The organism is Hoeflea ulvae (assembly GCF_026619435.1).
In the GTDB taxonomy this organism is placed as follows: domain Bacteria; phylum Pseudomonadota; class Alphaproteobacteria; order Rhizobiales; family Rhizobiaceae; genus Hoeflea; species Hoeflea ulvae.
The window spans coordinates 7,501-118,715 of record NZ_JAOVZQ010000001.1; the positions used below are offsets into that span (position 1 = coordinate 7,501).

Annotated in this window: 111 protein-coding genes, 2 tRNA genes, 2 pseudogenes and 1 riboswitch (2 of these 116 only partly in view); of the genes and pseudogenes, 48 read left to right on the forward strand and 67 right to left on the reverse strand. The window is 63.1% G+C overall.

Annotated elements, in window-relative coordinates:
* Nucleotides 1-1,498, forward strand: the 3' portion of a protein-coding gene (locus OEG82_RS00035; RefSeq protein WP_267610432.1) for a M23 family metallopeptidase. 452 nt of this gene lie to the left of the window's left edge; 1,498 of the gene's 1,950 nt are visible here — the last part of the coding sequence; the start codon falls outside the window, past its left edge; its stop codon occupies nt 1,496-1,498.
* Between the two features lie 110 nt (nt 1,499-1,608).
* Here the strand turns inward: OEG82_RS00035 and clpB are convergent, their stop codons facing one another.
* The 6 genes and pseudogenes from clpB to OEG82_RS00065 all read right to left on the reverse strand — a co-directional run bounded on the left by clpB (nt 1,609) and on the right by OEG82_RS00065 (nt 11,120).
* A complete protein-coding gene (gene clpB / locus OEG82_RS00040) occupies nt 1,609-4,236 on the reverse strand; it encodes an ATP-dependent chaperone ClpB (RefSeq protein ID WP_267610433.1) in 2,628 nt (875 codons plus the stop codon).
* Nucleotides 4,237-4,428: 192 nt separating this feature from the next.
* Nucleotides 4,429-5,207 (reverse strand): annotated as a pseudogene (locus OEG82_RS00045) (DUF4167 domain-containing protein).
* Nucleotides 5,208-5,495: 288 nt separating this feature from the next.
* The gene (prmC, locus tag OEG82_RS00050) at nt 5,496-6,407 is read right to left on the reverse strand and encodes a peptide chain release factor N(5)-glutamine methyltransferase (RefSeq protein ID WP_267610434.1); all 912 of its coding nucleotides are present in this window, start codon (nt 6,405-6,407) and stop codon (nt 5,496-5,498) included.
* Nucleotides 6,394-7,479 (reverse strand): peptide chain release factor 1, encoded by a 1,086-nt coding sequence (prfA, locus tag OEG82_RS00055; RefSeq protein WP_267610435.1) that lies wholly within the window; start codon nt 7,477-7,479, stop codon nt 6,394-6,396. The genes prmC and prfA overlap by 14 nt, the downstream gene beginning before the upstream one ends.
* Nucleotides 7,480-7,488: 9 nt before the next feature.
* Nucleotides 7,489-9,750, reverse strand: a complete 2,262-nt coding sequence (gene ptsP / locus OEG82_RS00060; RefSeq protein ID WP_267610436.1) for a phosphoenolpyruvate--protein phosphotransferase — start codon at nt 9,748-9,750, stop codon at nt 7,489-7,491.
* A gap of 95 nt (nt 9,751-9,845) precedes the next feature.
* On the reverse strand, nt 9,846-11,120 hold the full coding sequence (locus tag OEG82_RS00065; protein WP_267610437.1) for an aspartate kinase: 1,275 nt from the start codon (nt 11,118-11,120) through the stop codon (nt 9,846-9,848).
* Between the two features lie 192 nt (nt 11,121-11,312).
* Between OEG82_RS00065 and ubiG the strand changes: the two genes are divergently transcribed.
* Nucleotides 11,313-12,065, forward strand: a complete 753-nt coding sequence (gene ubiG / locus OEG82_RS00070) for a bifunctional 2-polyprenyl-6-hydroxyphenol methylase/3-demethylubiquinol 3-O-methyltransferase UbiG (protein WP_267610438.1) — start codon at nt 11,313-11,315, stop codon at nt 12,063-12,065.
* 209 nt (nt 12,066-12,274) lie between these two features.
* On the opposite strand, the gene OEG82_RS00075 is transcribed toward ubiG, so the two are convergent.
* From OEG82_RS00075 to OEG82_RS00090, 4 genes are read right to left on the reverse strand one after another with little or no spacing between them, the layout of a single operon-like run.
* On the reverse strand, nt 12,275-12,700 hold the full coding sequence (locus OEG82_RS00075; RefSeq protein ID WP_267610439.1) for a DUF1178 family protein: 426 nt from the start codon (nt 12,698-12,700) through the stop codon (nt 12,275-12,277).
* On the reverse strand, nt 12,697-13,557 hold the full coding sequence (locus OEG82_RS00080; protein ID WP_267610440.1) for a carbon-nitrogen hydrolase family protein: 861 nt from the start codon (nt 13,555-13,557) through the stop codon (nt 12,697-12,699). Before OEG82_RS00080 ends, OEG82_RS00075 begins: the two co-directional genes overlap by 4 nt.
* A 3-nt stretch (nt 13,558-13,560) precedes the next feature.
* Nucleotides 13,561-13,821, reverse strand: a complete 261-nt coding sequence (gene grxC / locus OEG82_RS00085) for a glutaredoxin 3 (RefSeq protein WP_267610441.1) — start codon at nt 13,819-13,821, stop codon at nt 13,561-13,563.
* A 35-nt stretch (nt 13,822-13,856) separates the two neighbouring features.
* A complete protein-coding gene (locus tag OEG82_RS00090; protein ID WP_267610442.1) occupies nt 13,857-14,648 on the reverse strand; it encodes a ComF family protein in 792 nt (263 codons plus the stop codon).
* 59 nt (nt 14,649-14,707) lie between these two features.
* On the opposite strand from OEG82_RS00090, the gene OEG82_RS00095 reads away from it, so the two are divergent.
* Nucleotides 14,708-15,592: a methyltransferase domain-containing protein gene (locus OEG82_RS00095; RefSeq protein WP_267610443.1), complete on the forward strand. Its 885-nt coding sequence runs from the start codon at nt 14,708-14,710 to the stop codon at nt 15,590-15,592.
* A 109-nt stretch (nt 15,593-15,701) separates the two neighbouring features.
* On the opposite strand, the gene OEG82_RS00100 is transcribed toward OEG82_RS00095, so the two are convergent.
* From OEG82_RS00100 to OEG82_RS00125, 6 genes and pseudogenes are all read right to left on the reverse strand, one after another.
* A complete protein-coding gene (locus OEG82_RS00100) occupies nt 15,702-15,875 on the reverse strand; it encodes a Flp family type IVb pilin (RefSeq protein ID WP_267610444.1) in 174 nt (57 codons plus the stop codon).
* A 44-nt stretch (nt 15,876-15,919) separates the two neighbouring features.
* Nucleotides 15,920-16,243, reverse strand: coding sequence for a hypothetical protein (locus OEG82_RS00105; protein ID WP_267610445.1), 324 nt, complete (start codon nt 16,241-16,243; stop codon nt 15,920-15,922).
* A gap of 119 nt (nt 16,244-16,362) precedes the next feature.
* A complete protein-coding gene (mutT, locus tag OEG82_RS00110; protein ID WP_425497489.1) occupies nt 16,363-16,770 on the reverse strand; it encodes an 8-oxo-dGTP diphosphatase MutT in 408 nt (135 codons plus the stop codon).
* 5 nt (nt 16,771-16,775) lie between these two features.
* Nucleotides 16,776-17,534, reverse strand: a complete 759-nt coding sequence (locus tag OEG82_RS00115; RefSeq protein WP_267610446.1) for a GNAT family N-acetyltransferase — start codon at nt 17,532-17,534, stop codon at nt 16,776-16,778.
* A gap of 35 nt (nt 17,535-17,569) precedes the next feature.
* Nucleotides 17,570-18,811 (reverse strand): annotated as a pseudogene (gene argJ, locus OEG82_RS00120) (bifunctional glutamate N-acetyltransferase/amino-acid acetyltransferase ArgJ).
* Between the two features lie 44 nt (nt 18,812-18,855).
* Nucleotides 18,856-19,677, reverse strand: a complete 822-nt coding sequence (locus tag OEG82_RS00125) for a peptidylprolyl isomerase (RefSeq protein WP_267610447.1) — start codon at nt 19,675-19,677, stop codon at nt 18,856-18,858.
* 283 nt (nt 19,678-19,960) lie between these two features.
* Between OEG82_RS00125 and secA the strand changes: the two genes are divergently transcribed.
* The 3 genes from secA to OEG82_RS00140 all read left to right on the forward strand — a co-directional run bounded on the left by secA (nt 19,961) and on the right by OEG82_RS00140 (nt 25,675).
* The gene (gene secA, locus OEG82_RS00130; protein WP_267610448.1) at nt 19,961-22,678 is read left to right on the forward strand and encodes a preprotein translocase subunit SecA; all 2,718 of its coding nucleotides are present in this window, start codon (nt 19,961-19,963) and stop codon (nt 22,676-22,678) included.
* Between the two features lie 297 nt (nt 22,679-22,975).
* The gene (locus OEG82_RS00135) at nt 22,976-24,397 is read left to right on the forward strand and encodes a lipopolysaccharide biosynthesis protein (protein ID WP_267610449.1); all 1,422 of its coding nucleotides are present in this window, start codon (nt 22,976-22,978) and stop codon (nt 24,395-24,397) included.
* Nucleotides 24,398-24,400: 3 nt separating this feature from the next.
* On the forward strand, nt 24,401-25,675 hold the full coding sequence (locus OEG82_RS00140; protein ID WP_425497490.1) for a GNAT family N-acetyltransferase: 1,275 nt from the start codon (nt 24,401-24,403) through the stop codon (nt 25,673-25,675).
* On the opposite strand, the gene OEG82_RS00145 is transcribed toward OEG82_RS00140, so the two are convergent.
* On the reverse strand, nt 25,676-27,328 hold the full coding sequence (locus OEG82_RS00145; protein WP_267610450.1) for an AMP-binding protein: 1,653 nt from the start codon (nt 27,326-27,328) through the stop codon (nt 25,676-25,678).
* Between the two features lie 157 nt (nt 27,329-27,485).
* Nucleotides 27,486-27,570 (reverse strand) — tRNA-Leu (locus tag OEG82_RS00150).
* A 185-nt stretch (nt 27,571-27,755) separates the two neighbouring features.
* Here OEG82_RS00150 and OEG82_RS00155 point away from each other — a divergent pair.
* Together OEG82_RS00155 and OEG82_RS00160 are read left to right on the forward strand one after the other, a co-directional pair.
* Complete coding sequence (locus OEG82_RS00155) at nt 27,756-28,337, forward strand: YqaA family protein (protein ID WP_267610451.1); 582 nt, start codon at nt 27,756-27,758, stop codon at nt 28,335-28,337.
* Between the two features lie 2 nt (nt 28,338-28,339).
* Nucleotides 28,340-28,864 (forward strand): disulfide bond formation protein B, encoded by a 525-nt coding sequence (locus OEG82_RS00160; protein ID WP_267610452.1) that lies wholly within the window; start codon nt 28,340-28,342, stop codon nt 28,862-28,864.
* A gap of 9 nt (nt 28,865-28,873) precedes the next feature.
* Here the strand turns inward: OEG82_RS00160 and OEG82_RS00165 are convergent, their stop codons facing one another.
* Both OEG82_RS00165 and OEG82_RS00170 read right to left on the reverse strand, forming a co-directional pair.
* On the reverse strand, nt 28,874-29,431 hold the full coding sequence (locus OEG82_RS00165; RefSeq protein ID WP_267610453.1) for an HNH endonuclease: 558 nt from the start codon (nt 29,429-29,431) through the stop codon (nt 28,874-28,876).
* Between the two features lie 116 nt (nt 29,432-29,547).
* Entirely contained in the window at nt 29,548-30,195 is a 648-nt protein-coding gene (locus OEG82_RS00170) for a DNA-3-methyladenine glycosylase family protein (RefSeq protein ID WP_267610454.1), read from the reverse strand.
* Nucleotides 30,196-30,273: 78 nt separating this feature from the next.
* Between OEG82_RS00170 and gluQRS the strand changes: the two genes are divergently transcribed.
* The 10 genes from gluQRS (at nt 30,274) to OEG82_RS00220 (ending at nt 37,723) form a co-directional block, all read left to right on the forward strand.
* Nucleotides 30,274-31,194 carry a tRNA glutamyl-Q(34) synthetase GluQRS gene (gluQRS, locus tag OEG82_RS00175; RefSeq protein WP_267610455.1) on the forward strand — a complete coding sequence of 307 codons (921 nt, stop codon included), beginning with the start codon at nt 30,274-30,276 and terminating at the stop codon, nt 31,192-31,194.
* 103 nt (nt 31,195-31,297) lie between these two features.
* On the forward strand, nt 31,298-32,140 hold the full coding sequence (locus tag OEG82_RS00180) for an SDR family oxidoreductase (RefSeq protein WP_267610456.1): 843 nt from the start codon (nt 31,298-31,300) through the stop codon (nt 32,138-32,140).
* A 117-nt stretch (nt 32,141-32,257) separates the two neighbouring features.
* Nucleotides 32,258-32,455, forward strand: coding sequence for a twin transmembrane helix small protein (locus OEG82_RS00185; protein ID WP_267610457.1), 198 nt, complete (start codon nt 32,258-32,260; stop codon nt 32,453-32,455).
* Nucleotides 32,456-32,512: 57 nt separating this feature from the next.
* Entirely contained in the window at nt 32,513-33,091 is a 579-nt protein-coding gene (locus OEG82_RS00190; protein WP_267610458.1) for a cob(I)yrinic acid a,c-diamide adenosyltransferase, read from the forward strand.
* A 53-nt stretch (nt 33,092-33,144) separates the two neighbouring features.
* Nucleotides 33,145-33,924 (forward strand): rhomboid family intramembrane serine protease, encoded by a 780-nt coding sequence (locus OEG82_RS00195; protein ID WP_267610459.1) that lies wholly within the window; start codon nt 33,145-33,147, stop codon nt 33,922-33,924.
* A gap of 235 nt (nt 33,925-34,159) precedes the next feature.
* Nucleotides 34,160-34,909: an electron transfer flavoprotein subunit beta/FixA family protein gene (locus OEG82_RS00200; RefSeq protein ID WP_267610460.1), complete on the forward strand. Its 750-nt coding sequence runs from the start codon at nt 34,160-34,162 to the stop codon at nt 34,907-34,909.
* Nucleotides 34,910-34,932: 23 nt separating this feature from the next.
* Nucleotides 34,933-35,862: an electron transfer flavoprotein subunit alpha/FixB family protein gene (locus tag OEG82_RS00205; RefSeq protein ID WP_267610461.1), complete on the forward strand. Its 930-nt coding sequence runs from the start codon at nt 34,933-34,935 to the stop codon at nt 35,860-35,862.
* A gap of 129 nt (nt 35,863-35,991) precedes the next feature.
* A complete protein-coding gene (locus OEG82_RS00210) occupies nt 35,992-36,873 on the forward strand; it encodes a 3-hydroxybutyryl-CoA dehydrogenase (protein WP_267610462.1) in 882 nt (293 codons plus the stop codon).
* Between the two features lie 8 nt (nt 36,874-36,881).
* Nucleotides 36,882-37,352: a DUF4442 domain-containing protein gene (locus tag OEG82_RS00215; RefSeq protein WP_267610463.1), complete on the forward strand. Its 471-nt coding sequence runs from the start codon at nt 36,882-36,884 to the stop codon at nt 37,350-37,352.
* Nucleotides 37,353-37,519: 167 nt separating this feature from the next.
* The gene (locus tag OEG82_RS00220) at nt 37,520-37,723 is read left to right on the forward strand and encodes a YgaP family membrane protein (RefSeq protein ID WP_267610464.1); all 204 of its coding nucleotides are present in this window, start codon (nt 37,520-37,522) and stop codon (nt 37,721-37,723) included.
* A gap of 66 nt (nt 37,724-37,789) precedes the next feature.
* Here the strand turns inward: OEG82_RS00220 and tlpA are convergent, their stop codons facing one another.
* Nucleotides 37,790-38,464, reverse strand: a complete 675-nt coding sequence (gene tlpA / locus OEG82_RS00225) for a thiol:disulfide interchange protein TlpA (protein ID WP_267610465.1) — start codon at nt 38,462-38,464, stop codon at nt 37,790-37,792.
* Between the two features lie 21 nt (nt 38,465-38,485).
* On the opposite strand from tlpA, the gene argH reads away from it, so the two are divergent.
* The 4 genes from argH (at nt 38,486) to OEG82_RS00245 (ending at nt 44,133) form a co-directional block, all read left to right on the forward strand.
* The gene (argH, locus tag OEG82_RS00230; RefSeq protein WP_267610466.1) at nt 38,486-39,886 is read left to right on the forward strand and encodes an argininosuccinate lyase; all 1,401 of its coding nucleotides are present in this window, start codon (nt 38,486-38,488) and stop codon (nt 39,884-39,886) included.
* 91 nt (nt 39,887-39,977) lie between these two features.
* On the forward strand, nt 39,978-40,166 hold the full coding sequence (gene lptM, locus OEG82_RS00235; protein ID WP_267610467.1) for an LPS translocon maturation chaperone LptM: 189 nt from the start codon (nt 39,978-39,980) through the stop codon (nt 40,164-40,166).
* 9 nt (nt 40,167-40,175) lie between these two features.
* The gene (lysA, locus tag OEG82_RS00240; RefSeq protein WP_267610468.1) at nt 40,176-41,444 is read left to right on the forward strand and encodes a diaminopimelate decarboxylase; all 1,269 of its coding nucleotides are present in this window, start codon (nt 40,176-40,178) and stop codon (nt 41,442-41,444) included.
* Between the two features lie 109 nt (nt 41,445-41,553).
* The gene (locus tag OEG82_RS00245) at nt 41,554-44,133 is read left to right on the forward strand and encodes a TIGR02302 family protein (protein WP_267610469.1); all 2,580 of its coding nucleotides are present in this window, start codon (nt 41,554-41,556) and stop codon (nt 44,131-44,133) included.
* A 7-nt stretch (nt 44,134-44,140) separates the two neighbouring features.
* On the opposite strand, the gene OEG82_RS00250 is transcribed toward OEG82_RS00245, so the two are convergent.
* The 3 genes from OEG82_RS00250 to OEG82_RS00260 form a co-directional block, all read right to left on the reverse strand.
* Entirely contained in the window at nt 44,141-44,509 is a 369-nt protein-coding gene (locus OEG82_RS00250; RefSeq protein WP_267610470.1) for a response regulator, read from the reverse strand.
* 205 nt (nt 44,510-44,714) lie between these two features.
* On the reverse strand, nt 44,715-45,257 hold the full coding sequence (gene hpt / locus OEG82_RS00255; RefSeq protein WP_267610471.1) for a hypoxanthine phosphoribosyltransferase: 543 nt from the start codon (nt 45,255-45,257) through the stop codon (nt 44,715-44,717).
* A gap of 101 nt (nt 45,258-45,358) precedes the next feature.
* Nucleotides 45,359-45,979, reverse strand: a complete 621-nt coding sequence (locus OEG82_RS00260; protein WP_267610472.1) for a hypothetical protein — start codon at nt 45,977-45,979, stop codon at nt 45,359-45,361.
* Nucleotides 45,980-46,181: 202 nt separating this feature from the next.
* Here OEG82_RS00260 and ftsE point away from each other — a divergent pair, with 202 nt between their 5' ends.
* From ftsE to OEG82_RS00280, 4 genes are all read left to right on the forward strand, one after another.
* Nucleotides 46,182-46,841, forward strand: coding sequence for a cell division ATP-binding protein FtsE (gene ftsE / locus OEG82_RS00265; RefSeq protein WP_267610473.1), 660 nt, complete (start codon nt 46,182-46,184; stop codon nt 46,839-46,841).
* Nucleotides 46,834-47,826: a cell division protein FtsX gene (locus OEG82_RS00270; RefSeq protein WP_267610474.1), complete on the forward strand. Its 993-nt coding sequence runs from the start codon at nt 46,834-46,836 to the stop codon at nt 47,824-47,826. Before ftsE ends, OEG82_RS00270 begins: the two co-directional genes overlap by 8 nt.
* A 60-nt stretch (nt 47,827-47,886) precedes the next feature.
* The gene (locus OEG82_RS00275; protein ID WP_267610475.1) at nt 47,887-48,627 is read left to right on the forward strand and encodes a YdcF family protein; all 741 of its coding nucleotides are present in this window, start codon (nt 47,887-47,889) and stop codon (nt 48,625-48,627) included.
* Nucleotides 48,628-48,756: 129 nt separating this feature from the next.
* Nucleotides 48,757-49,560 (forward strand): lysophospholipid acyltransferase family protein, encoded by an 804-nt coding sequence (locus OEG82_RS00280; protein WP_267610476.1) that lies wholly within the window; start codon nt 48,757-48,759, stop codon nt 49,558-49,560.
* On the opposite strand, the gene OEG82_RS00285 is transcribed toward OEG82_RS00280, so the two are convergent.
* Nucleotides 49,561-50,094, reverse strand: a complete 534-nt coding sequence (locus OEG82_RS00285) for a gamma-glutamylcyclotransferase (protein ID WP_267610477.1) — start codon at nt 50,092-50,094, stop codon at nt 49,561-49,563.
* A gap of 135 nt (nt 50,095-50,229) precedes the next feature.
* Between OEG82_RS00285 and OEG82_RS00290 the strand changes: the two genes are divergently transcribed.
* A complete protein-coding gene (locus tag OEG82_RS00290; protein WP_267610478.1) occupies nt 50,230-51,222 on the forward strand; it encodes a DUF2125 domain-containing protein in 993 nt (330 codons plus the stop codon).
* Nucleotides 51,223-51,225: 3 nt separating this feature from the next.
* Here the strand turns inward: OEG82_RS00290 and OEG82_RS00295 are convergent, their stop codons facing one another.
* From OEG82_RS00295 to OEG82_RS00310, 4 genes are all read right to left on the reverse strand, one after another.
* On the reverse strand, nt 51,226-52,170 hold the full coding sequence (locus OEG82_RS00295) for a prephenate/arogenate dehydrogenase family protein (RefSeq protein ID WP_267610479.1): 945 nt from the start codon (nt 52,168-52,170) through the stop codon (nt 51,226-51,228).
* A gap of 4 nt (nt 52,171-52,174) precedes the next feature.
* On the reverse strand, nt 52,175-53,272 hold the full coding sequence (gene hisC / locus OEG82_RS00300) for a histidinol-phosphate transaminase (RefSeq protein ID WP_267610480.1): 1,098 nt from the start codon (nt 53,270-53,272) through the stop codon (nt 52,175-52,177).
* An 81-nt stretch (nt 53,273-53,353) separates the two neighbouring features.
* Nucleotides 53,354-54,109, reverse strand: a complete 756-nt coding sequence (locus OEG82_RS00305) for a class I SAM-dependent methyltransferase (protein WP_267610481.1) — start codon at nt 54,107-54,109, stop codon at nt 53,354-53,356.
* Between the two features lie 87 nt (nt 54,110-54,196).
* On the reverse strand, nt 54,197-54,835 hold the full coding sequence (locus tag OEG82_RS00310; RefSeq protein ID WP_267610482.1) for a glutathione S-transferase family protein: 639 nt from the start codon (nt 54,833-54,835) through the stop codon (nt 54,197-54,199).
* A 180-nt stretch (nt 54,836-55,015) separates the two neighbouring features.
* Here OEG82_RS00310 and gloB point away from each other — a divergent pair, with 180 nt between their 5' ends.
* Nucleotides 55,016-55,786 carry a hydroxyacylglutathione hydrolase gene (gene gloB / locus OEG82_RS00315; protein WP_267610483.1) on the forward strand — a complete coding sequence of 257 codons (771 nt, stop codon included), beginning with the start codon at nt 55,016-55,018 and terminating at the stop codon, nt 55,784-55,786.
* Entirely contained in the window at nt 55,786-56,259 is a 474-nt protein-coding gene (locus OEG82_RS00320) for a cupin domain-containing protein (RefSeq protein ID WP_425497493.1), read from the forward strand. Before gloB ends, OEG82_RS00320 begins: the two co-directional genes overlap by 1 nt.
* On the opposite strand, the gene OEG82_RS00325 is transcribed toward OEG82_RS00320, so the two are convergent.
* The 3 genes from OEG82_RS00325 to OEG82_RS00335 form a co-directional block, all read right to left on the reverse strand.
* Nucleotides 56,237-56,884, reverse strand: a complete 648-nt coding sequence (locus OEG82_RS00325) for a lysoplasmalogenase family protein (RefSeq protein ID WP_267610484.1) — start codon at nt 56,882-56,884, stop codon at nt 56,237-56,239. The genes OEG82_RS00320 and OEG82_RS00325 overlap by 23 nt on opposite strands.
* On the reverse strand, nt 56,881-57,756 hold the full coding sequence (yddG, locus tag OEG82_RS00330) for an aromatic amino acid exporter YddG (protein WP_267610485.1): 876 nt from the start codon (nt 57,754-57,756) through the stop codon (nt 56,881-56,883). The genes OEG82_RS00325 and yddG overlap by 4 nt, the downstream gene beginning before the upstream one ends.
* Nucleotides 57,757-57,823: 67 nt before the next feature.
* A complete protein-coding gene (locus OEG82_RS00335; protein ID WP_267610486.1) occupies nt 57,824-58,612 on the reverse strand; it encodes a DUF3108 domain-containing protein in 789 nt (262 codons plus the stop codon).
* 331 nt (nt 58,613-58,943) lie between these two features.
* Between OEG82_RS00335 and rpmB the strand changes: the two genes are divergently transcribed.
* Together rpmB and OEG82_RS00345 are read left to right on the forward strand one after the other, a co-directional pair.
* On the forward strand, nt 58,944-59,240 hold the full coding sequence (gene rpmB, locus OEG82_RS00340) for a 50S ribosomal protein L28 (RefSeq protein WP_267614799.1): 297 nt from the start codon (nt 58,944-58,946) through the stop codon (nt 59,238-59,240).
* A gap of 88 nt (nt 59,241-59,328) precedes the next feature.
* Complete coding sequence (locus tag OEG82_RS00345) at nt 59,329-59,955, forward strand: queuosine precursor transporter (RefSeq protein WP_267610487.1); 627 nt, start codon at nt 59,329-59,331, stop codon at nt 59,953-59,955.
* A 15-nt stretch (nt 59,956-59,970) separates the two neighbouring features.
* Here OEG82_RS00345 and OEG82_RS00350 read toward each other — a convergent pair whose 3' ends face one another.
* The 4 genes from OEG82_RS00350 to OEG82_RS00365 form a co-directional block, all read right to left on the reverse strand.
* Entirely contained in the window at nt 59,971-60,978 is a 1,008-nt protein-coding gene (locus OEG82_RS00350) for an esterase-like activity of phytase family protein (protein ID WP_267614800.1), read from the reverse strand.
* A gap of 14 nt (nt 60,979-60,992) precedes the next feature.
* Nucleotides 60,993-62,894: a cobaltochelatase subunit CobT gene (cobT, locus tag OEG82_RS00355; protein ID WP_267610488.1), complete on the reverse strand. Its 1,902-nt coding sequence runs from the start codon at nt 62,892-62,894 to the stop codon at nt 60,993-60,995.
* Between the two features lie 11 nt (nt 62,895-62,905).
* Nucleotides 62,906-63,901: a cobaltochelatase subunit CobS gene (gene cobS / locus OEG82_RS00360; RefSeq protein ID WP_267610489.1), complete on the reverse strand. Its 996-nt coding sequence runs from the start codon at nt 63,899-63,901 to the stop codon at nt 62,906-62,908.
* 70 nt (nt 63,902-63,971) lie between these two features.
* Nucleotides 63,972-64,598, reverse strand: a complete 627-nt coding sequence (locus tag OEG82_RS00365; RefSeq protein WP_156174703.1) for a J domain-containing protein — start codon at nt 64,596-64,598, stop codon at nt 63,972-63,974.
* Nucleotides 64,599-64,777: 179 nt separating this feature from the next.
* Between OEG82_RS00365 and OEG82_RS00370 the strand changes: the two genes are divergently transcribed.
* Nucleotides 64,778-65,080 carry a BolA family protein gene (locus tag OEG82_RS00370; protein WP_047032054.1) on the forward strand — a complete coding sequence of 101 codons (303 nt, stop codon included), beginning with the start codon at nt 64,778-64,780 and terminating at the stop codon, nt 65,078-65,080.
* 28 nt (nt 65,081-65,108) lie between these two features.
* On the opposite strand, the gene OEG82_RS00375 is transcribed toward OEG82_RS00370, so the two are convergent.
* Genes OEG82_RS00375 through OEG82_RS00385 form a run of 3 tightly spaced genes read right to left on the reverse strand, consistent with a single transcriptional unit; the run spans nt 65,109 to nt 68,121 of the window.
* A complete protein-coding gene (locus OEG82_RS00375) occupies nt 65,109-66,401 on the reverse strand; it encodes an HlyC/CorC family transporter (RefSeq protein ID WP_267614801.1) in 1,293 nt (430 codons plus the stop codon).
* Entirely contained in the window at nt 66,401-67,525 is a 1,125-nt protein-coding gene (gene aroB / locus OEG82_RS00380; protein ID WP_267610490.1) for a 3-dehydroquinate synthase, read from the reverse strand. The genes OEG82_RS00375 and aroB overlap by 1 nt, the downstream gene beginning before the upstream one ends.
* Complete coding sequence (locus tag OEG82_RS00385) at nt 67,522-68,121, reverse strand: shikimate kinase (protein ID WP_267610491.1); 600 nt, start codon at nt 68,119-68,121, stop codon at nt 67,522-67,524. Before OEG82_RS00385 ends, aroB begins: the two co-directional genes overlap by 4 nt.
* A gap of 148 nt (nt 68,122-68,269) precedes the next feature.
* Here OEG82_RS00385 and OEG82_RS00390 point away from each other — a divergent pair, with 148 nt between their 5' ends.
* The 5 genes from OEG82_RS00390 (at nt 68,270) to OEG82_RS00410 (ending at nt 72,192) form a co-directional block, all read left to right on the forward strand.
* Nucleotides 68,270-68,413, forward strand: coding sequence for a histidine kinase (locus OEG82_RS00390; protein ID WP_267610492.1), 144 nt, complete (start codon nt 68,270-68,272; stop codon nt 68,411-68,413).
* Between the two features lie 17 nt (nt 68,414-68,430).
* Nucleotides 68,431-69,372 carry a site-specific tyrosine recombinase XerD gene (xerD, locus tag OEG82_RS00395; RefSeq protein ID WP_267610493.1) on the forward strand — a complete coding sequence of 314 codons (942 nt, stop codon included), beginning with the start codon at nt 68,431-68,433 and terminating at the stop codon, nt 69,370-69,372.
* Between the two features lie 99 nt (nt 69,373-69,471).
* A complete protein-coding gene (locus OEG82_RS00400; protein WP_267610494.1) occupies nt 69,472-70,428 on the forward strand; it encodes an acetyl-CoA carboxylase carboxyltransferase subunit alpha in 957 nt (318 codons plus the stop codon).
* A 292-nt stretch (nt 70,429-70,720) separates the two neighbouring features.
* Nucleotides 70,721-71,968, forward strand: a complete 1,248-nt coding sequence (locus OEG82_RS00405) for a L,D-transpeptidase family protein (RefSeq protein WP_267610495.1) — start codon at nt 70,721-70,723, stop codon at nt 71,966-71,968.
* Between the two features lie 5 nt (nt 71,969-71,973).
* A complete protein-coding gene (locus tag OEG82_RS00410) occupies nt 71,974-72,192 on the forward strand; it encodes a sulfurtransferase TusA family protein (protein ID WP_267614802.1) in 219 nt (72 codons plus the stop codon).
* Between the two features lie 22 nt (nt 72,193-72,214).
* Here the strand turns inward: OEG82_RS00410 and OEG82_RS00415 are convergent, their stop codons facing one another.
* Both OEG82_RS00415 and OEG82_RS00420 read right to left on the reverse strand, forming a co-directional pair.
* Entirely contained in the window at nt 72,215-73,342 is a 1,128-nt protein-coding gene (locus OEG82_RS00415) for a CobW family GTP-binding protein (RefSeq protein WP_267610496.1), read from the reverse strand.
* 18 nt (nt 73,343-73,360) lie between these two features.
* Nucleotides 73,361-74,554, reverse strand: a complete 1,194-nt coding sequence (locus OEG82_RS00420; protein ID WP_425497494.1) for a D-alanyl-D-alanine carboxypeptidase family protein — start codon at nt 74,552-74,554, stop codon at nt 73,361-73,363.
* A 202-nt stretch (nt 74,555-74,756) separates the two neighbouring features.
* Between OEG82_RS00420 and OEG82_RS00425 the strand changes: the two genes are divergently transcribed.
* Nucleotides 74,757-75,923, forward strand: a complete 1,167-nt coding sequence (locus OEG82_RS00425) for a M20 aminoacylase family protein (protein WP_267610497.1) — start codon at nt 74,757-74,759, stop codon at nt 75,921-75,923.
* A gap of 85 nt (nt 75,924-76,008) precedes the next feature.
* Nucleotides 76,009-76,084 (forward strand) — tRNA-Arg (locus tag OEG82_RS00430).
* Between the two features lie 53 nt (nt 76,085-76,137).
* Here OEG82_RS00430 and OEG82_RS00435 read toward each other — a convergent pair.
* The gene (locus OEG82_RS00435; protein WP_267610498.1) at nt 76,138-77,358 is read right to left on the reverse strand and encodes an MFS transporter; all 1,221 of its coding nucleotides are present in this window, start codon (nt 77,356-77,358) and stop codon (nt 76,138-76,140) included.
* Between the two features lie 169 nt (nt 77,359-77,527).
* Here OEG82_RS00435 and OEG82_RS00440 point away from each other — a divergent pair, with 169 nt between their 5' ends.
* The 3 genes from OEG82_RS00440 (at nt 77,528) to OEG82_RS00450 (ending at nt 80,377) form a co-directional block, all read left to right on the forward strand.
* Nucleotides 77,528-78,289, forward strand: coding sequence for a SapC family protein (locus OEG82_RS00440; RefSeq protein ID WP_267610499.1), 762 nt, complete (start codon nt 77,528-77,530; stop codon nt 78,287-78,289).
* A 213-nt stretch (nt 78,290-78,502) separates the two neighbouring features.
* Complete coding sequence (gene dxr, locus OEG82_RS00445; protein ID WP_267610500.1) at nt 78,503-79,714, forward strand: 1-deoxy-D-xylulose-5-phosphate reductoisomerase; 1,212 nt, start codon at nt 78,503-78,505, stop codon at nt 79,712-79,714.
* Nucleotides 79,715-79,720: 6 nt separating this feature from the next.
* Nucleotides 79,721-80,377, forward strand: a complete 657-nt coding sequence (locus OEG82_RS00450; RefSeq protein ID WP_267610501.1) for a nucleoside/nucleotide kinase family protein — start codon at nt 79,721-79,723, stop codon at nt 80,375-80,377.
* A gap of 110 nt (nt 80,378-80,487) precedes the next feature.
* On the opposite strand, the gene OEG82_RS00455 is transcribed toward OEG82_RS00450, so the two are convergent.
* From OEG82_RS00455 to OEG82_RS00465, 3 genes are all read right to left on the reverse strand, one after another.
* Nucleotides 80,488-81,288 (reverse strand): FAD binding domain-containing protein, encoded by an 801-nt coding sequence (locus OEG82_RS00455; protein WP_267610502.1) that lies wholly within the window; start codon nt 81,286-81,288, stop codon nt 80,488-80,490.
* Between the two features lie 18 nt (nt 81,289-81,306).
* Entirely contained in the window at nt 81,307-83,655 is a 2,349-nt protein-coding gene (locus OEG82_RS00460; protein ID WP_267610503.1) for a xanthine dehydrogenase family protein molybdopterin-binding subunit, read from the reverse strand.
* A gap of 185 nt (nt 83,656-83,840) precedes the next feature.
* Nucleotides 83,841-84,332, reverse strand: coding sequence for a (2Fe-2S)-binding protein (locus tag OEG82_RS00465; RefSeq protein ID WP_267610504.1), 492 nt, complete (start codon nt 84,330-84,332; stop codon nt 83,841-83,843).
* Nucleotides 84,333-84,811: 479 nt separating this feature from the next.
* Here OEG82_RS00465 and OEG82_RS00470 point away from each other — a divergent pair, with 479 nt between their 5' ends.
* The 3 genes from OEG82_RS00470 (at nt 84,812) to OEG82_RS00480 (ending at nt 87,985) form a co-directional block, all read left to right on the forward strand.
* Complete coding sequence (locus tag OEG82_RS00470; protein WP_267610505.1) at nt 84,812-85,861, forward strand: TRAP transporter substrate-binding protein; 1,050 nt, start codon at nt 84,812-84,814, stop codon at nt 85,859-85,861.
* A 274-nt stretch (nt 85,862-86,135) separates the two neighbouring features.
* Complete coding sequence (locus OEG82_RS00475; protein WP_267610506.1) at nt 86,136-86,666, forward strand: TRAP transporter small permease; 531 nt, start codon at nt 86,136-86,138, stop codon at nt 86,664-86,666.
* Nucleotides 86,663-87,985, forward strand: a complete 1,323-nt coding sequence (locus tag OEG82_RS00480) for a TRAP transporter large permease (RefSeq protein WP_267610507.1) — start codon at nt 86,663-86,665, stop codon at nt 87,983-87,985. Before OEG82_RS00475 ends, OEG82_RS00480 begins: the two co-directional genes overlap by 4 nt.
* Nucleotides 87,986-88,019: 34 nt before the next feature.
* Here the strand turns inward: OEG82_RS00480 and OEG82_RS00485 are convergent, their stop codons facing one another.
* Genes OEG82_RS00485 through OEG82_RS00500 form a run of 4 tightly spaced genes read right to left on the reverse strand, consistent with a single transcriptional unit; the run spans nt 88,020 to nt 91,525 of the window.
* On the reverse strand, nt 88,020-89,015 hold the full coding sequence (locus tag OEG82_RS00485; RefSeq protein WP_425497618.1) for an Ldh family oxidoreductase: 996 nt from the start codon (nt 89,013-89,015) through the stop codon (nt 88,020-88,022).
* A gap of 5 nt (nt 89,016-89,020) precedes the next feature.
* Nucleotides 89,021-89,953 (reverse strand): hydroxyacid dehydrogenase, encoded by a 933-nt coding sequence (locus tag OEG82_RS00490; protein ID WP_267610509.1) that lies wholly within the window; start codon nt 89,951-89,953, stop codon nt 89,021-89,023.
* Between the two features lie 25 nt (nt 89,954-89,978).
* Nucleotides 89,979-91,160, reverse strand: coding sequence for a UxaA family hydrolase (locus OEG82_RS00495; protein WP_267610510.1), 1,182 nt, complete (start codon nt 91,158-91,160; stop codon nt 89,979-89,981).
* Between the two features lie 11 nt (nt 91,161-91,171).
* Nucleotides 91,172-91,525 carry a UxaA family hydrolase gene (locus OEG82_RS00500; protein WP_267610511.1) on the reverse strand — a complete coding sequence of 118 codons (354 nt, stop codon included), beginning with the start codon at nt 91,523-91,525 and terminating at the stop codon, nt 91,172-91,174.
* 38 nt (nt 91,526-91,563) lie between these two features.
* Here OEG82_RS00500 and OEG82_RS00505 point away from each other — a divergent pair, with 38 nt between their 5' ends.
* Nucleotides 91,564-92,325, forward strand: a complete 762-nt coding sequence (locus OEG82_RS00505) for a GntR family transcriptional regulator (protein WP_267610512.1) — start codon at nt 91,564-91,566, stop codon at nt 92,323-92,325.
* On the opposite strand, the gene OEG82_RS00510 is transcribed toward OEG82_RS00505, so the two are convergent.
* On the reverse strand, nt 92,278-93,414 hold the full coding sequence (locus OEG82_RS00510; RefSeq protein WP_267610513.1) for a Gfo/Idh/MocA family protein: 1,137 nt from the start codon (nt 93,412-93,414) through the stop codon (nt 92,278-92,280). The genes OEG82_RS00505 and OEG82_RS00510 overlap by 48 nt on opposite strands.
* Before the next feature lie 26 nt (nt 93,415-93,440).
* On the reverse strand, nt 93,441-94,829 hold the full coding sequence (locus tag OEG82_RS00515) for an L-fucose/L-arabinose isomerase family protein (protein WP_267610514.1): 1,389 nt from the start codon (nt 94,827-94,829) through the stop codon (nt 93,441-93,443).
* A gap of 91 nt (nt 94,830-94,920) precedes the next feature.
* Here OEG82_RS00515 and OEG82_RS00520 point away from each other — a divergent pair, with 91 nt between their 5' ends.
* Entirely contained in the window at nt 94,921-95,466 is a 546-nt protein-coding gene (locus OEG82_RS00520; protein ID WP_267610515.1) for a histidine phosphatase family protein, read from the forward strand.
* Between the two features lie 14 nt (nt 95,467-95,480).
* On the opposite strand, the gene OEG82_RS00525 is transcribed toward OEG82_RS00520, so the two are convergent.
* From OEG82_RS00525 to OEG82_RS00590, 14 genes are all read right to left on the reverse strand, one after another.
* Nucleotides 95,481-96,515 carry a tagatose 1,6-diphosphate aldolase gene (locus OEG82_RS00525; protein ID WP_267610516.1) on the reverse strand — a complete coding sequence of 345 codons (1,035 nt, stop codon included), beginning with the start codon at nt 96,513-96,515 and terminating at the stop codon, nt 95,481-95,483.
* Nucleotides 96,506-97,411 carry a PfkB family carbohydrate kinase gene (locus OEG82_RS00530; RefSeq protein WP_267610517.1) on the reverse strand — a complete coding sequence of 302 codons (906 nt, stop codon included), beginning with the start codon at nt 97,409-97,411 and terminating at the stop codon, nt 96,506-96,508. The genes OEG82_RS00525 and OEG82_RS00530 overlap by 10 nt, the downstream gene beginning before the upstream one ends.
* A 202-nt stretch (nt 97,412-97,613) precedes the next feature.
* Complete coding sequence (locus OEG82_RS00535; protein ID WP_267614804.1) at nt 97,614-98,690, reverse strand: TRAP transporter substrate-binding protein; 1,077 nt, start codon at nt 98,688-98,690, stop codon at nt 97,614-97,616.
* 127 nt (nt 98,691-98,817) lie between these two features.
* The gene (locus OEG82_RS00540; protein ID WP_267610518.1) at nt 98,818-100,107 is read right to left on the reverse strand and encodes a TRAP transporter large permease; all 1,290 of its coding nucleotides are present in this window, start codon (nt 100,105-100,107) and stop codon (nt 98,818-98,820) included.
* Between the two features lie 3 nt (nt 100,108-100,110).
* The gene (locus OEG82_RS00545) at nt 100,111-100,698 is read right to left on the reverse strand and encodes a TRAP transporter small permease (RefSeq protein WP_267610519.1); all 588 of its coding nucleotides are present in this window, start codon (nt 100,696-100,698) and stop codon (nt 100,111-100,113) included.
* A gap of 120 nt (nt 100,699-100,818) precedes the next feature.
* Nucleotides 100,819-101,829 carry an aldose epimerase family protein gene (locus OEG82_RS00550; RefSeq protein ID WP_267610520.1) on the reverse strand — a complete coding sequence of 337 codons (1,011 nt, stop codon included), beginning with the start codon at nt 101,827-101,829 and terminating at the stop codon, nt 100,819-100,821.
* Nucleotides 101,830-101,904: 75 nt separating this feature from the next.
* Complete coding sequence (locus OEG82_RS00555) at nt 101,905-103,089, reverse strand: vWA domain-containing protein (RefSeq protein WP_267610521.1); 1,185 nt, start codon at nt 103,087-103,089, stop codon at nt 101,905-101,907.
* A gap of 40 nt (nt 103,090-103,129) precedes the next feature.
* Nucleotides 103,130-103,633 (reverse strand): hypothetical protein, encoded by a 504-nt coding sequence (locus OEG82_RS00560; RefSeq protein ID WP_267610522.1) that lies wholly within the window; start codon nt 103,631-103,633, stop codon nt 103,130-103,132.
* 137 nt (nt 103,634-103,770) lie between these two features.
* A complete protein-coding gene (locus tag OEG82_RS00565) occupies nt 103,771-104,142 on the reverse strand; it encodes a type II toxin-antitoxin system death-on-curing family toxin (protein WP_267610523.1) in 372 nt (123 codons plus the stop codon).
* Nucleotides 104,143-104,146: 4 nt separating this feature from the next.
* Nucleotides 104,147-104,377, reverse strand: coding sequence for a type II toxin-antitoxin system Phd/YefM family antitoxin (locus OEG82_RS00570; protein ID WP_267610524.1), 231 nt, complete (start codon nt 104,375-104,377; stop codon nt 104,147-104,149).
* 90 nt (nt 104,378-104,467) lie between these two features.
* Entirely contained in the window at nt 104,468-104,932 is a 465-nt protein-coding gene (locus OEG82_RS00575; protein WP_267610525.1) for a GNAT family N-acetyltransferase, read from the reverse strand.
* The gene (locus OEG82_RS00580; protein WP_267610526.1) at nt 104,929-105,870 is read right to left on the reverse strand and encodes a homoserine O-succinyltransferase; all 942 of its coding nucleotides are present in this window, start codon (nt 105,868-105,870) and stop codon (nt 104,929-104,931) included. Before OEG82_RS00580 ends, OEG82_RS00575 begins: the two co-directional genes overlap by 4 nt.
* A gap of 57 nt (nt 105,871-105,927) precedes the next feature.
* Nucleotides 105,928-106,005, reverse strand: a riboswitch (SAM riboswitch).
* 2 nt (nt 106,006-106,007) lie between these two features.
* The gene (locus OEG82_RS00585; protein ID WP_267610527.1) at nt 106,008-107,132 is read right to left on the reverse strand and encodes a GGDEF domain-containing protein; all 1,125 of its coding nucleotides are present in this window, start codon (nt 107,130-107,132) and stop codon (nt 106,008-106,010) included.
* A gap of 472 nt (nt 107,133-107,604) precedes the next feature.
* Nucleotides 107,605-108,447: an AAA family ATPase gene (locus OEG82_RS00590; protein ID WP_267610528.1), complete on the reverse strand. Its 843-nt coding sequence runs from the start codon at nt 108,445-108,447 to the stop codon at nt 107,605-107,607.
* 174 nt (nt 108,448-108,621) lie between these two features.
* Between OEG82_RS00590 and OEG82_RS00595 the strand changes: the two genes are divergently transcribed.
* A complete protein-coding gene (locus OEG82_RS00595; protein WP_267610529.1) occupies nt 108,622-108,996 on the forward strand; it encodes a hypothetical protein in 375 nt (124 codons plus the stop codon).
* A gap of 81 nt (nt 108,997-109,077) precedes the next feature.
* On the opposite strand, the gene OEG82_RS00600 is transcribed toward OEG82_RS00595, so the two are convergent.
* Both OEG82_RS00600 and OEG82_RS00605 read right to left on the reverse strand, forming a co-directional pair.
* Nucleotides 109,078-110,910 carry an ABC-F family ATP-binding cassette domain-containing protein gene (locus OEG82_RS00600; RefSeq protein WP_267610530.1) on the reverse strand — a complete coding sequence of 611 codons (1,833 nt, stop codon included), beginning with the start codon at nt 110,908-110,910 and terminating at the stop codon, nt 109,078-109,080.
* Nucleotides 110,911-110,912: 2 nt separating this feature from the next.
* On the reverse strand, nt 110,913-111,215 hold the final stretch of the coding sequence (locus tag OEG82_RS00605; RefSeq protein WP_267610531.1) for a thiamine diphosphokinase. 351 nt of this gene lie beyond the right edge of the window; only the last 303 of its 654 coding nucleotides appear in the window; the start codon falls outside the window, past its right edge — the gene reads right to left on this strand; its stop codon occupies nt 110,913-110,915.

Below are 111,215 nucleotides of genomic sequence, written 5' to 3' on the forward strand. Positions count from 1 at the left end.
TTCCGCCGGCGACACCGAAGCCGCCTCAAGCGTCAGGACCGGCGTCATCTATGGTGCCGAGGTTGATTCGGAAATCAGCCTGCGCTCCGTCGACTTCCCGCTGGAAGCGCCGCCGCACCCCTTTGCCGCCTCAATGACGCTGGATGAGGCCGAAGAGACCGTGCGCACCAATGGTTCGGTGCTGACCGACGGCACGGTGCAGCTGGCATCGCTCAATTATGTCGATCCGCGGCGCTTCGTCTCCAATCACCTCGAGCTCGATTTCAGCGCCAGTCTCAATGCAAGGGTGATTGCCGAAAATGTCTCGGTCGCCTCCTATGTGCCGACGGGGCTGGATCGGGTCGAATATATCGACGACATCATCCCGGTGCGCAAATCGGCGCATCTGTCCGACATTCTCGACGGCGCCGGCTATTCCACCGAACAATATGACGCGGCCAAGGCCACCCTGGCGGGACATATCAAGATCGACAAGATCCCCGATCAGACGGTGATTCGCGTCGGCGTCGAGCAGTCCGGTGAAAGCACGCGGGTGATCCGCATGAGCGTGTATCACAAGGCCAAGCATGTGATCACCGTCGCGCTCTCCGATCACAACGGCTTCGTGCTCGGCAATGAGCCGCCGCCGACCCCCGCCGTCAGATCGGCCTTCGACGACACCGCGACACCGGTCGCCGCCGGGCGTGACCTGCCCAATATCTATGACGGGATCTATCGCGCCGGTTTGTTCTACGGCATGTCCACCGACATGATCGGCCAGATCATCCGCATGCTGGCCAGCAATGTCGACTTCCAGTCCCCGTTAAAGCCGACCGACACGCTGGAGGCATTCTTCTCGGTGACCGACGAGAGCGGTGCTGCGACCGAGGAGTCCGAGCTGCTGTTCGTCAATGCGAAATTCGGCAGCAACACCGTCCGGCTTTACCGGTTCCAGCACCCCGAAGACAATTCGATCGACTATTATGACGAGGAAGGCCGCAGCGCCCAGCAATTCCTGCTGCGCAATCCGGTGCCCAACGGCAAGTTCCGCTCCGGATTCGGCATGCGCCGCCACCCGATCCTGAAATATTCCCGCATGCACACCGGCGTCGACTGGTCGGCGCCGCGCGGCACCCCGATCATTGCCGCCGGCAATGGCGTGGTCGAGAAGGCCGGCTGGGATTCGGGCGGCTACGGCCGGCAAACCATCATTCGTCACGCAAATGGCTATGTCTCGAGCTATTCGCACCAGAATTCGATCGCCAAGGGCATCAAACCCGGCGCCCGGGTGCGTCAGGGCCAGGTCATCGGCGCGGTCGGGTCAACCGGATTGTCCACCGGGCCGCATCTGCATTACGAGCTGATCGTCAATGGCAACAAGGTTGACGCCATGCGGATCAGGCTTCCGGACGGAAAATCGCTCAAGGACGAGGCCTATGTGATGTTCGCCCGCGAGCGCGACCGGATCAACACACTGCTCGGCATCGAGATGGCCAACAAGGAAATCGCCAGCCGCTGAGTGCAATCCGGGCCGCCCTTTGCACGGCATGGGCCGGCGGCGGCATTACCCTGGAATACAAAAAGGCGGGCCCGAAGACCCGCCTTTCCCTGCAGTGTAACAAGCCGGATTTACGCGGCTTCGCCATGGACAGCGGCGTCATCGGCCGGCTTCTCGTCCGAAATCGAGAACACCAGCCGGTCAGAACCGGCACTAACCCGGACCTGGGTGCCCTCGCCGACTTCACCGAGCAGGATCTTCTCGGCCAGCGGGTCCTGCACATATTTCTGCACAACCCGCTTGAGCGGACGCGCGCCATAGGCCGGGTCATAGCCCTTCTCGGCCAGCCAGTCGCGGGCCTCGTCGTCAAGCTTGACCTCGATCTTGCGGTCCACCAGCAGCTTGCCGAGGCGGCTGAGCTGGATGTCGACAATGGCGCCCATTTCAGACCGGCGCAGCCGATGGAACAGGATGATCTCGTCGATCCGGTTGAGGAATTCCGGCCGGAACGCCGAGCGCACGACGCCCATCACATCCTCGCGGGCCGCATCGGCATCCTGGTCGTCGCTCAGCGCTGCCAGATACTCCGATCCCAGATTGGAGGTCATCACGATCAGCGTGTTGCGGAAATCGACCGTACGCCCCTGACCATCGGTCAGCCGGCCGTCATCAAGCACCTGCAGCAGCACGTTGAAGACATCCGGATGCGCCTTTTCGATCTCGTCGAACAGGATCACCTGGTAAGGCCTGCGCCGCACCGCTTCGGTCAGCGCACCGCCTTCGTCATAGCCGACATAGCCCGGAGGCGCCCCGATCAGGCGCGAGACCGAATGCTTCTCCATATATTCGGACATGTCCATGCGGATCAGCGCGGTCTCGTCATCGAACAGGAATTCGGCCAGGGCCTTGGTCAGTTCGGTCTTGCCGACCCCGGTGGGTCCCAGGAAGATGAACGAGCCCATCGGACGATTGGGATCCTGCAGACCCGCACGCGCCCGCCGGACCGCCTTGGACACCGCCTGAACCGCTTCGCCCTGGCCGACAACACGCTTGCCGATCTCGTCTTCCATCCTGAGCAGCTTGTCACGCTCGCCTTCCAGCATCCGGTCGACCGGAATGCCGGTCCAGCGCGAGACAATATGGGCGATATGATCCGGCGTCACGGTCTCCTCGACCATGCCGGCCGCATCGCCTTCGGCATGCGCTTCCGCTTCCTCGATCTGCCGCTCGAGCGCGGGGATCTCGGCATAGGCCAGTTCGCCGGCACGCTGATATTCGCCACTGCGCTGGGCGATGGCCAGATCGTTGCGGGCTTCCTCGAGCTTCAGCTTGAGATCGGCGGCGAGGCCGAGCTTGTGCTTCTCGGACTGCCAGCGCGCAGTCAGCGAATCGGACTTTTCCTCAATGTCGGACAGTTCCCGGTCGAGCCGGTCAAGCCGGTCCTTCGAGGCCTGGTCGGTTTCCTTCTTCAGCGCCTCGCGCTCGATCTTGAGCTGCATGATCCGGCGGTCGAGCTCATCGAGCTCTTCCGGCTTGGAATCGACCTGCATCCTCAGCCGCGCCGCCGATTCATCGACCAGGTCGATGGCCTTGTCGGGCAGGAACCGGTCGGTGATGTAACGGTTGGAAAGCACGGCCGCCGAGACCAGCGCCGAATCGCTGATTCGCACCTTGTGATGCTGCTCGTATTTTTCCTTGAGCCCGCGCAGGATCGAAATCGTGTCCTCGATCGTCGGCTCTTCCACCGTCACCGGCTGGAACCGGCGGGCAAGGGCCGCGTCCTTTTCCACATGCTTGCGATATTCATCAAGCGTGGTCGCGCCGACGCAGTGCAGCTCGCCGCGCGCAAGCGCCGGCTTGAGCAGGTTGGAGGCATCCATGGCGCCATCGGCCTTGCCGGCGCCGACCAGCGTGTGCATCTCGTCGATGAACAGGATGATCTCGCCATTGTCGGCCTGGATTTCCGACAGCACCGCCTTGAGCCGTTCCTCGAACTCGCCGCGATATTTCGCGCCGGCGATCAGGGAGCCCATGTCGAGCGCCATCAGACGCTTGTCCTTGAGCGATTCGGGCACGTCGCCATTGACGATCCGGAGCGCCAGGCCTTCGGCGATCGCGGTCTTGCCGACGCCGGGCTCGCCGATCAGCACCGGGTTGTTCTTGGTCCGGCGTGAGAGCACTTGGATGGTCCGGCGAATCTCGTCATCGCGACCGATCACCGGATCGAGCTTGCCTTCGCGCGCGGCCTCGGTCAGGTCGCGGGCATATTTCTTCAGTGCATCGAAGCCCTGCTCGGCGCCGGCGCTGTCCGCGGTCCGGCCCTTGCGGATTTCGTTGATCGCCTGGTTGAGGGCCTGGGCCGTCAATCCGGCATTTGTCAGGATCTTCGAGGTTCCAGCCGAGGATTCGATCACCAGCGCCAGCAACAGCCGCTCGACCGTGACAAAGCTGTCGCCGGCCTTCTTGGCGGCCTCTTCGGCAGTGTCGAACACCTTGGCCACCGGCTGCGACAGATAGAGCTGGCCATTGCCGCCGGTGACTTTCGGCAGCTTCGCCAGTGCCGCCTCATTGGCAAGCCGCACATCGGCGGGCCGTCCGCCGGCACGCTCGATCAGCGATGACGCCATGCCCTGGTCATCATCCATCAGCACCTTGAGCAGATGCTCCGGCATGAATTGCTGGTGGCCGTCGGCCAGGGCCTTCGATTGCGCCGATTGAATGAAACCGCGAACGCGTTCCGAGTATTTCTCAATGTTCATGAATATCTCCAATTCATGTCACGCCCGCTGTTTTCGGCACGTGACAGTCGCCAGGAAAGGCCCCCGATAGCGGCGAGCCCGATTGATATTTCAAATATGGGGATTCATATGCGTGTTAAAAAGTATCTTTGAGCAATAAAAAACCCCGGTTGCTGGCAACCGGGGTCTGATCATGCGTCTGGCAAGGGATGCTTACTCTGCAGCTTCGGGTTCTACTGCCGCAGGCGCAGCACCGGCCGATGGCGCAGCCTCCGCACCATCTTCGACGCGAACCCGCTTGGGCCGTCCGCGACGGCGCGGTGCCGGACGTGGGGCATCCGATTCAGGGTTTCCTGACCGATCGCCACTTCCGCCGGCACGCCTTCGATCACCGGCTGCGGTGCGTCGGCATCATAGACAGGCTTCGGCTGCGGCGCGGCGCGCGGCGCGCGGGGCTCCTGCCGTTCGCTGCGTTCGCCACGGTCCGGGCGGTCGCTGCGATCGCCGCGGTCCTGGCGTTCGCCACGATCCGGACGCGGCTGCCGCTCGGAGCGGGCCGGCTGCTCGGAACGCGACTGCTGCTGGTCGCGGTCGCTGCGCTGATCCTGGCTGTTGCCGTCATTGTCGTCATCTGAATCGCGGTCATCATCGTCCTGATCCTGCGAATCGCGCGCTTGCGACCCGGTGTCATCGCGCTGAAACCGTTCCTGCATCTGGGCCTGGGCCGTCAGGATGATCCGGTTGTAATGCTCGGCATGCTGCAAATAATTCTCGGCCATGACGCGGTCACCGGAACTTTGCGCATCGCGCGCAAGGTTCATGTATTTCTCGGCCACGTGCTGGGCGGTGCCTCGGATCTTCACATCGGGACCGGAGCTGTCATAGGAGCGCGACAGCGGATTCTGGCCCTTGCGATTGTTACCGCCTCCGCCATTGTTGTTATTGCTTCCGCTACGTCCGCGACCGCGCTTGTTTTGCTGTCCTGGCCTCATTCGATAGTCACCTGGTTGTGTTCCTGAAAAATCTGTTGGGCGCCTTTGCCGAAAAACCCGGCTCGCAAGTTGCGCCGCGACATAGGATCGTCCACCGATCCCGTCACTGTTATGGGTTCAAATGCAGATACCCGCGCCAGAGGCTGTCCTGCGAACCTGCCGCCAATTTGGCGGGTCCCGGGAACCGAGCCACGTCGGATCGAATCTGTTTCAAGACTTGCTATCCAGCGCTGACCGGGAAACTAGCCATGTTTGTCAGCAATTCCAAGCCTTTTCTTGCCTGTTCCGTCAAAAGTCGGTGCTGGTGATTTTTGAGGGGCCGGATAATTTGAAACAAAGCACCCTCTCGACCCCGCCCAGATCGGCAAAAACGCCGCTCCGTTCAAAGCCGGCCTCAATGAAAAGTGCGCTGACCTCGTCTTTCTGGCCGATTCCGATTTCCAGCGCCACCTCGCCGGCACTCTCAAGCCGATCCGCCGCCTGCGCTGCGATGATGCGGTAGGCCGCGAGTCCATCGGCGCCTCCGTCCAGAGCCAGCTCCGGATCATGCTCCCTCACCTCGCGCGAGAGCCCGGCCAGATCGGCGGTCGGGATATAGGGCGGGTTGGAGACGATCAGGTCAAACCGCTCCTTGAGACCCGAAAGCCAGTCACCCGTTTTTGCCCTGTAGCGGTCCGAAAGCCCGAGCCGGCGGGCATTCTCGCTGGCGGTCGTAACCGCCTCCTCCGACAGATCGATGCCCAGGCACTGCGCATCCGGACATTCCGCGAGCAGCGCAAGGCCGATTGCGCCGGTGCCGATGCCGAGATCGGCAATCCTGCAATGGCCCCTTGCCGCGCAGGTCGCCTGCACAAAGTCGAGAACGGCGTCGACCAGGCACTCGGTGTCGGGGCGCGGCTCCAGCGTGGCGGAGGAAAGTTCGAGCTTGAGGCCGTAGAAATCCCTCGCGCCGAGAATGCGGTGCACCGGCATGCCGTTGAGCCGGTCAAACGCCGCCTGCGCCAGCCGCTCGCCGAGGCCGGTGGCCAGCGGCGCATCACCACCGGTCACCAGACGGTGCGCTTCAAGTCCGACAATGCCGGCGGTCAACAGCCGCGCATCGAGATCGGCCGTTTCGAGACAGGCCGCACGAAATGCCGAGCGCAGAACGATCCAGGCTTCGCCAATGGTCTGCGCGCCGGAGAGATCAGGCCTGATCATGGCCGCCAAGTGTCGCCAGCTGCCCGGCCTGATGGTCGGAAATCAGGGCATCGACGATCTCGTCGATCTCGCCCATCATCATCCGGTCAAGCTTGTAGAGTGTCAGGTTGATGCGGTGATCGGTGACACGGCCCTGCGGAAAATTATAGGTGCGGATCCGTTCCGACCGGTCGCCTGAACCAACCTGGCTCCGCCGCGATTGCGAGCGTTCGTCATCCGCCCTTTGCCGCTCGAGATCATAGAGCCTGGCGCGCAGCACCTGCATCGCCCGGGCGCGGTTCTGATGCTGCGATTTTTCCGACGACGTCACCACCAGGCCGGTCGGCAGATGGGTGATGCGCACCGCCGAATCGGTGGTATTGACGTGCTGCCCGCCGGCGCCCGACGCACGCATCGTGTCGATGCGGATATCATCCGGCCGGATTTCGATGTCGATGTCTTCGGCTTCGGGCAGCACCGCCACGGTCGCCGCCGAAGTGTGAATGCGGCCGCCGGATTCGGTTTCGGGAACCCGTTGCACCCGGTGCACGCCGGATTCGAATTTCAGCCGCGCGAACACGCCCTTGCCCGTCACCGTCGCGATGATTTCCTTGTAGCCGCCGGCTTCGCCCTCGCTGGCCGACAGCACCTCCACCCGCCAGCCGCGCGAGGAAGCATAGCGCTCATACATGCGGAACAGATCGCCCGCGAACAGGGCGGCTTCGGAGCCGCCGGTGCCGGCACGGATTTCGACGATGGCGCTGCGTTCGTCCGCAGCGTCCTTGGGCAGCAGCATGATCTCGATCCGCTGTTCCAGCGCCTCGATCTTGTCCCTGACCGTGTGCAGCTCGGCATCGGCCAGGTCGCGCATTTCGCGGTCGCTCGACCGGTCGGCAAGCATGGCTTCGAGATCAGCCTGTTCGGCTTTCGCCCGGTCAAGCTCGCGAATGCCCTCGACCAGCGGCTGCAGCTCGGAATATTCGGTGGCGAGCTTCACATAGGCATCCGCATCCGGCCCTGCGGACATGCGGGCTTCGATCTCGCCGAAGCGGCGGTCGAGTTCGCGTATTTTCTGGGTCGGCAATCGTGCCATTGTCGTTTCCTAAAGGCTCACGCCGTTGGCGTCTGCAAAGTCCATCAGGAACTCGCGCACTGTCTTCTCACTCTGGGTATTGGCAATGGCCGGCAACAGCCCCTCTTCAAGCTTGGCCAGATCGAGCGACAGCAACATCGATTTCACCGGGCCGATGGCGGCCGGCGACATCGATATGTTCCTGAAGCCGATGCCCAGCAAGGCCATCGCCGTCAGCGGCTTGCCGGCAATCTCGCCGCACAGCGTCAGCGACGTGCCGGCCTTGTCGGCGGCCACCACGATCTGCCGCAAGACCCGCAGAAAAGGCTGCCCCAGCGTGTCGAACCGGTCGGCAACACGGGAATTGCCCCGGTCCACCGCCATCACGAACTGGAACAGGTCGTTGGAGCCGACCGAGACAAAATCCACCTCGGCCATCAATTCATCGAGCTGCCACATCAGGCTGGGCACTTCCAGCATCGCGCCGAACTGCAGGCTGCGCGGCAATTGGTGCCCGAACCGGGAAAGATGCCGAACCTCCTTGTTGAGCAATTCGCGCGCCAGCCTGAGCTCGTTGACCTCGGTGACCATCGGCAACATCAGCTTCAGCTCGGTGCCCGCCGCAGCTTTCAGCAATGCCCTGAGCTGGGTGCGCAACAGGCCGGGCCGGTCCAGCGACAGCCGGATGGCGCGCCATCCCAGCGCCGGATTTTCCTCCTCCGCCGAGCGGAAATAGGACACCACCTTGTCGCCGCCGATGTCGAGCGTCCGGAAGGTGACCGGCCGCCCCTCGGCTTGCCGCAGCACGCTGCGATAGAGATTTTCCTGCTCGTCGACCTTGGGCATGGTCGAGGCGATCATGAATTGCAGTTCGGTGCGGAACAGGCCGATGCCGCTGGCGCCCGATTCGCTCAGTTGCGGCAGATCCACCAGCAGTCCGGCATTCATCAGCAGCGTGATGTCCTGGCCGTCGCGGGTCCGCGGCTCGACGTCACGCAAGGCGCGGAACTGCTCCTGCCGCTTGGCGCGAAACCGCACCTTGTCGGCATAGGCGCTTTCCACCTCGGAGATCGGGCGCAGGTGAACGACGCCGTCCTCGCCGTCGACGATGATCGGATCGCGGTTTTCCGCCAGCGACGCGATGCCGATGACCTGGCCGACGACCGGGATGCCCATCGCACGCGCGACAATCACCACATGGCTGGTCACGGCCCCGTCCTCGAGGACCAGACCGCGAATCGCCTCGCGCGGATAATCGAGCAGCTCCGCTGCACCCATGGCGCGGGCCACGATGATCGCATCCTGCGGCAATCCCTCGCCGCCGGGCACGAATCCGGTCAGCTGCCGCAGCAGCCGGTTGGCCAGATCGTCGAAATCATGCAGCCGTTCCCGCAGATAGGGATCGGTCATGTGGATCATGCGGGCGCGGGTGTCGCTCTGCACCTTCTCAACTGCAGCTTCACAGGTAAGGCCGTTGCGGATGGCTTCTTCGAGCTTTCTCACCCAGCCGCGATCATGGGCAAACATCCGGTAGGCCTCGAGCACGGCGCGGTGTTCGCCTTCCATCGACACGTCACGCCGCGACAGCATGTCGTCGATGGAGATCCGCAGCGATCCCAGCGCCTCTTCAAGCCGCGCCAGCTCGGCGTCCAGATCGTCGTTGAGCAGCTCCGTCACCACGATTCGCGGTTCATGCAGGATAACGTGACCCAGGCCGATGCCGTCACCATAGGCATCGCCTTCGATCGTCACCGGACGGCTCAGATCCAGTTCCAGCCCGGCCCGGGTGATCTGCTTGAGCTCACCGGTGGCGATCATCTCGGCCAGAACCATCGACGTGGTTTCCAGCGCCTCGACTTCGTCCTCGCGATACTTGCGGTGGGCCTTGTTCTGGACCACCAGGACCCCCAGCGACCGCCCGGCCCTGAGAATCGGCACGCCCATGAAGGAGTTGTAAATTTCCTCGCCGGTTTCCGGCAGAAAGGTAAAGGCGGGATGGGATCTTGCGTCGGACAGATTGAGCGAGCGCGCGCTGGCCGCGATGGTGCCGACCAGGCCCTGCCCCATTTTCAGCTGGGCCAGGTGAACCGCGTTCTTGTTGAGACCTTCGGTGGCAAACAGTTCCAGTGCCCCATCGGCGCGCAGCACGTAAAACGAGCACACTTCGGCAACCATGTTGGCCGCAATCTGGCGGACGATCTGGTCAAGGCGCTCCTGCGGCTCAAGGGGCTCCGCCATCAATTCGCGCAGCCGCCTGAGAAGGACGCGCGGACCCGCTGAAAGGTCTCTCATCGCGCTTCATTCTCCCAATTGGTGTAGACCTTCCAGAATTTCTCCTGGCCGGTTCAAATATTCGGCTTAGGCCGGTTTTGTCTTGTCCCGTTGGGCTAAGTCTTATCCAGACCGTAGACGGAATGCAAAGTCCGAACCGCAAGTTCAGCATAAGCACCGTCAATAAGGATCGATATTTTGATCTCGGACGTTGTTATTGCCTTGATGTTGATCGATTTTTCAGCAAGTGCCTTGAAAGCAGTCGCTGCAACGCCTGCATGACTGCGCATGCCGATGCCGATGACCGACACCTTGGCCAGGCCTGATTCGCTCTGCACCACATCATAGCCGATGGTCTGCTTCTGGGTTGCCAGCACCGCCAGCGCCTTGTCCGCATCGCTTGTGGGCACGGTGAAGGTCATGTCGGTGCGCGATCCGTCTTCGGAAATATTCTGGACGATCATGTCGACATTGATGTGCGAATCCGCGAGCGGTCCGAAAATCGCAGCCGAGACCCCAGGCCTGTCGGACAGGCGTCTGAGCGAGATCTGCGCTTCGTCCTTGGCATAGGCAATGCCGGTAACGACTTCCTGTTCCACGATTTCTTCCTCGTCACAAATGAGAGTTCCGGGCGGATTGTTGAAATCCCCCATTCCAGGCGCATTCGGGTCATCGAAACTGGAGCGTACAAAGGTCCTGACCTTGTGCACCATGGCCAGCTCCACCGAGCGCACCTGCAATACCTTGGCGCCGAGGGAGGCCATTTCCAGCATTTCCTCGAAGGCAATCTTCTTCATGCGGCGGGCCTTCGGCACCACCCGCGGGTCGGTGGTGTAGACGCCGTCGACATCGGTATAGATGTCGCACCGGTCCGCCTTGACCGCCGCGGCGATCGCCACCGCGCTGGTGTCCGAACCGCCCCGGCCCAGCGTTGCCAGCCGGTTGTCGGGTCCGACCCCCTGAAATCCGGCAACCACGGCAACCTGCCCCATCTCGAAGCGGCGAATCAGCTCGCTGCCGTCGATTTCCACGATACGGGCCGCCGCATGGGCGTTGTCGGTCTTGATCGGGATCTGCCAGCCCTGCCAGGACCGGGCGTCCACGCCCATCGACTGCAGCGCAATGGCCAGCAGTCCGCTGGTCACCTGTTCGCCCGAGGCGACAATCGTGTCATATTCACGGGCATCGTAAAAGGATGCGCTGGCGCCGGCGACCATGGGCATGGACTGCACCCAGCCGACAAGCTCATTGGTCTTGCCGGCCATTGCAGACACCACCACGGCCACCTGGTGCCCGGCGTCAACTTCACGTTTGACATGCCGGGCGACATTGTGGATCCGGTCCAGGTCGGCAACCGACGTGCCGCCAAACTTCATGACTATGCGGGCCATATTGCATTATCCGCTGGCAATCCCGTTTCCGGGCAAGAAAAACCGCCCCGGGTTCCGGAGCGGAAGGTGGCGGTCTCATAACCAAATTTCTTTCACCCTGCAACAGGATCAGTCGTGCGACCTTGGCAACCCTTGACAAGAACAGTGCGACGCCCGAGTTGAAAGGCGACAATTCAAAGCGGAGAATGACCGATGAGCCAGGCTGAGCGGACAACGATAGATCAGGGCGAAGTCGAGCGTTTTTCGGCCATGGCCGCGGAATGGTGGAACCCGCAGGGCAAGTTCCGCCCGCTGCACAAGTTCAATCCGGTGCGCCTGACCTATATTCGCGACCATGTCGCAGCCCATTTCGGCCGTGACGCGAAGAGCGACAAGCCGCTCTCCGGGCTTCGCCTGCTCGACATCGGCTGCGGTGGCGGCCTGCTGTGCGAGCCGATGGCGCGGATGGGCGCCGAGGTTCTTGGCGCCGACGCCTCCCGCGTCAATATAGAGGTGGCGTCGCTGCACGCTGCCCAGAGCGGCGTCGATGTCAGCTATGAGGCGATCACCTCCGAGGATCTGGCCGCCCGCGGCGAACGCTTCGACGTGGTTTTGAACATGGAAGTGGTCGAGCATGTCGCCGATGTCGACCTGTTCCTGTCCTCCTGCGCCGAGATGGTCAAGCCCGGCGGCCTGATGTTCGTCGCCACCATCAACCGGACCATGAAGGCGATGGCCTTTGCCATTGTCGGCGCCGAATATGTGTTGCGCTGGCTGCCGCGCGGCACCCATCAATATGAAAAGCTGGTCCGGCCGGAAGAAATCGAAACGCCGCTGGCAGCCTCCGGCATGACGGTCATCGAACGCACCGGCGTCTCGTACAATCCGCTGCAGGACCAGTGGAACCTCTCCCGCGACATGGATGTGAACTACATGATGCTGGCCGAGCGGCCGAAGAGCGGCTGACCCGCCCCCTGCCAGCCATGTCCGGAAAATATTGGCGCATGCTCAAACCGGAATCGTCTTGAGCTTCTCCAGCATTTCCCGCTGACCCGCCGCATTCGCCTCTGTGAGCGCTTTCACACGGACGCGATCAGTCTGCAGCGGCAGAGCAGTAGGCGGCCACATGCAGGCCGAAATCATACATCGCCAGATGAAACACGGGCGAAGTCATGTCAGCTCAGATCGTCTGGGAACTCGGGCAGAGGCGCAATTTCGATGCCGTCCTCGATCAGCGATTTGGCGTCCTCGCTGGAAGCCTTGCCGATGATGCCGCGGGCTTCGCTCTCGCCATGGTGGATCTTGCGCGCCTCGTCGGCGAAGCGGTCGCCGACATCCTCCGAGTTCTGCTTGACCGCCTGCACCATCTCCCGCAGCTTGCGCAGCGCCTCGCGCCTTTCGGGATCCATCGCCAGGGGCCGCGACGGCGTCTGACGCGAGACGGCCAAGGCCGGAGCCATCAGCGCCTTTCCGATCTGGCGGGATCCGCAGACCGGACATTCGACAAGTCCGCGTTCACATTGCGCGTCGAAATCCGCGCTTGAGGAAAACCATCCCTCAAACGCATGTTCCTTCTCGCAATGCAGGGAAAACCGGATCACGCCACCTGCTCTCCCATTGAGGTCCGCAGGCCCTTGTCGAGACGGTAGCTCCGGGCATTCTTCAGATTGGGAATTTTTGACCGTGCGGCCCGAACCTCATCGAGCGCCAGGCCGGCGACAATGACGCCGGGCTCATCGCCCTGCATTTCCGCCAGAACCCGCCCCCAGGGATCGACGATCATCGAATGGCCATAGGTCTCGCGGCCATCCTCATGCACACCGCCCTGCGCGGCCGAAACCATGAAGGCGCCGTTTTCGATTGCTCTCGCGCGCTGCAGCACATGCCAGTGCGCTTCGCCGGTCTGCCGGGTGAAGGCGGCAGGCGCGGTCAGGATTTCCGCCCCGGCCAGCGCCAGATCGCGAAACAGATGCGGGAAGCGGACGTCGTAACAGATGCCCATCCCCAGCAGCGCGCCGTCGAGATCCACAGTCACGGCCTTGTCGCCGGATTGATAGGTCGCGCTTTCGCGCCAGCTCTCACCATTGTCGAGGTCGACGTCGAACATGTGGATCTTGTCATAGCCGGCCAGCCGGGCGCCGTCGGGAGCAAACACCACGCCGCGATTGCCCGCCATGCCATTGCCCGCATCCACGGCCGTGGATCCGATATGCAGATAGATGCCGAGATCCGTTGCCAGTTTCGACGCGGCGCGCAGCACCGGATCTTCGGCTTCCGGCCTCAGGCTCTTGCGCAGCGCCTCTCGGTCCTTCACCAGCGCGCCGGTCATTTCCGGCGTCTGCACATAGCGTGCGCCGCGTGCTGCAGCCTGGCGGACCAGATCCTCCATCGCGGCAATGTTTGCCGGCACGGAGACCCCCGAGCGCATCTGGACCGCGGCGACAATCATCTCGCGCATCTGTCAGGCTTCCTTCAGCATCGGATCAAGCTTGCCTGCACGCTCCAGCGCCATCAGTTCATCGCAGCCGCCAACATGGGTGCTGCCGATGAAGATCTGCGGGAATGTAGTCCGGCCATTGGCCTTGGCAATCATTTCCTGCCGCAGATCGGGCGAGAAAGTTGCGTCATGTTCGGTGTAGCCGGCGCCCTTGTCGTCCAGCAACCGCTTGGCCGCAGTGCAGAACCCGCAGAACTGTCGGGTATAGATAATCACGTCAGGCATGGGAAACTCCGGTTGTTGAACGGTCAGTATGGCCTTCAGGCATATAGGGTTTCCTCGCCCTGGCTTGCAACCCTGGCAAATGTCAGCACATTGACCCGGCTCGCCCCGCCGCGCAGCAACGCCCGCGTCGCCGCCTCGAGGGTGGCGCCTGTGGTCAGCACGTCATCAACCAGCAGCACCTTCAGCCCGTTGATCCGGTGCGCCTGCTCGGGAACCGCAAGAAAAGCACCGCGCACATTGTCCTGCCGGGCCCGCAGCCCGAGGCCGACCTGCTGGCGGGTGGCGCGGATCCGCCGCATCGCCCCCGGCAGGAACGGCTTTCCGGTCAACCGCGCCAGCATCCGCGCTAGTTCCGCCGACTGGTTGTAACGCCGCGAGAACAACCGGCCCCTGTGCAAGGGCACCGCCACGATGACATCGCTGTCATCGATCACATCACGGCCGGCGCGAACCATCCAGGCCGCCATCATCGGCGCGAGATCGGCCCGGTCGGCATATTTCAGCCGATGCACGATTTTGCGCGCGACGCCGTCATGAAACACCGCCGCTCTCGCTTTGGCGTAGCGCGGCGGATCGGCGATCGCCTGCGGCGACACCAGGCCCTCGCCCCGGTCATGATCAAATGGCAGACCGGTAATTTCGCAAAACGGCCCTTCGATGAAACGGACGGTCCCCCAGCAGACCGGGCACAGCGCGGCCGGGCGGTCCGTCATCTTGCCGCAGCCCGCGCAGACCGGCGGATAAACCAGCCGCATCAGGCCGGCGCCGGCGCGCGCAAACGCCAGCTTCAGCCCCTGCAGGTGATGGCTTGCATCCGTTGGGTACATTGGTTGACTTTAACGCCGTTCCATCCAACAAGCGAGCCGGAGTGACAGCGGATTGAATCATGGATCGCCTTTTTGACCACGCACTGATGCACCAGCGCCGCTTGCGTGCGCTGGCCCGCCCCGTGCCCGGCGCCGATTTTCTGGTGCGCCGGATTGCCGAGGACATGGCCGAGCGCCTCTCGGTGGTCGAGCGCCATTTCGACCATCCGGTCCAGGTCCATGGCGGCTTGCCCCACGCCGCCGATGCGATGCAAGCCACCGGCAAGACGGCAAATTTCCGCTTTGTCGATCTGTGCGCCCTGCCCGGCATCGATGCCCGCGCCGTCACCCTTGCCGACCCCGACCATGTGCCGCTGCCGCCGGAAAGCGCCGATCTGCTGGTCTCGCCTTTGGCGCTGCACCTGACCAACGACACGCCGGGTGTCTTGGTGCAAATGCGCCGTGCGCTCAAGCCCGACGGGTTGCTGCTCGCGGCGGCGCCGGGCGCAGGCACGCTGGGCGAACTGCGCGAATCCCTGCTTGCCGCCGAGAGCGAATTGACCGGCGGCGCCAATGCCCGGGTCCATCCCTTTGCCGATATTCGCGACTATGGCGCCCTGCTGCAGCGCGCCGGCTTTGCCCTGCCGGTCACCGATATCGATGACGTGGTGGTCAGATATTCGGACATGTTCGGGCTGTTGAGAGATCTGCGCGCCATGGGCATGACCTCGCTGCTGAGCGACCGGAGCCGCGAACCGGCCGGCCGAAAGCTGTTTTTGCGTGCGGCACAGATCTACGCGGAACGGTTTTCCGACCCGGACGGGCGCATCCGCGCCAGCTTTCCGGTGATCCACCTTTCGGGATGGGCGCCGCATGAAAACCAGCAGAAGCCGCTCAAGCCGGGCTCCGCCAAGGCACGACTGGCCGACGCATTGAAGGCGCCGGAACAAAAGCTGCCGCGCTGACACGGCGGCGGATGGCGCGCAGCGGTGCAGCGATTGCAGAGATACAAGGGAATAGGTGCTTCACCCGGCTCAGGCCGAGGCGGCGCAGGGGTGAGTCACCGGCTGCGTGTCAGCGGCTGTTCTCGAGATGCAGGGCTGCATTGTCCATGGTGCCGGTGATGGCGTTGCCCAGCGAGATGCCGCCGGCAACCAGCGCGATGGCGATCAGGGACGTGATCAGGCCATATTCGATGGCCGTGGCGCCGCTTCGATCTTCGAGAAACCTATAGAGCAAATTTTTCATGACATGTTCCTGGTTCAGCATGCGGTCGGCATGCGGCGATCGGATCAGCAGTCGCCGGTTTTCCGGCCATCGCTTCGGATGATGCAAAGCGCGCCGGGATTTTCCTGCAATATCGATTTGCGGACAGTGTAGATGGAGTTCTGGGAACGCTGCGGGATAGATCCGGTGGTGATGTTGTCATACTGCTCGGGCACCCAGGCGACCCGTGCCGAATGTGTGCGATTGGCCAGGATCGGTGTGAGGATGGCTGCAACCGCGATGGCCGCCGTCCCGAAAAGCAGGGCGGCACGAACGGCGCCGGATCGCTTTGGCTGGGCTTCCACGCCGTCTCTGTCCATAACCGTCATCCAGAAATCACTGTCGCTCATAACGCCTCCACCAAGAACCGTTCAAGGTCCGCCACTCCCTTCAATATTGCGGGAAGGGAATTGAAGTTTCATTAACGCTATTGCGAAAGATTGATATTCAGTCTCTTGCGGACGGGGCGTTACAATAGGTCGACGAGATAGGGAATCAGCGGCTCATCGGCGGGCGGCATCGGGTAATTCCGCATGTCCCGGGGACGAACCCATTTCAGCGCCTGTCCTTCAAGACCGCGGGCAACGCCCTCATAGCGGCGGCACACGAACAGCGGCATCAGCAGGTGGAAGTCGTCATAGCCGTAACTGGCGAAAGTCAGCGGCGCCAGGCAGGCTTCCTTGGTCACAATCCCGATTTCTTCCATGAGTTCGCGGATCAACGCCGCTTCCGGAGTCTCGCCCTGTTCGACCTTGCCGCCCGGAAATTCCCAAAGCCCTGCCAGCTTCTTGCCCTCCGGCCGCTGAGTCAGCAGCACCCGGCCATCGGCATCGACCAGGGCGCAGGCGGCGACCAGCATTATCTTCTTGCCTGTCATCGAAGTCAGAATCCCGGTTTCTGGCGATAGGCGTAGCGATAGACCTCGCCGAACCCCAGCCCCTGGTAGAGCGCCACGGCGGCGGTGTTTGCAGTCTCGACCTGCAGCCATGCGGTATCGGCGCCGCGATGGCGCGCCCAGCGCAACGCCGCGATGACGACTTCACGTCCGTGGCCGGCGCGCCGCGTGTCCTTGCGCGTCGCCAGTTCGAACAGGCCGGCAAGATCGTTGTCATGAACGCACAGCGCGGTCGACAGCGGTCCGGTGGATTCGTTTTCCAGGACGAACAGGCCGCTCGGCGGACGTATCGAGCTCAGCACCTCGGTCAGGCCGGGCTTGAGGCTTTGCTCGCGCCCGTGCACCGCGATCGACGCATCGACATAACGCCCGACATCGCGCAAGGGAAGATGATCCATCCCGTCATTGATATCGAGGCTGTCGAGAGCGCCGGTCATCACGATGGTTTCGTCAAACCGGCGCCAGCCGAGCTTGTCGAGATAGGATTCCAGCGGTGGCGGCGCCAGCGGCGTTTGCCGGAACACGAGTGGCCGATCATAGGAATCGAAGCGGCGGGCGGCGCGTTCGACCCGGATCTCGATGCCGTCATGGTCGGACGGATCCAGCGGATTGACGGAATTCAGCCGCTTAGACGGATGGCCTGCGGTCAGCCTTATCTGCCAACTGCCGTCATACTGGATCGACGCCGCCGGCCACGCCCGGAATCCGACAGCTTCAAGTCTTCTGACAATCGCAAGATTTGGCACGCTAGCCTCGTGTTCGACATTGACGGAGACACCGCTTAGCTGCGGTAATCACCATTGATTTCCACATAGGCCTTGGTCAGATCGCAGGTGAACACCCTGGCCTTGCCGCGGCCAATGCCGAGATCCACCCTGATGGCGATTTCATCCTGCTTCATCACGTCCGAGGCCGCGGCTTCGCTGTAGGCCGGATCACGCTCGCCATCGACCGCCACCCGCACATCGCCAAACCAGATCGCAAGCTTGTCGCGCTCGGCCTTTTCGCCGGCCTTGCCGACCGCCATGACGATACGCCCCCAGTTGGCATCCTCGCCGGCAATCGCGGTCTTGACCAGCGGAGAATTGGCAATCGACCTTGCGATGCGTCCCGCTGCTTTGGCTGATGCCGCACCTGTCACCGTGATCTCGACCTGCTTGCGCGCACCCTCGCCATCGCGGACGATCTGGATCGCCAGGTCTTCCATGAGATCGGCCAGGGCTTTCGCAAAATTCCGGGCCCGCGGATCCGCAGCCGATGAAATCCCCCCGCGCCCCGGTCGGACGCAGCGCCGGTCGCAAAGACCATCAGCGTGTCAGAGGTCGAGGTGTCGCTGTCGATCGTCACCGCATTGAAGGTCGTACCGACATGACGTCCGAGCAGGACCTGCAGGGCCTGCGCCTCGATGTCGGCATCGGTGACGATGAAGGACAGCATGGTGGCCATGTCCGGCGCAATCATCCCCGCGCCCTTGGCCATGCCATTGAGTGTCACCGTCACCCCGTCGATCCGCGCGGTTCGCGTGGCAACCTTGGGATAGGTGTCGGTGGTCATGATCGCCCGCGCCGCGTCGATCCAGCGATCGCCGCTTGCCGTGACAGCCATCTGATCAAGAACCGTGGCGAACTTGCTTGCATCCAGCGGCTCGCCGATGACGCCCGTTGAGGCCAGGAAAACCTCGCTCTCCGAGCAGCCCACAGCCTTGGCGGCAGCCTGTGCAGTCAGTGTCGTGGCGGCAACGCCCTTTTGCCCGGTGAAGGCATTGGCGTTGCCGGAATTGACCACCAGCGCCCGCGCACTGGCCGCCGCCGAGATTTTCCCGGCAGAAGTCCACCGGCGCGGACGGACATTTCGATGTGGTGAAGACCCCCGCGACCGCCGCCGGCTTGTCAAACACCATCAGCATGACATCCGTCCGGCCCTTGTACTTGATCCCGGCCGCAGCCGTTTCGATCCGTACGCCTGCGACCGCAGGAAGCTCGGCATAGGACTTGGGAGCCAGGGGAGATATGTCGGTGGACATCTGAGGATCCTTGAAACGGCGGCGTCAGCCGGAACGGGCGTGGACTATTGCTGCTGATTGATGGCTTCGTAGGCGGCCTTCAGTTCGGGATCGATCACGTCGATCTCGATTTCGGCGCGTGCGGCCTTGATCAGGTCACCATAGCGCTCCCGCATCACCAGCTGCCGGACCTGGTCGGAAACGGCTTCAAAGGCCGGAGGCGCGGTTTCGCGGCGATCCTCGAGCTTGATCACGTGCCAGCCGAACTGGGTCTTGACCGGTTCCTTGGCATATTCGCCAGCCTTGAGCGTGAAGGCCACGGCTTCGAATTCCGGCACCATGCGTCCCTTGGTGAAATAGCCGAGTTCTCCACCCTGCGGCGCGCTCGGGCCGGTCGACTTTTCCTTGGCCAGTTCGGCAAAGTCCTTGCCCGCGTCCAGCTCTTCGATAACGGCCTTGGCTTCTTCCTCCGTCTTGAGAAGGATGTGGCGCGCGCTGACTTCCTCTTCCGGCGGTGTGGCGGCGATTTCCTTGTCGTAGCGCGCCTTGACGTCGGCATCGGTCACCGGGTCAACGACGGTCGCCTTGAAGATGGCATTGTGAAGCGCGCGGTCGCGCTGGAACTTCATCAGCGTCTTGAACTCTTCGCTCTCGTCGAACTTCTCGGCTTCAGCCTTGTGCGCCAGCGTCTTGATATCGATGACGGCAGCAAGTGCCGCAACGCGGCGCTGCTCTGCCGGCATCTGCGCGAACTGCGGATCGAGATCAGTCTCCGCCAGGGTCAGCTCGGAGGCCAGAACCTCGATACCGGCGACCGTGGCGACCACCGGATCGGCCTCATCAGCAGCATGGCCCTGGATTGGCAATAGTGCGATTGAACTCATCATAAGTGTGGCTGCAAGCTGCGATAGGCGCATGGATAGACCTTTCATTGTGAAGCTATTCGGGACGGCAAGCCAGGTACCCGTGGATTTTGGCCGCCTTAAGACGGTCTTTCGCCGCCGTTGACATCGTTCGACCCCCCTCTTATCTGTCAGCCAACCGTCCGTCCAGACGGCTTTCATGGAATGAAGGCCGGCGGGAAGGCGTTTTCCATTCGACACTCCGGTCGCAGGCCAGCGCCGGTTTTCAGCCCTGCCGTCCGTGCAGCCTCAAGAAAGGACCATAGTAATGGTCAAGTTCGGCGCAATCGCCCGCAAATTGTTCGGCTCCTCAAATGAACGCCGGATCCGGGCCTATAAGCCAAAAGTTGACGCCATCAATGCCCTGGAACCCGAACTCCGGGCGCTCAGCGACAGTGATCTGGTGGCGCGCACGACACAGTTCCGTGAACAGATCGCTGCCGGCACCTCGGTCGATGACCTTCTGGTCCCCGCCTTCGCCACCGTTCGCGAGGCCGCCCACCGCACTGTCGGGCTGCGCCCCTTCGATGTCCAGCTGATCGGCGGCATGATTCTCAACGAGAACGCCATCGCGGAAATGAAGACCGGCGAGGGCAAGACCCTGGTGGCCACGCTTGCGGTCTATCTCAATGCGCTGTCGGGCAAGGGCGTCCACGTCGTCACCGTCAACGACTATCTCGCCCGTCGTGACGCCGAATGGATGGCCCGGATCTATGGCTTTCTTGGCCTGACCACGGGAATTGTCGTCCACGGCATGGACGACAATGAACGCCGCGAGGCCTATGCCTGCGACATCACCTATGCCACCAACAACGAGCTCGGCTTCGATTACCTGCGCGACAACATGAAATATGATCGCGCCCAGATGGTCATGCGCGGCCACCATTACGCCATCGTCGACGAGGTCGATTCCATCCTGGTCGACGAGGCCCGCACGCCGCTGATCATTTCCGGGCCGCTGGACGACCGGTCGGATCTCTACACCCGCATCGACACGCTGATCGGCAAGCTCGAGCCTGACGATTACGAGATCGACGAAAAGCAGCGCTCCGCCACCTTCACCGAATCCGGCACCGAGAAGCTGGAAGCCATGCTGGCGGCGGAAGACATGCTCAAGGGCGAATCGCTCTATGATGTCGAAAACGTCGCCGTGGTTCACCACATCAACAACGCGCTCAAGGCGCACCGGCTTTTCACCCGCGACAAGGACTATATCGTCAAGGATGACGAGATCGTCATCATCGACGAGTTCACCGGCCGCATGATGCCGGGACGCCGCTATTCCGAAGGCCAGCACCAGGCGCTCGAGGCCAAGGAAGGCGTCAAGATCCAGCCGGAAAACCAGACGCTGGCCTCGATCACCTTCCAGAACTATTTCCGCATGTATTCCAAGCTTGCCGGCATGACCGGCACGGCCTCCACCGAGGCAGAGGAATTTGGAAACATCTACGGCCTCGACGTTGTCGAAGTGCCGACCAATGTGCCCATCGCCCGTATTGATGAAGACGACGAGGTCTACCGCACCGTCGAGGAAAAATACCAGGCGATCATCGACGACATCAAGCAATCGCGCGCCAAGAAACAGCCGGTTCTGGTCGGCACCACCTCGATCGACAAGTCCGAAATTCTCGCCGATTTGCTGCGCAGGGAAGGCGTCGAGGACTTCAAGGTCCTCAACGCCCGCTACCACGAGCAGGAAGCCTATATCGTCTCCCAGGCCGGCGTCCCCGGCGCCGTCACCATCGCTACCAACATGGCCGGACGCGGTACCGACATCCAGCTCGGCGGCAATGCCGACATGCGCGTGGCCCAGGAACTCGGCGCCATGCCGGAAGGTCCCGAGCGCGAGGCGAAGGAAAAGATCATTCGCGCCGAAGTGCAGAAGCTCAAGGATGAGGCGCTTGCCGCCGGCGGCCTTTATGTTCTGGCCACCGAGCGTCACGAAAGCCGCCGCATCGACAATCAGCTGCGCGGCCGTTCAGGCCGTCAGGGCGACCCCGGCCGGTCGAAATTCTTCCTGTCGCTGCAGGATGATCTGATGCGCATTTTCGGGTCCGAGCGCATGGACAGCATGCTCAAGACGCTGGGACTGAAGGATGGCGAGCCGATCATCCATCCCTGGATCAACAAGGCGCTCGAGCGGGCCCAGAAGAAGGTTGAAGCGCGCAACTTCGACATCCGAAAGAACCTGCTCAAATTCGATGACGTGATGAACGACCAGCGCAAGGTGGTGTTCGAGCAACGCAAGGAACTGATGGACGCGGAATCGGTTTCCGAAACCATCGAGGACATGCGCCAGGAGGTCATCGACGGCCTCGTCAAGCTCCACATTCCCGAGCGCGCCTATGCCGAACAATGGAATGTCGAGGAGTTGAAGAAGGGCGTTCAGGCCTATCTCAATCTCGACCTGCCGATCGAAGAGTGGGCTGCGGAAGAAGGCATTGCCGAGGACGATATCCACGCCCGCATCACCGAGGCCGCAAACAAGCTCGCCAAAGAGAGGGCCGAACGGTTCGGTCCCGAAGTGATGACCTATGTGGAGAAGTCGGTTGTCCTGCAGACGCTGGACCATCTCTGGCGCGAGCACCTGGTCAATCTCGACCATCTGCGCTCCGTCGTCGGCTTCCGCGGCTACGCCCAGCGTGATCCGCTGCAGGAATACAAGTCCGAAGCCTTTGAACTGTTTCAGGCGCTGCTGGCCAATCTGCGCCAGGCCGTCATGGCGCAGTTGATGCGAGTCGAGATCGTTCGCGAGGCCGCAGCCGCGCCGGAGCCGGAATTGCCCGAAGGCATGGAGGGTCACCACCTCGATGCCACCACCGGCGAAGACGAGTTCACCGCGCCCGAGGCGCAACCCGCGCCGGCCGTCGTGGCCCCCGAAGATCGCGACCCGGAAGACGAATCCACCTGGGGCAAGGTTGGCCGCAACGAGGCCTGTCCCTGCGGATCGGGCAAGAAATACAAGCATTGCCACGGCGCTTTCTAGAGCCCTGGCGCGCGCTTGAGACAATGATTGAAACCTGACGGGATCCGCATTCGCGGGTCCCGTTTTTTCATGTTGCAGGTAATGGTTTCGCCGCCTCCAAAGCCGCGCGCCTGCCGCCCGGCGCTTGGGCCTTAACCCCATATTTGCTGCCTAAACCCTTGTTTTCCATCACGGGTGCCCGGAACGTTCTGAACCCGAACCTTTGACAATTGGCAGCCGCCACAGGCTGCGGACCATACCGTTTCTTAACGTCGCCATGCCAAGGTGCCTGTGCAACAACAGGACGATAGCCTGACCATGACGTTGATCGACACAGCCGGCAAAATATTGCCGCCGCGCTACGCTGCGCGGCTGATGCCTGTGTTTGAGCGCCTGTTGACCGTGATGACGGCGAAGGACGAGACCAGCGCCGCACAGCGCATGGCCCTGGTCGCCTTCTCGATCCGCATTGTCAGCGCGGCCATAGCCTTTGTCTCGCAGATCATCCTGGCCCGGCTGATGGGCGAGTTCGAATACGGGATATTCGTTTTCGTCTGGGTCATCGCTGTCATTCTCGGCAATCTCTCCTGCCTCGGATTTCACACGACAGTCATCCGGTTCCTGCCGCAATACCGCAGCGCGGGCGCCGACGAGTCTATCCGCGGCCTGACCGCGACGGCGCGGATTTTCGCCCTGGTCTCGGCGACCCTGATCGCGGCCACCGGCATCGCGGCCCTTTATCTGCTGGGCGACAAGATCCAGGCGCATTACATCCAGCCGCTGTTTGTCGGCGCCTTCGTGCTGCCGATGATCGCCCTGGGCGATGTGCTGGACGGCACCGCGCGCGCCAATGGCTGGCCGGTTCATGCGCTCGGCCCGACCTACATCATCCGGCCGCTGCTGATCCTGTCGCTTGTCGCCTGCGCCATCGGGCTGGGGCGAATGGCCGATGCCAACACCGCCATCCTGGCGGCCCTGGCTGCGGCCTATCTGACCACGATCCTTCAATATGTGGTGATCACGGGCAAGCTGAAACAGCGTTTCCCGGCGCCCGGAATCCAGATCCATTTCAGAACCTGGCTGACGGTGGCCTTCCCGATCTTCCTGATCGAGGGCTTCTATTTCATGCTCACCAATTCCGACGTGATCATCGTCGGCCTCTATTTGCCGCCGGAAAAGGTGGCGGTCTATTTCGCCGCAGCCAAGACCATGGCGCTGGTGCATTTCGTCTATTTCGCCGTCAAGGCCGCGGTTGCCCAGCGGTTTTCGAGCCTTGTGTCGGGAACCGACCGCGCCGCGCTGTCGGCCTTTGCCCGGCTGACCGTTCAGTGGACATTCTGGCCGTCGCTGCTGGTCGGCGGCCTGGTGATCCTGGCCGGTCCGTTTCTGTTGTCGCTGTTCGGCCCCGCCTTCCAGGAAGGCCACATGATCATGATCGTGCTGTTTGCCGGGATCATCGCCAAGGCCATGATCGGCCCGGGTGAAGTGCTGCTGACCATGGCCGGCGAACACCGGATCTGCGCAGCGATCTACGCCGTGGCGCTGGCCGCCAATCTCGGCATCAACATCGTGCTCATCCCGGTCTGGGGCCTGCTCGGCGCGGCAACAGCCACCGCTGCGGCCATGGTCATCGAGGCGGGCCTGCTCCACATCATCATACGCCGGCGGCTGGGCATCGTCATGTTCATCGCAGCAGGTCCGGCCTCCGGCCGCGGCCGGTTCGGAACGGAAACAGGATAGATCATGGCTTCAAGTCCAGTTGTTCAGGATGAGGTCGCCAGCCAGGCCAACGCGATGATTGGCGAGTTCGCTGACGTCGAGACCGCCCGTCCGCTCCCCGACCGCGATGTCGCCGTCGGGCGGGAAGGCCGGCATCTGGCCATCTATCCGGCGCGCGCCGGCTATGAATTGCAGGAAGAGCTCGATTTCCTCACCAACCGCGCGCTGGAGCCCAACGTGTTCTTCTCGAGCCGTTTCCTGGCGCCCGCCATGCCACGGCTCGAGGACCGGGTCATTCGTCTCATGCTGATGCGCGATGAATCCGAAACCCATTCGCGCATGCGGCTGATGCTGCCGTTCTCGGTGGAAAAACCCGGCTTCTCCGTCGGCGCGTCGATCATCCGGGCCTGGGCCAACCCCTTCGGCCCCCTGGGAACGCCGCTGCTTGACCGTGAAGACGCGGCAGAAACGCTGGACAACATGCTCGAGGCGCTTTCGCGGCCCGAGAGCGGCCTGCCGGGCATCCTCGTGCTGCCGGACCTGCGGCTCGACGGGCCCGTTGCCAGCCTGTTGCGCGCCGTGGCCCTGGGCCGCAACCTTTCGGTTGCCGTCACCGACGAGGCCCAGCGGCCGATGCTGCAGAGCACCCTCGACGCCGAAGACTATCTCGGCCACGCGGTGTCCCCGCATCACCGCCGCGAGATGCGCCGGCAGTGGCGCCGCCTCTCCGAACATGGCGAGGTGACCTACACGGTTGCCCGTCAGCCTGATGAAATCCGCTATCATCTGGAAGAATTTCTGACTCTGGAGGATTCGGGCTGGAAGGGGCGCCGCAAGAGCGCCATGGTCGCCGACCGCTACCGCGCAGCCTTCGCCCGGGAAGCGATCAACAGCCTGGCCGAAACCGACAGCGTGCGCATTCACAGCCTGGCTCTTGACGGCGAGGCCATCGCATCGATGATCGTCTTCGTTTCCTCAGGCGACGCCTGGACCTGGAAAACCGCCTATGACGAAACCTATGCCCGCTATTCGCCCGGCAAGCTTCTGGTCGACCGGCTGACGGAATGGCATCTCGATGATCTCAACATCCAGCGCACCGATTCCTGCGCGGTTCCCGACCACCCGATCATGAGCCGGATGTGGACCGAGCGCGAAAGCATGGGCACCATGGTGATCGGGCTCAACGCCGGGCACGACCGCGATGTCCGCCAGGTCGCGACCCAGCTCCACATCTACCGCAACACCCGCAACATCGCCCGGATGCTGCGCGAGAAGATCCGCGGCATCGCCCGCCGCTGATCAGGTGCCCGACGCGGCGGCAGCTTCGGCAATCGCCCTGTCCCGGAGCTCGCGGCGGATCACCTTGCCGGTCGTGGTCAATGGCAGGCTGTCGACAAATTCGATCTCGCGCGGATATTCATGCGCCGACAGCCGGGTCTTGACCCAGTCGCGCACCGACTCCGCCAGCTCCGCATCGGCACTGACCCCCGGCGCCACCACCACATAGGCCTTGACGATTTCGGTGCGGATCGCGTCGGGCTTGCCCACCGCCGCCGCAAGCACCACCGCCGGATGTCCGGTCAGGCAATCCTCGATCTCGCCCGGTCCGATCCGGTATCCCGACGAGGTGATGACATCGTCGTCGCGCCCGAAAAACGAGAAATACCCGTCCGCATCGCGAACGCCCTGGTCGCCGGTCAGCATCCAGTCGCCGATGAATTTTGCCTCGGTCGCGGCGTCATTCTGCCAGTAGCCCAGAAACATCACCGGGTCGGGACGACTGACCGCGATCTGGCCCGAGGTGCCATCCGGCACGACGGTGCCCTGATCATCAATCACCGCCACCTCGTGTCCCGGCACCGGCTTGCCGATGGCGCCCCCACGGCTGACTCCGAGCATTGCGCAGGATGCCAGCACCAGATTGCATTCGGTCTGGCCGTAGAATTCATTGATGGTCAGGCCAAGCACCCGCTGCGCCCAGTCATAGGTTTCACGGCCCAGGGCCTCGCCGCCCGAACCGACGGTGCGCAGATCGAGCCGGTGGCGCGACAGCGGATCGGTGACCGTGCGCATGATCCTGAGCGCGGTAGGCGGAATGAAGGCGTTGCGCACCTGCATCTCCGCCATGATCCGGTAGGCCAGTTCCGGGTCGAATTTCTGCGCGCGGGACGATACCACCGGCACGCCGAGCAGCAGTCCCGGCAACAGCACATTGAGCAGGCCGCCGGCCCAGGCCCAGTCCGCCGGGGTCCACAGCTTGTCGCCCGGCTGCGGCATGAATTCATGATGGGTCTGCACGCCTGGAATATGACCGATCAGCACCCTGTGCCCGTGCAGCGCGCCCTTGGGCGGCCCGGTGGTGCCCGAAGTAAAGATCATCAATGCCGGATCGTCGGCGCGGGTCGCAACCGCGATCGGCCCATCCGGATGACCTTGCTCCAGCCTGTCAAAGCCGACCGCATCGCCGCCGTCGTCGTCACCGGTAACGATGATCGTTTCAAGTGCGCTCAGCCGCTCCCTGATGGCAAGGATCTTGTCGCGTCCGGTCGCGGTCGTCACAAGCGCTGTCGCGCCTGACGCGGTGAGACGGTGCTCGACCGCCTCGACCCCGAACAGCAGCGCCAGCGGCACCGCGATCGCGCCCAGCTTGTAGATCGCCACATGGGCAATCGCCGTTTCGAATCCCTGCGGCAGCATCAGCGCCACCCGGTCGCCGGGCTTGACGCCAAGCGATCTCAGCCCGCGGGCAAAGGCATTGGAGCGCCGCGCCAGCGCGCCGTAGCTCAGCCGCTCGGGCGCGCCGTCCGGATTGAAATGCTCAAGGCAGATCCGCTCCGGCTCACGCGCCGCCCAGTCATCCGACACAGCCGAGCCGATGTTGAAAAACTCCGGAACGTCCCACGAAAACCGCGAGGCAATATCCTCGAGCGTCTCTCCCGCCGGCAGCAGCATGACTGAAAATCCTCGCACACACATTTCACTCTGCTCGCCGCAGATTCTCACGCGGACAGCCGGAAACCAGATCAAGTCCTATCAGGCGTCAGGGGCGGAATGAAGAGGGTCGGAAGCATTGCTGAATGCGCAGTGGCACGATCACGCAAAGAAAAATTGGTGCCCCCTTCCGGACTCGAACCGGAACTCCTTGCAGAACCGCATTTTGAGTGCGGCGCGTCTACCAATTCCGCCAAAGGGGCGCTGCGCCGGTCGAACCGGTGCAGACGGCGGGACTATAGTCAGCGATTTGTTCCGGTCAAACGCTTTTTTCAACATCCCGTCGGCCGGATTGAAGATCAAATCGCACCGCCACAAGGCCTGTTTACCCCGCCGGTCTTTGCGATTAAGACCCTGACGGTGCCGCACGACAGGAAGAAGCCTTTTCATGCTACGCAGACTCTACAACTGGACCATGTCGCTGGCGGGAACCCGTCACGCCGAAAAGGGACTCTTCGGCGTGTCTTTCGCCGAAAGCTCGTTCTTTCCGATTCCGCCGGACGTGCTGCTCATTCCGATGACGCTTGCCAAGCCGCGCAACTGGGTCCGGCTCGCGCTGATCTGCACCATCGCATCGGTGATCGGCGCATTCGTGGGCTATGCCATCGGCATGTTCCTCTACGAGAGCGTCGGAAAATGGCTGCTGGAAACCTATGGCGCTGCCGACAAGTTTGACAAGATTTCGCAGTGGTACAACACCTGGGGCGGCTGGGGCGTGCTGTTTGCGGCGATAACGCCGTTTCCCTACAAGGTGCTGACCATCTTTTCCGGCGCCACCGGGCTCAACCTGTTTGTCTTTGCCGGTGTCAGCATCATCGGCCGGGCCTTCCGGTTCTTCCTCGTCACCTGGTTGCTGTCTCGCTTCGGCGAGCCGATCCGGCTGTTCATCGAAAAATATCTCGGCCTTCTTTTCACCCTGTTCATGGTGCTGTTGGTCGGTGGATTTTATGCAATCAAATATGTGTTCTGACCATGCCGGCATCTGACCTGACCACCTCCTCCGCCCGAGACATCCGGACCAGGACAGCGCTGTTTCTGGCGCTTGCCATGGCGGCTGTGGTCGGCACGGCGCTCGGCTTCGAGCATATCGGCGGCTATATCCCCTGCGCGCTGTGTCTCGAGCAGCGCATGCCCTATTATGCCGGCGCGCCGCTGATGCTCATCGCCGCCGTCGTTTCCCGCGCAGGCGGACCGTCCTGGGCCGTGCGCGGCTTGCTGGCCGTGGGCGGATTGCTGATGCTCTACGGACTTGTGCTCGGCGTCTACCATTCCGGCGTCGAATGGCACTGGTGGGACGGGCCCGCTTCCTGCGCGACATCGGCCGATGCCGTAACCCGGGACGCCGGATCGCTGCTGGGTGATCTCAGCTCGAAAAAGCCGCCATCCTGCGATGCTGCCGCGCTGCGGGTGCTCGGCCTTTCCTTTGCCGGCTGGAACGTGCTTGCCAGTGCTGCGCTCGCCGCAATCGCCATCCGCGGCACGCTGGTCAAGCGCTGAGCCATCGGGTCAGGGCTGCAGCTCGACATCCCAGTAAAGATAGTCCATCCAGCTTTCATGCAGGTGGTTGGGCGGAAACATCCGCCCGTTCTTGTGCAGGTCCTGCACGCTGGGACGATAGGGTTTTTGCTGCGGGATCATCCCCGCCTGCTTGGGCATCACCCCGCCCTTGCGCAGATTGCAGGGCGAACAGGCCGCCACCACATTCTCCCAGGTGGTTTCACCGCCGCAGCGCCGCGGAATGACATGGTCGAAGGTCAGCTCATTGGGAGAGCCGCAATACTGGCATTCGAACCGGTCGCGCAGAAACAGGTTGAACCGCGTAAATGCCGGATACCGTGATGGCTTGATATAGGTCTTCAGGCAGACCACGCTCGGCACCCGCATCGAAAACGACGGTGACGACACGGCGTGATCATATTCCGCGACAATCTGCACCCGGTCGAGAAACACCGCCTTGACGGCATCCTGCCACGACCACAGCGACAGCGGGTAATAACTCAAAGGTCTGTAATCAGCGTTCAGAACGAGCGCCGGCAGTGACTGCGGGGATACAAAAATCGTCAATTTGCTCTCCTGAGCGAGTGCGATTCGGCATCTGCGGAGATCATATTATGCTGGACATGACAGGCTTGTGAAGCGCCGTCTTCGAAATGGCGTTCCGGGCTGTTTTCGCGGGCCTGTCAGCTTGCCAGCGGCGTTGCATCGCGGCCCATCGCTTGCGCGTAATAGGCCCAGAGCAGCCGCGCCGCCACGCCGCGCCAGGGGCTCCAGTCCTGGGCCAGGTCGGCCAGCACCCTGGTTTGCGGCCGGACCTCGAGACCCATCAGATGCGCCGCCGCACTTTGCAGCGCCACATCACCTGCCGGAAAGATGTCCGGGTGCCCGGCGCAAAACAGCAGATAGACCTCGGCCGTCCATGGCCCCAGCCCCTTGATGACCGTCAGGCGCTCGATCGCCTCGCGGCCCTCGAGCCCGCACAGATGCTCGAGATCAAGCGCCCCGCCAAGCACGGCCTCGCCGACCCGGCGCACCGTTTCTGCCTTGGCGCGCGAGAGGCCGGCAGCGCGCAATTGCGCGTCCGACAGGGCCAGTACCGCAGCCGGGCTGATCTCGCCCGCTGCCAGTTCCAGCTTGCGCCACAGCGCATTGGCGCTGGCCTTGGAGACCATTTGCGACAGGATGATTTCAGTCAGCGCGGCATAGCCCGGCGGTTTGCGGCGCAGCGGCACCGGACCGGCAAGTTTGATCGCCCGGGCCAGTCGCGGATCGGCCTGCGCCAGCGCCGCCAGGCCCTCGGCAATATCGTCCATGTTGTCAATCCGGCGCATCATTGCCTTCCTCGCCGCAGGCCCCGGCCCCGTGACCGGACCCCGTGACGGAACCGTTGAAAAATGACATGAAACACCATGCTCCACGCCAACACCACACATAACCGGCAACAGCCCCGCACCACAGTGCGGTTTGCGCCCAGCCCGAACGGGCTGCTGCATCTCGGCCATGCCCGGTCCGCGATCCTGAATGCGCGCTTTGCCGCCGCACATGACGGCAGGTTCCTGCTGCGCATCGAGGACATCGACATCACCCGGGCCCGGCCCGAATACGAGGCGGCCATCGTCAAGGATCTGGATTGGCTCGGACTTTCCTGGAGCAAACCGGTGCGGCGGCAGTCGGATCATTTTGCCGACTACGCATCGGCGCTGACGGAGTTGCGCAGGCTCGGCCTTATCTATCCGGCCTTCCTGAGCCGCTCGGAAACCCAGGCACGGGTTCGCGATATCGAATCGACGGGCCGGTCATGGCCGCGCGATCCCGACGGCGCGCCGCATTATCCCGGCGATGACCGCAACCTGTCCGATGCGGAGCGCATGGCGAGAATTGCGGACGGGGCCCCGCATGCCTGGCGGCTGGACATGACGGCAGCGCTCACCGGCCTGGGGGTCGGGCTCACATGGAACGAGCACGGCGCCGGGCCCGAGGGCGAGACCGGCCGCATTGCCGCCGACCCCGCCGCCTGGGGCGATGTGCTGCTGGCGCGCCGCGACATCCCGGCGAGCTATCACGTGGCGGTCAGTGTTGATGACGCCATCCAGGAAATCACCGATGTCATCCGCGGGCAGGACCTGTTCGCTGCCACATCGGTCCACCGCTTGCTGCAGCACTTGCTCGGCCTGCCCGTCCCCCGCTACCGGCATCATGGCCTGGTGCTCGACGGCAGCGGACAAAAGCTCTCCAAAAGCGATGGCGCCACTTCACTTGCCTCGCTCAGGGACCAGGGCCTGGCCCCGGTCGATGTCATTGCCCTGGCCGGCCTGGCGCCAGACGGCTGACACCGAAGCGATGGCCCTGACGCAGCGAACGCCCTGCCCGGCATTGTCAACCAGGAGTGATTATGGGATTTGAAGCGCTTCAGGAACAGGGGCCCGTCTTGCGATGAATGGTGAAGACCAAAAGAGGACCATTGTGGTGACCGGCAGCTCGAGCGGCATCGGCGCCTTTTGCGCCCGCGCGCTTCAGGCGGATGGCTGGCGCGTGATCGCCACCGCCCGCACGCCCGACGATATCGCCCGGCTCAAGCAGGACGGCCTCGAGGCGTTCTATCTCGACTATGCCAATCCGCTGAGCATTGCCAAGTTCTTCGACCAGGCCATGGCCGCCACCGGCGGGCGCTGTGATGCGCTGTTCAACAATGGCGGCTATGGTCAGGTGGGCGCAGTCGAGGACCTTCCCGTCGATGCCTTGCGCGCCCAGTTCGAGGCCAATGTCTTTGGCTGGCACGACCTCACCCGCCGGGTAATTCCGGTGATGCGGGCGCAGGGACATGGCCGCATCGTGCAATGCTCGTCAATTCTCGGCCTGGTGCCGATGCGGTTTCGCGGCGCCTACAATGCCTCCAAGCACGCGCTGGAAGGCCTCTCCGTCACTCTGGCTATGGAATTGCACGGCTCGGGCATTCACGTGAGCCTGATCGAGCCCGGCGCGATCGCCACCCGCTTCAGGGCCAATTGCCTGCCGCATCTCGCCCGTCATATCGACGTAGAAAACTCGGTTCACGCCAGGGACTATCAGGCCCAGTTGCGGCGTCTTGAAAAGGAAGAACGGTCAGACAGCGGCAAGCTCGGCCCCGACGCGGTCTACAAGGTCCTGCACCACGCGCTGACCGCACCGCGTCCGCGCTATCACTACCCGGTGACGCGGGCGGCGAAGCTGGGCGTCATCGCCCGCAGGCTTTTGCCGGCCCGGTTGTTCTACCCCTGGCTGGCCGGCAAGGACTGACCGGAGGGGCAAAACCGGAAAAACGCCGCAGCGCAGACAATGGACTCGGCGGCAAAACACCCTATGTTCCATCGGAAACCGGCCCGGGGCCGGAAACTGTTCCTGAGGAAAGCCGCCATGTCGTCCGTTACCTATGTCCTGTCCATCATCGTCATGCTGTCCGTGGCCGCCGTACTGGTCCGCGGCCTTGTCAACATGGCGCGTGGCGGCACCGCCAATCTCTCCAACAAGCTGATGCAGATGCGGGTGCTTTTGCAATTTGTTGCAGTGGTGCTGATTGTCGCGACCCTCTGGCTCACCGGCGGCGGGCGCTGACAGCAGCTGCATCACAGAGGCGAGGCGTCTCGCAATTCAGCACAAAGGGCTCGCGCAATGGTCAAACTCAACAAGATCTACACACGAACCGGCGATGACGGCACCACCGGCCTGGTTGCCGGCGAGCGGCGCCCGAAATATGATCTGCGCATAGAGGCCTATGGCACGGTGGATGAGGCCAATGCCGTGATCGGCATGGCGCGGCTGCACACGGCCTCGATGACCGCGCTCGATGCCATGCTGATGCGGATCCAGAATGACTGCTTCGATCTGGGCGCCGATCTGGCCACGCCCGACACCGGCAAGGCACTCGATTACGAGCCCCTGCGCATCGTCGATTCGCAGGTTGACCGGGTGGAGGCCGATATCGACACTCTCAACGCCGATCTCGAGCCGCTGCGATCATTTGTCCTACCCGGCGGAACCGGGGCTGCGGCCTATCTGCATCTCGCCCGCACCGTGGTCCGCCGCGCGGAACGGTGCATGGTCGAGCTTGCCGGTCAGGACGGCGAGAAAGTCAGCCCGGCTGCCATCCGATTCACCAACCGGCTGTCCGATTTCCTGTTTGTCGCCGCCCGCTGGGTCAATGATCATGGCCGCGCCGATGTGCTTTGGGTTCCCGGCAAAAACCGCTAGAGAGCTACTCAGTCCGGATCCGAGAGCCACGCCGGAAGAACGGAAAGCCCGCCATGTTCATTCCCCTGCATGATTCCAACGACCTCAAATATATCCGGCTGCAATGGGTCACCTGGTCGCTGATCGCGATCAATGTCCTTGTCTGGGTGATCACCGGACTGGCCGGTGGCGACAGCGAATTCTCCAATGCCGCGGTTCTGGGCCTGGGCTTCATCCCGTCGGTGGTCAACGACATTGCCGAACTGCCGGCTTCGATGGTGCTGGTGCCGGAGGATGCGACCTATGTCACCTACAGTTTTCTTCACGGAAACCTGCTCCATCTCGGCTCGAACATGATCTTCCTGTGGGTTTTCGGCGACAATGTCGAAGACGCCATGGGGCATGTCAGGTTCCTGGTGTTCTATCTCCTGTGCGCCGCTGCCGGCGCCTTTGCCCACGGATTGCTGCTGCCCGATTCGCAGAACCCCCTGATCGGGGCCTCCGGTGCTGTGGCCGGCGTGATCGCGGCCTATCTCATGCTCCACCCCAAGGTCAGGGTCTGGGTTCTGGTGCTGGGCCGCATTCCGCTGCCGCTGCCGGCCTATATTCCCCTGCTGTTCTGGGTGGTGTTCCAGTTCTTCATGCTTGTCACCGATCTGGGCGGCGAGGTGTCCTGGGCAGCCCATGTCGGCGGCATTGTCGCCGGCGCTGTCCTGGTGCTTGTTTTCAGGCGTTCGGGTGTGCCGCTTTTCGACCGCAACATCGAAAGTCCGAAGGCGGTTGTCCACAAAACCCCGCATCCGGTTGCGGAAAAATCTGATGCCCGGACGCCGCCAACCAGGTGGGGACGCTAGCATCGGCAGCGCCGAATTGGCGCGGGCGCAGGCATCGACAATTTTGCATTGCAAAATCTCCTGCGTGGTTGCGATTGAATTTGGAGAGAAATCGCGTATCCATGTCGGCAATCGGCTATCCGGCCGGCCTGTGAACAGGCAAAATCCGGATATTCGGCCCCGCACCTCCGGGTTCAGGGCAAATTGGAACATGGCCAAACTCTGTAGGGCCTAGCAAAGTGAGGAAGGCAATCCGATGAAAATTCTCGTGCCGGTCAAGCGCGTCGTCGACTACAACGTCAAGATCCGGGTCAAATCCGATGGCAGCGGCGTCGATCTTGCCAATGTGAAGATGTCGATGAACCCCTTTGATGAAATCGCCATCGAGGAAGCCCTGCGTCTGCGCGAAGCCGGCAAGGCCACCGAAGTCATCGCCGTGTCGATCGGGCCGGCCAAGGCCGAGGAAACCCTGCGCACAGCTCTCGCCATGGGCGCTGACCGGGCGATCCTGGTCGAGGCCGACGGCATCGTCGAGCCGCTCGCTGTTGCCAAGATCCTCAAGGGCATCGTCGGCGAGGAAAATCCTGACCTGGTGATCCTGGGCAAGCAGGCGATCGATGACGACGCCAACCAGACCGGCCAGATGCTCTCGGCACTGCTCGGCTGGAGCCAGGCCACATTCGCCTCCAAGGTCGAGATCGGCGACGGCTCTGCCGACGTCACCCGCGAGGTCGATGGCGGGTTGCAGACCATTTCGGTCAAGCTGCCGGCCATTGTCACAACCGATCTGCGCCTCAACGAGCCGCGCTATGCGTCGCTGCCCAACATCATGAAGGCCAAGAAGAAGCCGCTCGACAAGAAGAGTGCTGCCGATTACGGCGTCGACACCGCGCCAAGGCTCGAAGTCATCAAGACCGAGGAGCCGGGCGGCCGCAAGGCCGGCGTCAAGGTCGGCTCGGTGGCCGAACTCGTCGACAAGCTCAAGAACGAAGCAGGCGTGCTGTAAGCGCGGGAAAGGAAGATCCTACCATGACCATTCTCATTATTGCCGAACACGACCACGCCTCGCTGTCCGACCAGACCGCCAAGGCGGTCAGCGCCGCCACCCAGATCGGCGGCGACATCCATGTCCTGGTTGCCGGCAAGGACGCCAAACCAGCCGCCGATGCGGCCGCCATGCTCGAGGGTGTCACCAAGGTGCTGCACGCCGAAGGCGATGAATATGCCAACCGGCTGGCCGAACCGCTGGCAGCGCTCGCCGTCTCGCTTGCGGGCGACTACGACACGCTGATGGCGCCTGCGACCACATCCGGAAAGAACGTCATGCCGCGCATTGCGGCGCTTCTGGACGTGATGCAGATCTCCGACATCATCGAAGTGATCGCGCCTGACACCTTCAAGCGTCCGATCTATGCCGGCAATGCGCTGCAGACGGTGAAATCGACCGATGCAAAACGGGTCATCACGGTTCGCACGGCGTCCTTCTCGGCAGCCGGCGAAGGCGGATCGGCTTCGGTCGAGACCACAGCTTCGGCCGGCGATCCGGGCCTGTCGTCCTTCGTCAAGGATGCGATTGCCGAAAGCGATCGTCCGGAACTGACCTCGGCCAAGATCATCATCTCCGGTGGCCGTGCGCTGGGTTCGTCGGAAAAGTTCCAGAGCGTCATCCTGCCGGTGGCCGACAAGCTCGGTGCCGCCGTCGGCGCCTCGCGTGCGGCCGTCGATGCGGGCTATGCGCCCAATGACTGGCAGGTCGGGCAGACCGGCAAGGTGGTGGCCCCCGATCTCTACATTGCCTGCGGGATTTCCGGCGCCATCCAGCACCTGGCCGGCATGAAGGATTCCAAGGTCATCGTTGCCATCAACAAGGACGAGGAAGCCCCGATCTTCCAGGTCGCCGACTACGGACTGGTCGCCGACCTGTTCGAGGCACTGCCGGAGCTTGAAAAAGCGCTCTGAGCCGTCAGAATTTGACGACAAGATCAATGGCCGGGCTGGACGTCTCCACCCCGGCCATTTAGGTTCTTGGTTCGGACGCGCTCATGTCAGTGCGCCCGGCAGCATCCAAAATCCAGTCAGGCGGGGCAAATGGGCAACCAGATCAAGAGTGTTGGCATTATCGGCGCGGGCCAGATGGGTGGCGGCATTGCTCATGTCTGCGCCATGGCGAACTATGACGTCCATGTTCACGATGTCTCGGCCGACAGGCTTCAGACCATGCTCGCCACCATCAGCGGCAATCTTGCCGGGCAGGTGTCCTCCGGCAAGACCACCGAGGCCGAGCGCGAGGCAGCCCTTGCCCGGATCCACATGGCGCCGGAAATGTCCGACCTTGCGGCAATGGATCTGGTCATCGAGGCGGCGACGGAAGACGAGACCGTCAAGCGCAAAATCTACCAGCAGCTCTGCCCGGTTCTCAATCCCGAGGCGCTTCTCGCCACCAACACCTCCTCGCTGTCGATCACCCGGCTGGCTTCGGCCACCGACCGGCCCGAGCGTTTCATCGGCATTCATTTCATGAACCCGGTGCCGGTGATGAAGCTGGTGGAACTGGTGCGCGGCATCGCCACCGAGGACACCACCTTCAAGACCGCGCGCGGCTTCATCGAGACACTCGACAAGACCATCACCGTCGCCGAGGATTTTCCGGCCTTCATCGTCAACCGCATCCTGCTGCCGATGATCAACGAGGCGATCTACACGCTCTATGAGGGCGTCGGATCGGTGGAAGCCATCGACACCGCCATGAAGCTTGGCGCCAACCATCCCATGGGTCCGCTGCAACTGGCCGATTTCATCGGGCTCGACACCTGTCTGTCGATCATGCAGGTGCTCCATGACGGGCTTTCGGATTCGAAATACCGGCCCTGTCCGCTGCTGGTCAAATATGTCGAGGCCGGCTGGCTCGGACGCAAATCCGGCCGCGGGTTCTATGATTATCGCGGCGACGTTCCCGTCCCCACCCGGTAAGACCGCAGATGAAAGCAAATGCCCTCCGCCGCGGCATGAACCTGTGGCCGCCGCTGCTGTGCGCCGGCATCAGGATCGTGCGCATCAGCGATGATTTCCGCGCCGTCGATGTCGAATTGCGCGAACGCGTCTACAACAGGAACTATGTCGGCTGCCATTTCGGCGGATCGCTCTTTGCCATGACCGATCCGTTCTGGATGCTGATGGTGATGCGCAATCTCGATCGCAGCTACACGGTCTGGGACAGATCCGCCGGGATAGACTTCCTGCGCCCCGGCCGCGGCACGGTGTCGGCGAGCTTTCGGCTGGCAGAGGCCATGCTCGACGAGATCCGGGCCAACACGCAAACCCAGGGCTCGACCTTTCTGCGGGCATTTTCGGTCGATATCGTCAATGCCGAAGGCGAGGCCGTGGCCCGGGTCAGCAAGACCCTGCACATCCGCCGCAAACCCGACACCCGCACCCGCATCGGCGGCTGAGGCAACCCGTCCGTTCCCGGATGCGGTGCGACGTCACCACTCGATGCGGCCACATGAATATAAAACATATTGAATATACAATTCATATACCCTATATATCTCTCAGGTGAAGCCGCCGGACCCCCGTCGGCGCGGGCACGGCCCGCGACAGATCAGAGGATATGAAAATGGGACTTGATCGTACGATTTTGGCATTCGCGGGAGTGATGGTTCTTTTGTCCGTGGCTCTCGGCGTCTATGTGTCTCCCTACTGGCATCTGCTGACGGTCTTTGTCGGCCTCAACCTGATCCAGTCTTCGGTCACCGGCTTCTGCCCGGCGGCGATGGTTTTCAAGAAACTGGGCGTCAAGCCGGGATGCGCCTTCAACTGACGGCCGGACGACAGGAACAATGCCCGATCGGGCGTGGCCGGAACATTCAGGCCGCGCCCTGATTGTTCAGCCCGCCTTGAGTGCGGCAACCAGTGCCTTGGCGTCGTCGCTGGCCCATTCCGCCGGCCCGTTCATGCCGCCCAGCATGCAGCCGTCCTTGCCGATCATCAGCGTCACCGGCAGGCCGAAGGCCAGCCCTTCCCTTTTCAGCGTGTTGAACACGCCCATGGTTTCATCACGGTAGAGCCCGAGATTGGCGACGCCGATTTCCTCGAGGAAAGCCGCGGGCTTGGCCACGTCGCCGGTGTCGATATTGACCGCCAGCACCTTGAAGCCGTCATCACCCAGTTCCGACTGCAATTCCGACAGGGCCGGCATTTCCGCGCGGCAGGGAGCGCACCAGGTCGCCCAGAGATTGACCAGGAGCGCCTGACCGGAAAAATCCGCCAGACTCATCTCGACGCCATCCTCGGAGGTGAATCCGAGCTCAGGAAGCGCGATCGCGGTCTCGCGAACCGCCATTGCAGCCACCTCTCCCTTGGCCAGCGGCTTGAGCCTGGCAAGCAGCTCCGAATCCGCCTTGCATTCGGCTTGTGTCGCTGATCCGGGACTTTCGGCCAGCAGCGCATTGCCAGACGGTGATGCTTTCCAGTATATCCCGGCAGCCCCCACCATGACGCCGAGCGCAATTGCAATTGCGACGAGGGCGCCGGTGGACAGGTGGGTGCGCGATTGGCTCATGACAAACTCCAAGGCAGGCTCATGTCGACAGATAATGACAAACAGGCGTCAAACCAGATGTGGGGCGGACGATTTGCCTCCGGACCCGATGCCATCATGGAGGAAATCAACGCCAGTATCGATTTCGACCGCAAGCTCTATACCCAGGATATCCGCGGATCCCTCGCACATGCGGCCATGCTTGCCAAGACTGGCATAATTTCGAGCGAAGACTGCGACAAGATTTCTCACGGACTGAACACGATCCTGTCAGAGATCAATGAAGGCAGCTTCGTTTTCTCGCGCCAGCTCGAAGACATTCACATGAACATCGAATCGCGGCTGGCCGAGCTCATCGGCCCGACCGCCGGTCGGCTGCACACCGCGCGCTCGCGCAATGACCAGGTCGCGCTTGATTTCCGCCTCTGGGTCAAGGAAGAGCTGGTCCGCACCGAAGCCGCGCTGACCCGGCTGATCACCGCCTTTCTCGACAAGGCCGAGCTGCATGCCGACACCGTCATGCCCGGCTTCACCCATCTTCAGTCGGCTCAGCCGGTCACCTTCGGCCATCATTGCATGGCCTATGTCGAAATGTTCGGCCGCGACCGCCAGCGCGTGCGCCATGCCATCGAGCACATGGACGAGAGCCCGATTGGTGCCGCAGCGCTTGCCGGCACCGGCTTTCCCATCGACCGCGACATGACCGCCCAGGCGCTCGGCTTCCGCGAACCCACCCGCAATTCGATCGATACCGTGTCGGACCGTGACTTCGCGCTCGAATTCCTGTCGCTGGCCGCGATCTGCGCCGTGCACCTGTCGCGGCTGGCCGAGGAAATCGTCATCTGGTCGACGCCGCAATTCGGCTTCGTGCGACTCTCCGACGCGTTTTCCACCGGCTCCTCGATCATGCCGCAGAAGAAGAACCCCGATGCCGCGGAACTGGTGCGCGCCAAGACCGGCCGCATCAATGGCTCGCTGGTGGCGCTTCTGACCATCATGAAGGGACTCCCGCTGGCCTATTCCAAGGACATGCAGGAAGACAAGGAACAGGTCTTTGACGCGGCCGAGAGCCTGGAGCTGTCGATTGCCGCCATGACAGGCATGATGAGCGACATGGAAATCCGGACCGACCAGATGCGCAAGGCCGCCGGATCGGGCTATTCCACCGCAACCGATCTCGCCGACTGGCTGGTGCGCGAGGCAGGCCTGCCGTTCCGCGATGCCCATCACGCCACCGGACATGCCGTCGCCATGGCCGAGCAAAAAGGCTGCGAACTGGCCGAATTGTCGCTCGAGGATCTGCAAAGCATCAATCCGGCGATCACCGCAGGGATTTTCGACGTCCTGACCGTCGAAGCCTCCGTCGCCAGCCGGCAGAGCTTTGGCGGCACCGCACCCTCGCAGGTGCGCAAGCAGATTGCCTGGTGGCGCGCACGCAACTGAGACCCGCGGACAAAGCAGGTGCACATCGCGGCGAAAACTTGTATGTAGGCCACCGCTTTGGACGTTATCAGACTATCGTGAGGAACAGCGAATGACGACCGGTCCCTGGATCAAAACCATAGGCGCAATGGCGCTGCTCGCCGTGGTCCTCGCAGGCTGTGGCAAAAAGGGGCCGCTCGAGCGTCCCGGCGTGACGGCAACCACGACGATAGCCGATGGCGAAACCGCGCCCGCACCGGCGCCCGAACGCCGTTTCATCCTTGACGGTCTTCTTGAATAGGCATTCCCAGTGAATCATTTTGAGTATCGCGACGGCGTTCTGCACGCTGAAGGCGTCAGCCTTCCCGACATCGCCGCCCAGGTCGGCACTCCGTTCTATTGCTATTCCAGCGCCACGCTGACCCGGCACTACAAGGTGTTTTCGGGCGCCTTCGCCGATATCGATTCGATGGTCTGTTTCGCCATGAAGGCCAATTCCAACCAGGCCGTCCTCAAGACCCTGGCGCAGCTGGGATCCGGCGTCGACGTGGTCTCCGAAGGTGAGCTGCGCCGCGCCCTGGCCGCCGGTGTGCCTGCCTCCAGGATCATGTTTTCGGGCGTCGGCAAGACCGTGCGCGAAATGGACGCCGCACTGGCCGCCGACATCTACTGCTTCAACATCGAATCCGAACCCGAACTCGAAGTGCTCAATGCCCGGGCGCTCGCCATGGGCAAGGTTGCGCCGATTTCCTTCCGCATCAATCCCGATGTCGACGCCAGGACCCATGCCAAGATCTCGACCGGCAAGAAGGAAGACAAGTTCGGCATCTCCTGGAAGCGCGCGCCTGCGGTCTACAATCACGCGGCAACGCTTGCCGGCGTGCGCGTTACCGGCATAGACATGCATATCGGCAGCCAGATCACCGAGCTGCAGCCTTTCGATGATGCGCTCAAGCTGATGGTCGAGCTGATCACTGCCCTGCGCGCCGATGGCCACACGATCGATCATTTCGACATCGGCGGCGGCCTCGGCGTTCCCTACCGCGATGACAATCTGCCGCCGCCCGATCCCGATGCCTATGGCAAGATGGTCAAGGCCCGGCTGCGCGACCTGGGCTGCAAGGTCATTCTCGAACCCGGCCGCCTGATCGTCGCCAATGCCGGCGTGCTGGTGACCGAAGTCATCTATGTCAAGGATGGCGGCGACAAGACCTTCGTCATCGTCGATGCGGCGATGAACGACCTGATCCGGCCGACGCTCTACGAGGCCTGGCACGAGATCCGCCCGGTGCGGATTTCCGCTGCCAATGCCCCGCGCATCCGCGCCGATATTGTCGGCCCGGTCTGCGAAAGCGGCGATTATCTTGCCCGGGACCGGGAAATGGCCGAACCCAGGCCCGGCGACCTGATTGCCGTCGGATCGGCCGGCGCCTATGGCGCGGTACAGGCGGGAACCTACAACACCAGGCTTCTCGTTCCCGAGGTTCTGGTGCATGGCGACCGCTTCCACATCGTTCGCAAGCGCCCGTCCTACGAGGATCTGATCGGCATGGATTCGGTGCCGGCCTGGCTCGACTGAGCCGGGCTGCCGCCGTTCCGGGTCTGCCTTCAGCCTGACTTTTTTGTCACAGGCCTCGCCTTGGCCGCAAAGACTGCTATCTTCATGTCTGACGCTGAAGGAAACCGAGATGGCAGACAGACCCGGCAGCAAGCACACCGCCCCGACACAAAGCCCTGATGACGCCCGCCGCGCGGTCGCCTTCGGCCGCCTGCGCATGCGGCTCAACCTGTGGCTCGGCCGTCTCATCACGCTTTCGGCCCCGCTCCTGGCCGTCGTCGCCCTGTATCTGAGCTTCTCCTGGTTCGGAGTTTTCAGGATCGTGCCGGACTGGCTGCGGCTGGCGCTTCTCGGGCTGTTCTGTCTGGCCTTCCTGGCCTCGCTGTGGCCTTTGACGCGCTTCCGGTCCCCCGACCGCGGCGAAATCGACACCCGGCTGGAAACGGAGAACCGCATCGCCAATCAGGCGATCGCCAGCCAGGATGACACTGTTGCGGCGACCGATCCGCTGGCGCGCGCGCTGTGGGATGAACATCGCCGCCGCATGGCGCAAACCATCGGCACGCTCGAAACCGGCCTTCCGCGCTCAAGCCTGCCGGCGCGCGATCCCTGGGGCATCCGTGTCGCGGTTGCGCTGACGCTGTTTGTCGCCTTCGGCTATTCCTTTTCGGGCAATGCCGGCCGGCCCGGCGACGCCCTTGTCAGCCACGCAACCAGCACATTGCCGGATGTCCGCATCGACGCCTGGATCACCCCGCCGTCCTATGTCAATCAGGCTCCGGTCTTCCTCACCGGACTTGATCGTGATGCAGGCCTTCCTGTCGACGCCTTCGACGGCAGCGAGGTCACGATCCAGATTGGCGGCGGCGATGCCGATGCCGTGGTGACCTGGGGGGCGGACGAGGCATCGCAGAGCCCGGTCGAGCGATCCGAAGCCGGCGCCACCGGCAGGCCGGCAGCCGCAGGGGCCGCGACCTGGACATTCAGACCGGACTCCGACGGTCGGCTTGAAATCAGCGCCGGCCGGTCCGCAGCCGGCTTCAGCATTCACCTGATCCCTGACGCACCTCCCGTTGCCGCATTCGTCGAAACCCCGCGCCGCGCCGTCAACGGCGCGCTGGAGCTCGATTACACGCTGAGCGACGACCACGGCATTGCCCGCGCCGAGGCGGAAATCATCCCCGCCGGGGACGCCGCACCTGATGCCCGGCCCTTGTTTGACCCGCCGAAATACCGGCTGTCGCTGCCGCGCCGGTCGTCCGAGGACAACCGCGCGGTGTCGAGCCACGACCTCACCGAACACCCGCTGGCCGGCCAGAACGTGAAGATCACCCTTGTCGCCATTGACGGCGCGGGCCAGGAAGGCCGCAGCGAAACCCTGGAAACGGTTCTGCCCGGGCGGCGCTTTTCAGAACCGCTTGCAGCAGCGGTGGTCGAGCAGCGCGGCGTGCTGGCGCTTGATGCCAACAATCTGCGCCGGGTCTATGACCTGCATGATGCGCTGACGATTGCGCCGGAAGAGACCATTCCCGACCTCACCCATTACCTGTTGCTGCAATCGGTCCGCGGCCGGCTTGAAAATGCCCGCAGCGATGAAGACCTTCGTGCCGCCATCGATTACATGTGGGGCGTCGCCCTGCAGCTTGAGGATGGCAATCTGTCGCTGGCCGAACGTCGACTGCGCGATGCCCAGAATGCGCTGGCCGAAGCGCTGGAAAACGGCGCCACCGACGAGGAGATCGCCCAGCTGATGGACGAGCTGCGCGAAGCGATGCAGGAATATCTGCGTGAACTGGCGCGCCAGAACCCCGCAAACCAGAATGGCGAGACCCAGCAGGCCATGCCGGAAAACATGCTGCGCCAGCGCGACCTCGACAACATGCTCGACCAGATCGAGAACCTGGCCCGCTCCGGCGCCCGCGACCAGGCTCAGCAGATGCTGCAGGAATTGCAGCGCATGATGAACAATCTGCAGGCCGGCCGGCAGCAACGCCAGCAGCAGCAGGGCGGTCCGATGCGCCAGCAGATGGACAAGCTGGGCGAACTCATGCGCAAGCAGCAGCAGTTGATGGACGAAACCATGCGCGCCGACCGTGAGCGCCAGAGCCAGCCCGGCGAAGGCCGCGACCGTCAGCAGCAACAGGGTCAGCAGCAGCCCGGAGACGGCCAGGACCAGGGACAGGAGGGCCAGGGCGCACAGTCACTGGAAGAGATGCTCGGCGCGCTGGGGCGCAGCCAGCAGGAACTGCGTGACGCGCTGGGACAATTGCAGAGCGATCTCGAGGGAATGGGCATACAGCCGTCGGAAGGATTTGGCGAAGCCGGTGAAGCCATGGGCGATGCCGCCGGCAATCTTGAGGGCGGAGAAACCGGTCAGGCGCTGAGCGATCAGGGCCGCGCTTTGCAGGCGCTGCGCCAGGGCGCCGAGGACATGATGAACCAGATGATGCAGGCGATGGGCGACCAGCAGGGCGAAGCGGAGGGTGAAGGCCCTGCCCGCAACGGCAACCGCGCAGCCGATGACCGCGATCCGCTTGGCCGGCCGCGCTCGACCACCGGTCCGGATTTCGGCAGCCGGGTCAAGGTGCCCGACGAGATCGACATCCAGCGCGCCCGCGAAATTCTGGACGCCATTCGCGAACGTCTCGGCGACCAATTGTCGCCCGAACTGGAAAAGCGCTATCTCGAACGCCTTCTCGACCTGAAATAGGGAACCGTCAGGCGGCCTTCCTGGTCAACGCATCGGCCACCGCCTGGCGGATCTGCGGCAGGGTGAAGGGCTTTTCCACCACGTCCACCACGATGCGCATCAGCGGTTCGGCCCGCTCGCGCTGCTCGGCAAATCCGGTCATCAGCAGGATCGGCATGTCGGGAACCAGTTCAGCCGTGGCCGTCGCCAGCGCAATGCCGTCCATGATCGGCATGCGGATATCGGACAACAGCAGGTCGAACCCCTCGGCCTGCAGATAGTCGAGCGCTTCGGCGCCGTCTCCTGCCTCGACGATTTCATGCCCGTCGATCACGAGCGCGCGGGCAACAAAGCGCCGCAGCGACTCTTCATCTTCGGCAATCAGGATTCTCGCCATTGTCATGCTCCCGGGGCCTGCGCGGTCAAATCGGAGATCTGAACAAGCGCTTGCGTGCGAATCACAGGGCTACCGCGTGTGGCCACCACCGGTGGTGGCGCACTGCAGCGCAGCCGTTTGCCGCAACCTATGATTTGAAACTTGCCGCAACATGGACTGAATGTAGCGCAAACCGGGGCAAAAAACCACGCCGGAGCCTTCGGACTCAGGCGTCGCCCTTGACCACGCCGACAAATGGCAGCTCGCGGAAGGCATAGGCTACATCCATGCCGTAGCCGACGACGAAATAGTCCGGGCATTCGAACCCGACATAATCAGCGTCCAATGTGCCCTCGCGGCGCGACCGCTTGTCCAGAAGCACGGCGATGTCGACATGATTGGCGCCGCGCTCATACATCAGGTCGCGGGCAAATCTCAGTGTCCGGCCTGATTCGAGAATGTCGTCGATGAGCAGCACGTCGCGGCCCTTCACGTCACTGTCGATGTCCTTGATGATCTTGACGCCCTGGCTGGTGGTTCCGCGGCCATAGCTCGACAGGGTGATGAACTCGACCTCGGGCTCGAGCCCGGCATCATGCAGCGCCCGGATCAGGTCGGCGGCAAAAATGAACGAGCCCTTGAGAATGGAGATGACCAGCAGGTCGTTCTTCGGATTGGCAGCGATCTCGGAAGCCATGATGCGATTGCGCTGGGCAATCACCTCGGGCGTGAACAAGGGCTCGATGATTTTTCCGCGCACAACCGGCATTCGCGCTCTCCAGATAGTTCGGTCAACATTGCCGCACTGTCCTAGAGCCGATCAGGACCAAATGGAAGCGATTTGATCCGTTCTGGCCTGCTTCGAGGCGCTCAGCCGCCGCTGGGCCGGATCATCAGGATGGAACCCGCCCGCTCGATCCGGGCCGGACGCGGGGTCGGCGCGGTGTAACCGGCTTTGGCGGGAGCAGCGTCGGTTTCGCCAATTGCGGAGGTCACCACCGGGTCCGGCAGCAATGCCGCCCGGCCGGTGATCGACGGCGCCTGCAGCGCCAATCCGGGCGCGGATGCGCTCTGCACCACGGCTGCGGGCTGCTCGACCGGTGCGGTTCCTCCCGCCATCCACACCATTGCGGCGGCAACGGCGCACAGCGTCAGGCCGGACGCCGCCATGCCAGGACTACGGCCTGATTCGGAACCGGACTGCCCGGCCCTGAACACGCCGAGCCGCTCGCCGCGGTCTGCTGCCTGTGCGTCAACCGGGTCGACCTGTGCGAAATCCCGCGGAAAGGGCCCCGGTTCCAGGGATTCAGTGACCCGGGACTTGAACACACCGCTGCGCGCGGCTGCGGCGGCAGGGCCGGCAGGCGTGCGGCCATTGTCGACGGCTTCAAAACAGGCATCCTCGACATCGCGCACCCGCGGCCTTGGCGCGCGGCGCTTCCGGTCCGGCATCAGGAAATCGCTGGCCTTCGGTTCGATCGCAGTTTTCATGCGGCCCGAAACTCCCATCAGCCACCCCTTTTCCGCCACTGTCGTGCAGTAGGCATTGAAACATCTCTTACCGATGCGTAAACGGAAATGGTTAATGCTTGCCGAACAGGCCCGATGAATCGCCGGTTCGACCGGCGTCTTAACGCGGCATTAACCACGCCCGGCGACTGTGCGCATTGGCCACCGCGACAGGAATTGACCGTTGATCCATTTTGAAAATGTCGGGTTGCGCTATGGTATGGGGCCTGAGGTCCTGCGCGATTTGACCTTCGACATTCCGAAAAAATCCTTCCAGTTCCTGACCGGCCCCTCGGGTGCAGGCAAGACCACATTGATGCGGCTGCTGTTCATGTCGCTGAAACCGACGCGCGGACTGATTCGCATGTTCGACCGGGACATCGCCGTCATCCCCGGCGAGGAGCTGCCCTTGTTGCGGCGCCGGATCGGCATCGTCTTCCAGGATTTCCGCCTGCTTGATCACATGACCACCTATGAGAACGTGGCGCTGCCGCTCAGGGTGCGCGGCAAGGACGAATCGAGCTACCGTTCCGACGTGATCGAACTGCTCAAATGGGTCGGGCTTGGGGAGCGAATCAATGTCCTGCCGCCGGTGCTCTCCGGTGGGGAGAAACAGCGCGTGGCGATTGCCCGCGCCCTGATCGACCAGCCCGAAATTCTGCTGGCGGACGAACCCACCGGCAATGTCGATCCGCCGATGGCCCAACGCCTGCTCAATCTGTTCATCGAACTCAACCGGCTCGGCACCGCCGTTGTCATCGCGACCCATGATCTGAGCCTGATGGACCGGGTCAATGCGCGCCGGATGATTCTTTCCGAAGGGCGGCTCGACATTTATGACTGAGCGGACGCCGAGAAAAAGCGATACCGGCAAGAAGGAACGCCTGGTCGCGCTGCGGCCCATGGCCCCGATCGTGCCGCCAATCAATGTCTCCGGGCGCGCCCTGATGGTGGTGATCGCCATCATGTCGTTCCTGTGCGCCATCACCCTGGGCGCCGTCACCATGGTGCAGGAAAAGGCAGAGGCCTGGCAGGGCGACATTTCCCGCGAAATCACCATCCAGATCAAGCCCGCCGATGGTCTCGACATGGAGGCCGCATTGACCCAGGTACGCAGCATCGTGCTGTCCTTTCCCGGCGCGCTGAGCGCCGATATCGTCGACCGGGCCTCGACCGCCAGGCTGCTCGAACCCTGGCTCGGCGAAGGCTTCGACATGGATGAGCTGCCGGTTCCGCGGCTGGTCATCGTCACCATCGACGAGAATGCGCCGCCGGATTTCGCCACCATCCGGCAGACCCTTGCCGATGCGGTGCCCGCGGCCACACTCGATGATCATCGCGCCTGGGCGAGCCGGCTGATCTCGATGGCGCGGATCACGGTCTTCATCGGGGTCGGCGTCCTGTCGCTGATGTTTGCCACCACCATGCTGACCGTGATCTTCGCCACCCGCGGCGCCATGGACGGCAATCGCCACATCGTCGAAGTGCTGCATTTCGTCGGCGCCGAAACGAGCTTCATCGCCTCGGAATTCCAGAAGCGCTTTCTGCTGATCGGCCTCAAGGGGGCGGCCTTCGGCGGCGGCGTTGCGGCGGCTGCCTATCTGCTTCTCGGCCTGTGGCAGAGCAACACCATGGCCACCGTGCTCAATGACCAGGTCACGGCCCTGTTCGGACGCTTTACCCTCAGCAGCGCCGGCTATGTCGGCATCATCGGCATCGTCGTGCTGATCTCGGCCATGACCGCGATCACCACCCGGCTGACCGTAACCCGCACCATCCGCGAGATCGACCGGCAGCGCGCCGATCCGGCCCTGGCCGAAATTGGTTGACGTGCCCGGTTTTTGCCGCAAATCCGACTGGTCCTCGCCGGAATCTCGGAGTATTCATGCATGATGAGCGTGGACACCGTACCGCCCGAACCGGCACCGCCGGCAACCATCAGGTCTGATTCACTCCACCGCCTCCGGCGTGTGGGGCATCACGGCCTGCGCATTGTCACCATCGCTGCCATCGTCGGCATCGCCTTGACCGCCATGGGTTTTTTCCGCTTCACTGACACCATCGCCGAACTCAAGGCCACCGGAACGCCGGGCGAGGTCGACGCGATCGTCGCCCTGACCGGCGGTTACCAGCGAATCGACCAGGCCCTGGAACTGCTTGAAAACGGCGTCGGCGAGCGGCTGCTGATATCCGGCGTCAACCCGACAACCACGGGCACGGCGCTGCGCCGCGCCACCGGAACCAAATCGGCGACCTTCGCCTGCTGCGTCGACATCGGCTATGAGGCGCTCGACACCATCGGCAATGCCAATGAAACCGCCGGATGGATCCGCCAGCGCGGCTACGACCGGATCCTCGTGGTGACCAACAATTACCACATGCCGCGAAGCCTGCTGGAACTCTCCCAGGCCAGCCCCGACGTGACCTTCATTGCCTACCCGGTAACCCATGCCGATCTCAAGACCGAGACCTGGCTCACTGACCCGGTGGCGCTGCGCACCCTCATGGTGGAATATGCCAAATATTCCCTGGCCCGGCTGCGCAACTGGAGCGGCGCCAAGACCGCCAGTGGCCTGCGCGCCGATGCCGGCGTCAAGCCGCCCGTGGCGGCGGGAATATCCTACGACTGACACCACCTGGCTCCGGCCTGTCCCGATTTTCCGGACCGGCAGGTTTTCGGCGGCCCGTCAATGGTGTAACCGGGGTCCAGGGCTCCGGCGCAAGTGCGGACGGAGCCGACCATGAATCCGGATGCCGCCATGATTGTTCTCAGGTCCATACTCTTCAACATCGCCTTCTACATCAATCTGATCGTGCGCATGATCGTGTTCTCGCCCTATTATTTCCTGGCCGAGCGCAAGGCAGCATGGAGCGTGCCGAAAAACTGGGCACTGGCCAATCACTGGCTGCAGGAGAAGATCGTCGGCACCACGTTTGAAATTGAAGGCCTCGAGAACATCCCCGAGGGCGGCTATATCTTCGCCCCCAAGCACCAGTCTTTCTGGGATGCCTATGCGCTGCTGCCCTGGCTTAATGACCCGGTCTACATTCTCAAGCGTGAACTGCAGTGGATTCCGCTTTTTGGCCAGTACATCTTCAAGATGAGGATGGTCCCGGTCAATCGCGGCGCCAAGGGCAAGGTCATGGCCGAAGTGCTCAAACGCACCAAGCGCGAGATCGAAAGCGGCCGCCAGCTGATCATCTACCCGGAAGGCACCCGCCGGCCCGCCGGTGCGCCGCCGAACTACAAATACGGTATTGCCCGGCTCTACCGTGATCTCAAGGTGCCGGTGGTGCCGGTGGTTATGCATCCAGGCCTGTTCTGGCCGCGCCGCAAGTTCCTGCGCTATCCGGGACATTTCAAGGTGCAGATCCTGACGCCGATCGAAGCCGGAATGGACCCTGACGCCTTCATGAAGAAACTGGTCGACGTGATGGAAACCGCCAGCGACAAGCTGCTGGTCGAAACCATCAAGGCCAATCCGCAGGTCCCCCTGCGGGAAGACGCCCGTCGCCGCTTCGCCGAACTCGAGGCACTGGCCTCCAACAAGGTTTCGGGCTGATCAGAGCGGGTGCCCCATACGCCTGATCTGGTCGGCAATCCCTTCCAGGTGGGCGTCGTGAATGCCGAGGGTCCTGAGATGGTCGACGGTGTTGACCACGTAATCCTCGTTCGGCCCGGATTGCCCCACGGCGCCCGAAACACCGAGCAGGGCGTCATCGATCGAAAGGGCGCCGGCATATTGGGTGTGGGACCGGTCGACCACATAGGTCACGGCGCGAACATCCTGGCCGGTCTTGAGCCGCACCCTGCGGGACGTCTCGACATAGACCCGGGTCACCAGCTCGCGCTCGCGCAGATAGGCCATCACCGCGTTGCGGTTTTCCGGCCGGATCCGGAAGGCGACCCCATGGCAGGATCCGCCGCGATCAAGCCCGAGCACCAGTCCCGGCCGCTCCGGCGTGCCACGGTGAAAGAACGAGCGGACGCACAATGCACGGTGAAACCCGAACAATCGCGCCTGCCTTGTTTCCTCATGCTCGAAACCTGGACGCCACATCAGCGATCCGTAGCCAAACACCCAAAAATCGTCCATATCCGAGCCCATATGTACAGCGCGGCAACCACGACGCAGCAAAGCAAATTCCGGTTTCAAGCCAGGCGTCCGATCGGCGGGCCCGGCCCGGCTTTCGCCGTCATGCCTTAATGCAGGGCGCACAAGGAGAACGCAATGCCATCCACCTCATCTGCCTCGTCATCGCGAAAATTCGGCTGGCTGGTTGCGGCAATTGTCGGCGCAATCCTGCTTTGGACGGTCGCATGGTTTCTTTTCGCAGCCCGGATCGAGAGCCACCTGCCCGAAGCCTTGGCTGAAATGACTGGTGACGAGGCCAGCGCCGACTGCGTCAATTCCGATATCCGCGGCTACCCCTTCCGCTTCGGCGTGTTCTGCGACACGCTTTCCTATGCCCACCCCGGCGATGGCGTGGCCGCCACCACCGGCGCGTTTCGCTCGGCGGCACAATTCTACAAGCCCGGCCATGTCGTCGCCGAAGTCGACGGCCCGCTGGCGCTCTCGGCGCCGGGAGTGGAAGTCCGCATCGACTGGCAGGTGCTGCAGGCAAGCGGCGTTGCCGCCATGCACGGCATCGACCGCGGCTCGCTGGATGGCCGCAACATCAGCTTCGACATTGACGGAATCGTGCTGGCGCAGAAACTGTCCTTGCAGGCCGGGCGGATCACCGCCCATGCCCGCCGCAACGGCCCTGACCTCGACATCGCCTCCTATGGCGGGGAACTTCAGACCAGTCTGATCACCGGGCTGAGCGCGAAGGCCGTCAGCCTCGAGGCGACACTGACCGGACAGGCCGGTCTGCTCGACAGGCCCTATGTCGCGCCCGAAGGGATTGTCGAGACCCTGATCCATCGCCTGGCGATCGAGCTTGACGACGCATCCTCGCTCGAAATCTCCGGGCCGATCCAGGTCGGCACTGATGGAAGATTGTCCGGCGCGCTGCAACTGACCGTGCGTGGTCAGCAGCGCTTCACCGAGCTGGCGGCAAGTTTCGATCCGCAGATCGGCGGATTGATCGGCCGGTTCGCCCCCCTGCTCTCGGCGCTGGACACGGTGCCCGGCGATGATGCCATCACCCTGCCGCTGACGCTCGACCAGAGCCGGGTCTCGCTGGGCATGTTTCCGCTGGGCGAATTGCCGGGCTTCTGAACGCTATTCGGGAGCGCCCGGAACGTCCGTCTTGGGCGCGTTGCGGCCGAAGTTCGGTGCTTCGGTGTCCTGGCCGGCCTCGACGATGGACCGGCGGATGCCGCGGGTGCGGGTAAACAGGTCCAGCAATTGCTCGCCATCGCCCCAGCGAACCGCGCGCTGCAGCGAGGAGAGATCCTCGGAGAACCGCGCCAGCATTTCCAGAATGGCATCCTTGTTGTGCAGGCAGACATCGCGCCACATCACCGGATCGGATGCCGCAAGCCGGGTGAAATCGCGAAAACCCGAGGCGGAATATTTGATCACTTCGGATTCGGTCACGGTCTCCAGATCATCGGCCGTGCCGACGATGTTGTAGGCGATAATGTGCGGCAGATGCGACACGATCGCCAGCACTAGGTCATGGTGTTCGGGGTCCATCTGGTCGACCTTGGACCCGCAGGCTTCCCAGAAACCGGTGAGCCGGGCAATCGCCTGCTGGTCCGTGCCCGGCGACGGGGTCAGGATGCACCAGCGGCCGTCAAACAGTTCGGCAAATCCGGCCGCCGGGCCGCTCTGCTCGGTACCGGCAATCGGGTGACCGGCGATAAAGTGGACATGATCCGGCATATGCGGCTGCATCTGCTTGACCACCGAGGCCTTGGTCGATCCGACATCGGTGACGATGGCCCCGGGCTTGAGATGCGGGCCGATTTCGCGCGCCACGGCCTCCGATGCCCCCACCGGCACCGACACGATCACGAGATCAGCATTGGCGACCGCTTCGGCGCTGGAGAGAAAATAGGCATCCCCCAGCCCCAGCGTCCGCGCCTGCTCCAGCGTCTCCGCACTGCGGGTGGCGATCGTCACATGATCGGCCAGCCCCTTGGCGCGCACCACGCGCGCTATGGACGAACCGATGAGGCCGATGCCGATCAGGGTGATGTTTTCAAACAATGCTTTACTCATGATGTCAGGCCATGAACTCCTTCAGCGCGTCAAGCACGCCGAGATTGGCTTCTTCACTGCCGATGGTCATCCGCAAGGCGTCCGGCAGGCCATATCCCGACACCCGCCGCAAAATGTAACCCCGTGAGCAGAGAAACTCGTCGGCTTCCGCAGCCGTCTTGCCCGCTGTTGCGGGAAAATGCATCAGCACGAAATTGCCGACCGACGGCGTCACCGTCAGGCCCAAGGCTTCAAGCACTTCGCTGACGCGGCCCAGCCAGGCCTCATTGTGCTCGACCGCACGCTCGACATGGGCCCGGTCGCCGATCGCTGCCGCACCTGCAATGATCGCAAGCGCGTTGACGTTGAACGGACCGCGCACCCGGTTGCAGGCATCGACGATCGCCTCATGCGCATACATCCAGCCGATCCGCAGCCCGGCAAGCCCATGGATCTTCGAGAATGTCCGGGTCATCACCACATTGGTGTTGGCCGAGACCAGCTCGATGCCGGCTTCGTAGTCATTGCGGCGGACATATTCGGCATAGGCCGCGTCGAGAACCAGAATGACATGGCCCGGCAGTCCCGCATGCAGGCGCCGCACCTCATTGACCGGGATATAGGTTCCGGTCGGATTGTTCGGATTGGCCAGGAAGACGATCTTGGTCTTCTCGGTCACCGCGCCGAGAATCGCATCGACATCGGCGGTCAGGTCTGTGTCGGGCACGGTCACGGGCGTCGCGCCCTGCGCCATGATCTGGATCTTGTAGACCAAGAAGCCATGCTCGGTGAACACGCCCTCGTCGCCGGGCGCGAGATAGGTCTGGCACAGCAGTCCGAGCAGTTCGTCCGAGCCGTTGCCGCACAGGATATTGCCGGGGTTGAGGCCATAGGCGCGGGCAATGGCCTCCCGCAGCACATGCGCCGAGCCATCCGGATAGGTCGCCAGATCGACATTGCGCGCCGCAAAGGCTTCCGTGACCATCGGGCTTGGACCCAGCGGCGATTCGTTCGATGACAGCTTGTAGACCTTGGCCACGCCATGCGCGGTTTCACGCCCCGGCACATAGGCCGCGATATCCATGACACCCGGCTTGGGGGCGGGACGTTCTGAGCTGCTCATGATGAAGGTTCCTTGCAAACGAAAAACCAGGCGTGGTCAGGCGGAAATAACCGCTCCCAGCGGTCTTGTCGAGAGTGGCGATCAGTTGGGCGTCTTGGCCCGGCGATGCACGGCGCGGGAGGTCTGCGGTGACAGCACCGGCACGAACACTCGGCGCGACGCCCGCGCCGCCACAGGCAGCCCCTGGTAAAGCCGTTTTTGCGCCTCGACGATGATGACGCCTGCAAACACCGGCCACATCCGCCGGCCAAGCCGCTCCAGAATGCCATGCAGCCGCAGCACCACCGAACGCTCGGAGGGCGGAAACAGCAGTGCCTCGGCAAAGGCGCCGGGGGTGAAATTGCTCTCGCGCAGGATGCTGACCAATTGTCCGCGCGAATAGGGTCTGCCGGCGCCAAAGGGTGTGTGCTCGAACCGTGCCCAGACGCCGCGGCGGTTGGGCGTGACAATCACCAGCCGGCCGCCCGGCGCCAGCACCCGCCAGAGCTCCTTCAGCGTCTCGCGCGGGTTTTCGGCAAATTCCAGCGAATGCACCATCAGGATGCGATCGAGCGAGGCATCGGGCAGCGGCAGTTCCTCGTCAAACACCAGAGCCGTGGCCGATGGCCCGCCGACCGGCCAGTTCACGGCCCCCTGCCCGGCAGGCATGAAGGCGAATGCCCGCTCGGCATCGGGACCGAACCGGTCGAGATAGGGCACCGCATAGCCAAGCCCCATCAATCTCTCGCCGGGCAGATTGGCCCAGATCGAGGACAGCGCCATGGCCACGGACTGTTCGGCAAGCAGGCCGAGCCGCGAATGATAGAACTGTCTGAGATCAACGATATCGGCATGCATGACGGATTGCCCGCGCGTTTCCTATGAACAAGCCGGCAGAGTAACACCCGCGGCAAGGGCCGAACACCGGCAAAATCGAGGTTTCGGTCAGCCCGGAACTGGCGGCAGGTCCGGCGCGTCCAGCCCGTCGAAGGGCCGGCTCCAGGCGGGAAGATCCTGAAGGCGGGCATGCCAGCGGTTCACCGCATCCAGCCCGTCGAGCGGCAATCGGGCGATGTCATTGAAGGGCAGGAAGGTCGCCATGCGAAAATCCGCATAGGATGGCGACGTCCCGCTCAACCAGTCCCGCCCGGTCAGCTGCGCTTCCAGAATCTCGGTGGCGCCTCGGAACTGGCGCAGCCCCTCTTCGACCTTCGCCGGATCGATCGGCCCAAGTCCGTAGCGCTGCTTTGTGCCGCGTTCGAAATGCACCATGTCGCAGGCATGGACAAAATGAGCCTTGCCCCAGCTGATCCAGCGGATCATGTCGGGCTCGTCGTCTCCGCGCCGCCAGAAGTCCGAATCCACCGAACGGGAAAGCCGGCAGGCGATCGCATCGGCTTCCCAGAGCGTGGCGCCGTTCTCCTCGAGGATCGGAATGCTCAGATTTGGATTGAGCTTCGAGAACCGCTCGGCCTGTCCGGGGGCAAAGGGCGCCGCAAACTCGAACTCGACCGGCGCCTTGAGGTATCGCGCAACCGCGACGGCCAGCCGCGGATTGGGATTTCTGCTGAAATAGAGCTTCATGGGAGCCATACCTCTTCAATGGGCGTTTCGACCCGAAAACGATCAACGGCCGGCGCAAGCAGGCAGCGCGCAAAATCCCGAAAAGCCCTTTGCTCGACGGGAGCAATGGCAGGCAAGGTGACGGATCGGGCGCCAGTCGCTATGGTCATGCAACTGATTCAATGCCCCGGAGAGAACCTGATGACAAGCCTCATGATCGACCAGTTTTCCTGCCGGCAGGACAATTTTGGCGTCCTTCTGCACGATCCGCTGACCGGAGAAACCGCCAGCATCGACGCGCCGGACGGAACCGTCATCGCCGATGAGCTCAGGCAGCGCAACTGGCGACTCACCCATCTGCTGGTCACGCACCACCATCCGGATCATGTCGAAGGCATTGCCGCCCTGGCGGAGGCCTACTCGCCGAAAGTCATTGGACCGTCCGCCGAGGCCGGCAAGATCGCCGGTCTGACCCAGACGGTCAGTGACGGCGACACATTCGAATTTGCCGGCAGAACAGTGAAGGTCATCACAACGCCAGGCCATACGGCGGGGCATATCTGTTTCTACATTGCGGACGAGGATTTGCTGTTTGCAGGCGACACGCTGTTTGCGCTTGGCTGCGGCCGGCTGTTTGAAGGCTCGCCCGAGGACATGTTCGGCTCGCTTGCCCGTCTCGGCGACCTTCCCGACCAGACCCGGGTCTATTGCGGGCATGAATACACCCAGTCCAATGGCCGTTTCGCCGTCACCGTCGACCCCGACAATGACGAACTCGCCAAACGCATGGAAGACATCACAGACATGCGCGCCAAGGGGCTCGCGACCCTTCCGACCACCATCGGCTTTGAAAAGCGCACCAACCCCTTCATGCGCTGCGGCGATCCGTCCATCCGCCGGCATCTCGGCATGGAGGCCGCCAGCGACGTCGAGGTCTTTGCCGATCTGCGCCGGCGCAAGGATCATTTCTGATGATGGATCCGGTCCTCACCGCACGCGAGATCATCGCCACGCTCGACATGCGCGCGCATCCCGAGGGCGGCTGGTACCAGGAAACCTTCCGCGACACCGAAGGCGGCGAGCGCGGCCATTCGACGGCGATCTACTATCTGCTGGAAGGCGGCGACTGCTCGCACTGGCACCGCGTCACCGATGCCGCCGAAATCTGGCACTGGTACGGTGGCGGACCGCTGGCGTTGACATTATCCGCCGACGGCTGCAACGCCCAGTCCCACCGGCTCGGCATGAACCTCGTCGCGGGCGAACGGCCGCAGCTTGTCGTGCCGGCCAATTGCTGGCAGACCGCCGCCTCGCTCGGGGCGTGGACGCTGGTCGGCTGCACGGTGGCGCCGGGATTTGAATTTTCCAAATTTGAAATGGCGCCGCCCGATTGGCGCCCGTCACCTTTTGAAGGCGCGCCGGTCAGGCCAGAAGGCCAAGGGTGATCAAGGCCTGGCCCGCATAATACAGGATCCACACCGCCGGGCTGCTCAGCCGCCGCAACCGGCTTGCCTCGGCCATGAGGAATTTCTCCGACCCCACAATGGCGTCAGACGCCATGAACAGCCCCACGCCGAGCAGCACCAGTCCGCCAAGCGTGACGCCGCCCAGCCCCATCACCGCGATCGCCAGCACATAGGCCGCCACCGGCAGCGCCAGCGGTCCGGCCTTGCGCACCATCACGAACCCCATCACCAGCGCGAAGCCCGCCACCGCCAGCAGGCCGGGCAGCGGTGCCGTGGCAAGCCCGGGACCTGACGACAAAAACAGCACCGCATAGGCCACATGCGCGGCGAGGAAACTGCCGAGCCCGCCCAGAAACGCCACATCGCCCTCATGCGCCAGGAACGCGTCGCCAAGCGCCGACAAGATCAGTGCCAGCGCCAGCAGCTTCGGCCCGCCCGCAACCAGCGTCAGCCCCGCCAGCGCGGCCACAGCCAGCGTCTTGGCCACGGTCCGCACAAGCGAGGTCGGCCGGTCGAGCATGGCCAGATACAGGATGAAGCCAAGGCCCGAGACCGCCAAAAGGAGAATTTCCCGAAGCGCAAGGGTTTGCAGAAATCCGGTCAAGGCTTCGCCTTCCCCCGCAGAAAGTCCTTGGCCGCCAGAAAGGCACCGCCGGTGATCAGCAGACAGGCAAGCAGAATGCCGAAGGTCGCCTGGCCATGGCCGAACAGGATCAGGATCAGTGTCGACAGCAGCGGTGCCGCGTAACTTGCCACGCCCAGAACCTGGATATCGCCCTTCTTGACCCCGTAATCCCAGGCATAAAACGCCAGCCCGACCGGACCGAGGCCAAGACCGAGCACCGCCAGCCACTGACCGGTGGTGTCAGGCCATATGGTGGTTTCCAGCAGCAGGTGGCACAGCGCCGAGAACACCGCCGAGATCATGCAGAAGCCGACAATGACATCGGTCGAGATTGCCCCGAAGCGCCGTGAAATCAGCGAATAGGCCGACCAGGTCAGCGCGCACAGCACTGCTGCCCCGTAACCGAGCAGGCTGCCGCCGCCAAATTCCCCTTCCGCCCCGCCGGTCAGGATCAGCGCGGTTCCCGCGAGCCCCATCAGCGCACCGACCACATGGTGCCAGCCTAGCCGTTCGCCCGGTAGCAGGGCCGAGCCGACCACGATCAGCAGCGGCCACATATAGGCGATCAACCCGGCCTCCACGGCGGGCGCGTTTCTCAGGGCGGTGAAATAGAGAAAGTGATAGCCGAACAGGCCGAACAGGCCGAGCGCCCACACCTTGGCCGGCTGCCGGAACGCCTTGAACCGGGCCGGTTCGCGGATCATCGCTGCCAGCCCGATCAGCGAGCCGATCAGAAAGCAGATCGCGGAGAGCTGAAATGGCGGCATTGTGCCCGAAGCCGCGGTCAGGACCGCCAGCGCCGACCACATCATTACGGCTGAAAAGCCGATCAATGTCGGAATGTTCGTCAAACGTCGTCCCCCGCGCCTGCCGCGATGCGGTTGCGCCCCTGCCTGGTCAGATTGTCAATTGCAGGGCTTAGCCGCCAAATCGGGTGGCCGCAACGATGACCTGTCCGATTTTTGTCGGCACCTTGGCATAGACCGGTGCGTAAAACCCGCCCGGCTCGTGCTTGGCGTACCAGACCTCCATTGTCTTGAGCTCGCGCAGATATCGGATTCCGGAAGATCCCGTCCGGTACCCGGATTTGGGATCGAAGCGGATGGCGCAGACGATGGCATCACCGGCAAAGCCCTTGGTCCGGAAGGGGCGCACGCCCTTGGGGGTCAGATGCAGCGTCACCCGCGACTGGCCGTCAAAGATCGGCAGGCTGCGCGGACAGACCTTCGAGCCGGCCGGAAACACCATGCCCGAGAGCGGATCGAGCACCGCGCGCAGATCCGCGGCCGATACCGGCACCCAGTCCGCCGATGCCTTTTTCGGCTTCGGAAAATTGGTCGCCGATGTCACGTTGCCGCCGCCATCGAACTTGATGCCGATCCGGTGCGCCCGCTTGTCGGTGGAATAGGCAACCCGGAAGTTCGACGCCAGCAACCTGTCCTTGGTCAGCTTACCCGTCACGCTGGCCTCGCCGCGCGCCTTTGATATGATGTCGGACAGCGCCGAGGTGCGCATTTCTCCGGTGATCTCATAGGACCTGCCGTCGATCACCGTGACAAAGCTGGCATAGGCCACCGGAAAACCGATCAGCGTCACTGAATATTCGGACCGGATCGTGACCGGCTCCGCCACGGCATGTCCCTGCCAGGCTGGCACCAGCAGCATCGCCCCGGTCAGGGCTGCAAAGACGGTTCCGGCGCGACCCATGCATGTTCTCCATTCTCAACCAGGTGACACCCTCCCCCGGTCAGCCTTGCCGGGAGATCGAAGCGGGCACATCCATCGCGCCCCGGCTGGTTCACCGGCATGCGGACGCGATCAGGCTTGTCGCAGATTGCGTCATTTCCATGCCTGCGGCGACAAAAATCAGCTATGATGGCTCCCGGACCACACATTAGCCGGTTTCGCCGCCTTCCCGGCTTGACGCGGCCCGCTGGTCTGACTATAGACACGCGACTTCCGATAAAGGCCTGCGGTCCTTTGGGTGAGCCTCAAGTTTGGCTCGGCCCGTCCGCCGGCAAGAGATAATAGGTGCAATATGTCCCGCAGCTGTGAATTGACCGGCAAGGCTGTTCAGTCTGGAAACAATGTCAGCCACGCCAACAACCGGACACGTCGCCGGTTCTTGCCGAACCTGTGCAACGTGACGCTGATCTCCGACGCACTTGGCCAGCGTTACCGTCTTCGTATTTCTGCCTACGCCCTGCGTACGGTTGAACATCGTGGCGGCCTCGACGCATTCCTGACCAAGGCCAAGGATGCTGAGCTTTCGATGCGCGCCCGCTTGCTCAAGCGGCAGATCGCCAAGAAGCTTGTCGAAAACGTTGCCGCCTGAGCAGGGCTGACGTTTTATCGTTTATGATGGCGGGCCTCTGGCCCGCCTTCATGTTTTTCCGCTGGTGGCATCAACCCAGGATAAAAAAATGCGAATGATCACTTCCATACTCCCGTTCATGGCGGTCATGGCCGCTGTTGTCGTGGCCTCGAACTTCCTGGTCCAGTTCCCGGTTGATGTCACGCTCGGCGCGCTCAATCTCGCCGACCTGCTGACCTGGGGCGCCTTCACCTATCCGATCGCCTTCCTGGTGACAGACCTGGCAAACCGCCGGTTCGGCCCGCAGACCGCCCGCATCGTGGTGTTTTCCGGCTTTGTCATCGCCGTCGCCTTGTCGGTCTGGCTGGCCACGCCGCGCATCGCCGTGGCATCGGGCTCGGCATTCCTGGTGGCCCAGCTTCTCGACGTCTCGATCTTCGACCGGCTGCGCAACCGGGTCTGGTGGCTGCCGCCGCTGGTCTCCACGATCATCGGCTCAAGCCTCGACACGCTCATCTTTTTCAGCCTGGCCTTCTCGCAAGCCGGGGGCATCATCGGCCCCGGCGACGCATTCGCCAGCGAAGCCGCGCCATTGCTCGGCCTGTTCGCCCTGGAGGCGCCGCGCTGGCTGTCCTGGGCCCTGGGCGACCTCGGTGTCAAGATGATCGTCGGGCTCGCCATGCTGGCGCCCTATGGCATGCTGATGCCGGTTCTGGCCGCAGAGCGCCGCGCCTGATCCGGCTATCCCGGCCTACTTCGCCTCGCCCATGTAGCGGAACTCGAGAATCAGGTTCCGTTGCAGGATCGAGTGATTGTCGTCAGAGACCAGCGTGACATAGATCTGGCCTTCGGCATCGGTGCTGACATCCAGCCCTTCCATATTGTCGATCTGATCGCCGAAATCGGCTTCCAGAATGACCGGACCGTCCACCAGGTTGCCCACGCCCAAGCGGCTGCCGTCGATCCTGCGAATCCGCATACCGACGCCTTCGGCGATCGAGAAGCGGCGTTCAAGCAGCAGCAGATCGCCATTGGGCAGGAAATCGCCATCGGTGACATCAAAAGGCGGATGGCGCTTGACGAAGAACACCCCGGTGGAACGGCCACTGAGGATCGCCGCATAGATATCGCCGCTGGCGTTGAGACTTTTTTCCGATACCGCAATGACGGCGCCTGCCAGCGGAGAGGCCGGTGGCGCCACCGCAATGGCTTCGAGCCCGCGATTGTGGCGAAGTTCCTTGAGCGGGATCACCACCGGGAGCGAGCCGAGCGGTTTGGACTTGCCCGGCGCCATGGCCGGATAGATATCCACGCGGCTCACCCGTTCGAAACTGACCAGCGCCTCGTCGCCGCGCAGGGCCAGCCCCTCGGCATCGAATTTCCATTTTTCGTCCGAGCTGTCGCCATTCGCGCCGATGATCGGCGAGACCGAGAAATCCGTCACCCCGATCAGCCTGCCCTTGTCGTCACGCTCGAACCGCCCGGCATACCAGTTGCCCGTGTCCATGACGCCGAGAAACCGGCCCCTGTCCTCAGCCAGCCGGATCGCGGACATCGCTCCCAGCGACTGGTGTGAGGAGCTCAGCTCCAGACCGCCGGTAAACTCGAAAGCGCCGAAGCGGATCTCGTCCGACCCGACCCTGAAATTCGGGATCAGCCGCGAGCGGATCTGCAGTGTTTCATCATCTGCGCGAAGCGGTAGCGCCGTGGTGGCGGTCAGCAGCGCAACAACGCCGGCGATCAGCCCCAGCCGGACCATGACCCTGGCGGCGCTCACGCCCGCTTGCGCCCGCCACGGGCCTTGGGATCGCCACCTTCATCGGCAAACAGCGCCGCCAGCTGCTCGGTCATGGCGCCGGCCAGTTCCTCGGCATCGACAATTGTCACCGCGCGGCGGTAATAGCGGGTCACGTCATGACCGATCCCGATGGCGAGCAATTCGACCGAAGAGCGGGTTTCGATCTCCTCGATCACCGCCCGCAAATGCCGCTCGAGATAATTTCCCGGATTGACCGACAAGGTCGAATCATCGACCGGCGCGCCATCGGAGATCATCATCAGGATCTTGCGCTGCTCGGGCCGCTTGGTCAGCCGCGAATGCGCCCAGATCAGCGCTTCGCCGTCGATGTTTTCCTTGAGCAGGCCTTCGCGCATCATCAGACCGAGATTGCGCCGCGCCCGGCGCCAGGGTGCGTCGGCGGACTTGTAGACGATGTGACGCAAATCATTGAGCCGGCCCGGCGTTGCCGGCTTGCCGCCGGTCAGCCATTTCTCGCGGCTCTGGCCGCCCTTCCAGGCCTTGGTGGTAAAGCCCAGCAGCTCCACCTTGACGCCGCAACGTTCCAGCGTGCGCGCGAGGATGTCGGCGCAGGTGGCAGCCACGGTGATCGGCCGGCCCCGCATCGAGCCGGAATTGTCGATCAGCAGCGTCACCACGGTGTCGCGGAAATTGGTGTCGCGTTCCATCTTGAACGACAGCGGCTGCATCGGGTCGATGATCATCCGGGTCAGCCGCGCGCTGTCGAGATAGCCTTCCTCGAGATCGAAATCCCAGGCCCGGTTCTGCTGCGCCATCAGCCGGCGCTGCAGCCGGTTGGCCAGCCGTCCGACCACGCCCTGCAGATGCGCCAGTTGCTTGTCGAGAAAGGCGCGCAGCCGCTCGAGCTCGGCTTCCTCGCACAGTTCCTCGGCCGAGATTTCCTCGTCAAACTCGGTGGTGAACACCTTGTAGTCGATCTTGGTGTTGAGATCCTCGAAGGGATCGTTCGACTTGCGGGTTTCGCCCGGCGTGTCGGCATCCTCGTCGCTGTCGTCGATGGTGTCGTCGTCGCCGGCTTCGGCGCCGTCCATCTCGCCGGTGTCCATCTGCTCGTCAGAGGCTTCGTTCTCGTCGGCCGGGGCTGCGTCGGAACCTGCATCCTCCTGGGATGACTGCTCGTTCTCTTCCTGGCTGCGCGGCTGATCCTCGTCGGACACCTCGTCCTGGTCTTCCTGCTCGCTGTCGTCGTCGCCGTAATCCTCGGCCATCTCCATGGCCGACAGCATTTCCCGCACCACGCGGGCAAAGGCCTGCTGGTCCTCGACCGAACCCTCGAGCGTGTCGAGTACCGTGCCGGCCTTGCCCTCGATGAAATCGCGCCACAGCTCGACAACCTGTCCGGACGATTGCGGCGGCGCCCGGCCTGTCAGCTTTTCGCGCACCATCAGCGCCACGGCTTCTTCAAGCGGCGCATCCTCCCGACTGACGATGCCGCTGTAATTGGCCCGCTGGTACTTGTCGTCCAGCATCGAGGCGAGATTGTCGCCGACGCCGGTCATCCGCCGCGCACCGATGGCCTCGACCCGGGCCTGCTCGACGGCGTCATAGACGGCGCGGGCATCCGGGCCTTCCGGTGCCATGCGGGCATGGACTGCATCATCGTGGCAGGCCTTGCGCAATGCCATCGAATCGCCAAGACCGCGGGTGACGGCAAAGTCATTGCGGGTCGGCCGCTTGGGCAGGTCGGGAAGCCGGACCCGGTCCGCGGACATGCCCGGCTTGTCATTGCCGAAGGTGACCTCGAGCTCGTGGTCACCGGCAATCGCGCGGACACATCCCGTCAGCGCCCGGCGGAACGGCTCGGCGTCTACGGTGCCATTTGGCTTTGGTCGAGTGTTGTCGCCGCGTCCGGCCATGGCAGGATCCGTCAGGCGCTGGCGCTGAGAACGATATTGGCAGCGCTTTCCTTCAACTCGACGCCGAACGCCCGTTGATAGTGTTCAGCCACCAGCGCGCGTTCCAGCTCGTCGCACTTGTTGAGGAAGGTCAGACGGAAGGCGAAGGCCACGTCCCCGAAGATCTCGGCGTTTTCCGCCCAGGTAATCACGGTCCGCGGGCTCATCACCGTCGACAGATCGCCATTGATGAAGGAGGACCGGGTCATGTCGGCCACCCGCACCATGCGCGAGATCGTGTCGCGACCGTCGCCCTTGGCGAATTCCTTGACCTTGGAGGCGACGATGTCGACCTCCTGGTCATGCGGCAGATAGTTCAGCGTGGTCACGATCGACCAGCGGTCCATCTGCGCCTGGTTGATCTGCTGGGTGCCGTGATAGAGTCCGGTGGTGTCGCCCAGGCCAACGGTGTTGGCGGTGGCGAACAGGCGGAATGCCGGGTGTGGCCGGATGACGCGGCTCTGGTCGAGCAATGTCAGGCGGCCCGAGGATTCCAGCACCCGCTGGATCACGAACATCACGTCCGGGCGGCCGGCGTCATATTCGTCAAACACCAGCGCGACATTGTGCTGATAGGCCCAGGGCAGGATCCCGTCCTTGAATTCGGTGATCTGCAGCCCGTCGCGCACCACGATGGCGTCCTTGCCGACGAGATCGATGCGGCTGACATGGCTGTCGAGATTGACGCGCACGCAGGGCCAGTTGAGCCGGGCGGCAACCTGTTCGATATGGGTCGACTTGCCGGTGCCGTGATAGCCGGAGACCATCACCCGGCGGTTGTGGGCAAAGCCTGCGAGAATGGCGAGCGTGGTGTCGCGGTCAAACAGGTAATCCGGATCCAGGTCAGGCACATAGGAGTCGCGCTCCTTGTAGGCCGGGACAGAGATGTCCGAATCAATGCCAAACACCTCACGCACATTGACGGTGGTGTCGGGCAGGTTGGTTATGTCGAGGTCGATCTTGCTCATCATGTCTCCAAGGCCTGGCTTTCAAGCTCGCTGGCCGTCTCTCCTGTCCGATCCTGCTTAGACTGTTCGCTTAGCAGAAACCAGACTGCTTTAACAATTGGTAGGCCTGGATGACGGCCCGGAATCTGTCCTCCGAACCGCGGTCTCCGCCATTGGCATCCGGGTGGTGCTGTTTGACCAGATCCTTGTAGCGCGCCTTGATCTCCGTCGATGTCGCATTCGCGGCCAGGCTGAGCGTGTCGAACGCCTTCGCCTCCAGCGTCTTGACCTTGCGGGCGCGCACCGGCCGGTGCGGACGGGTCTCGTTGATGAAGCCGTGCGGGTCGCGCATCCGCGCCTGCGAACTGGCGGAACCCGATTTCGCGGTCGACTGTGTCGGGCCGCTTTCGGCCGACCGGTCAACCCCCATCTTCCAGGTTGGCCGGTTCCCGGTCAGGGCCTCTTTCTGGTAGCGCGCGATCTCGCCATCGGACAGGCCCGAGAAATAATTGTAGCCCTTGTTGTACTCGCGCGCGTGGTCGACGCAGAACATGAAGTACTGCCCCTCCGCGTCGCGGCCCACGGGGGCGCGATGCGCGCCGGGTTTGGCGCAGCCATCCCACTGACACTCAGGGACAGTGGGTTCAGCCTTCTTCGCGCCCTTGCGGCGGACGCGAATGCTGTCAAAATATTTGGAATCCAGTTTCATATCGACGATTATGATGCTCCGCACTTAACGAACAAGGATTGACAAGAAAGATTCAAGCTGAGTACTCCGTCTCGGCTTCGAATGCCACCACGCAAATCGTGACAGCCGGTTTTTGTGACCGGATTATGGTCTGCAGGGGCTCACCTTGTTGATTGCCTGACAGACACAGAACCCCCAGGAGCGCCTTCATGTCCCGCCAGAACCGCATTGAAACAGCCCTGACGACACGTTTCCAGCCCGAACGGCTGGTGGTGATCAACGAAAGTCACCTGCATGCGGGCCATCACAATTCCGACAGCGATGCGCACGGCTCCTTCGACGGCACCGGCGAAACCCATTTCCGGATCCGCATCGTCGCCCCCGCCTTTTCCGGCCTGTCCCGCATCCAGCGCCACCGCGCCGTCAACGAATTGCTCAAGGACGAGCTCGACAGCGGGCTTCACGCCATGGCCGTCGAAGCCTCCGCTCCGGGCGAGCCGACCCGCTGGTAAGCCCTTCGTCCGGCCTTGCGCTGACGCGTCACACCGTGTCTGCCGGCCGTATCCTCAGCCGTGTGATCCTGTTGCGCTCCCGCTTCATCACCACAAAGCGCTTGCCGTGGAAGGTGAAGGCCTGCTTTTCCTCTGGAATCGTCTGCGATTCGTGAATCACAAGCCCTGCCACGGTGGTCGCCTCGTCATCGGGCAATGACCAGTCGAGCGCCCGGTTGAGGTCGCGGATCGGCACCGACCCGTCAACGACGATCGACCCGTCGGCTTCCTGCCGGACTCCTCGGACCTCGGCATCATGCTCATCGGCGATGTCGCCGACAATCTCCTCCAGAATGTCCTCCAGCGTGACCAGCCCTTCGACTTCGCCATACTCGTCGACCACGATCGCGATATGCGCCTTGCGGCGCAAGAACGCGTTGAGCTGGTCGGGCACGCTGGTTGTGTCGGGCACGAACCAGGGTTTCTGGGCAATCTTGACGACATCCATCCGGTGCGGTTCGTTGGCGACGTCGGCAAGCACCCGCAACACGTCCTTGGCGTGAATGATGCCGATGATGTTGTCGGTCGAGCCGCGCCAGATCGGCATCCTTGTATAGGGGCTTTCCAGCACCGCCCGGACATTGACCTCCGGCGTGTCGTCGGCATTGAGCATCCGCATCGAGGTGCGGTGGATCATCACGTCGGAGACTTCCAGCTCGCCCAGGTCGAGCAAGCCGCCGAGCCGGTCGCGGTCGGCCTTGATCACCGATCCTTCACGGTGAAGCAGATCGACGGCGCCGCGGATTTCCTCATGCGCCGAGAGCATCGAGGTTTCCGACGCGAAGGTGATGCCGAACAGCGACATGATGTGACGCACGATCCAGTTGATGAAACTCGACATCGGACCGACGACGACAACGAAAGCCTTGACCACCGGCGCCACGACCATGGCGAACCTGTCCGGCGTCGAGATTGCCCAGCTCTTGGGCAGCACTTCGGCGAAGATCACCAGCAGCAGCGTCATGGTCAGGGTCGCCACCGCCACGCCCGAATCACCGAAGATCGACAACAGCACGCTGGTCGCCAGCGCCGAGGCCAGGATATTGACCAGGTTGTTGCCGATCAGCAGCGCACCGATCAGCCGGTCCTTGCGCTCGATCAGCGTGTTGACGGTGGCCGCGCGGTCATCGCCGCTGGTCTCGAGCGAATGCATGCGCGCCCGCGACGCCGCGGTCAGCGCCGTCTCGGACCCCGAGAAGAATCCCGACAAGCCGATCAGCACCAGGATCGCCAGGATGGTGAGCCCGTGTTCGGTCACGGTTGCGATGATTGTATCCAGCATCATGATGCCCGCTTGTCCTCAAGGAATCGAAAAACCTCGTCCACCGGCACATTGTCGGCAATGAAGGATTGGCCGATTCCGCGCGTCAGGATGAAGGTCAGATCACCGCGCCTGACCTTCTTGTCCTGCGCAATGGCTTTCATCAGTATATCGGTTGCCGGCAGCCCACCTTCAATATCCGACATCCGGGTCGGCAAGCCAACCTCATCGAGATGGTGCCGGACCCGTGCCGCATCATCGGGGCTGGCCAGGTTCATCCGGGCCGAGAATTCATGCGCCAGCACCATGCCGATGGCTACGCCTTCGCCATGCACCAGCCGCCGGCCATCATAGTCGGTCGCAGCCTCCAGCGCATGGCCGAATGTGTGACCTAGATTGAGCAGCGCTCGCGCGCCATGCTCGCGTTCGTCGGCGGCAACCACCTCGGCCTTGGCCTGGCAGGCCGTGGCAATCGCCTGGATGCGCGCCGGCCCGCCGGAAAACACCTCGCGCCAGTTTTTCTCCAGCCAGGAGAAAAACTCCGGCCGGTCGATCAGGCCGTATTTCGCCACCTCGGCATAGCCGGCGCGAAACTCGCGCAGCGGCAGCGTATCGAGCACATCGGTGTCGGCCAGCACCAGGTCCGGCTGGTGGAAGACGCCGATCAGGTTCTTGCCATGCGACGAATTGATCCCGGTCTTGCCGCCGACCGAGGAATCGACCTGGGCGAGCAGGCTGGTCGGAACCTGGATGAAGCCCATGCCGCGCCGCACGATGCCGGCGGCAAAGCCGGAGAGATCGCCGATCACGCCGCCGCCCAGAGCCACCACCGCATCGCCGCGCTCGAGCCGCGCGCCCAGCACATGATCGCAGACCCGGATCAGCTCGTCGAATCGCTTGGTCTTCTCCCCCGGCTCGAGAACCAGCGGCGCCGCCTCGATGCCGCCGGCGGCAAGGCTTGCCAGCAATGCGTCAAGATGGGCGGCAGCGACATTGCGATCGGTGATCACCGCACAGCGGATGCCCGGCGAGCGCGCCGCGATTTCGGCTCCGGCCTGGGCGATCAATCCAGGGCCGATGACGATATCATAGCTGCGTTCGGCAAGATCGACGCGCACGGTTTCACGAGGCTGGGTCTGGGTCATGGGTTTGGCACCGTTTCCTGGCCACCGTCCAGGCTGGCAATTGCAGCGACTGTTTCGGCGGCGATTGTTTCCTTGGCAGCGTCTCGTGACTGAACCGTCACATCCGCCTTCTCATAGACCGGGTAGCGCAGATCCAGCAGGTCGGAGAGTGTTTGCCCGGGATTGGCGGTCTTCAGCAGCGGGCGGCTGCCGCGCTTGTTGACCCGCGTCCACAGCACATCGAGATCCGCCTTGAGCCAGACCGAGAGCCCGTTGCTCAGCACAGTGGCGCGGATCGCGTCATTCATGAACGCACCGCCGCCGGTCGACAGCACCCGTGGCCCGGTCCTGAGCAGCCGCCGGATCACCCGCGCCTCCAGCGCCCTGAATTCCGGTTCGCCGTAGCTTTCGAAAAGCTCGGGAATCGTCATCCGTGACACCCGCTCGATCTCGTGATCGGAATCGACAAACGGGATTTCGAGCATCTGCGCCACCAGCCGGCCGATGGCCGACTTTCCAGCCCCCATCAGGCCGACAAACACCAGATTGCGGCGGCCGAGCACGCGCCGCGCCTTGATGATATCCGTTTCCTGCGCGCTTGCCTGCGGTCCCGTCAATTCTCTTCCCCGCCCTCGGGCCAATGGTCCGGGCCTTCTATTGGCCATGTCCGGCGGCGCGTCAAGCGTGCCGGGCCGTCGGTATCCACCTTGAAACAATGGCCGCCCTGCCGCATAACAGCAAGCTCACCTGTTTACCGGAGTGCTCATGCCATCCTTGTTTCGGTTCCTGTTCCTGTGCGCGGTGCTTGTCGGCATCGTCTACGGTGCAATGTTCGCCCTGGTGATGTATGTCGAACCGGTTGATCGCGAAGTGACCGTGCGGGTCCCCACCGACAAGCTCAATGACTGACAGGAAGCCATAAGCTCATGCGTGATCTGAGCGCCGCCAACGCAGAAGCCTTCCTTGAAATGATGAGCGCGGAGCGCGGTGCGGCCAACAACACGCTGGAGGCCTATCGCCGCGATCTCGACGACGCCTCCTCGGTGCTCAAATCCCTGGGCACATCGCTGGCGCGGGCCCAGGCCAGTGACATCCGCGAGCTTCTGGGCGACCTCAATGCCCGCGGATTTTCCCCCGCCTCCCAGGCCCGCCGGCTTTCGGCCCTGCGGCAATTCTACAAGTTCCTTCATGCCGAGGGCCTGCGCGACGACGATCCGACCGGCGTCATCGATTCTCCGCGCAAGAGCCGGTCGTTGCCCAAGGTGCTCAGCATTGACGATGTCTCGCGGCTGCTGGCCCAGGCCGAAACCGACATCGCCATGGCCCGCGACAGGACCGAGGAATTGCAGCGCATCCGCTTTCGCGCCCTGCTCGAGCTGCTTTATGCCACCGGAATGCGCGTCAGCGAACTGGTCGGCCTGCCCTACCGAGTGCTGACGGACGAGGGCCGGTTCCTGGTCGTCCGCGGCAAGGGCGCCAAGGAGCGGATGGTGCCGATGTCGCGGCCGGCCCGCGCCGCACTCGAAACCTGGCTGCAGCACATCGGCGACACCGCCGAAGAGGCGGGCTTTCTGTTTCCGGCCAATTCGGCGGAAGGACATCTGTCGCGCCAGGTCTTTGCCCGCGAGCTGAAAGAGGTCGCCGGACGCGCCGGCATTCCGGTCGCCAAGGTCTCGCCCCATGTCCTGCGCCATGCCTTCGCCAGCCATCTGCTGGCCGGTGGCGCCGACCTCCGCGCGGTCCAGGAATTGCTCGGCCATGCCGACATTTCCACCACCCAGATCTACACCCATGTGCTGGACGAACGCCTGCGACAACTTGTCAATCAGCATCACCCTCTTGCAAAAGCCACAAAAAGTCGCGATTAAGCCGGGCCGAACCGACCAAAACCTGAGCGTGGTAGACTGTTGCTGCGCACCTGGCCAAGATCGGCAACACAATGTGCGGAAGCTCGCGTGGAAAAATCAATGCACCATTACCTTGATTTCGAAAAACCGATCTCCGACCTGGAGGGCAAGATCCTTGAATTGAGGAAACTTGCCGGCGAGGACGAGAGCATCGACACCGGCGACGAGATCGCCCGGCTCGAAACCAGGGCGCGCGACGCCATGGCCGAAATCTACGGCCGTCTCAACCCGTGGCAGAAGGCCCAAGTCGCAAGACATCCCGACCGCCCGCATTTCAATGATTACGCCAGGGTCCTGTTCGACGAATTCACACCGCTGGCCGGTGACAGGAAATTCGCCGAAGATGCCGCCATCCAGGCCGGCTTCGCCCGGTTTCGCGGCCAGCCGGTTGTCGTCATCGGCCAGGAAAAGGGCCACGACACCAAAACCCGCATCAAGCACAATTTCGGCTCGGCCCGCCCCGAGGGCTACCGCAAGGCGATCCGCATCATGGAACTGGCCGACCGGTTCGAGATCCCGGTCATCACCCTGGTCGACACCGCTGGCGCCTATCCCGGCGTGGGCGCCGAGGAACGCGGTCAGGCCGAAGCCATTGCCCGGTCGACGGAAACCTGCCTCAACCTGCGCGCGCCGCTGATCTCGGTGATCATCGGCGAAGGCGGCTCCGGCGGCGCCATCGCCATTGCCACCGGCAACCGGGTCTACATGCTCGAGCACTCGATCTATTCGGTGATCTCGCCTGAAGGTGCGGCTTCCATTCTCTGGCGCGATCCGACACGGGCGCGCGATGCCGCCACCTCGATGAAGATCACCGCCGAAGACCTCAACGGGCTTGGCATCATCGACGGCATCATTCCCGAGCCAGTGGGCGGCGCCCATCGCGACCACGCCAGCGCCATTGCCCGCGCCGGCGACACCATCGCCTCCGCGCTTGAGCAGATGTCAGGCCTTTCCGGCGACGAGCTGCGCGCCGACCGGCGCAAGAAATTCCTCAAGATCGGACGGCAGATCGGTTAGCCGCCGCCGCATTCGGGCCACAATTACCCCGCCAATAGGACCAACCGGAACCGGCGCACCCGTGCTGTCATCCGAAAAACCTCTGTTGCACCGGCCCGAATCCGTTCGCCGCCCGCGACAGCAGACACGCCGGGAGCCGCCCAGGGCAATATCCTGTCGCCAGACAGTGAGGATGGTTAAGGCTTCGTGAACCGTGTCTGGAGTAGTATTGCGTTGAAATGCCCGGCCCGGCGCCGTCGTAAAAGCGCCAGAGCCCCCCGGTAACGTGCAATTGCGAAGTCCAAGAGACACCATGACACCGAAACGAATGCTGCGATTTGTTCCTATCCTGCTTCTGGGCCTGACCGGCTGCCAGGACGCGCTTGATTCCGTGTCCAACAAGGTCGAGCACCCGCTGCCGGCCAAGCTGGTCAACAAGATGAAGGCTCAGGACATGAGCACGCGCTCGCCGATCATGATGCGCATCTTCAAGGAGGAAGGCGTTCTCGAGGTCTGGAAACAGAAGGGCAATGGCCGCTTCGACATCATCGCCTCCTACGAGATCTGCAAATGGTCCGGCAAGCTGGGGCCCAAATTCAAGGAAGGCGACCGCCAGGCGCCTGAAGGCTATTACCGGATCTATCCGGCACAGATGAACCCGAATTCGAGTTACTATCTGTCCTTCAACATGGGCTATCCCAACAGCTATGACCGCTCCTATGGCCGCACCGGCTCCAATCTGATGGTGCATGGCGCCTGCTCGTCTGCAGGATGCTATTCGATGACCGACGAGCAGGTCCTTGAGATCTACGGCTTTGCCCGCGACGCCTTCAAGGGCGGCCAGAAATATTTCATCGTCGAGGCGCTGCCGTTCCGGATGACGCCGGAAAACATGGCGCGCCACCGCGACAGCGAGCATTTCGAATTCTGGAAGATGCTGAAGACCGGCTATGATCATTTCGAGCTGACGAAGCGGCCACCCTCGGTCGAGGTCTGCGACCGGCAATATGTCTTCAACCAGGTGCCGGAAGTCGAAAACGCCGCCTTCATGGCAAATGCCTCCTGCCCGCCGGCCAGCGTGCCGACGACGCTCGCCACCGCCTACAGCGCCTATGAGAAGTCCTGGAACCAGGCCTTTGCCAAGGCGGTCACCAAGTTTGACGGCGAGGAAGCCAGGCAGATCGCCGCCGAGGAAGCCAAGGCGGAAGCCGAAGCCCGCCGCGCCGAGCGTGAAGCCGAAAGGCAGTCCCGGATTGCCGCCAATGGCGGCCAGACGCCAGCTCCGGTGCTCAGCCTGTTTGCCTCGGGCAACCCGCTCAAGGCCCTCACCGCAGGCCCCGGCCCTGTCGCGGCCCTCGCGGCACCGGCCCCGGCTCCCGAGGCCGCTCCCCAGTCAACAGCTGCACAAGTCGAGACCGAGGCCGAGCCTGAACAGACGCTGGGCGGCATTCCGGTTCCACAGCCCAACCCGGCAGCGCCCGCCGAAGTGGCCGAGGCAGCAAAGCCCGGTCAGCCGGATCAGTCCGATAAGCCGTTCTGGAAAATCTGGAGCAAGAATTGAGCTCCATGGACGGGCTCGATCTGCGCGGCCTGAAATGCCCCTTGCCGGTGTTGCGGCTGCGCAAGCACCTGCGCGACCTTGCCAGCGGCACCCGCATCCGCATAGAGACCACCGACCCGCTGGCGGTGATCGATGTTCCGCATTTCTGTCAGGAGTCCGGTCATCCGCTGATCAGCAGCGAGGCGATCAAGGGCGGCCACGCCTTCGTCATCGAAAAAGCCTGACCGCTCAGCCGCGACAAATACCCTATCGCCGGGACGGCATCCCCGGGATGACCAGCGGATTGTCGGTCAGCGCATCCCGGTCCGGCCGGCCGATCCCCGGCTCATCGACAAAGGCGCCGAACAATTCGGCAATGAACCCCTTCGGCATGTCACGGGCTATGATCACCAGCCGCGTCTCCTGAGCAGCGCCTTCGGGCCAGGCCGGCAGCCGCACCGGCTCCGACATCAGGCTTTGCACCGCATGCAGCACCAGCGGCCGCGAGGGATCGTCCGACAGCTTCACAATGCCCTTCATCCGCAACAGGTTCGGCCCATGCGCCGAGCGCAGCAGATCGAGAAACATCGCCAGCGCCTTGGGTGCGATCGGCTTTTCAAACACCAGCGAATCCGAACGGATATGCGCGTCATGCCGGTTCACATCGTGATGGTGATGCCCGTGATGATGGTCATGATCGCTTCTGGAGCTCATCCACCGCGCCACGTCCAGGCTGTGGGCCACCGGATCATAGGCGCCGGTGTCAAACAGCTTCTCCGCAGTCACGCCCGCATCCGCGGCATAGACAATCCGCGCCAGGGGATTGAGCGCTTCGAGCCGCTCCACCAGCGCATCGCCGGACCCGGCGAGTTCCGCCTTGGACACCACCAGCGTGTCGGCCACCGCCACCTGCCGCCGCGCTTCCGCATGGGCATCCAGCGTGGCCAGGCCATTGACCGCGTCGACCACGGTCACCAGGCCTTCCAGCCTGTAGGATTGTCCCAGCGCCGGATGACCGATCACCGACTGCATCACCGGCACCGGATCGGCCAGGCCGGTGGTTTCGATGACAACCCGCGAGAACGGCCTGATCCGGCCGGTCTGCATCCGGTCCATCAGATCGGCCAGCGTATCGACGAGTTCACCACGCACGGTGCAGCACAAGCATCCGTCCGACAGTTCGATCACGCCGTCGCCGGAGCTTTCGACCAGCAGGTGATCGATGCCGACATCGCCGAATTCATTGATGATCAGGGCCGCATCACTGAACCAGGGATCGCCGATGAGACGGTTAAGCAGTGTGGTCTTCCCCGCACCCAGAAATCCGGTCAGGATCGACACGGGAATGCCGTGCGGGGCCTTCCAGGCCGGCTCGTCGGGCAGTTCTCCGGTCATCGGTCAGTTCTTTCGCGGTCAGAATTCGGGGCGTGGAATGGGAATCGGCACCGAACTGCGCAGCGGCATGGCTTCGGCGGCGCTGGCGGACGCGGCGAATGCCGAGGCCACCGACGGCTTGACCGTCATCTCGCCCGCGCGGGCCGGCCGCGGAACCGGGATCGGGATTCGCGACAGCGCGATCTGCTGGCTTCCGGCCGGCAGCCCGGTCGGCGCCTGCACCAGCCGCGGCTCGCGGGTCAGTGGGTTGATATAGGGCGAGTTGAGCACCATCTTGCCCTCGACATCGCGGCCTTCATAACGCGCCTCGCGCGCTTCCTTGGTGCAGATCTCGCCCGAAATATCGGCCACCACATCCCGGCCCTCGCCATAGGGCGCCAGGCTTGTCAGCGTGGAGCCGCCCCATGCCGTCGTCGTCAGCGCCTTGTGCAGCAGCCGCGCTGATTCCTCGGCCCTAAACTCCTGCGAAGGTGCCCCGAAGACCACACTGACAACGGTCTTGCCATTGCGGGTGGCCGTCGACACCTGGTTGAAGCCGGAAGCGCAGATGAAGCCGGTCTTCATCCCGTCAGCGCCCGGAAACCGGCCGAGCAGCAGGTTGTAATTGGTCTGGGCCTTGCTGCCGGCGACAAAACCCTCATAGCCGAAATAATGCGCGTATTGCGGAAAGTCGCGCCGCACCGCTACCGCCAGCAGCGCCATGTCGCGCACCGTGGTATATTGGCCGCTGCCGGGCAGGCCATTGGGATTGACGAAACGGGTCGAGGTCATGCCGAGCCTCAGCGCGGTGGCGTTCATCTCCTTGACGAAATCCTCCTCCGTGCCCGACACCGCTTCGGCGATCGCCATGGCGACGTCATTGGCGGATTTGACCAGCAGATATTTCAGCGCCGAATCCAGCGGGAACCGTGTTCCCGGCTTGAAATACATCTTGCTCGCCGGCTCCTTGGCCGCATGCACCGACATGGTCACCGGTGTGTCCATGGTCATCTGCCCGGATTTGAGCGCGGTGAACACCAGATAGGCGGTCATGATCTTGGTGACAGAGGCAGGATACCAGCGCTGGAAGGCCTGCTCATGCTCGATGACGCGACCCGAACTCACATCCACGGCAATGCTTGGGTTGGCCATCGCCCCGGCAGACCATGGCAGCACCAGCGCCAGCACGGCGAACCCCGCGGCGATCCTGCCTGTCGGTACCAAAAAGCTCATTCCGGACATCCGTTTTCCAGTATTTTCAGGCGGCCTGTCGCCGTCGGTTGGGCGATTCGACGCAGTTTCACCCGCGGTGAAACATCGCTTTTTCCTCGTCATCACCGCCTACTTAGCCTATATGGCAGAGAGATGGCAAAGGCGATATCGAGATGAGCGCTTCTGCCGGACATCAAAAAAACCGAAGCCATAGGGGTGAAAAATGCAGCTGGTCTCTGATGTAGTGTCCATGAAGGACGAAGTCGCCGAATGGCGCCGCACGCTTCATGCCGATCCCGAGCTGCTTTACGATGTGCACAACACCGCAGCCTTCGTCGTCGACAAGCTCAAATCCTTCGGCTGCGACGAGGTCGTGCCCGGCATCGGCCGCACCGGCGTAGTCGGCATCATTCACGGCCGTCCCGGCGGCAACGGACCCGCCATCGGGCTGCGCGCCGACATGGATGCGCTGCCGATCACCGAAATCACCGGCGCGCCCCGGGCGTCGAAGACACCCGGCAAGATGCATGCCTGCGGCCATGACGGCCACACGGCCATGCTGCTGGGTGCTGCGCGCCACCTTGCCGCGACCCGCAATTTCACCGGCTCCGTCGCGGTGATCTTCCAGCCGGCCGAAGAAGGCGGCGCCGGTGGCCGCGCCATGGTCGAGGACGGCATGATGGAGCGTTTCGGCATCACCAAGGTGTTCGGCATGCACAACCTGCCGGGCCTGCCGGTCGGCCAGTTCGCCATCTGCAAGGGGCCGATCATGGCGGCAACCGACATTTTCGACGTCTCCATCAAGGGCCGCGGCGGCCATGCCGCCATGCCCTACCAGGCGATCGACCCGATCGTCGCCGCCTCGGCCATCGTCACGGCGCTGCAGACCATTGCCTCGCGCAATGCCAATCCGCTCGAATCCCTGGTGGTGTCGGTGACCAAATTCATCGGCGGTTCGGCCTACAACATCATTCCCGAAACGGTCGAACTGGCCGGCACCGTGCGCACGCTGTCGCCTGAAATGCGCGACATGGCTGAAACCCGGATCAACGAGATCGTCCGCGGCGTTGCCGCCGCCCATGGCGCCGAAGGTTCGGTCAATTATCTCAGGAACTATCCGGTCACCTTCAACCATTCCGACGAGACCGAGTTTGCCGCCGACATCGCCGAAAGCGTTGCCGGTGCAGGCATGGTCGAACGCCAGCAGCCCCCGACCATGGGCGGCGAGGATTTCTCCTTCATGCTCGAAGCCCGCCCCGGCGCCTTCATCTTCATGGGCAATGGCGACACCGCCAGCCTGCACCACCCGGCCTATGACTTCAATGACGACGCCATTCCGGTCGGCGTCTCCTACTGGGTCAGGCTCGCCGAGAAGGCCCTGGCGGCCTAACTCGCCCCCATACCTCAACACGTGACAATCGGGCGGTTCTTCTTGTTGAAGAACCGCCCGCTTTTCTATATGCACACTTTCGCGTGGTCCCGTAGCTCAGGGGATAGAGCACAGGATTCCTAATCCTGGGGTCGAAGGTTCGAATCCTTCCGGGATCACCACCCTCAAACGGTCCGTTCCGGACAATTGCATCCGGTCAGATTGCTCTGCTGCCTCACGCCGGCACGGCATCCCCGCGTCGGGCCCGTGACTTGAACAGCAGCAACGCCATGATGCCGATATTGAGGAAATTCCAGGCGATGCCGTTGAGGAAGGCTGCCCGGTAGGACCCGGTCAGATCGTAGATCCAGCCCGACATCCATCCGCCCAGCGCCATACCGACAATGGTCGCCATGATGACGAAGCCGACCCGTTGGCCGGCTTCCCCGGCCGGCATGTATTCGCGCACGATCAGCGCATAGCTCGGCACGATCCCGCCCTGCGACAGGCCGAAGATCAGGCTGACCACGTAGAGCGGCACCATGGCGTCGAACGGCAGATACAGAAACAGCGCGATGCATTGCAGCGTGGAGCCGATCAGCAGGGTTTTGACCCCGCCCAGCCGGTCGGCGATCAGTCCGGAGATCAGCCGCGAAACCACGCCGCCCATCAGCATCAGCGACAGCATCTCGGCGCCAACCGTCGGGCCGTAGCCGAGATCGGCGCAATAGGACACGATGTGAACCTGCGGCATCGACATTGCCACGCAGCAGCCGATCCCCGCCAGCCCCAGCATCCACTGCAGCGAGCTTGGCGAGAAACTGACCGAGCGCGCATTGGCAAGCGACAGGCTGTTGGCCTGCGCGGTGGCCTCGTCGGGAACCCGGCGCAACAGCAGGAAGGCCAGCGGAATGATCAGCGCGACCGGCACGACCGCCAGCACCATATAGGCGGTGCGCCAGCCGTAATCTGTCAGCACCCCGCTCAACAATAGCGGCCAGAACGCCCCGGAGAGGTAATTCCCGCTGGCCGTGATCGCCACCGCAATTCCCCGCCGCCGGTAGAACCAGTGCGAGATATCGGCGATCAGCGGCCCGAAACCTGCCGCCGTTCCGAAGCCGACAATGAACTGCATCGCCGACAGCATGGCGACGGAACCGCTGACGGCGGCAAGCGCAAAACCCGTGGCCATGGTGATCGCCGATGCGATCAGAGCCACCGTGACGCCGTAGCGGTCGACGACCCGGCCGATCACCAGGTTGCCCAGGGCAAAGCCGACCATGGTCAGGGTATAGGGCATCGATGCATCGGCGCGGGCAATGCCGAATTCGGCCTGCACCGCCGGCATGATGACGATGATCGCCCACATCCCGACATTGCCGAGAACGGCAATTGCCAGCGTCGCCGCAAGGCGCGTCCAGGAGTAGCGGCTGTCAAGGATATCAGACTCAACCATCCGGCCACGTTATGGAGAGCCGCGTTGGAAGTATAGAGCGCCGCCGCGTCAACCGACGACTTGATCTGCCCGGCTGCGTAAAGGTTCTGTCAAGATTGCGCTTGAATTACCCCGTCACACCCGCCAAAACTCTGCATTGACACAGACATGATGCAAGGGGGACATCTCATTGGCTGCTTCAACGCAAAACACGCCGAACACGCTGCCGCTTTTTTACAAGTCACCGGAAGCGGTCAGTCCTGAACGCCACGGCGACAAGGGGGTGGCGCAGACCGGCAATTACAGCTTCGCCGCCAAGGCGATCGTCATTCCGCTGATGGCCGCGGAAATGCCGACGGCAATGCGCTCCTATCCGATCGTGTTTTCCGGGCCGGACTTCATGCCGATGGTGGTGACCGGGATCCGGGAAGGCGAAAACCTGTTCATCGATGACAAGGGCAAATGGGCAGCGCCACATTACGTGCCGGCCTATGCCGGGCGCTATCCCTTCATCCTGGCGGGCGGCGAAACCGACGAGCGGCTGACCCTGTGCATCGAGAATGATCCCGCCCGGCTGCTCGGCCTCGACGGCAAGGCCGGGCCCGACGTCAAGCCGCTGTTCGAAAATGGCGGCAAAAGCGAAGTGATCACCAGCGCCCTGGCCTTCTGTGAGCAGTATCAGGGCATGTTCGTCAAAACCCGGCAGATCATGAAGGTCATCGCCGACAGCGGGCTTCTGGTCGAGCGCACCAGCAAGATCTCGCTCGAGGATGGCCAGAATTTCAACATAACCGGCTTCCACCTTGTGGACGAAGCCAAGCTGCTGGCCATGAGCGACGAGGATTTCCTCAAGCTGCGCAAGGCTGACGCGCTGGCGACGATCTATTGCCATCTTGCCTCGATGAACAGCTGGACATCGCTGCTGCATCAGGCAAGCCTGCGCAAATCCTGAGCGAAAACGGCTCGGGCGTTATTGCCCGAGCCATGTCCCGGAGCCGGACAGGCAGCGCCGCGCATGTGTCTGTCTGCGCGGCGTTCTCATTCCGGGACGCTGAAAGGCGCTATCCGGCCCTGCGGACTTGTTCTGCGGAATCGAAAATTGCGGTTTGCGCCGGTCTTCTGTAAAGGCTGTGCGATGCCATCAGCTCGCCGGACCAGACCAGACATGACCGCCGCCACCGGATCGCCGACCCTGCCGCAACGACGCCGGATCTCGATTCTCGGCGCCACCGGCTCGATCGGCTGCAACACGCTCGACGTGATGTCGCATCTGGGCGGCCGCGACAGTTTCGAGGTGCCTGCCATCACCGGCAGGAGCAATATCGGCCTGCTGGTCGAGCAGGCCCGCAGCACCGGTGCCGGCTTTGCCGTGACCGCCGATCCGGACCGCTATCAGGAGCTGAAATCGGCACTTGCCGGAACCGGCATCGAAGCCGGGGCCGGCCCCGCGGCCCTGATCGAGGCCGGCGAACGCGACACCGACCTGCTGATGGCCGGCATCGTCGGCATTGCCGGTCTGGCCCCGACGCTGGCAGCCGCGGCCCGCGGCGCCGACATCGCCCTGGCCAACAAGGAGTGCCTGGTTTCCGCCGGCGACCTGTTCACCGCGGCCATTGCAAGCGGCGGCGGAAAGCTGCTGCCGGTCGACAGCGAACACAATGCCATCTTCCAGGTGCTCGAGGAAAGCCAGCGCCACGCCGTCGACCGCATCATCCTGACCGCATCCGGCGGCCCCTTCCGCAACCACAGCCGGCAGCAGATGGCGGCGGTGACGCCCGAAGTGGCAGCTGCCCATCCGAACTGGGCGATGGGCCTGAAGATCTCCATCGACAGCGCCTCGATGTTCAACAAGGCGCTGGAGATGATCGAGGCGCGGCATCTGTTTGCCATGCAGCCCGATCAGATCGAGGTCATCATCCACCCGCAATCCGTCATCCATTCCATGGTCGGCTATTGCGACGGCTCGGTGCTGGCCCAGCTCGGCGTGCCCGACATGCGCCATGCCATCGGCTACGCCATCTCCCACCCCCGCCGCACTGGCCTGCCGGTCGAGCGGCTGGATTTCGCGGCACTCGCCCGGCTCGATTTCGCGGCACCCGATGAGGAGCGCTTTCCGGCACTGGCTCTGGCCCGCACCGCCATGCGCCGTGGCGGCCTGCAGGGTGCCGTGCTCAACGGCGCCAAGGAAGCAGCCCTCGAGGCCTTTATCGCCGGACAGATCGGTTTTCTCGACATGGCCGACATTGTCGCCGCTGCCATGGACAGGCTCGATGACGGACGCAAGGCGCAGTCCATCGAGGATGTCTACGCCGCCGACCGCGACGCGCGGGACGTGGCCCAGTCCCTTATTGCCCGTGCCAGCCGCATCGCGCTCTAGGCCGCCATGCAGCGCGCGCAGGGCCGGATCAGCACCGTCGATGCGCTTCGTGCCTGGATAGAGGCGAAATCCGCGCCGGGCCGTGCGGCCATTATCGGCGTCTGCGGCTATCCCGGCGCCGGCAAGACCACCCTGTGCAGGACCCTGACAGCGGCGTCCGCAAACCGGGTCTTCCATTTCGAGGGTGATCGGTTCTCGAGCTTGAGCCTTTGCGAGCGCGAGGCGCAGATCGCCGGGGCGCTTCATGCCGGCTTACCCGCCGATGCCGCGGAAAACCCGCTCGACTGGTATGACTGGGAAGCGATCAAAGCCGCGCTTTCCGGCATCCGGAGCAGGGGCCGCTTCACCTTTCCCCATGGCTGGAACCGGACAACCGGCGAACTCGATGAGCCTTACGGCATCACCCTGCCCGCGCATGGACCGGCGGTGCTTCTGTGCGACTGCATCTATCTGCTCCACCAGCCCGTGCGAAAATGGCTTGATGCGCTGATCCTTGTCGACACGCCGCTGGAGGTGACGCTGGAACGCGGGCGTGCGCGATCGAAGGATCCGGCAAGGGCGGCCTATATGGAGCGGCTGACCCGGATCCATGCCGTGCCCTATTTCACCGCACACCAGGCCGCCGCGGACATGATTTTCACCAATGACGAGGACATCGCCTGAGCGGCAATGCCAATCCGAAAACCGCGGATCGGGGGTCTGAAAAGATGACGGCGAGCCAGGGAATCCCCGGCCCGCCGTTTCAAGTGCTGCTGCTGTCGCTGACTGGCGGGTCAGCCCGCCGCGGCAACAGCCCGCCTGGCCATCACCTTGACCAGATTGGCGCGGTACGCCGATGAGGCATGGATGTCGGCCATCAGTTCCGACGGATCGACGGTAACGCCATCGAGCGCGCCTGCCGAAAAGTTCGACGCCAGCGCCTGTTCCATCTCTGCCTGCCGGAACACCCCGTCCGAACCGGCGCCGGTGACCGCCACCCGCACCGAGCCGTCGCCCTGTCTGGCGACGAAGACGCCGGTCATCGCGTAGCGCGAAGCCGGGTTGGGGAACTTGGCATAGCCGCATTTGGCCGGCGCGGTGATTTCCACCGCCACGATCAGCTCGCCATCGTCCAGCGCGGTATCGAACATGCCGGTGAAGAAATCATCGGCGCTGATCGAGCGCATGTTGGTGACGATGGTGGCATTGAGCGCCAGCAGGCCCGCCGGATAATCCGCCGCCGGGTCATTGTTGGCGATCGAGCCGCCGATGGTGCCCATGTGCCGCACATGCGGATCGCCGATATGGGCGGCGAGGTGGCTGAGTGCCGGACAGGCAGCGGCGATCTCCGAAGAGCCCGCCACTTCCGCATGGGTGGTCGCGGCGCCGATCCGGATCGAGCCGCCATTGACCGAAATGCCCTTCATCCCGGCGGCATGGCGCAGATCCACCAGATCGGACGGAGCTGCAAGCCGTTGCTTCATGGTCGGAAGCAGTGTCTGCCCTCCCGACAGATACTTGGCTTCATCATTTGATGACGCCAGCTTGACGGCCTCATCTATCGAGGAGGCGCGGTGATAATTGGTTGCATACATGATGTCTGCCTCCCTTTCCTATTGTGCCGACTGCAGCGCTGCCCAGACCCGCTGCGGGGTCGCGGGCATTGCCAGGTCATTGCTGCCGATTGCATCCGTGATGGCATTGATCACCGCCGGTGGCGCGCCGATCGCGCCGGCCTCGCCGCAGCCCTTGATCCCGAGCGGGTTCGACGTCGCCGCCGTCACCGTGTTGGAAACCGTGTAGGCCGGCAGGTCGTCCGCCCGCGGCATGGTGTAATCCATATAGCTTGCCGTCAGCAGCTGACCGGTGTCCGGGTCGTAATGCGTGCCTTCCAGCAGCGCCTGGCCGATGCCCTGCGCAACACCGCCATGCACCTGCCCCTCGACCACCATCGGGTTGATGATGTTGCCGAAGTCGTCGGCTGCAACGAACTGGACGATCTCGGTCTTTCCGGTTTCGGGATCGACCTCGACCTCGCAGATGTGGCAGCCGGCCGGGAAGGAGAAGTTGGTCGGATCGAAGAACGCCCCCTCCTTCAACCCCGGCTCCATGCCGTCGGGCAGGTTGTGCGCGGTATAGGCGTTGAGCGACACCTCGTGCCAGCCGAGCGACTTGTCGGTTCCCGCCACCTTGACCTGGCCGCCCTCGATGACGATGTCGGCCTCGTCGGCTTCCATCAGATGCGCGGCGATCTTCTTGGCCTTGGCCTCGACCTTGTCGAGCGCCTTGACCACGGCCGACATGCCGACGGCGCCCGAGCGAGAGCCATAGGTGCCCATGCCCATCTGCACCTTGTCGGTGTCGCCGTGAACGATGGAGACACTGTCGATGCCGACGCCGAAGCGTTCGGCGACAAGCTGGGCAAAAGTGGTTTCATGACCCTGGCCGTGGCTGTGCGAGCCGGTCAGCACTTCGATCGTACCCACCGCATTGACCCGCACCTCGGCCGATTCCCAGAGCCCGACCCCGGCGCCGAGCGATCCCACCGCGGCCGACGGCGCGATGCCGCAGGCCTCGATATAGCTGCTGATGCCGATGCCGCGCTTCATGCCGCGGGCTTCGGCTTCCGCCTTGCGGGCCGGAAAGCCGTTGTAATCGGCCGCGGCCATCGCCGCATCCAGCGAGGCTTCGTAATTGCCGGAATCGTAGCAGAGGATCACCGGCGTCTGGTAGGGGAACTCGCGAATGTAGTTCTGGCGGCGCAGTTCAGCCGGCGAAACCCCGAGCTCGCGCGCTGCCGTCTCAATCACCCGCTCCAGGGCGAAGGTGGTTTCCGGCCGCCCGGCGCCACGATAGGCATCGACGGGCACGGTGTTGGTATAGACCGTGCGCATGTTGCAGTGGATCGCCGGGATCACATATTGCCCGGAATACAGGATCGCATGCAGGAAGGTCGGCACCACCGAGGAAAACAGCGACATATAGGCGCCGAGATTGGCGACCGTGTCGGCCTTGACCGCAAGCATCTTGTTGTTGGCGTCAAAGGCCATCTGGATCGTCGTCACATGGTCGCGGCCATGGGCGTCGGTGAGAAAGCTCTCGGTGCGGTCGGCCACCCATTTGACCGGAACGCCGGTCTTTTTCGAGGCCCAGAGGCAGACGATTTCCTCCGGATAGATATAGATCTTCGAGCCGAAGCCGCCGCCGACATCGGGCGCGATCACCCGCAGCTTGTTTTCCGGCGCAACATTGTAGAAGGCGCTCATCACCAGCCGTGCCACATGCGGGTTCTGCGACGTGGTCCAGCAGGTGTAGTGATCCTCGCCCTCGTCATAGTGGCCGAGAGCCGCGCGCGGCTCCATGGCGTTGGGCACCAGCCGGTTGTTGATGAGATCCAGACGGGTCACGTGAGCCGCACCGGCAATCGCCGCATCGACTGCGGCCCCATCGCCGATTTCCCAGTCATAGATCAGGTTGCCGGGGGCATTGTCATGGATCAGCGGCGCGCCGGGCTTGAGCGCATCGACAGCTTCGGTGACCGCCGGCAGCACTTCGTAGTCGACCACAACCGCCTCGGCGGCATCGCGCGCCTGGGCCTTGGTGTCGGCGACAACCACCGCGACAGCGTCTCCGACATAGCGCACCTTGGTCTGCGCCAGCGGACGCCAGTCGCCCATGTTCATCGGCGAGCCGTCCTTGGAATGGATCATCCAGCCGCAGATCAGCGAGCCAATGCCGTCGGTGGCCAGTTCGTCGCCGGCCAGGATGCCGATCACGCCCGGCATCTTCATCGCTTCCGACGTGTCTATGCCCCTGATAGCGGCATGCGCATGCGGTGAACGGACGAAATGCGCATGTTTCATGCCCGGCACCACCATGTCGTCGGTGTAGCGCCCCTTGCCCGTGATGAACCGCTTGTCTTCCTTGCGCGCCACGCTGGCGCCAATGCCTTCCAATCCCATGTCTCAAACTCCTCCGGTTGGGTGTGGAGAAAAGCCGGTGAGAAATGTCAGGGCAGGATCGCCAGTGTCTGAAGCCGAAAGTCTGGCAGGGACCGGGATTTCAATCCCGTCTCGCCGCCCCGGTTACCGACACCATCTCTGCCTCTAAAGTCCGCCGCCTTTCGCCATTGCCTGTTCAGGCATGCCTATTGAGCTGCGACTCTCGCGCCGTCGCCCATCTTGGACGCCGCATCGAGAATGGCCTTGACGATGTTGTGATAGCCGGTGCAACGGCAGATATTGCCTTCCAGCTCTGCCCGCACCGTCTTCTCGTCGAGCTTGCCGCCATGGCGCGAGATCATGTCGACAACCGACATGATCATGCCGGGCGTGCAGAACCCGCATTGCAGGCCGTGATGCTCGCGAAACGCCGCCTGAACCGGATGCAATTCGCCCCCCGATGCCAGCCCCTCGATGGTCAGCACCTCGGACCCGTCCGCTTGCGCGGCGAGCATGGTGCAGGATTTGACCGCCTTGCCGTCCACATGCACCACGCACGCGCCGCATTGGGACGTGTCGCAGCCGACATGGGTTCCGGTCAGACCAAGATTTTCGCGGATGAACTGGACCAGAAGCATCCGGTCCTCACATTGGCCGGAAACGGTTCGCCCGTTCACGGTCATCGATACAGTCGCCATTGAATTCCTCCCTGGGGTGCAATTACCTCTCCCGCACCGCTGATATCATTTTCCTTTTTTGCAAAAGGATCAACCGTTAAACTTGGAATAATGAAGTGGCGGCGGGGTGCGGAGCGTCATTATGCTTGCCCCGGCGAGGTCTTTACTCACGCAATGGCCGCGACTTTGCTGCGGTCCGCCACAAGGGGCAAGTCCGCGCAACGATTCCGCAATGACTTGTAGCAGAAAGGTCTGCCGGTTGCGTCTGCGACCTTCGTCTCGCCCGCGAGAAAACAGTTGTCGGAGCGGGTTTTTCCAATTATTAAATGACCGGACGGTCGGTTAATTGGAGGCAAGAACCCGAGGCCGCCTGGGAGAGTTCTGGTGACCGCTGCTGCGCAATGACAGGCAACGGTCCTAGGCAGTTACAAAAAATACCCCTAGGTTCGAAGGGGAACCCCGCGGGCATCAGACCCGCAAAATCTATCTGGGAGGATACAATGAAGAAACGCAATTTCCTGAAGTCCGCTGCCGTGGCCGCGCTCGCCCTGTCCGCGGTCGGCGCAACCTCGTTCGGCGCTGCCGCGCAGGAAGTCACCCTGCGCCTGCACCAGTTCCTGCCTGCCCAGGCCAATGTGCCGGCAGAGCTGCTGATTCCCTGGGCCGAGCAAGTCGGCACCGCGTCGGACGGCCGCATCAAGATCGAGGTCTTCTCGTCGATGTCGCTGGGCGGCACGCCGCCGCAATTGATGGACCAGGCCCGCGACGGCGTGGTCGATATTGTCTGGACCCTTCCCGGCTACACGCCCGGCCGCTTCCCGCGCGCCGAAGTGTTCGAGCTTCCCTTCATGATGACCAATGCCGAGGCCACCTCGCGGGCCTATTGGGAATTGTTCAAGTCCGACATGGAAGCGCAGGAATTCCAGGGCATCAAGATCCTCGGCACCTGGGTGCACGGCCCCGGCGTCATTCACGCCAAGGGCGAGGGCGTCCGCAAGCTCGAAGACATGCAGGGCAAGAAGCTGCGCGGCCCGACCCGCGTCATCAACGGCCTGCTTGCCGAACTCGGGGCCGAGCCTGTCGGTATGCCGGTTCCGGCAATCCCGGAAGCCCTGTCCAAGGGCGTCATCGACGGCACCGTCATTCCGTGGGAAGTCACGCCGGCGCTGAAGATCGCCGAACTGGTCGACACCCACACCGAGTTCTCCGGCGACACGGCGCTCTACACCGCCGCCTTCGTGCTGGCCATGAACCAGGCCAAATATGACAGCCTGCCGGACGATCTCAAGAAGATCCTCGACGACAACACCGGCGCGGATTTCTCGGCCTTTGCCGGCAAGACCCAGGCCTCGTTCGACGCGCCGGGCCGCAAGATCGCCGAAGCCACCGACAACGAGATCGTCATTCTCGACGCCGAGGAAGTGGCGCGCTGGGCCACAGTCGCCGAAAAGGTGCGCGACAACTGGTTTGCCGAAATGAAGGAAAAAGGCATCGACGGCGAAGCCCTTTACGGCAAGGCCAAGGACATGATCGCCAAGAACACGATGTAAGCCTGAGGATTGCAAACACCGGCGGGGCTGCCTCAAATGGCGGTTCCGCCGGTGCCATGTTCCGGCCCTGATCCGCGCCTCACCTGCCTTGCCGGCCATGCAGGAAATCCGTGGCTTTGCCCTGTCGTCAGGCCGGCAGTCCGGCTAGACTGCGCCGCGGGGGCCCAAGACCAGCCTGAACGGACCGGTGAGCGGTCCTGCGGCCTGATCACCCAAGGCTCGATTACGAAATTCGCTGCGGCCCGGTTTCGCGGCACCGCACGGGAGGTTTTTCATGTTTGACCGGATTGACCGCGCGATGCGGGCGCTGGCGGCCTTTCTCGCGGTTCTGGGCGGCCTGGCGCTGATTGCGGTCATATTGGCCACCGTCCTGTCGGTGTCGGGACGGGCCTTGCTGGCCTTCGGCCTGTCCCCGATCCGCGGCGATTTCGAGCTCGTCGAGCTCGGCACCGGCTTTGCGGTCTTCGCCTTCCTGCCCTGGGTCCAGATCAACCGCCAGCATGCATCGGTGGAAATCCTGACCATGCATATGGGCGCCCGGGCCAACCGGGTGATCGACATGATTGCCGATCTGCTGATGTTTGCCATTGCCGTGCTGCTGACCTGGAAGCACTGGGCCGGCACTCTGGACAAGCTGGCCTATGGCGAGACCACCTTCATCATCCAGTATCCGATCTGGTGGGCCTATGCCTCCGGCCTGCTCGGTGCGGTCGGCTTTGTCCTGATAAGTTTCTGGTGCGTGGTCCTGAGTGCCGGGGCGCTCGTGACCGGGCAGGACCAGGCGCACGGGGAGTTCATGCATTGAGCAATATCGACATCGCGCTGCTTTCCTTTCCGGTGCTGCTGCTGCTGATCTTTCTGCGCATCCCGATCGGGCTGGCCATGCTGCTCACCGGCATTGGCGGCAGCTATTTCATCAATGACTCCTTCCTGATGATCTTCGCCCAGCTCAAGAACCTGACCTGGGGCACCTTTTCCAGCTACTCGCTGTCGATCATTCCGCTGTTTCTGCTGATGGGCCAGTTCGCCACCCTGGGCGGCATGTCGCAAGCCCTGTTCAAGGCAGCCGAAACCTGGATGGGGCACAAGAAGGGCGGCGTCGCCATGGCCGCCGTCGGCGCCTGCGCCGGCTTTGGCGCGATCTGCGGCTCGTCGCTGGCGACTGCCGCCACCATGGGGCAGGTCGCCCTGCCCGAGCTCAAGCGCTATGGCTATTCCGGCGAACTCGCCACAGGCGCGCTGGCGGCCGGCGGCACGCTTGGCATTCTGATCCCGCCCTCGGTGATCCTGGTCATCTACGCCATCCTGACCGAGCAGAACATTGCCAAGCTGTTTGTCGCGGCCTTCATTCCCGGCATTCTCGCCGCGATCGGCTACATGATCGCCATTGCCATCTATGTCCGGCTCAAGCCCGGCTCCGCCGGTCAGCGCGAACGCGCCCCCTATTCCGAGCGCTTCCGCAGCCTGGTCGATGTCTGGCCGGTTCTGGTGGTGTTCATCGCCGTGGTCGGCGGCATCTATGGCGGCATCTTCACCCCCACCGAGGCCGCGGCCGTCGGCGCCTTCGGCACCGGCGTGATCGCCTTTGCCAATGGTGGCTTGAGCCGCGCCACCCTGAAGACCTCGATCCTGGCAACCGCCAGCGCCACCGGCATGATCTTCCTCATCGTCTTCGGCGCCGGCGTCTACAACGCCTTCCTGGCGCTGAGCCAGTTGCCGCAAACCGCCGCCGCCTATGTCGGCAGCCAGGGCTTCAATCCATGGCTGGTGATGGTCGCGGTGCTGCTGCTCTACCTGATCTTCGGCTGCATCATGGACTCGCTGTCGATGATCCTGCTGACCGTGCCGATCTTCTTCCCGATCATGTCGGCGCTGGATTTCGGCCTGACGCCGGAGGAATTCGCGCTCTGGTTCGGCATCATCGTGCTGATCGTCGTGGAGGTTGGATTGATAACGCCACCGGTGGGGATGAACCTGTTCGTCATCAATTCCATGGCCAAGGACACGCCGCTGTCGGCAACCTATCGCGGCGTCTTTCCCTTCGTGCTGACAGACATTGTCCGGGTCGCCATCCTGACCATGTTCCCGGCCATCACGCTCGTCGCCGTCAGGCTGCTTTACTGACGCCGGCGGGCGTGGTCACGGGGCAGCAATCGGCTCAGACGCCGATGGCGCGGATCGATTGGGCCAGATCCTTGTCCACGGGAATGCCGTTTTCCAGAAGATCGCTGCGGATCTGCTGGCGCCGCCGCCCGGGCACGCGCGCCCCTTGCGTGCCGGCCACCATATCGGCCATCAGCGCCATGCGCTCCTCGCCGCCCGGGCCGAAGGCATCGGGGTCAATCGCAATGATTGCCTGTCCGGTTCCCGGCGGGTCGCCCTTGTCGTCGAAGAACGACGTCGCCTGCCAGGCGTAATTGGCGCCGGTCAGGCCGGCGCATAGCAGTTCCACCATCAGCGCCAGCGCCGTGCCCTTGGCATCGCCCAGCGGCAGCATCGTCCCGGCCATCGCCGCCTTGGCATCCGTGGTCGGATTTCCATCCGGGTCCAGCGCCCAGCCTTCGGGAATGGCCTCGCCCTTTTGCGACGCCGCCATGATCTTGCCGCGCGCCACTTTCGACAGTGAAATATCCACCACCACCGGTGCGCCATTCGAAACCGGCGCGGCAAAGGCAATCGGATCGGTGCCAAACAGCGGCCGGTTGCCGCCCCAGGGCGCCATCGCCGCCGGCGCATTGGCGACCATCAGAGCGGCCACGCCACGCTCGGCCAGTTCCTCGACAATCACGCCCGCAACGCCGCAATGATGCGAGCGCCGGATCCCGGCAATGGCAATGCCTTGCATATTTGCCGCCGCCGGCAGCCAGTCCACCGCCAGATCCATCGCCGGATAGGCAAAGCCGTTGCCGGCATCGATCGCCAGCGCACCGGGCCGCAAAGCCTCGGAAGACGGCGTGGCGAAACCATCCACCTTGCCGGCTTTGGCCTGGGCCGAATAGGCCGCCACCCGCCGCAACCCGTGCCCGTTCTGGCCCGCCAGCTCGGCTGCCAGCAGCGCGCGCGCCACCGAGGCCGCATTCTCCGGCGATGTCCGGCTACGCGTCAACGCTCCGGTGATCATCTCGGTGATGGCTTCCGGCGTCAGTGTCACCATGGTGCTCATGTCTTGTTCCCCAGCGCTTCCAGCACCTTTTCTGCGATCAGATGACTGACCCGTTGATTGGATTCATCCGTCACGCCGGCGATATGCGGCGTCAGGATCAGATTGCCGATATTCTTGAACTTGTTTCCCGCCTCGGCGGTCAGCGGCTCGGTTTCAAACACATCGAGCGCCGCCCCACCAAGCCGACCGGCTTTCAGCGCTTCGGCAAGTGCCGCCTCGTCGACAATCCCGCCGCGTGCGGCATTGATCAGCACCGCATCGGGCTTCATCGAGGACAGCGCCCCGGCATCGACCATGTGCCGCGTGGAGTCGGTCAACGGCGTGTGCAGCGAGACCACGTCGCCGAGCTCCAGCACCGCGTCGAGCGAGACATTGCGGGCGATCTGCCAGCCGGCATGATCGGCCATCAGAAACGGATCACAGGCAACGATCTGCATGCCCATCATATGCGCCCGCCACGCCACCTCGCGGGCAATCGCGCCATAGCCGACAAGCCCGAGGGTCTTGCCGGCCAGTTCGCGGCCCATCATCGACTGCCGCGGCCAGTCTCCCGCCGCCACCTCTGCGGAGCGCAGGAAGGCACCACGCAACAGCATCAATGCCGATGCGATGACATATTCTGCCACCGACAAATCATTGGCGCCGGTTGCCGGCACGACCTTGATCGAGCGCGCCTTGCAGGCCGCAACGTCGATATTGTCGAGCCCGACACCGAGCCGCCCGACGACCCGCAATTTCGGCCCCATGCTCAGAAGCGTTTCATTGACCTGGGTGCGATTGCGCACGATCAGGGCGCGTGCCGCGGTCAGGTGAGCATGCAGCGCCGCCGGATCATCGACCAGACCCGGCTCGTAAAGTGTTTCAAAACTGGCGGCGAGGCGGCCAACCGCCGCCTCGTCCATGAATTCGGTGATGATGATTTCGGCCATGACAAACCTGTTCCGTTTGCGCCAATCAAGCCGATCTGTAGAGCTTTGTCATCGAGAATTCGCGATGGCCGAGCGCTTCGGCGGCTGTCGAGCGGCCGTTGGAGGTGCGCAGGATCATCTCGATGAGACTGTCACCGGCCTCGTCGATGGTCATGTCGCGCCTGAGGATGCCCGAGACATCGACATCGACATGCTCGCCCATGGTGCGCACCGTGCGCGGATTGGCGGTGATCTTGATCACCGGCACGATCGGGTTGCCCACCACATTGCCCTGGCCTGTGGGGAAGGTGTGGACCACATAGCCGCCGGCGGCCATCAGCGTCACGCATTCCGCAGCAGCAGACGACGAGTCCATGAAATACAGGCCCTTGCCCGATTGCGGCGTTTCGGCCGGCTCGAGAATGTCGATATATTTCGAGGTCCGGCCGATCTTTTCGAGATTGCCCAGCGCCTTTTCCTCGATCGTGGTCAACCCGCCCTCGATATTGCCCTTGGTCGGCTGGCTGTCGGAGAGATCATCGGTCTGATGGGCGAAGATGACATCGTTCTGATAGGCTTCCCACATCTTGTACCAGCGCTCGCCGACCTCCTCGTTGATGGCGCGGGCCTTGCAGATATGCTCGGCCCCGGTGATCTCCGAGGTTTCGCCGAAACAGCCATAGATGCCTTCGGGCAGCAGCTTGTCATACATGTTGCCGACCGTCGGGCAGGAGCCGAGACCCGTCGTCGTGTCGCTCTCGCCGCATTTGGTCGAGACCCAGAGCTCCGAGATCGGGCATTCCTCGCGCTGCAGTTCGGAGGCGAAATGGACGAAATCCTTGGCCGCGCGCGAAGCGTCCATGATGGTCTTGAGGTCGCCATTCTGCTCGATCGAAAAGGCTGCGACCGGCTTGCCGGTGGCGGCGATGCCGTCGGCGATCTTCTTGGTCCAGCCCGGCTCGATGCCGATCACCACCACGGCTGCGACATTGGGGTTGGATCCGGTGCCGATCATGGTGCGGAAATGCAGATCGAGATCCTCGCCGAACTGCAGCCGTCCATAGGCATGCGGCAGCGCCAGCGTGCCCTTGATGTTGTTGGCGACCGCTTCGCAGGCGGCGTTGGAGATGTCGTCGACCGGCAGGATGACGACATGGTTGCGCACGCCGACCCGGCCGTTTTCGCGCCGGTAGCCATAAAATGTCCTGTTGGAATAGTTCGATGCCATGATCAGGGCTCCTACCAGCGCTTGGTCTTGAGATTGTGGGTGTGGACGTGATCGCCCTTCTTGATGTCGGCCACGAACTTGCCGATGTCCTCGCCATATTTGATCGCGGTCTCGCCCGAAGCGATGTCTTTGAGCGCGATCTTGTGGCCGATCGGCACATCGGCATTGGCATCGAGCTCGAAGCTCGAATTGTCATGGGTGACCACGCACAGCATCTTCGTGCCGGCGCTCAGTCCTTCAACAACAACAACGCCGACATTGTCCGCGTGATCATGAACCAGTAGATGGGGGTGCTCACGAGTGTCCTCCAGTGTGGAAAAAGTGTATTCTTTGACCGTCCGGTGGACAGGTCTTATATAAGACATAAGATATGCCGGGCACAAAATGTCAACCGGGGCGGGACATGGAAAAGAAATTATCAGGACCGGACGAGACCGAAACCCGCACTGGCGAGCCGATCGGGTTCAAGCCGCTTTACGCCCAGGTGCGTGAAAGGCTGATGCGCCGCCTGGTCGATGGCGACTGGACGCCCGGCATGCTGCTGCCCAGCGAAATGGAACTGGCGCGCCAGCTCAATGTCAGTCAGGGCACCGTGCGCAAGGCGCTCGATTCGATGACCGCCGACAATCTGCTGCTGCGCCGCCAGGGCCGCGGCACCTATGTCGCCGAACCCGAAGAAAGTCGGATGCTGTTTCAGTTCTTCCGGCTCTCGCCCGACCAGGGCAGCCCCAGCTTTCCCGATTCGCGGGTGCTGAGCACCGGCAAGGCCAAACCGACCCGGACCGAAATTGCTTCACTCAAGCTTGAAAAAACCGACGAGGTGTTCCGCATCGAGCGCATCCGCTCGCTCTCCGGCCAGCCGATCCTGATCGAAACCATCACCCTGCCGGCGGGCCGCTTTCCCGATTTCGACCATCTGACCATCATTCCCAACAATGTCTACCGGCTCTATTCCGAGCGCTGGGGCATCACTATCGGCAGCGCCGAAGAGCGCCTCAAGGCGATCTCCGCCAGCTCCCGCGACGCCGTCAAGCTGGGCTGCCACATCGGCGAGCCGCTATTGCTGATCAGCCGGGTGGCGCGTGATCTGGAAGACCGCCCGGTCGAACTGAGATGGTCACGCTGCATTTCCCGCGACATCCATTATGCGGTCAATCTGCGCTGACGGCGCCAGCGCAACTGCCTGACCGGTCTTGACCGACTGCTCCGCCGCCAGCCCGACCCGCACCGCCTGCAACCCGTCTTCAAGTGAAACCTCCGCGACCCCGCCGTCTCGTATCATCTCGAAGAATTTCCGGTGCTGGAAAAAAGTCGATCCATGGTGATCGCCGACCGCCAGAATCGCGGCATCAACCTCGATGATCTCGCGGCTTTCCCGCTTGCCGGCCCGCGGCGACAGCACGAACTCCGAATGCCGTTCCTTGCCATCGGGCGAAAACCGCGATGGGCCCGGCACAAAGGCTTCGGCCCCGGCCCGGTCGCCGGTCACGGCAATGGCTTCCTGCCAGCTTGAGCCCTCGGCGAACATGCACAGATCGAGCATGCCGCGCAGGCCATTGGCAAAATCGACGACCACGAAGGCATTGTCGAGAATATCTGGCCGCTGCCCGTCATAAAGCTCGTCGCGAAAATTGACGTCCGCGCCGCCGGACGCATAGACGCGCACCGGCTCGGCCTCGGCAATCAGCCGCATCAGATCGAAGAAATGGCAGCATTTTTCAACCAGCGTGCCGCCGGTCTTGGCCTCGAACCGGTTCCAGTCGCCAACTTTCTTGAGAAAGGGAAAGCGGTGCTCGCGGATGGCGATCATCCGAGGATCCCCGGTCGCGCCGGAGCGAACCGCCCGGATCAGCCGCTCGACAGGAGGCATGTAGCGATATTCCATCGCCACCCAGATCTGCGCGGTGCGTCCGTGAGCCCTTGCCAGCACATCCTCGCAATCGGCCAGTGTCGTGCATAACGGCTTTTCCACCAGCATCGGCAGATCCGCCGGCAGCACGTCCAGCAGGATCCGGTGATGCAGGTGATTTGGGGCGGCAATCACCAGCGCATCGCAGAGCCCGGAGCCAAGCAGCGCCGCATGATCGGTGAAAACGGCACAGCCGTCGCCGGCCAGGTGAGCAGCACTTGCCCGCATGCCGGCGTCCGGATCGCAGACCGCCGTCACCCGCCCGCCCTCGATCAGGGCGATGTTGCGAATGTGCTCGTGGCCCATCATGCCCGCACCGATGATGCCATATCTGATGTCTGTCATGACAATGCCCCAGCCTGAGTGAATGTCTAGAGATGAACCACCGGCAGACCGGCCGCGGCGGCAAAGCTTTCGAGGGCCGCGACATGGTCGCCATAGGCCAGCGCCATATGATGCTCCAGCCCGCTGTCGATCACCCGGCCCAGCATCTCCTCTGCCGGCCGTTCGAAGTGCACCACGCCCGATGTGCCGGTAAATGCCATCTCGCGCTTGAGCATTTCGCCCCGCGCAATCACCAGGCTCTGCCGGCCATGCGCCTGGCTCAGCCGCGTGAAAGTAACGGTGCCGGGCTTGAGCGGAAACTCGAACAGCAACGGCATCTTGCGATTGGTGTGGAGGGTGGCGCGGGCGGCAGCATCCGGATCGGCCATCGACACCGGCGCCTGGCCGCAATGCCAGACCACGCCTGTGTTGTCGGCCGCGTCCATATCCACCAGATCAACCAGAAACACCGGCTGGTCACTGGCCGCCTGCAACAGCAATTGCGTGGCCGCGCCATAGACATCAGCCTCGCAGGCGCAGGGCACGCGGGCCTCGCCCATCATCGATGCCGGACCGCAGACCGCGCCGCCATAGTCGGTAAAGGTCTCCGGCCAGCAGCGGATGGCAAAGGCATCAAACCCGCCCTCGGCCTTCATGCCGTCGAGCGCCAGCTTGAGCCGCAACGACCGGTCGAGCTCGCCCTGATCAACCTCATCCAGCCCTGAAACCGTGCCTTCCACCGCACACCGCAGATCACCGGCCGCCGCCGCGGGGGCCGCATGGGCGCGGGAAAACAGCTCGGAGAGGTCAAAGCCTGTGACCGTCAGGCCGGTCAAGGCAGCCAATCGCCCGCTGTCATAGGCGCAAGTGTCAAACCCGTCGGGATGCGCCCCGATCCGGGCAATGCTCTTGCCCCTGAGCCTATCGAGCAACGCCTTGCCGCTTGCCGGATCTGCCTGCGAGGCCTGCGCGACAAGCGGCGATACCATCGGCGTTTCCCCGAACAGGTTTTCCCGTCCGGGTGAGCCAGGTGCAGCGTAGCGCCACGAGAACAGCCGGCCGCGCAGTCCCAGCGCGTGCGAAGCGAGATTGAGTCCGCAAAAGGCGTTGAGCCGCAAGCGTCCGCCCAGACGCGGCTCCGGCACCGCCCAGATCGCCAGCGGCTGATCAAAGACCTCGGCGATCCGGCAGGTCATCGCCGCATCGGTGAATGTGACCTGCAGGATCAGGATCCGGTCCGGTTGTGCCGCCTCGATCTGCGCCATCGCCGCTTCGGTTGAGGCGGCATCCATCAGCAGCGTGCCCGGCCCCACCAGCCGGTGACCGCAAGCGCCCAGATCCTCCAGCATGCCCGAAAGCATCTCTTCTGCGAAGCCAATGTCGAAGGTCGGGCGCCCCAGCGGCAGCACCCCGATGGTCAGAGTTTCATCCGACATGGTCATGCCCCCTTACATCGTCCGGCAAAAACACTAGATTGCACCTATGAGTTTGATCCCGAGACGTTGGCCTGCGGCCCTTTTTCTTGCAATGGCCATCGTCGCCATCGCCCCGCCCTCCAAAAGCTTCGCCACCGAGGCAGCCTGGGCGCGACTGGCCCAGGGCGGCTACACGATCCTGCTGGGCTATTCGCGCACGCCGGGCGGTGGCGAACCGCTGCGGCCCGATCTCGGCAATTGTGAAAACCGCAAGAGCCTGACCGACCGCGGCATTCAGGAAGCGCGCCGCATCGGCATGCGCTTTGCCGCCCGCGCCGTGTCGATCGATGTGATCTATGCCGGCGAGTTCTGCCGCGCCATCGAGACCGCCGAACTTGCTTTTGGCCGCCGCGATGTCGAGACCAAGGCCTATCTCAACTCGATTGTCGGCGGCGCCGATCCGGATGTGATCCCGGCCGAGCTGATCGCAGCGGTCGAGGAATTCTACGCGGCCGGCAACCAGTTGATGGTCACCCATCCGGCGCTGATCCGTGCCATCTCCGGCACCACCCCGCGCGAGGGCGAGGCGGTCATCATCGCACCGGCCGCAAATCCCGGCGACACGCCCCGTGTCGTCAACCGGCTGCTGCTCGACTGAAATCCGCCGCCGCATCAGGTAAAATCGCCATAGCCATGGCGGAAGCTCTGATCCGCCGGTGAGAACTGCGCCCCGTCCGGTCCGAACACGGCGTGACGCGCCCAGGGTGTCGCCGCCTGGTCGGTGAGCGCATTGAGCGCGCGCATATAGTCAACCGATCCGCTTTCGAGCCCTGCCCGCATTGCCTGCCAGTCCGGATAGAGCCCGAAAGGTTCAAGCCAGATGGCGCGGCCTGCGAGATAGCCCGAGGCGCCGGCGCGATAGGCATAAGTGAGAATGTTGCGGAACTCGGGCTTGCCGGCACCCGCCGACAGCATCACCCAGGGCCGCCCTGCAAGCCGGCCCATTTCGTCAAAAGCTGCCTGCACCTTGTCATCATGGCCTCCCGGCACGTCTTTGGCGGCAACCGGGCTTTCCAGCTTGAACACGTCGATGCCGAAATCGGGGTCGGCAAAATCCGCCACCGATTGCAGCACATGGTCGGTGCGCTTGCCGGACATCTCGACATAATCGGTGGTCTGGTGCGCGTCATCTGCCAGCGGGTAGACCAGCAGTTCGAACAGGAACGGGATATCATAGCGCGCGCAGGCCTCGCCGATGCGCCTGGTGAAATCTTTCTGCTTCTGGCGGTTGTGCGCGGGCGCATCGGGCCGGTACCAGGCCAGCACCTTGACCGCGTCTCCGCCCATGCGCTTGATCTTGGCCACTGACCAGTCATCGATCTCGCTGGAGAGCCGCCCGTCCGGCGTCTCCTCGAACACCGAATCCTCCAGCGTGACGATCAGCCCCTTGCTGGGCGAGAGCTTGTCCAGCCCGCGCGGAATGGCGAAATGCGGATCGAGCAACATTGCCGAGGACTGGTCCTGCAGCGTCTCGATAAGCAATGTCTTGAAATCGGCCACCTCCTGCCAGGGCGCTTCGCTCACGCCGTGATGCCTGGCAATCGGCCCCTTGATCGGCGGCCGCTGGTCGACCGCCGTCATCTTGAACAGTCCATTGGCATCGGCCATCCGGCGCATGCCCCACAATTTGCCTGCGCTTAGCAGCATGTCCGCGCCTCTTTGAGAAAATCTTCGGTTTCAGCGCGCGTCGGATATCCGGCGCGGCCATTGGTTCGTTGGCATTTGAGGGCTGCCACCGCATTGGCAAATCGGATCGCTTCGGGCGGCGAGGCGCCCTCGCCCAACAGCAAGGCAAAGGCGCCGTGCCAGACATCGCCAGCGCCCAGCGTGTCGACGGGCGCAATGACAAAGGCCGGTTCCGAACCCGATGCCGAACCGTGCCGCCAGTTCACGCCCCTGGCACCATCGGTGACACAGACGAAGGCGCCGGTTTCCAGCGCAACTTCGGCCAGCGCCTTGTCGAGATCGTCATGGCCGCACCAGTCGCGCAGCCCCTGCGCCGAAAAGGCGATATGGCTTGCCAGACGCAGCGCCGCTTCCGCTTCCCGGATCGGCGCCTCGCCATCAAGCACACCGGGCACGCCGCGCGCCCGCGCGGTGCGCATCAGAACCTCGGCGCCGTCGGGCCAGCGTGTATCGGCAAGGGCTGCATCAAAATCATCCGGCAGCGCGGCTGTCAGCCACCCCGCCTCCATCGGCAAGGTGGGATCGCGGAAATTGACGATCTGGCGTTCGCCGCTCTGATCGATGAAGACGGAGGAGAAGGAGGACCGGCATTGCGCAAAGCGGCGCAGCATGGAGCAATCGACCCCGTCCGCGGCAAGACCGGTGGCAATCATCTCGCCGACATGGTCCACACCGATGCGGCTTGCCAGTAGGGCCTCGCCGCCGAGCCGGGCAATCGCGACGGCCGCATTGGCCGCGCCGCCGCCGCCCATGATCTCGCCACCGCGCGCGCGGTATTTTTCCGCCCGCCGCGGCATTTCGTCGACCAGGAAGACGAAATCCACCACGGATACACCGGCGGTCACGATCTTTGTCATGGCAAGCGTCCCACCCCAGACAGGTTACCGGTCGGCGGTCTCCTCCCGCCTCGGATCCGACTTTACCAAGTCTTATATAAGACACAAGACCCGAAATCGCGACGACGAGCGGCAATTGCGGGCGCGCACCCCGCCGCAAAGCAAAAGACCGCCCGGCGTGAACCGGGCGGCCTGGTGTCATTCGGCATCGCGCATGAAGGCGCTACTGGATGTCCTTCATCGCGCCGGCATCGATCACGTCCGACGCCTTGGCAGCTTCGGCCACCAGCAGGTCATAGAAGGTCGCGCCGCCCGAAACATTGGTCTTGAACCATTCGAACACCGGTTCGGCAGCCTCCTTGAACTGGGCCTTTTCCTCCATGGTCGGCACATAGACCGCGCCGCCATTTTCGGCGAACTCCTTGTAGGCCGCGATCGACTTGCGCTTCGGCGAGGCAAAGGTGGCCTGCTGCAGGGCGGCGAAGCCGTCGACGACGACACGCCGTGTGGCTTCATCCATGCCCATGAAGCGGTCATTGTTCATGTACCACAGCGCGCCCATGTAGGAGTGGCCGTCGAGCGTGAGATATTTGAGGCCCGCATCGGGGAATTTCATGCCCATGATGTCGGTGATGCCGTTCTGGGTGCCTTCGACCACTCCGGTCTGGAACGAGGTGAACAGTTCCGGCCAGGGAATCGGGGTAGGTGAAGCACCCATGGCGCGAACCAGCTCCTGCGGCAGATCGGCCACCACGGTGCGGATTTTCAGGCCATCCATGTCGGCCGGCGAGCGGATCTCCCTCTTGGTATTGGCAAAGTTGCGCCAGCCGCCGGTGTTGCCGATGGTCATCAGCCGGATCATGCCGCCGGAATCGGCCAGCATCTGTTCGCGCATCGCCCGGGTGAAGGTGCCCTCGGTCAGCACCGCCTCGGCAATGCGGTCATCGCGCAGCAGATAGGGCAGGTCCAGCACCTGAACATAGGGGAAGATCCCCGATGCGCCGCCGGAGGTCGAAATATAGATGTCGATCGAGCCGTCGGCGATGCCCTGCAGGCACTCCGCCCCGGTCGAGCACAATTGGGTGCCGATGAACAGTTCGACTTCAATGGCGCCGTTCGATGCCTTCTCGACATAGTCCTTGAACACGACCAGGCCGTCATAGTCCTCGTCGTTCTCATTCGAGTTGGCGGTGGCGCGCAGCGTGATGTCGGCGGCCTGAACCGCGGTGATCATCCCGCCGGCCAGAACCGACAGGCCAAGTGCTGCGGCGGACAATGTCTTCATTGCCTGTTTCAAGATCATTATAACCCTCCCTTTGATGTCTGCTTTCCACACAGTCTTATATAAGACACAAGATTGAACAGGTGCCGGATCTTGTCAAGCGCAGTACGCATCCGGTTCAATACGCAACTGTCGCCCCTGCCGGTCATTTCGCAAAGCCGAACAATTGCGGCACGAACAGCGAAATCTGCGGGATGAAGGTGATCATGAAGATCACCACCACCTCCACCAGCAGAAACGGCAGGATGGTCCTGGCGATGGTCTCCACCCGCTCGCCCGACACGCTCGATGTCACAAACAGCACCAGCCCCATTGGCGGCGTTGCCAGCCCCACAGTGAGGTTGACGCTCATGATGATGGCGAAATGCACCGGATGCACCCCGAGATCGGTGAAGATCGGCCCCAGGATCGGCCCCAGAATGATGATCGCCGGCCCGGCATCGAGAAACATCCCGACGATGAACAGGAGCAGGTTGATCAGGAACAGCAGCACATAGGGATTGTCGGACAGGCCGAGAATGAAATTGGCCAGGATCTCCGGCGTATGCGAGAGGCTGACGACGGTCTTGAACGCCATCGCCGCGCCGACCAGCAGCAGCACAACCGAGGTTGTCATCGCCGCCTTGGTCAGCACTTTCGGCAGGTCGGCCCAGCCCATGGTCTTGAGGATGAACAGCGACACGACAAAGGCATAGACCGCGGCCACGGCGGCAGCTTCCGTCGGCGTGAACACGCCACCCAGAATGCCGCCCAGGATGATCACCGGCGTGAGCAGCGGGAAAAACGCCTTCAGGCTGGCCTGACCACGCGCGGGCCAGCTGGCGCGGGGCGACGCGACCGGAAAATCGTGCCGCCTGGCCAGCACCGCGACAACCATCATCAGTCCGACGCCGACCAGGATGCCAGGCACGATCCCGGCCAGGAACAGGGCGGCAACGGATTCGCCCATCACATAGGCATAAATGATCATGATCCCTGAAGGCGGAATGATCGGCCCGATCACCGAGGAGGCCGCTGTCACCGCTGCGGCGAACCGGCGGGTGTAGCCATTCTTCTCCATCGCCGGGATCAGCATCGAGCCCAGTGCCGACACATCGGCGACCGCCGAGCCGGAAAGACCGGCAAACAGCATTGATGAGAGAATGTTGACATGCGCCAGCCCGCCCTTGAGATGGCCGATCATCGCCTGGCTGAACTCGACGATGCGCATGGTGATGCCGCCGCGGTTCATCAGTTCGCCGGCGAGCATGAAGAACGGAATCGCCATCAGCGGGAACGAATCCATCCCGGTAAAGACATTGCGATAGAGCAGCGCGATGTCGCGCTCCTGGCCGTTGAGCCAGAGCAGCAGACCGGGGGCTGCCAGCATGCCGAAAAATACCGGCAGGCCGATCATCAGGAAAATCAGGAACAGCGGCAGGAAGAAGAACAGCATGGCCTAATCCACCGCGATCATCATGCGATCATCATCCTCGGGCACCGCCGCCGCGGGATCGATGAGGTGGGCAATGGCCTTGAGACAGAGCTCGACATTGACCAGGATCATCATCGCCAGACCGACCGGCAGCGACATGTACATCCAGGCAAGCTTGATCCGGATCAGACCCAGCCCGACAAAGTCCAGCGGCAGTTTCAGCGAGCTGGAATTGAACAGCCAGCCGGAATTGACATGGTTGAGTCCGAGCCGGAAGCCGTAGACCAGAACCACCAGTGACACCGCCAGAAGCAGCAGCCCCAGCAGTGCCCCGAGCCGCGCCGGCAGCAGGTCGCGGGCCATGTCGATCGAGACGAAGCCGCCCCAGCGATAGGCAGACGGCGCAATCACGGCAGTCATCCACAGCATCAGGAACCGGGCGCCTTCGTCGGGCCAAGCCAGCGCGCTGCCGAGAACATACCGGAAAAACACCTGCAGCATGATGATCAGAACCATCAGCCCCATCGCCACCCAGGCGAAGGTGCGGCCCAGGCGCAACAGCCGGGTATTGAGACCCGCCAGCGGCCTCAGCACTGCCAGAATCACCGTCATGGTTATGGTCCTCCCCAGAGCCAACAGCCAAAGCGTCCGTCCAGTCTTATATAAGACCTGCGCTATGGGCTTCTATTTCGCGGCATCTGTCAAGACCAGCACCGCGCCTGCCCGATTCCCTCAGCTGCGCATGAACACATGTTCGGTGTGCTGGACCAGGGTTTCGCCGGGCCGCAGCACCGCGCCGGCGAAACCGGCATGGTTGGGGCTGTCCGGCCAGCTCTGTGTTTCCAGGCAGAAGCCGGCATTGGCTCCATAGGGCTTGCCCATGAGCCCCGGCACCGACGGGGTGATCTTGAAACCGGTGTAGAACTGCAGCCCCGGCTCGGTCGACCGCAATTCCATGGCGACGCCCGACTGCATCGACCGCGCCAGCGCGATGGTGCGAACGGTTTCCCGTTCGGACGAGATGCAGAAATTGTGGTCATAGAGCACCTGCCCGTCGGGTCCGTTGCGCCGGATCGGCCGCAGCTCGCGGAAATCGAAATCGGTGCCTTCGACCGGCCTGATCTCGCCAGTCGGGATCTGAAGCGCGTCAACCGGCAGATAGTGATCGGCGGCGATCATCAGGTCATGGTCGAGAATGCTGTCGGAGCCATCGAGGTTGAAATAGCTGTGATGGGCGATATTGGCGAGCGTCGGCCGGTCGGTGACACTTGTATAGGTTATCGCCATGCAGCCGCCGGCGCGCAGCTCATAGCGGGCCTCGACCTTCATCGATCCCGGATATCCGGCCTGGCCGTCCGGATCGACAATCGAGAACACCGCGTAATCGGCGCCATGGCTGTCCAGCGTCCAGATCCGCTTGGCCATGCTGGCGCTGCCGCCATGCAGATGGGTGACGCCGGCCTCGTTGCATTCGAGCTGATAGTCGACATTGTCCAGCGTGAAACGCCCGCCGGCAATCCGGTTGGCATGCCGGCCCGGCGTCTGCCCGAAAAACGGCGAGTGCTTCGGATAGCTGGCGAAATCCGGAAATCCCAGCGTCAGCGGTGCGCCGTGACCTTCGAGCCTGAGCTCCTGCAGGGTCGCGCCCCAGGTCATGATCCTGGCAGTCAGCCCGCCGCCCTCAAGCGTGACCCTGTGCACCGGCTGCCCGTCTGCAGTCTGGCCGAAAGCTTCGATTGCCATGGCGCGTCTCCTCAAGAGGTTGGTTTCATTGTCAGCACGGGCATGGCCCGGTTCTTCTTCAGGTGCAAGTCCGCCTTACCGGGTCAACTGCCGCGTCGCCGCCTCAAGGCCTGCGAGCGTCATCGGAAACATCCTGCCGGCAAAAAGCTGCTGGATCAGCGCGGTGGAATGGCTGTGCTGCCAATAGGCCTCCGGCGTCGGGTTGAGCCAGGCAATCTTGTGAAAATGATCCAGCACCCGCGTCAGCCAGACCTGGCCCGGCTCGTCATTCCAGTGCTCCACGGAGCCGCCGGGCGAGACGATTTCATAGGGGCTCATCGCAGCGTCGCCGACAAAGATCACCCGGTAGTCCGACCCATAGGTCCGCAACAGCTCTTCCGTCGCCAGCAATTCCTTGCGCCGCCGCCGGTTGTCGCGCCAGACCCCCTCATAGAGGCAATTGTGGAAGTAGAAATATTCCATGTGGCGGAACTCGGCGCGGGCAGCCGAAAACAGCTCCTCGACCACCTTGATGTGATCGTCCATCGAGCCGCCGACATCGAAGAACATCAAAAGCTTGACGGCATTTCGCCGTTCCGGACGGGTCTTGACGTCAAGCCAGCCATGTTCCGCCGTGGCCTGGATCGTGCCGGGCAGATCGAATTCGTCCGCCGCGCCCTCGCGCACCCAGCGCCGGAGCCGCCGCAGCGCCACCTTGATGTTGCGCGTACCGAGTTCGACCGTGTCGTCAAGATTCTTGAATTCGCGCTTGTCCCAGACCTTGACCGCCCGCCGGTGGCGGCTTTCATCCTGCCCGATCCGCACCCCTTCGGGATTATAGCCATAGGCGCCGAACGGCGAGGTTCCGGCGGTGCCGATCCATTTCGAGCCGCCCTGGTGCCGCTTTTGCTGCTCCTTGAGCCTCTGCTTGAGTGTCTCCATCAGCTTGTCGAACCCGCCCAGGCTTTCGATCAGCTTCTTCTCGTCGGGACTGAGGTGCTTTTCCGCCATCCGCCGCAGCCATTCCTCCGGCAGGTTGCGCGCATCGACGCCGCCCTCGCCGGCAATCGCCTCGACGCCGCGGAAGTGATGCGCAAACACCTGGTCGAACCGGTCGATGTGACGTTCGTCCTTCACCAGCGCGGAGCGGGCAAGATAGTAGAATGCCTCGACATCGTAGCGCGCCAGCCCGGCTTCCAGCCCTTCGATCAGGGTGAGGAATTCGCGCAGCGATACCGGTACTTTGGCGGCCTTGAGCTCAAGAAAAAACGGTAGGAACATGCGCCGACATTAGCCACAATGCGGATCGGTTGCCAACCACTTAGCTGCCCTTCAACTCCGGATTGGGGAAATAACCCGGCCCGATGGTCAGCGGCTTGTCGGGCACCACCGTGTCGTCAATCTGGCTGGTGAATGCCTTCTCGCCGCTCCATAAAAGCTCGGTGCGGGTCCGGTCATAGAGACGGATCGAGACCCGATAGGGCTTGCCGGCCTTTACCCCGCGCACGCTGGGTGAACGAACCCCGTAGCGGACACTGCGCGCGTGCAGCCGGGTTTCGACGGTGAGCGGGGGTCCGCCGGCGGGATCCTCGAAATCGGCAATCAGCCAGGCCCAGATCGGAACCGGCTTGAGGACATGGGCGGTGAAGCCGTAAAACACGTCCGCCTCGCGGTAATTGTAGATGAAACCGCCGCCGGCGATGCTGATATAGGGTTTTTGCGCCGGATCCTCGCGCGTCACCCACCCGATCCCGAACAATATGATCACCACGGCGATGGCCCCGGCAATGACTTTTTCAAATGTCCTGTCTTCGCCTACAGCCATGCCCGCAGCTTTCAAGCCGTTGACTGATCTTGTGCCCAAGACAGAATTTTCTCATATTCCCGGCAAACACGCCAGATTGAAACGAGCGCCGCTCTCCGATCGCTCGTCGGCTACAGGAGGGTCGTTCTGTCGCTGGTTCAGGAAGGGGCTGTGTTGGCCCGGAACCATGCGTCGAGATTGTCTTTTGTGAAGCTTCCGGATTCAAGCCGGTCATAGATAAACTTGATCGTTTCCTCCTCACCTGCAGTAAGCTCGAACCCATTGAGATCCAGGAAAATTTCCATGCAGGCAAATGCCACGCGCTCGTTGCCATCAACAAAACCGTGATTCATAGCGAGACTCTCCCAGAGCGCCGCCGCCTCCTCCATCAAATCAATGTAGTAGCCCGTCTGCGGCCGCAACAGCGCCGCCTCGATAAGTCCGCGATCGCGGACGCCGGCTGCACCGCCATAGGCCTTGAGCAACACATCGTGAATATGGAGCGCCTCTTGCAGGGTTACGTAGCGCATGACCTTACTTGGCCAATGCTTCGTACACCTTGTTCCAGCGCTTCATGCTGCGCTCCAACGAGGTCTGCACCTTTGGATCGACCGAGCTGCCGCCGGTGAGCCGTTCATACTCTTCAGTCGAGAGAACGACCCTGATATCACGACCATTTTTGCGGATGGCAACCGGCTCATTGCCCGACGCTTCCAGCAATTCACCGAACCGGTTATTGGCTTCGCTGGCCTGCATGACTTTCATCGCCGCTCTCCCGGTGGTCAAAACCACAATTGGACATTTTGGACAAAATAGCCAATTTAGCTTATTTGGTCGAGATCGGCGGCGGTGCCGCTAGCGGCTGTATTTGACGAAGGGCGTCAGCGTGGCGATCCGGTCATAGAGTTTTCGCGCCTCGGCGTTGAACTCCTGCGTCATCCAGTAGACGGCGGGACAGCCATCCGCATCGGCGCGCGCATAGACAGCCTCGATCAGGGCTCGGCCAACACCGGTGCCGCGCACTTCCGGTGCGGCGTAGAGATCCTGCAAATAGCACACCGATTCCACCTTCCAGCCATGCCGGTGATAGAAATAATGCACCAGCCCGACCGGCCTGCCGTCGTTGAGCGCCAGCAATCCGCGCGGCTCGTAAAACGACGCCTCGCCGGCGACATGGTCACCCAGGATCCGGCGCAGCGTCGTCTGGTAGACCTGTTCCGGCACGCTCGATTCATAGAACTCCAGATAGAGCGTCCACAGCCGCCGCCATTCGGGCTCGTCGGCAGCCGTGATCGGCCGGATTTCCAGATTGCCGCTCATCCGTTTTCTCCTCTGGTCACCAGCCGTTCCTCGCCAATGTCCTGGATGTCGAAGGGCGTGGTCTGGTAGACCTGATTGATCCAGTTGCCGAACAGCAGGAAGGCATGGCTGCGCCAGCGGTTCGACGGCTTGTTCTCCGGATTGTCGTCCGGAAAATAATTCCGCGGCAGCGCCACCGGCGCCCCCGCCTTCACGTCGCGAAAATATTCTTCCGCCAGCGTGCCGGAATCATATTCGATGTGGTTGAAGATGTAGAGCCGGTTGGCAAATGCCTCGTGCAACAGGCACAGCCCGGTCTGCTGGCTTTCCATCAGAACTTCGAAATCTGGAGTCAGGTCTTCCCGCCGCACCTCGGTCCAGCGCGACACCGACACCTGGAAGTCATCCGAAAACCCCGTGAGGTACGGCGAGGCCGGAACCAGGTTGCGGTGGCGATAGACCCCGAAGGCCTTCTCTTCGAGCGGCCGCTTGGGCACCTGGTGAAAATGCCACGCCGCCGCCATGGCCCCCCAGCAGACGAAGAAACTCGAATGTACATGGGTGGTTGTCCAGTCGAGGATTTGCTGCATTTCCTGCCAATAGGTCACATCCTCGAACGGCAGGGTTTCGATGGGCGCCCCGGTGATGATGAAGCCGTCAAACTTGCGGTGCTTCACCTCGTCCCAGGTGTGGTAGAAATTGATCAGATGCTCTTCGGGCGTGTTCTTGGCGGTGTGCGAGCCGATCCGCACCAGCGTCAGCTCCACCTGCAGGGGCGAGGCGCCGATCAGCCGTGCGATCTGCGTTTCAGTGGCGATCTTGTTGGGCATCAGATTCAGCAGGCCGATATGCAAGGGCCTGATATCCTGCCGCACGGCAATCGATTCATCCAGGATTTGCACGCCCTCGCGCACCAGCGCGGCGCGGGACGGAAGACCATCGGGAATACGGATCGGCATGACGCACTGACCTCCAACAAAAAACCGGCCGCGAAGACAACGCTGCCGGTCCGGTGGGACGCAATCCCGTCGGCCCTTTAGCAAGTTGTTTAACGTGGCTGCAAGCCGGCCGGCCAAATCACCACAATGCCTGAAATCTAGACCCTTGCCCCGGTCCGGTCAACATGGAGCGTGTCATCGGTGCAGCCGCTTCCCGCCAGTCTCACACGATTGCGGCCGTCATTCTTCGACTGGTAGACCGCGGCATCGGCATTGCCCATGGCCGCGCCGAAATCATCCTCGGGCGCCAGCACGCAATAGCCGAAACTCGCCGTCAGCTTGAGGTCATTGTCCGGGATCGGGATCGACAGCGATTCGATCGCAATTCGCAACCGAGTCGCGGCCAGCCGAGTCATTTCCTCGTTGCATTCGGGCAGCAGAATGCAGAATTCCTCACCGCCGAGCCGGGCGCAGATCGATGTTTCCCCCGACACCTCGCGCAACAGCTTCGCCACGGTTTTCAAGGCAACATCGCCGGCGTCATGGCCATGGGTGTCATTGACCCGCTTGAAATGGTCGATGTCGCAGATGATCAGGCCGGTCGGAAACGGTTTCGACACGGCGCGCAACCGCTCCACCCGCGCCTCGAAGGCGCGCCGGTTGAGCAGCCCGGTCAGCGGATCGGTCTCGGCCAGGCGAATGAGCCGCATCACCAGATTGACCGAGTAGCGCGCAAACAGCGCGACGCCGATGACGACAGCAAAGATCGCATTGCCGGTCTGCATCGACGAGGCAAAGGGCGAACCGTTGAAGGTGTCGAGCGTGAGCGGACTGGGGCCATTGAGATGGATCTGGACGATCCGGTAGAAGGTGAAGAACGCCTGCACCACCAGAATGGCGGAAATGGCCGTGTCGATGCGATGGGTTCGAGCCCGCCAGACCAGATATCCGCACAGCAGGTCGACAAAGACCACGAAACCGCTGGTGGCGGTAAACCGCATGCCGAACAGCGACGGATGCGAATAGGTATAGAGGATGACGCTGGCGACAATTGCGGCCGCAAGCCAGAAGGCCAGTTTTGGAAATTTCTGGCCATAGAGCGAGGCCACGCCCCATATCATCAGAAAGTGGCTGCCCAGCAGCGAGAGCTGGATCGCCCCGCGATAGGCCGGGTGCAATTCACCCTCGGCCAGCATGATCAGGGTGAAACCGATTGTCGCCAGGAAATAGGCGCCGGCCAGACGCAGGGCCGGCAGCTGTTTGCGATCATAGAAGAACAGCATCAGGAACGCGATACCGGCAGTTATGATAATGGTTGGCCCAAGCCACTGATATGTCAGGTTGGGTAAGATCAAAACCGACGCCTTGTGCATTGCTGATGCGGCGCAATATGGCAGCTAAAGGTGGCCAATTGATTACTATCTCCCCCGGCCAGAGCAATGGCCCCTATAAAAAAACAAACGTTTGATCAGATTCACAGCCTGCTCAATTTCCGTTTGGCGCCATGGGCTTACCCGCAATTGCGGTATTCGGCAAATCGGCAGGTTGCCCATCGCGGCAGCCGGGTGCGGGCATCGCCGTCAGGCGCATGGCCCTGATGGTGAATGCACCCGCTGCGGGCGCCTTCCGGATCCGGTGCATGCCGTCCATCACCCGCCCCTGCGGGCATAATATGATGGGATAATCCAGGCTGGCTTCCTGCATCCACCGCTTGTGGCCGGCAATGATGCGCGGTGTCGGCAGGCCCCCGGACTGTCAGCCGCCGCGCTGCCGCGCCATAAAGGCCAGGCGTTCGAACAGGTGCACATCCTGCTCGTTTTTCAGCAGCGCTCCGTGCAATTTCGGCAGAGCATTCTTGGCATCCCCGCGCAGGCTTTCCGGCTCGACATCGTCGGACACCAGGAGCCGGATCCAGTCGAGCGCTTCCGAGGTCGAGGGCTTCTTCTTCAGCCCTGCGGTCTCACGGATGGCGTAGAACTGGGTCAGCGCCTCGCGCACCAGGGTCTGCTTGATGCCCGGATAATGCACATCGACAATCCGCTGCAGCGTATCCATGTCGGGAAAGCGGATATAGTGGAAGAAACAGCGGCGCAGAAAGGCGTCCGGCAATTCCTTCTCGTTGTTCGACGTGATGATGACGATCGGCCGCTGACGGGCCTGGATGGTTTCGCCGGTCTCGTAGACAAAGAACTCCATCCGGTCGAGTTCCTGCAGCAGGTCGTTGGGGAACTCGATATCGGCCTTGTCGATCTCGTCGATCAGCAGCACCGTCTTCCTGTCGGCCGCAAAGGCTTCCCACAGCTTGCCGCGGCGAATGTAATTGGCCACGTCATTGACCCGCTCGTCGCCGAGCTGGCTGTCGCGCAGCCGGCTCACCGCGTCATATTCATAGAGCCCCTGCTGCGCCTTGGTGGTCGATTTCACCGACCATTCAATCAGGTCGAGCCCGAGCGATTCGGCGATCTGGCGAGCCAGTTCGGTCTTGCCGGTACCCGGTTCGCCCTTGACCAGCAAGGGCCGCTCAAGCCGGATTGCCGCATTGACCGCGACTGTGAGATCCTTTTCCGCGACATAGGTCGACGTGCCTTCAAACTGCATATGCCCTCCATGCGCCGCAATTCCGGCGGCTTGGTTCGATAGCTTTCTCAACACCATACTCCGGCGCGGGACGCAAGCCGCAAGGCCGGAGGGTTTGCGTCAGATCAAGGCGTTGTCACCCCTGGCGGGACAGGATGCAGCTGAACTTGCCCGCCGCATCAACCGGAGAACATTATGACGCTTTATCACATTCACCTTGTCATGGCCCGCAACAAGGAATTTCCCGAAGGCAACGTCAACCGCGGCTACGACATCCATGCGCCGCTCGATGCCGATGGTCATCTCGACAAGGCGGCCTGGGAGAAATCGCCGGCGTCATGCACGGTGGTGCGCTTCTGGGACGGCGAGCGCTCCGAGCTGGGCTACCTCACCCATCATCCCAAGGGCGGCTGGGCATTCGACTATGACCCCGCCGACGAGAGCGACGACGAAACCGGCTACCGGCTGTCCAACCATGTCTTCAAGACCGGCGAATATATTTCGGTCCGTGACCATGGCGCCGACGAGCTGCACACCTTCGTCATCGCGTCGGTGACAAAGGCCGACTGAAGCAGCAATTTTCAAGCTCACGCCATTGCGCTCGGATGATCACATCCGGGGCGCAGTGGCCGGCAGAACTTCAGCGCCGATTCAGCTTCCCTCGATGCCCTCGCGCAGCATCTCGAGCTCCAGCCATTCGCCTTCCATCTTCGCGATCTCGTCCTTGAGCGCGTCATGGGCCTTGGCGCGGGCGGCAAAACCATCCGGGTTCTTGGCAAACATCGCGGGATCGGCCATCTCGGTCTCGATTTTCGCCAGCTTGGCCTGCGCTTCCTCGATCTTCACCGGCAGCGTTTCCAGAGCGAATTTCTGCTTGAAGGAAAGCTTGCGCGCGGACTCCTTGCCTGCAGCCTGAGCCTTCGGCGCCGCTGCGGGACGGCTCGCCGCGTCCTGGGCGGACCGTGCCTTCTTCTCGCGCGCCTCGGCGCCGCGCTGGGCCAGCATGTCGGAATAGCCGCCCGCATAGGCGATCCAGCGTCCGTCCGGATCCTTGGGATCGGCCGGCGCCAGCGTCGAGGTCACAGTGCGGTCGAGAAAATCACGGTCATGGCTGACCAGGATCACCGTGCCGGGATAGGAGGTGACGACCTCCTGCAACAGATCCAGCGTCTCCATGTCGAGGTCGTTTGTCGGCTCATCAAGGATCAGCAGGTTGGATGGCTGCGACAGTATCCTTGCCAGCACCAGCCGGGCTTTTTCGCCGCCCGAGAGCTTGCGGATCGGGGTCCGCGCCTGCTCCGGCTGGAACAGGAAATCCTTCATGTAGCCGGTGACATGCTTGGCCTCGCCATTGATGATCAGGCTGTCGCCGCGACCATCGGTGAGATAATGCGCCAGCGTTTCCTCCGGGTTGAGCACCTCGCGGCGCTGGTCAAGCACGGCAATGTCGAGCTTGGAGCCATGCCGGACAAAACCGGTATCCGGCTCAAGTTCGCCGATCAGCATTTTCAGAAGCGTGGTCTTGCCCGCGCCGTTGGGACCGACAATGCCGATGCAGTCACCGCGATTGATCCGCATCGAGAAGTCGCGCACCACCGGCATGTCGCCATAGGTCTTGCTGATGCCTTCGGCCTCGATCACCAGCTTGCCGGAATCGCGGCTTTCGGCGACCTGGGCATTGATCCGGCCCTGCGGGCCCTTGTGGCCGCGATGCTCGGCGCGCATGGTCTTGAGATCCGAAAGCCGGCGCATGTTGCGCTTGCGCCGCGCGGTCACGCCGTAGCGCAGCCAGTGCTCCTCGCGCTCGATCTGCCGTCCAAGTTTGTGCTGCTCGAGCTCTTCGGCTTCCAGCGTCTGGTCGCGCCAGGCCTCGAAATGCTCGAAACCGCGGTCGAGCCGCAGCGACTTGCCCCGGTCCAGCCACATCGTCGCGCGGCTGACGCGCTCGAGAAAGCGCCGGTCATGCGAAATCACCAGCAGCGCGCCGCGGCTGCGTGACAGCTCGTCTTCCAGCCATTCGATCGTTGGCAGGTCGAGATGGTTGGTCGGCTCGTCGAGAAGCAGGATGTCGGGTTCCGGCGCCAGCACACGCGCCAACGCAGCGCGCCGCGCCTCGCCGCCCGACAGGGTCTGCGGGTCGGCCTCGCCATCAAGGCCGAGATGCTCAAGCAGGTAATTGACCCGGTGCACATCGTCATTGGGCCCGAGCCCTGCCTCGGCATAGGCCTGGACGGTGGCAAAGCCTTCGAAATCCGGCGCCTGCGGCAGGTAGCGGATGGTCGAGGAAGGATGCCGGAAGATCTCGCCCGATTGCGGCTCGACCTGGCCGGCGGCAATCTTCAGAAGCGTCGACTTGCCCGAGCCGTTGCGGCCGACAAGGCAGATCCGGTCTCCCGGCTCCACCTGCATGTGGACGCCGTCCAGCAGCGGCGCGCCGCCAAAGGAAAGCGCGATATCATCTAGTTTCAGAATGGGAGGCGCCATGATCAGGCTCCTGAAAAATCATGAGGGCGGGCGACGACAAGCGCGCGCCCGGAAAGGAGGCTGGCGGTCATCCGACCCTCAGCCACATTCGAAATGGTGCGGGATGCGCCAAATGCAATATCGGCGGCATCGAGCGGGTATTTGACGCCGGACAGGCTGAGCCCTCCGAGCGCGGTGAACGCAATCACCGAAAACAGCGATCCGGCCGGCAAGTCCAGTTCGAGACTGCCCGGCAGAAGCGGCACGGCCTCCTCCACGCCCGAGGTCAGCACCACATCCAACCCGCGCTCGGCAAGCGTGACCGC

Excerpts from the sequence above, each read along its gene's own strand:
- clpB (WP_267610433.1), bottom strand. The coding sequence starts at position 4,236 with ATGAACATTGAGAAATACTCGGAACGCGTTCGCGGTTTCATTCAATCG.
- prmC (WP_267610434.1), bottom strand. The coding sequence starts at position 6,407 with ATGATCAGGCCTGATCTCTCCGGCGCGCAGACCATTGGCGAAGCCTGG.
- prfA (WP_267610435.1), bottom strand. The coding sequence starts at position 7,479 with ATGGCACGATTGCCGACCCAGAAAATACGCGAACTCGACCGCCGCTTC.
- ptsP (WP_267610436.1), bottom strand. The coding sequence starts at position 9,750 with ATGAGAGACCTTTCAGCGGGTCCGCGCGTCCTTCTCAGGCGGCTGCGC.
- OEG82_RS00065 (WP_267610437.1), bottom strand. The coding sequence starts at position 11,120 with ATGGCCCGCATAGTCATGAAGTTTGGCGGCACGTCGGTTGCCGACCTG.
- ubiG (WP_267610438.1), top strand. The coding sequence starts at position 11,313 with ATGAGCCAGGCTGAGCGGACAACGATAGATCAGGGCGAAGTCGAGCGT.
- OEG82_RS00080 (WP_267610440.1), bottom strand. The coding sequence starts at position 13,557 with ATGCGCGAGATGATTGTCGCCGCGGTCCAGATGCGCTCGGGGGTCTCC.
- grxC (WP_267610441.1), bottom strand. The coding sequence starts at position 13,821 with ATGCCTGACGTGATTATCTATACCCGACAGTTCTGCGGGTTCTGCACT.
- OEG82_RS00090 (WP_267610442.1), bottom strand. The coding sequence starts at position 14,648 with ATGTACCCAACGGATGCAAGCCATCACCTGCAGGGGCTGAAGCTGGCG.
- OEG82_RS00095 (WP_267610443.1), top strand. The coding sequence starts at position 14,708 with ATGGATCGCCTTTTTGACCACGCACTGATGCACCAGCGCCGCTTGCGT.
- OEG82_RS00100 (WP_267610444.1), bottom strand. The coding sequence starts at position 15,875 with ATGAAAAATTTGCTCTATAGGTTTCTCGAAGATCGAAGCGGCGCCACG.
- OEG82_RS00105 (WP_267610445.1), bottom strand. The coding sequence starts at position 16,243 with ATGAGCGACAGTGATTTCTGGATGACGGTTATGGACAGAGACGGCGTG.
- mutT (WP_425497489.1), bottom strand. The coding sequence starts at position 16,770 with ATGACAGGCAAGAAGATAATGCTGGTCGCCGCCTGCGCCCTGGTCGAT.
- OEG82_RS00125 (WP_267610447.1), bottom strand. The coding sequence starts at position 19,677 with ATGATGAGTTCAATCGCACTATTGCCAATCCAGGGCCATGCTGCTGAT.
- secA (WP_267610448.1), top strand. The coding sequence starts at position 19,961 with ATGGTCAAGTTCGGCGCAATCGCCCGCAAATTGTTCGGCTCCTCAAAT.
- OEG82_RS00135 (WP_267610449.1), top strand. The coding sequence starts at position 22,976 with ATGACGTTGATCGACACAGCCGGCAAAATATTGCCGCCGCGCTACGCT.
- OEG82_RS00140 (WP_425497490.1), top strand. The coding sequence starts at position 24,401 with ATGGCTTCAAGTCCAGTTGTTCAGGATGAGGTCGCCAGCCAGGCCAAC.
- OEG82_RS00145 (WP_267610450.1), bottom strand. The coding sequence starts at position 27,328 with ATGCTGCTGCCGGCGGGAGAGACGCTCGAGGATATTGCCTCGCGGTTT.
- OEG82_RS00155 (WP_267610451.1), top strand. The coding sequence starts at position 27,756 with ATGCTACGCAGACTCTACAACTGGACCATGTCGCTGGCGGGAACCCGT.
- OEG82_RS00160 (WP_267610452.1), top strand. The coding sequence starts at position 28,340 with ATGCCGGCATCTGACCTGACCACCTCCTCCGCCCGAGACATCCGGACC.
- OEG82_RS00170 (WP_267610454.1), bottom strand. The coding sequence starts at position 30,195 with ATGCGCCGGATTGACAACATGGACGATATTGCCGAGGGCCTGGCGGCG.
- gluQRS (WP_267610455.1), top strand. The coding sequence starts at position 30,274 with ATGCTCCACGCCAACACCACACATAACCGGCAACAGCCCCGCACCACA.
- OEG82_RS00180 (WP_267610456.1), top strand. The coding sequence starts at position 31,298 with ATGAATGGTGAAGACCAAAAGAGGACCATTGTGGTGACCGGCAGCTCG.
- OEG82_RS00185 (WP_267610457.1), top strand. The coding sequence starts at position 32,258 with ATGTCGTCCGTTACCTATGTCCTGTCCATCATCGTCATGCTGTCCGTG.
- OEG82_RS00190 (WP_267610458.1), top strand. The coding sequence starts at position 32,513 with ATGGTCAAACTCAACAAGATCTACACACGAACCGGCGATGACGGCACC.
- OEG82_RS00195 (WP_267610459.1), top strand. The coding sequence starts at position 33,145 with ATGTTCATTCCCCTGCATGATTCCAACGACCTCAAATATATCCGGCTG.
- OEG82_RS00200 (WP_267610460.1), top strand. The coding sequence starts at position 34,160 with ATGAAAATTCTCGTGCCGGTCAAGCGCGTCGTCGACTACAACGTCAAG.
- OEG82_RS00205 (WP_267610461.1), top strand. The coding sequence starts at position 34,933 with ATGACCATTCTCATTATTGCCGAACACGACCACGCCTCGCTGTCCGAC.
- OEG82_RS00210 (WP_267610462.1), top strand. The coding sequence starts at position 35,992 with ATGGGCAACCAGATCAAGAGTGTTGGCATTATCGGCGCGGGCCAGATG.
- OEG82_RS00215 (WP_267610463.1), top strand. The coding sequence starts at position 36,882 with ATGAAAGCAAATGCCCTCCGCCGCGGCATGAACCTGTGGCCGCCGCTG.
- OEG82_RS00220 (WP_267610464.1), top strand. The coding sequence starts at position 37,520 with ATGGGACTTGATCGTACGATTTTGGCATTCGCGGGAGTGATGGTTCTT.
- tlpA (WP_267610465.1), bottom strand. The coding sequence starts at position 38,464 with ATGAGCCAATCGCGCACCCACCTGTCCACCGGCGCCCTCGTCGCAATT.
- argH (WP_267610466.1), top strand. The coding sequence starts at position 38,486 with ATGTCGACAGATAATGACAAACAGGCGTCAAACCAGATGTGGGGCGGA.
- lptM (WP_267610467.1), top strand. The coding sequence starts at position 39,978 with ATGACGACCGGTCCCTGGATCAAAACCATAGGCGCAATGGCGCTGCTC.
- OEG82_RS00245 (WP_267610469.1), top strand. The coding sequence starts at position 41,554 with ATGGCAGACAGACCCGGCAGCAAGCACACCGCCCCGACACAAAGCCCT.
- OEG82_RS00250 (WP_267610470.1), bottom strand. The coding sequence starts at position 44,509 with ATGGCGAGAATCCTGATTGCCGAAGATGAAGAGTCGCTGCGGCGCTTT.
- hpt (WP_267610471.1), bottom strand. The coding sequence starts at position 45,257 with ATGCCGGTTGTGCGCGGAAAAATCATCGAGCCCTTGTTCACGCCCGAG.
- OEG82_RS00260 (WP_267610472.1), bottom strand. The coding sequence starts at position 45,979 with ATGAAAACTGCGATCGAACCGAAGGCCAGCGATTTCCTGATGCCGGAC.
- OEG82_RS00270 (WP_267610474.1), top strand. The coding sequence starts at position 46,834 with ATGACTGAGCGGACGCCGAGAAAAAGCGATACCGGCAAGAAGGAACGC.
- OEG82_RS00275 (WP_267610475.1), top strand. The coding sequence starts at position 47,887 with ATGATGAGCGTGGACACCGTACCGCCCGAACCGGCACCGCCGGCAACC.
- OEG82_RS00280 (WP_267610476.1), top strand. The coding sequence starts at position 48,757 with ATGATTGTTCTCAGGTCCATACTCTTCAACATCGCCTTCTACATCAAT.
- OEG82_RS00285 (WP_267610477.1), bottom strand. The coding sequence starts at position 50,094 with ATGGACGATTTTTGGGTGTTTGGCTACGGATCGCTGATGTGGCGTCCA.
- OEG82_RS00290 (WP_267610478.1), top strand. The coding sequence starts at position 50,230 with ATGCCATCCACCTCATCTGCCTCGTCATCGCGAAAATTCGGCTGGCTG.
- OEG82_RS00295 (WP_267610479.1), bottom strand. The coding sequence starts at position 52,170 with ATGAGTAAAGCATTGTTTGAAAACATCACCCTGATCGGCATCGGCCTC.
- hisC (WP_267610480.1), bottom strand. The coding sequence starts at position 53,272 with ATGAGCAGCTCAGAACGTCCCGCCCCCAAGCCGGGTGTCATGGATATC.
- OEG82_RS00305 (WP_267610481.1), bottom strand. The coding sequence starts at position 54,109 with ATGCATGCCGATATCGTTGATCTCAGACAGTTCTATCATTCGCGGCTC.
- OEG82_RS00310 (WP_267610482.1), bottom strand. The coding sequence starts at position 54,835 with ATGAAGCTCTATTTCAGCAGAAATCCCAATCCGCGGCTGGCCGTCGCG.
- gloB (WP_267610483.1), top strand. The coding sequence starts at position 55,016 with ATGACAAGCCTCATGATCGACCAGTTTTCCTGCCGGCAGGACAATTTT.
- OEG82_RS00320 (WP_425497493.1), top strand. The coding sequence starts at position 55,786 with ATGATGGATCCGGTCCTCACCGCACGCGAGATCATCGCCACGCTCGAC.
- OEG82_RS00335 (WP_267610486.1), bottom strand. The coding sequence starts at position 58,612 with ATGGGTCGCGCCGGAACCGTCTTTGCAGCCCTGACCGGGGCGATGCTG.
- rpmB (WP_267614799.1), top strand. The coding sequence starts at position 58,944 with ATGTCCCGCAGCTGTGAATTGACCGGCAAGGCTGTTCAGTCTGGAAAC.
- OEG82_RS00345 (WP_267610487.1), top strand. The coding sequence starts at position 59,329 with ATGCGAATGATCACTTCCATACTCCCGTTCATGGCGGTCATGGCCGCT.
- OEG82_RS00350 (WP_267614800.1), bottom strand. The coding sequence starts at position 60,978 with ATGGTCCGGCTGGGGCTGATCGCCGGCGTTGTTGCGCTGCTGACCGCC.
- cobT (WP_267610488.1), bottom strand. The coding sequence starts at position 62,894 with ATGGCCGGACGCGGCGACAACACTCGACCAAAGCCAAATGGCACCGTA.
- cobS (WP_267610489.1), bottom strand. The coding sequence starts at position 63,901 with ATGAGCAAGATCGACCTCGACATAACCAACCTGCCCGACACCACCGTC.
- OEG82_RS00370 (WP_047032054.1), top strand. The coding sequence starts at position 64,778 with ATGTCCCGCCAGAACCGCATTGAAACAGCCCTGACGACACGTTTCCAG.
- OEG82_RS00375 (WP_267614801.1), bottom strand. The coding sequence starts at position 66,401 with ATGCTGGATACAATCATCGCAACCGTGACCGAACACGGGCTCACCATC.
- aroB (WP_267610490.1), bottom strand. The coding sequence starts at position 67,525 with ATGACCCAGACCCAGCCTCGTGAAACCGTGCGCGTCGATCTTGCCGAA.
- OEG82_RS00390 (WP_267610492.1), top strand. The coding sequence starts at position 68,270 with ATGCCATCCTTGTTTCGGTTCCTGTTCCTGTGCGCGGTGCTTGTCGGC.
- xerD (WP_267610493.1), top strand. The coding sequence starts at position 68,431 with ATGCGTGATCTGAGCGCCGCCAACGCAGAAGCCTTCCTTGAAATGATG.
- OEG82_RS00400 (WP_267610494.1), top strand. The coding sequence starts at position 69,472 with ATGCACCATTACCTTGATTTCGAAAAACCGATCTCCGACCTGGAGGGC.
- OEG82_RS00405 (WP_267610495.1), top strand. The coding sequence starts at position 70,721 with ATGACACCGAAACGAATGCTGCGATTTGTTCCTATCCTGCTTCTGGGC.
- OEG82_RS00410 (WP_267614802.1), top strand. The coding sequence starts at position 71,974 with ATGGACGGGCTCGATCTGCGCGGCCTGAAATGCCCCTTGCCGGTGTTG.
- OEG82_RS00415 (WP_267610496.1), bottom strand. The coding sequence starts at position 73,342 with ATGACCGGAGAACTGCCCGACGAGCCGGCCTGGAAGGCCCCGCACGGC.
- OEG82_RS00420 (WP_425497494.1), bottom strand. The coding sequence starts at position 74,554 with ATGAGCTTTTTGGTACCGACAGGCAGGATCGCCGCGGGGTTCGCCGTG.
- OEG82_RS00425 (WP_267610497.1), top strand. The coding sequence starts at position 74,757 with ATGCAGCTGGTCTCTGATGTAGTGTCCATGAAGGACGAAGTCGCCGAA.
- OEG82_RS00435 (WP_267610498.1), bottom strand. The coding sequence starts at position 77,358 with ATGGTTGAGTCTGATATCCTTGACAGCCGCTACTCCTGGACGCGCCTT.
- dxr (WP_267610500.1), top strand. The coding sequence starts at position 78,503 with ATGACCGCCGCCACCGGATCGCCGACCCTGCCGCAACGACGCCGGATC.
- OEG82_RS00450 (WP_267610501.1), top strand. The coding sequence starts at position 79,721 with ATGCAGCGCGCGCAGGGCCGGATCAGCACCGTCGATGCGCTTCGTGCC.
- OEG82_RS00455 (WP_267610502.1), bottom strand. The coding sequence starts at position 81,288 with ATGTATGCAACCAATTATCACCGCGCCTCCTCGATAGATGAGGCCGTC.
- OEG82_RS00460 (WP_267610503.1), bottom strand. The coding sequence starts at position 83,655 with ATGGGATTGGAAGGCATTGGCGCCAGCGTGGCGCGCAAGGAAGACAAG.
- OEG82_RS00465 (WP_267610504.1), bottom strand. The coding sequence starts at position 84,332 with ATGGCGACTGTATCGATGACCGTGAACGGGCGAACCGTTTCCGGCCAA.
- OEG82_RS00470 (WP_267610505.1), top strand. The coding sequence starts at position 84,812 with ATGAAGAAACGCAATTTCCTGAAGTCCGCTGCCGTGGCCGCGCTCGCC.
- OEG82_RS00475 (WP_267610506.1), top strand. The coding sequence starts at position 86,136 with ATGTTTGACCGGATTGACCGCGCGATGCGGGCGCTGGCGGCCTTTCTC.
- OEG82_RS00485 (WP_425497618.1), bottom strand. The coding sequence starts at position 89,015 with ATGGTGACACTGACGCCGGAAGCCATCACCGAGATGATCACCGGAGCG.
- OEG82_RS00490 (WP_267610509.1), bottom strand. The coding sequence starts at position 89,953 with ATGGCCGAAATCATCATCACCGAATTCATGGACGAGGCGGCGGTTGGC.
- OEG82_RS00495 (WP_267610510.1), bottom strand. The coding sequence starts at position 91,160 with ATGGCATCGAACTATTCCAACAGGACATTTTATGGCTACCGGCGCGAA.
- OEG82_RS00500 (WP_267610511.1), bottom strand. The coding sequence starts at position 91,525 with ATGTCTTATATAAGACCTGTCCACCGGACGGTCAAAGAATACACTTTT.
- OEG82_RS00505 (WP_267610512.1), top strand. The coding sequence starts at position 91,564 with ATGGAAAAGAAATTATCAGGACCGGACGAGACCGAAACCCGCACTGGC.
- OEG82_RS00510 (WP_267610513.1), bottom strand. The coding sequence starts at position 93,414 with ATGACAGACATCAGATATGGCATCATCGGTGCGGGCATGATGGGCCAC.
- OEG82_RS00515 (WP_267610514.1), bottom strand. The coding sequence starts at position 94,829 with ATGTCGGATGAAACTCTGACCATCGGGGTGCTGCCGCTGGGGCGCCCG.
- OEG82_RS00520 (WP_267610515.1), top strand. The coding sequence starts at position 94,921 with ATGGCCATCGTCGCCATCGCCCCGCCCTCCAAAAGCTTCGCCACCGAG.
- OEG82_RS00525 (WP_267610516.1), bottom strand. The coding sequence starts at position 96,515 with ATGCTGCTAAGCGCAGGCAAATTGTGGGGCATGCGCCGGATGGCCGAT.
- OEG82_RS00530 (WP_267610517.1), bottom strand. The coding sequence starts at position 97,411 with ATGACAAAGATCGTGACCGCCGGTGTATCCGTGGTGGATTTCGTCTTC.
- OEG82_RS00540 (WP_267610518.1), bottom strand. The coding sequence starts at position 100,107 with ATGCTGTTCTTCTTCCTGCCGCTGTTCCTGATTTTCCTGATGATCGGC.
- OEG82_RS00545 (WP_267610519.1), bottom strand. The coding sequence starts at position 100,698 with ATGACGGTGATTCTGGCAGTGCTGAGGCCGCTGGCGGGTCTCAATACC.
- OEG82_RS00550 (WP_267610520.1), bottom strand. The coding sequence starts at position 101,829 with ATGGCAATCGAAGCTTTCGGCCAGACTGCAGACGGGCAGCCGGTGCAC.
- OEG82_RS00555 (WP_267610521.1), bottom strand. The coding sequence starts at position 103,089 with ATGTTCCTACCGTTTTTTCTTGAGCTCAAGGCCGCCAAAGTACCGGTA.
- OEG82_RS00560 (WP_267610522.1), bottom strand. The coding sequence starts at position 103,633 with ATGGCTGTAGGCGAAGACAGGACATTTGAAAAAGTCATTGCCGGGGCC.
- OEG82_RS00565 (WP_267610523.1), bottom strand. The coding sequence starts at position 104,142 with ATGCGCTACGTAACCCTGCAAGAGGCGCTCCATATTCACGATGTGTTG.
- OEG82_RS00570 (WP_267610524.1), bottom strand. The coding sequence starts at position 104,377 with ATGAAAGTCATGCAGGCCAGCGAAGCCAATAACCGGTTCGGTGAATTG.
- OEG82_RS00575 (WP_267610525.1), bottom strand. The coding sequence starts at position 104,932 with ATGAGCGGCAATCTGGAAATCCGGCCGATCACGGCTGCCGACGAGCCC.
- OEG82_RS00580 (WP_267610526.1), bottom strand. The coding sequence starts at position 105,870 with ATGCCGATCCGTATTCCCGATGGTCTTCCGTCCCGCGCCGCGCTGGTG.
- OEG82_RS00585 (WP_267610527.1), bottom strand. The coding sequence starts at position 107,132 with ATGCTGTTCTTCTATGATCGCAAACAGCTGCCGGCCCTGCGTCTGGCC.
- OEG82_RS00590 (WP_267610528.1), bottom strand. The coding sequence starts at position 108,447 with ATGCAGTTTGAAGGCACGTCGACCTATGTCGCGGAAAAGGATCTCACA.
- OEG82_RS00595 (WP_267610529.1), top strand. The coding sequence starts at position 108,622 with ATGACGCTTTATCACATTCACCTTGTCATGGCCCGCAACAAGGAATTT.
- OEG82_RS00600 (WP_267610530.1), bottom strand. The coding sequence starts at position 110,910 with ATGGCGCCTCCCATTCTGAAACTAGATGATATCGCGCTTTCCTTTGGC.